At 59.3% G+C, this 113,876-nt stretch carries 106 protein-coding genes, 1 tRNA gene and 1 pseudogene (2 of these 108 running past the window's edge); 56 read left to right on the top strand and 52 right to left on the bottom strand.

Going from position 1 to position 113,876, the window contains the following annotated elements:
* The 6 genes from AB4P97_RS25665 to AB4P97_RS25640 all read left to right on the top strand — a co-directional run.
* Positions 1-46, top strand: partial view of an ABC transporter ATP-binding protein gene (locus tag AB4P97_RS25665; RefSeq protein ID WP_042557182.1) — the 3' portion only. 728 nt of this gene lie to the left of the window's left edge; 46 of the gene's 774 nt are visible here — the last part of the coding sequence; its start codon lies off the left edge, out of view; it ends in the stop codon at positions 44-46.
* A 13-nt stretch (positions 47-59) separates the two neighbouring features.
* Positions 60-809 (top strand): ABC transporter substrate-binding protein, encoded by a 750-nt coding sequence (locus AB4P97_RS25660; RefSeq protein ID WP_042557181.1) that lies wholly within the window; start codon positions 60-62, stop codon positions 807-809.
* A 78-nt stretch (positions 810-887) separates the two neighbouring features.
* Positions 888-1,583, top strand: coding sequence for an ABC transporter permease (locus tag AB4P97_RS25655; RefSeq protein WP_042557180.1), 696 nt, complete (start codon positions 888-890; stop codon positions 1,581-1,583).
* On the top strand, positions 1,580-2,269 hold the full coding sequence (locus tag AB4P97_RS25650; RefSeq protein ID WP_042557179.1) for an ABC transporter permease: 690 nt from the start codon (positions 1,580-1,582) through the stop codon (positions 2,267-2,269). Before AB4P97_RS25655 ends, AB4P97_RS25650 begins: the two co-directional genes overlap by 4 nt.
* Positions 2,250-3,485: a methyltransferase gene (locus tag AB4P97_RS25645; protein WP_042557178.1), complete on the top strand. Its 1,236-nt coding sequence runs from the start codon at positions 2,250-2,252 to the stop codon at positions 3,483-3,485. The genes AB4P97_RS25650 and AB4P97_RS25645 overlap by 20 nt, the downstream gene beginning before the upstream one ends.
* 418 nt (positions 3,486-3,903) lie before the next feature.
* A tRNA-Thr gene (locus AB4P97_RS25640) sits at positions 3,904-3,979 on the top strand.
* A 272-nt stretch (positions 3,980-4,251) separates the two neighbouring features.
* Here the strand turns inward: AB4P97_RS25640 and AB4P97_RS25635 are convergent.
* The 4 genes from AB4P97_RS25635 to AB4P97_RS25620 all read right to left on the bottom strand — a co-directional run bounded on the left by AB4P97_RS25635 (position 4,252) and on the right by AB4P97_RS25620 (position 6,052).
* On the bottom strand, positions 4,252-4,932 hold the full coding sequence (locus AB4P97_RS25635) for an RES family NAD+ phosphorylase (protein ID WP_042557177.1): 681 nt from the start codon (positions 4,930-4,932) through the stop codon (positions 4,252-4,254).
* The gene (locus tag AB4P97_RS25630) at positions 4,929-5,339 is read right to left on the bottom strand and encodes an MbcA/ParS/Xre antitoxin family protein (protein ID WP_042557176.1); all 411 of its coding nucleotides are present in this window, start codon (positions 5,337-5,339) and stop codon (positions 4,929-4,931) included. Before AB4P97_RS25630 ends, AB4P97_RS25635 begins: the two co-directional genes overlap by 4 nt.
* Positions 5,340-5,481: 142 nt before the next feature.
* A complete protein-coding gene (locus AB4P97_RS25625; protein WP_234451719.1) occupies positions 5,482-5,745 on the bottom strand; it encodes a type II toxin-antitoxin system YafQ family toxin in 264 nt (87 codons plus the stop codon).
* Between the two features lie 16 nt (positions 5,746-5,761).
* Entirely contained in the window at positions 5,762-6,052 is a 291-nt protein-coding gene (locus tag AB4P97_RS25620; RefSeq protein ID WP_042557174.1) for a type II toxin-antitoxin system RelB/DinJ family antitoxin, read from the bottom strand.
* A gap of 470 nt (positions 6,053-6,522) precedes the next feature.
* On the opposite strand from AB4P97_RS25620, the gene AB4P97_RS25615 reads away from it, so the two are divergent.
* Positions 6,523-7,449, top strand: a complete 927-nt coding sequence (locus tag AB4P97_RS25615; protein ID WP_042557173.1) for a LysR family transcriptional regulator — start codon at positions 6,523-6,525, stop codon at positions 7,447-7,449.
* Here AB4P97_RS25615 and AB4P97_RS25610 read toward each other — a convergent pair.
* The 6 genes from AB4P97_RS25610 to AB4P97_RS25585 all read right to left on the bottom strand — a co-directional run bounded on the left by AB4P97_RS25610 (position 7,366) and on the right by AB4P97_RS25585 (position 12,080).
* Positions 7,366-7,683 carry an AzlD domain-containing protein gene (locus AB4P97_RS25610; RefSeq protein ID WP_042557172.1) on the bottom strand — a complete coding sequence of 106 codons (318 nt, stop codon included), beginning with the start codon at positions 7,681-7,683 and terminating at the stop codon, positions 7,366-7,368. The two genes, AB4P97_RS25615 and AB4P97_RS25610, sit on opposite strands and share 84 nt — an antisense overlap.
* Positions 7,662-8,378, bottom strand: a complete 717-nt coding sequence (locus AB4P97_RS25605; RefSeq protein ID WP_042557171.1) for an AzlC family ABC transporter permease — start codon at positions 8,376-8,378, stop codon at positions 7,662-7,664. Before AB4P97_RS25605 ends, AB4P97_RS25610 begins: the two co-directional genes overlap by 22 nt.
* Positions 8,375-8,752 (bottom strand): GNAT family N-acetyltransferase, encoded by a 378-nt coding sequence (locus tag AB4P97_RS25600; protein ID WP_042557170.1) that lies wholly within the window; start codon positions 8,750-8,752, stop codon positions 8,375-8,377. Before AB4P97_RS25600 ends, AB4P97_RS25605 begins: the two co-directional genes overlap by 4 nt.
* Positions 8,753-8,831: 79 nt before the next feature.
* The gene (locus AB4P97_RS25595; RefSeq protein WP_042557169.1) at positions 8,832-9,578 is read right to left on the bottom strand and encodes a 2OG-Fe dioxygenase family protein; all 747 of its coding nucleotides are present in this window, start codon (positions 9,576-9,578) and stop codon (positions 8,832-8,834) included.
* Positions 9,579-9,809: 231 nt separating this feature from the next.
* Positions 9,810-11,114, bottom strand: coding sequence for an OprD family porin (locus AB4P97_RS25590; RefSeq protein WP_042557168.1), 1,305 nt, complete (start codon positions 11,112-11,114; stop codon positions 9,810-9,812).
* A 297-nt stretch (positions 11,115-11,411) separates the two neighbouring features.
* Positions 11,412-12,080, bottom strand: a complete 669-nt coding sequence (locus AB4P97_RS25585; protein ID WP_042557167.1) for a DsbA family protein — start codon at positions 12,078-12,080, stop codon at positions 11,412-11,414.
* 256 nt (positions 12,081-12,336) lie between these two features.
* On the opposite strand from AB4P97_RS25585, the gene AB4P97_RS25580 reads away from it, so the two are divergent.
* Positions 12,337-14,430, top strand: coding sequence for a TonB-dependent receptor (locus tag AB4P97_RS25580; RefSeq protein ID WP_395601775.1), 2,094 nt, complete (start codon positions 12,337-12,339; stop codon positions 14,428-14,430).
* Between the two features lie 184 nt (positions 14,431-14,614).
* Here AB4P97_RS25580 and AB4P97_RS25575 read toward each other — a convergent pair whose 3' ends face one another.
* The 4 genes from AB4P97_RS25575 to AB4P97_RS25560 all read right to left on the bottom strand — a co-directional run bounded on the left by AB4P97_RS25575 (position 14,615) and on the right by AB4P97_RS25560 (position 20,260).
* Positions 14,615-14,827, bottom strand: a complete 213-nt coding sequence (locus AB4P97_RS25575) for a hypothetical protein (protein WP_042557165.1) — start codon at positions 14,825-14,827, stop codon at positions 14,615-14,617.
* Between the two features lie 245 nt (positions 14,828-15,072).
* Positions 15,073-16,179: an agmatine deiminase gene (gene aguA, locus AB4P97_RS25570; RefSeq protein WP_042557164.1), complete on the bottom strand. Its 1,107-nt coding sequence runs from the start codon at positions 16,177-16,179 to the stop codon at positions 15,073-15,075.
* Between the two features lie 5 nt (positions 16,180-16,184).
* Complete coding sequence (aguB, locus tag AB4P97_RS25565) at positions 16,185-17,063, bottom strand: N-carbamoylputrescine amidase (RefSeq protein ID WP_042557163.1); 879 nt, start codon at positions 17,061-17,063, stop codon at positions 16,185-16,187.
* A 284-nt stretch (positions 17,064-17,347) separates the two neighbouring features.
* Positions 17,348-20,260, bottom strand: a complete 2,913-nt coding sequence (locus tag AB4P97_RS25560; RefSeq protein WP_395601774.1) for an aminotransferase — start codon at positions 20,258-20,260, stop codon at positions 17,348-17,350.
* A gap of 147 nt (positions 20,261-20,407) precedes the next feature.
* On the opposite strand from AB4P97_RS25560, the gene rfbC reads away from it, so the two are divergent.
* From rfbC to AB4P97_RS25540, 4 genes are read left to right on the top strand one after another with little or no spacing between them, the layout of a single operon-like run.
* Entirely contained in the window at positions 20,408-20,953 is a 546-nt protein-coding gene (gene rfbC, locus AB4P97_RS25555) for a dTDP-4-dehydrorhamnose 3,5-epimerase (RefSeq protein ID WP_395601773.1), read from the top strand.
* A gap of 42 nt (positions 20,954-20,995) precedes the next feature.
* Positions 20,996-22,804, top strand: coding sequence for an ATP-binding protein (locus AB4P97_RS25550; RefSeq protein ID WP_042557160.1), 1,809 nt, complete (start codon positions 20,996-20,998; stop codon positions 22,802-22,804).
* A complete protein-coding gene (locus AB4P97_RS25545; RefSeq protein WP_042557159.1) occupies positions 22,801-24,183 on the top strand; it encodes a sigma-54 dependent transcriptional regulator in 1,383 nt (460 codons plus the stop codon). The genes AB4P97_RS25550 and AB4P97_RS25545 overlap by 4 nt, the downstream gene beginning before the upstream one ends.
* The gene (locus AB4P97_RS25540) at positions 24,180-24,635 is read left to right on the top strand and encodes a YiiD C-terminal domain-containing protein (protein ID WP_042557158.1); all 456 of its coding nucleotides are present in this window, start codon (positions 24,180-24,182) and stop codon (positions 24,633-24,635) included. The genes AB4P97_RS25545 and AB4P97_RS25540 overlap by 4 nt, the downstream gene beginning before the upstream one ends.
* 85 nt (positions 24,636-24,720) lie before the next feature.
* On the opposite strand, the gene cysQ is transcribed toward AB4P97_RS25540, so the two are convergent.
* Both cysQ and nudE read right to left on the bottom strand, forming a co-directional pair.
* Positions 24,721-25,548 carry a 3'(2'),5'-bisphosphate nucleotidase CysQ gene (gene cysQ, locus AB4P97_RS25535; protein WP_042557157.1) on the bottom strand — a complete coding sequence of 276 codons (828 nt, stop codon included), beginning with the start codon at positions 25,546-25,548 and terminating at the stop codon, positions 24,721-24,723.
* 11 nt (positions 25,549-25,559) lie between these two features.
* A complete protein-coding gene (gene nudE, locus AB4P97_RS25530) occupies positions 25,560-26,126 on the bottom strand; it encodes an ADP compounds hydrolase NudE (RefSeq protein ID WP_042557156.1) in 567 nt (188 codons plus the stop codon).
* An 88-nt stretch (positions 26,127-26,214) separates the two neighbouring features.
* Here nudE and yrfG point away from each other — a divergent pair, with 88 nt between their 5' ends.
* Positions 26,215-26,877 carry a GMP/IMP nucleotidase gene (gene yrfG / locus AB4P97_RS25525; protein ID WP_042557155.1) on the top strand — a complete coding sequence of 221 codons (663 nt, stop codon included), beginning with the start codon at positions 26,215-26,217 and terminating at the stop codon, positions 26,875-26,877.
* 93 nt (positions 26,878-26,970) lie between these two features.
* Here yrfG and lysM read toward each other — a convergent pair whose 3' ends face one another.
* Entirely contained in the window at positions 26,971-27,411 is a 441-nt protein-coding gene (lysM, locus tag AB4P97_RS25520; RefSeq protein WP_042557154.1) for a peptidoglycan-binding protein LysM, read from the bottom strand.
* A 139-nt stretch (positions 27,412-27,550) separates the two neighbouring features.
* Here lysM and AB4P97_RS25515 point away from each other — a divergent pair, with 139 nt between their 5' ends.
* The 4 genes from AB4P97_RS25515 (at position 27,551) to AB4P97_RS25500 (ending at position 32,549) form a co-directional block, all read left to right on the top strand.
* On the top strand, positions 27,551-28,438 hold the full coding sequence (locus tag AB4P97_RS25515; RefSeq protein ID WP_395601772.1) for a LysR substrate-binding domain-containing protein: 888 nt from the start codon (positions 27,551-27,553) through the stop codon (positions 28,436-28,438).
* Between the two features lie 92 nt (positions 28,439-28,530).
* Entirely contained in the window at positions 28,531-29,370 is an 840-nt protein-coding gene (fdhD, locus tag AB4P97_RS25510) for a formate dehydrogenase accessory sulfurtransferase FdhD (RefSeq protein WP_042557152.1), read from the top strand.
* Positions 29,367-31,715 carry an FdhF/YdeP family oxidoreductase gene (locus tag AB4P97_RS25505; RefSeq protein WP_115146039.1) on the top strand — a complete coding sequence of 783 codons (2,349 nt, stop codon included), beginning with the start codon at positions 29,367-29,369 and terminating at the stop codon, positions 31,713-31,715. The genes fdhD and AB4P97_RS25505 overlap by 4 nt, the downstream gene beginning before the upstream one ends.
* 351 nt (positions 31,716-32,066) lie before the next feature.
* On the top strand, positions 32,067-32,549 hold the full coding sequence (locus AB4P97_RS25500) for a glycine zipper domain-containing protein (protein WP_200614135.1): 483 nt from the start codon (positions 32,067-32,069) through the stop codon (positions 32,547-32,549).
* A 53-nt stretch (positions 32,550-32,602) separates the two neighbouring features.
* Here the strand turns inward: AB4P97_RS25500 and AB4P97_RS25495 are convergent, their stop codons facing one another.
* The 4 genes from AB4P97_RS25495 to AB4P97_RS25480 form a co-directional block, all read right to left on the bottom strand.
* A complete protein-coding gene (locus tag AB4P97_RS25495; RefSeq protein ID WP_395601771.1) occupies positions 32,603-33,034 on the bottom strand; it encodes an acyl-CoA thioesterase in 432 nt (143 codons plus the stop codon).
* A gap of 152 nt (positions 33,035-33,186) precedes the next feature.
* Complete coding sequence (locus AB4P97_RS25490) at positions 33,187-34,413, bottom strand: 3-hydroxyacyl-CoA dehydrogenase (RefSeq protein ID WP_261736192.1); 1,227 nt, start codon at positions 34,411-34,413, stop codon at positions 33,187-33,189.
* Between the two features lie 228 nt (positions 34,414-34,641).
* On the bottom strand, positions 34,642-36,576 hold the full coding sequence (locus tag AB4P97_RS25485; protein ID WP_395601770.1) for an ATP-dependent DNA helicase RecQ: 1,935 nt from the start codon (positions 36,574-36,576) through the stop codon (positions 34,642-34,644).
* A gap of 182 nt (positions 36,577-36,758) precedes the next feature.
* Positions 36,759-37,262 (bottom strand): hypothetical protein, encoded by a 504-nt coding sequence (locus tag AB4P97_RS25480; protein ID WP_042557146.1) that lies wholly within the window; start codon positions 37,260-37,262, stop codon positions 36,759-36,761.
* 292 nt (positions 37,263-37,554) lie between these two features.
* On the opposite strand from AB4P97_RS25480, the gene AB4P97_RS25475 reads away from it, so the two are divergent.
* The 4 genes from AB4P97_RS25475 (at position 37,555) to AB4P97_RS25460 (ending at position 40,635) form a co-directional block, all read left to right on the top strand.
* Positions 37,555-37,878 (top strand): hypothetical protein, encoded by a 324-nt coding sequence (locus tag AB4P97_RS25475; RefSeq protein ID WP_042557145.1) that lies wholly within the window; start codon positions 37,555-37,557, stop codon positions 37,876-37,878.
* Positions 37,879-38,266: 388 nt separating this feature from the next.
* Positions 38,267-38,566, top strand: a complete 300-nt coding sequence (locus tag AB4P97_RS25470) for a hypothetical protein (RefSeq protein WP_042557144.1) — start codon at positions 38,267-38,269, stop codon at positions 38,564-38,566.
* A 312-nt stretch (positions 38,567-38,878) separates the two neighbouring features.
* Positions 38,879-39,373, top strand: a complete 495-nt coding sequence (locus AB4P97_RS25465) for a helix-turn-helix domain-containing protein (protein WP_042557143.1) — start codon at positions 38,879-38,881, stop codon at positions 39,371-39,373.
* On the top strand, positions 39,370-40,635 hold the full coding sequence (locus tag AB4P97_RS25460; RefSeq protein ID WP_042557142.1) for a type II toxin-antitoxin system HipA family toxin: 1,266 nt from the start codon (positions 39,370-39,372) through the stop codon (positions 40,633-40,635). Before AB4P97_RS25465 ends, AB4P97_RS25460 begins: the two co-directional genes overlap by 4 nt.
* Before the next feature lie 57 nt (positions 40,636-40,692).
* Here AB4P97_RS25460 and AB4P97_RS25455 read toward each other — a convergent pair whose 3' ends face one another.
* Both AB4P97_RS25455 and hslO read right to left on the bottom strand, forming a co-directional pair.
* The gene (locus tag AB4P97_RS25455; RefSeq protein ID WP_047299301.1) at positions 40,693-42,234 is read right to left on the bottom strand and encodes a phosphoenolpyruvate carboxykinase; all 1,542 of its coding nucleotides are present in this window, start codon (positions 42,232-42,234) and stop codon (positions 40,693-40,695) included.
* A 181-nt stretch (positions 42,235-42,415) separates the two neighbouring features.
* On the bottom strand, positions 42,416-43,318 hold the full coding sequence (hslO, locus tag AB4P97_RS25450) for an Hsp33 family molecular chaperone HslO (protein WP_042557140.1): 903 nt from the start codon (positions 43,316-43,318) through the stop codon (positions 42,416-42,418).
* Between the two features lie 103 nt (positions 43,319-43,421).
* On the opposite strand from hslO, the gene AB4P97_RS25445 reads away from it, so the two are divergent.
* Positions 43,422-44,222, top strand: coding sequence for a phosphatase PAP2 family protein (locus AB4P97_RS25445; protein ID WP_042557139.1), 801 nt, complete (start codon positions 43,422-43,424; stop codon positions 44,220-44,222).
* Between the two features lie 135 nt (positions 44,223-44,357).
* On the opposite strand, the gene AB4P97_RS25440 is transcribed toward AB4P97_RS25445, so the two are convergent.
* The gene (locus tag AB4P97_RS25440; RefSeq protein WP_047299299.1) at positions 44,358-44,765 is read right to left on the bottom strand and encodes an RNA-binding S4 domain-containing protein; all 408 of its coding nucleotides are present in this window, start codon (positions 44,763-44,765) and stop codon (positions 44,358-44,360) included.
* Between the two features lie 116 nt (positions 44,766-44,881).
* Between AB4P97_RS25440 and AB4P97_RS25435 the strand changes: the two genes are divergently transcribed.
* The 3 genes from AB4P97_RS25435 (at position 44,882) to rimK (ending at position 47,059) form a co-directional block, all read left to right on the top strand.
* Positions 44,882-45,661 (top strand): EAL domain-containing protein, encoded by a 780-nt coding sequence (locus AB4P97_RS25435; RefSeq protein WP_042557137.1) that lies wholly within the window; start codon positions 44,882-44,884, stop codon positions 45,659-45,661.
* 76 nt (positions 45,662-45,737) lie between these two features.
* On the top strand, positions 45,738-46,157 hold the full coding sequence (locus AB4P97_RS25430) for an ATP-dependent zinc protease (protein ID WP_234451789.1): 420 nt from the start codon (positions 45,738-45,740) through the stop codon (positions 46,155-46,157).
* Positions 46,154-47,059, top strand: coding sequence for a 30S ribosomal protein S6--L-glutamate ligase (gene rimK, locus AB4P97_RS25425; RefSeq protein WP_007952690.1), 906 nt, complete (start codon positions 46,154-46,156; stop codon positions 47,057-47,059). Before AB4P97_RS25430 ends, rimK begins: the two co-directional genes overlap by 4 nt.
* Positions 47,060-47,134: 75 nt before the next feature.
* Here rimK and AB4P97_RS25420 read toward each other — a convergent pair whose 3' ends face one another.
* On the bottom strand, positions 47,135-48,448 hold the full coding sequence (locus tag AB4P97_RS25420) for an ATP-binding protein (protein WP_042557135.1): 1,314 nt from the start codon (positions 48,446-48,448) through the stop codon (positions 47,135-47,137).
* 114 nt (positions 48,449-48,562) lie between these two features.
* Positions 48,563-49,303, bottom strand: coding sequence for a two-component system response regulator OmpR (ompR, locus tag AB4P97_RS25415; RefSeq protein WP_042557134.1), 741 nt, complete (start codon positions 49,301-49,303; stop codon positions 48,563-48,565).
* A 357-nt stretch (positions 49,304-49,660) separates the two neighbouring features.
* Between ompR and AB4P97_RS25410 the strand changes: the two genes are divergently transcribed.
* Both AB4P97_RS25410 and AB4P97_RS25405 read left to right on the top strand, forming a co-directional pair.
* A complete protein-coding gene (locus tag AB4P97_RS25410; RefSeq protein ID WP_042557133.1) occupies positions 49,661-51,985 on the top strand; it encodes a Tex family protein in 2,325 nt (774 codons plus the stop codon).
* Positions 51,985-52,368, top strand: coding sequence for a PaaI family thioesterase (locus tag AB4P97_RS25405; RefSeq protein ID WP_115146048.1), 384 nt, complete (start codon positions 51,985-51,987; stop codon positions 52,366-52,368). Before AB4P97_RS25410 ends, AB4P97_RS25405 begins: the two co-directional genes overlap by 1 nt.
* A gap of 75 nt (positions 52,369-52,443) precedes the next feature.
* Here AB4P97_RS25405 and AB4P97_RS25400 read toward each other — a convergent pair whose 3' ends face one another.
* A complete protein-coding gene (locus tag AB4P97_RS25400; protein ID WP_395601769.1) occupies positions 52,444-52,578 on the bottom strand; it encodes a hypothetical protein in 135 nt (44 codons plus the stop codon).
* 60 nt (positions 52,579-52,638) lie between these two features.
* Here AB4P97_RS25400 and gshA point away from each other — a divergent pair, with 60 nt between their 5' ends.
* The 5 genes from gshA to tauD all read left to right on the top strand — a co-directional run bounded on the left by gshA (position 52,639) and on the right by tauD (position 58,034).
* Positions 52,639-54,222: a glutamate--cysteine ligase gene (gene gshA / locus AB4P97_RS25395; protein WP_042557132.1), complete on the top strand. Its 1,584-nt coding sequence runs from the start codon at positions 52,639-52,641 to the stop codon at positions 54,220-54,222.
* A gap of 207 nt (positions 54,223-54,429) precedes the next feature.
* Entirely contained in the window at positions 54,430-55,407 is a 978-nt protein-coding gene (tauA, locus tag AB4P97_RS25390) for a taurine ABC transporter substrate-binding protein (RefSeq protein ID WP_200616317.1), read from the top strand.
* Positions 55,408-55,423: 16 nt separating this feature from the next.
* A complete protein-coding gene (tauB, locus tag AB4P97_RS25385) occupies positions 55,424-56,218 on the top strand; it encodes a taurine ABC transporter ATP-binding subunit (RefSeq protein ID WP_395601768.1) in 795 nt (264 codons plus the stop codon).
* A complete protein-coding gene (gene tauC / locus AB4P97_RS25380; RefSeq protein WP_042557129.1) occupies positions 56,215-57,048 on the top strand; it encodes a taurine ABC transporter permease TauC in 834 nt (277 codons plus the stop codon). Before tauB ends, tauC begins: the two co-directional genes overlap by 4 nt.
* A 143-nt stretch (positions 57,049-57,191) precedes the next feature.
* Complete coding sequence (tauD, locus tag AB4P97_RS25375) at positions 57,192-58,034, top strand: taurine dioxygenase (RefSeq protein WP_115146051.1); 843 nt, start codon at positions 57,192-57,194, stop codon at positions 58,032-58,034.
* A 160-nt stretch (positions 58,035-58,194) separates the two neighbouring features.
* Here tauD and mgrA read toward each other — a convergent pair whose 3' ends face one another.
* Both mgrA and AB4P97_RS25365 read right to left on the bottom strand, forming a co-directional pair.
* A complete protein-coding gene (gene mgrA, locus AB4P97_RS25370) occupies positions 58,195-59,232 on the bottom strand; it encodes an L-glyceraldehyde 3-phosphate reductase (RefSeq protein ID WP_042557127.1) in 1,038 nt (345 codons plus the stop codon).
* A 73-nt stretch (positions 59,233-59,305) separates the two neighbouring features.
* Positions 59,306-59,467 (bottom strand): annotated as a pseudogene (locus AB4P97_RS25365) (type II toxin-antitoxin system HicB family antitoxin); the annotation flags it as partial.
* 59 nt (positions 59,468-59,526) lie between these two features.
* Here AB4P97_RS25365 and AB4P97_RS25360 point away from each other — a divergent pair.
* Positions 59,527-59,787 (top strand): hypothetical protein, encoded by a 261-nt coding sequence (locus AB4P97_RS25360; protein ID WP_047299291.1) that lies wholly within the window; start codon positions 59,527-59,529, stop codon positions 59,785-59,787.
* Positions 59,788-59,811: 24 nt separating this feature from the next.
* On the opposite strand, the gene betT is transcribed toward AB4P97_RS25360, so the two are convergent.
* Together betT and epsC are read right to left on the bottom strand one after the other, a co-directional pair.
* A complete protein-coding gene (gene betT / locus AB4P97_RS25355; RefSeq protein ID WP_164488118.1) occupies positions 59,812-61,773 on the bottom strand; it encodes a choline transporter BetT in 1,962 nt (653 codons plus the stop codon).
* A 399-nt stretch (positions 61,774-62,172) separates the two neighbouring features.
* Positions 62,173-63,099, bottom strand: coding sequence for a serine O-acetyltransferase EpsC (gene epsC / locus AB4P97_RS25350; RefSeq protein WP_042557125.1), 927 nt, complete (start codon positions 63,097-63,099; stop codon positions 62,173-62,175).
* A 190-nt stretch (positions 63,100-63,289) separates the two neighbouring features.
* On the opposite strand from epsC, the gene AB4P97_RS25345 reads away from it, so the two are divergent.
* The 11 genes from AB4P97_RS25345 to AB4P97_RS25295 all read left to right on the top strand — a co-directional run bounded on the left by AB4P97_RS25345 (position 63,290) and on the right by AB4P97_RS25295 (position 74,822).
* A complete protein-coding gene (locus AB4P97_RS25345) occupies positions 63,290-64,282 on the top strand; it encodes a D-cysteine desulfhydrase (RefSeq protein WP_395601767.1) in 993 nt (330 codons plus the stop codon).
* Between the two features lie 266 nt (positions 64,283-64,548).
* A complete protein-coding gene (gene tcyJ, locus AB4P97_RS25340; RefSeq protein ID WP_047299289.1) occupies positions 64,549-65,349 on the top strand; it encodes a cystine ABC transporter substrate-binding protein in 801 nt (266 codons plus the stop codon).
* Complete coding sequence (tcyL, locus tag AB4P97_RS25335; protein ID WP_042557122.1) at positions 65,349-66,014, top strand: cystine ABC transporter permease; 666 nt, start codon at positions 65,349-65,351, stop codon at positions 66,012-66,014. The genes tcyJ and tcyL overlap by 1 nt, the downstream gene beginning before the upstream one ends.
* 4 nt (positions 66,015-66,018) lie before the next feature.
* The gene (tcyN, locus tag AB4P97_RS25330) at positions 66,019-66,768 is read left to right on the top strand and encodes an L-cystine ABC transporter ATP-binding protein TcyN (RefSeq protein ID WP_115146055.1); all 750 of its coding nucleotides are present in this window, start codon (positions 66,019-66,021) and stop codon (positions 66,766-66,768) included.
* A 473-nt stretch (positions 66,769-67,241) separates the two neighbouring features.
* Complete coding sequence (locus AB4P97_RS25325; protein ID WP_261736175.1) at positions 67,242-68,006, top strand: hypothetical protein; 765 nt, start codon at positions 67,242-67,244, stop codon at positions 68,004-68,006.
* A 300-nt stretch (positions 68,007-68,306) separates the two neighbouring features.
* Positions 68,307-69,548, top strand: coding sequence for an SfnB family sulfur acquisition oxidoreductase (locus AB4P97_RS25320; RefSeq protein WP_395601766.1), 1,242 nt, complete (start codon positions 68,307-68,309; stop codon positions 69,546-69,548).
* A gap of 35 nt (positions 69,549-69,583) precedes the next feature.
* Positions 69,584-70,777 (top strand): SfnB family sulfur acquisition oxidoreductase, encoded by a 1,194-nt coding sequence (locus tag AB4P97_RS25315; RefSeq protein WP_042557118.1) that lies wholly within the window; start codon positions 69,584-69,586, stop codon positions 70,775-70,777.
* Positions 70,777-72,129, top strand: coding sequence for an LLM class flavin-dependent oxidoreductase (locus AB4P97_RS25310; protein WP_395601765.1), 1,353 nt, complete (start codon positions 70,777-70,779; stop codon positions 72,127-72,129). The genes AB4P97_RS25315 and AB4P97_RS25310 overlap by 1 nt, the downstream gene beginning before the upstream one ends.
* 125 nt (positions 72,130-72,254) lie before the next feature.
* Complete coding sequence (locus AB4P97_RS25305) at positions 72,255-73,064, top strand: MetQ/NlpA family ABC transporter substrate-binding protein (RefSeq protein ID WP_042557116.1); 810 nt, start codon at positions 72,255-72,257, stop codon at positions 73,062-73,064.
* A 2-nt stretch (positions 73,065-73,066) separates the two neighbouring features.
* Complete coding sequence (locus tag AB4P97_RS25300; protein WP_395601764.1) at positions 73,067-74,188, top strand: methionine ABC transporter ATP-binding protein; 1,122 nt, start codon at positions 73,067-73,069, stop codon at positions 74,186-74,188.
* Positions 74,178-74,822 carry a methionine ABC transporter permease gene (locus AB4P97_RS25295; RefSeq protein ID WP_042557114.1) on the top strand — a complete coding sequence of 215 codons (645 nt, stop codon included), beginning with the start codon at positions 74,178-74,180 and terminating at the stop codon, positions 74,820-74,822. Before AB4P97_RS25300 ends, AB4P97_RS25295 begins: the two co-directional genes overlap by 11 nt.
* A gap of 88 nt (positions 74,823-74,910) precedes the next feature.
* On the opposite strand, the gene AB4P97_RS25290 is transcribed toward AB4P97_RS25295, so the two are convergent.
* Entirely contained in the window at positions 74,911-76,371 is a 1,461-nt protein-coding gene (locus tag AB4P97_RS25290; protein ID WP_395601763.1) for a hypothetical protein, read from the bottom strand.
* A gap of 152 nt (positions 76,372-76,523) precedes the next feature.
* On the opposite strand from AB4P97_RS25290, the gene AB4P97_RS25285 reads away from it, so the two are divergent.
* Entirely contained in the window at positions 76,524-77,150 is a 627-nt protein-coding gene (locus AB4P97_RS25285) for a class I SAM-dependent methyltransferase (RefSeq protein WP_395601762.1), read from the top strand.
* A 1-nt stretch (position 77,151) separates the two neighbouring features.
* Here the strand turns inward: AB4P97_RS25285 and AB4P97_RS25280 are convergent, their stop codons facing one another.
* The 4 genes from AB4P97_RS25280 to AB4P97_RS25265 form a co-directional block, all read right to left on the bottom strand.
* Positions 77,152-79,404, bottom strand: a complete 2,253-nt coding sequence (locus AB4P97_RS25280; RefSeq protein ID WP_395601761.1) for a glycoside hydrolase — start codon at positions 79,402-79,404, stop codon at positions 77,152-77,154.
* 89 nt (positions 79,405-79,493) lie between these two features.
* Complete coding sequence (locus AB4P97_RS25275) at positions 79,494-82,559, bottom strand: efflux RND transporter permease subunit (protein ID WP_042557110.1); 3,066 nt, start codon at positions 82,557-82,559, stop codon at positions 79,494-79,496.
* Complete coding sequence (locus tag AB4P97_RS25270) at positions 82,556-83,623, bottom strand: efflux RND transporter periplasmic adaptor subunit (RefSeq protein WP_395601760.1); 1,068 nt, start codon at positions 83,621-83,623, stop codon at positions 82,556-82,558. The genes AB4P97_RS25275 and AB4P97_RS25270 overlap by 4 nt, the downstream gene beginning before the upstream one ends.
* Complete coding sequence (locus AB4P97_RS25265; RefSeq protein WP_395601759.1) at positions 83,620-84,723, bottom strand: efflux RND transporter periplasmic adaptor subunit; 1,104 nt, start codon at positions 84,721-84,723, stop codon at positions 83,620-83,622. Before AB4P97_RS25265 ends, AB4P97_RS25270 begins: the two co-directional genes overlap by 4 nt.
* A 224-nt stretch (positions 84,724-84,947) precedes the next feature.
* Here AB4P97_RS25265 and AB4P97_RS25260 point away from each other — a divergent pair, with 224 nt between their 5' ends.
* Complete coding sequence (locus AB4P97_RS25260; protein ID WP_395601758.1) at positions 84,948-86,144, top strand: AAA family ATPase; 1,197 nt, start codon at positions 84,948-84,950, stop codon at positions 86,142-86,144.
* 594 nt (positions 86,145-86,738) lie between these two features.
* Here the strand turns inward: AB4P97_RS25260 and AB4P97_RS25255 are convergent.
* The 9 genes from AB4P97_RS25255 to AB4P97_RS25215 form a co-directional block, all read right to left on the bottom strand.
* Entirely contained in the window at positions 86,739-87,536 is a 798-nt protein-coding gene (locus AB4P97_RS25255; RefSeq protein WP_395601757.1) for a MetQ/NlpA family ABC transporter substrate-binding protein, read from the bottom strand.
* Positions 87,537-87,708: 172 nt separating this feature from the next.
* Entirely contained in the window at positions 87,709-88,641 is a 933-nt protein-coding gene (locus tag AB4P97_RS25250) for a sigma 54-interacting transcriptional regulator (RefSeq protein WP_395601756.1), read from the bottom strand.
* Positions 88,642-88,696: 55 nt separating this feature from the next.
* Entirely contained in the window at positions 88,697-89,278 is a 582-nt protein-coding gene (locus tag AB4P97_RS25245) for an alpha/beta hydrolase (RefSeq protein ID WP_042557103.1), read from the bottom strand.
* A gap of 379 nt (positions 89,279-89,657) precedes the next feature.
* Positions 89,658-90,059, bottom strand: coding sequence for a biopolymer transporter ExbD (locus tag AB4P97_RS25240; protein WP_003220570.1), 402 nt, complete (start codon positions 90,057-90,059; stop codon positions 89,658-89,660).
* Between the two features lies 1 nt (position 90,060).
* The gene (locus tag AB4P97_RS25235) at positions 90,061-90,786 is read right to left on the bottom strand and encodes a MotA/TolQ/ExbB proton channel family protein (protein WP_042557102.1); all 726 of its coding nucleotides are present in this window, start codon (positions 90,784-90,786) and stop codon (positions 90,061-90,063) included.
* A 45-nt stretch (positions 90,787-90,831) separates the two neighbouring features.
* Positions 90,832-91,647, bottom strand: coding sequence for an energy transducer TonB (locus AB4P97_RS25230; protein ID WP_395601755.1), 816 nt, complete (start codon positions 91,645-91,647; stop codon positions 90,832-90,834).
* A gap of 378 nt (positions 91,648-92,025) precedes the next feature.
* Entirely contained in the window at positions 92,026-92,352 is a 327-nt protein-coding gene (locus tag AB4P97_RS25225; RefSeq protein ID WP_042557100.1) for a hypothetical protein, read from the bottom strand.
* A gap of 190 nt (positions 92,353-92,542) precedes the next feature.
* Positions 92,543-93,886: an aryl-sulfate sulfotransferase gene (locus AB4P97_RS25220; protein ID WP_042557099.1), complete on the bottom strand. Its 1,344-nt coding sequence runs from the start codon at positions 93,884-93,886 to the stop codon at positions 92,543-92,545.
* Between the two features lie 23 nt (positions 93,887-93,909).
* Positions 93,910-96,264, bottom strand: coding sequence for a TonB-dependent receptor (locus tag AB4P97_RS25215; protein ID WP_042557098.1), 2,355 nt, complete (start codon positions 96,262-96,264; stop codon positions 93,910-93,912).
* 165 nt (positions 96,265-96,429) lie between these two features.
* On the opposite strand from AB4P97_RS25215, the gene AB4P97_RS25210 reads away from it, so the two are divergent.
* Together AB4P97_RS25210 and AB4P97_RS25205 are read left to right on the top strand one after the other, a co-directional pair.
* Positions 96,430-97,374 carry a LysR family transcriptional regulator gene (locus AB4P97_RS25210; protein ID WP_042557097.1) on the top strand — a complete coding sequence of 315 codons (945 nt, stop codon included), beginning with the start codon at positions 96,430-96,432 and terminating at the stop codon, positions 97,372-97,374.
* A gap of 213 nt (positions 97,375-97,587) precedes the next feature.
* Positions 97,588-99,204 carry an alkaline phosphatase family protein gene (locus AB4P97_RS25205; protein ID WP_042557096.1) on the top strand — a complete coding sequence of 539 codons (1,617 nt, stop codon included), beginning with the start codon at positions 97,588-97,590 and terminating at the stop codon, positions 99,202-99,204.
* 107 nt (positions 99,205-99,311) lie between these two features.
* Here AB4P97_RS25205 and AB4P97_RS25200 read toward each other — a convergent pair whose 3' ends face one another.
* A complete protein-coding gene (locus tag AB4P97_RS25200) occupies positions 99,312-100,232 on the bottom strand; it encodes a TauD/TfdA family dioxygenase (protein ID WP_047299276.1) in 921 nt (306 codons plus the stop codon).
* A 181-nt stretch (positions 100,233-100,413) separates the two neighbouring features.
* Here AB4P97_RS25200 and AB4P97_RS25195 point away from each other — a divergent pair, with 181 nt between their 5' ends.
* Positions 100,414-101,334 carry a LysR family transcriptional regulator gene (locus tag AB4P97_RS25195; RefSeq protein ID WP_042557094.1) on the top strand — a complete coding sequence of 307 codons (921 nt, stop codon included), beginning with the start codon at positions 100,414-100,416 and terminating at the stop codon, positions 101,332-101,334.
* Positions 101,335-101,430: 96 nt separating this feature from the next.
* Here AB4P97_RS25195 and AB4P97_RS25190 read toward each other — a convergent pair whose 3' ends face one another.
* Complete coding sequence (locus tag AB4P97_RS25190; protein WP_042557093.1) at positions 101,431-102,444, bottom strand: ABC transporter substrate-binding protein; 1,014 nt, start codon at positions 102,442-102,444, stop codon at positions 101,431-101,433.
* A 408-nt stretch (positions 102,445-102,852) separates the two neighbouring features.
* Here AB4P97_RS25190 and AB4P97_RS25185 point away from each other — a divergent pair, with 408 nt between their 5' ends.
* From AB4P97_RS25185 to AB4P97_RS25175, 3 genes are read left to right on the top strand one after another with little or no spacing between them, the layout of a single operon-like run.
* Entirely contained in the window at positions 102,853-104,451 is a 1,599-nt protein-coding gene (locus tag AB4P97_RS25185; protein ID WP_042557092.1) for an ABC transporter permease, read from the top strand.
* Positions 104,448-105,263, top strand: coding sequence for an ABC transporter ATP-binding protein (locus tag AB4P97_RS25180; protein WP_042557091.1), 816 nt, complete (start codon positions 104,448-104,450; stop codon positions 105,261-105,263). The genes AB4P97_RS25185 and AB4P97_RS25180 overlap by 4 nt, the downstream gene beginning before the upstream one ends.
* A gap of 12 nt (positions 105,264-105,275) precedes the next feature.
* Positions 105,276-106,886: an arylsulfatase gene (locus tag AB4P97_RS25175; RefSeq protein WP_042557090.1), complete on the top strand. Its 1,611-nt coding sequence runs from the start codon at positions 105,276-105,278 to the stop codon at positions 106,884-106,886.
* Between the two features lie 129 nt (positions 106,887-107,015).
* Here AB4P97_RS25175 and AB4P97_RS25170 read toward each other — a convergent pair whose 3' ends face one another.
* The gene (locus AB4P97_RS25170) at positions 107,016-108,089 is read right to left on the bottom strand and encodes a fatty acid desaturase (protein WP_042557089.1); all 1,074 of its coding nucleotides are present in this window, start codon (positions 108,087-108,089) and stop codon (positions 107,016-107,018) included.
* A gap of 100 nt (positions 108,090-108,189) precedes the next feature.
* Here AB4P97_RS25170 and AB4P97_RS25165 point away from each other — a divergent pair, with 100 nt between their 5' ends.
* Complete coding sequence (locus AB4P97_RS25165) at positions 108,190-109,194, top strand: AraC family transcriptional regulator (RefSeq protein WP_395601754.1); 1,005 nt, start codon at positions 108,190-108,192, stop codon at positions 109,192-109,194.
* A 107-nt stretch (positions 109,195-109,301) separates the two neighbouring features.
* Here the strand turns inward: AB4P97_RS25165 and AB4P97_RS25160 are convergent, their stop codons facing one another.
* Complete coding sequence (locus AB4P97_RS25160) at positions 109,302-110,687, bottom strand: heavy metal sensor histidine kinase (protein WP_047299271.1); 1,386 nt, start codon at positions 110,685-110,687, stop codon at positions 109,302-109,304.
* Complete coding sequence (locus AB4P97_RS25155; RefSeq protein WP_042557086.1) at positions 110,677-111,357, bottom strand: heavy metal response regulator transcription factor; 681 nt, start codon at positions 111,355-111,357, stop codon at positions 110,677-110,679. Before AB4P97_RS25155 ends, AB4P97_RS25160 begins: the two co-directional genes overlap by 11 nt.
* A gap of 136 nt (positions 111,358-111,493) precedes the next feature.
* Here AB4P97_RS25155 and AB4P97_RS25150 point away from each other — a divergent pair, with 136 nt between their 5' ends.
* Positions 111,494-111,976, top strand: a complete 483-nt coding sequence (locus tag AB4P97_RS25150; protein ID WP_042557085.1) for a heme-binding protein — start codon at positions 111,494-111,496, stop codon at positions 111,974-111,976.
* Positions 111,977-111,990: 14 nt separating this feature from the next.
* Complete coding sequence (gene uraH, locus AB4P97_RS25145; protein WP_042557084.1) at positions 111,991-112,401, top strand: hydroxyisourate hydrolase; 411 nt, start codon at positions 111,991-111,993, stop codon at positions 112,399-112,401.
* A gap of 127 nt (positions 112,402-112,528) precedes the next feature.
* Here the strand turns inward: uraH and AB4P97_RS25140 are convergent, their stop codons facing one another.
* Entirely contained in the window at positions 112,529-113,206 is a 678-nt protein-coding gene (locus tag AB4P97_RS25140) for a Crp/Fnr family transcriptional regulator (protein ID WP_047299268.1), read from the bottom strand.
* Positions 113,207-113,288: 82 nt separating this feature from the next.
* Here AB4P97_RS25140 and AB4P97_RS25135 point away from each other — a divergent pair, with 82 nt between their 5' ends.
* The gene (locus AB4P97_RS25135) at positions 113,289-113,813 is read left to right on the top strand and encodes a DUF962 domain-containing protein (RefSeq protein ID WP_150593799.1); all 525 of its coding nucleotides are present in this window, start codon (positions 113,289-113,291) and stop codon (positions 113,811-113,813) included.
* 45 nt (positions 113,814-113,858) lie between these two features.
* Here AB4P97_RS25135 and AB4P97_RS25130 read toward each other — a convergent pair whose 3' ends face one another.
* Positions 113,859-113,876, bottom strand: the 3' portion of a protein-coding gene (locus AB4P97_RS25130) for a GMC family oxidoreductase (protein WP_150593798.1). Its footprint extends 2,193 nt past the window's final position; only the last 18 of its 2,211 coding nucleotides appear in the window; its start codon lies off the right edge, out of view — the gene reads right to left on this strand; its stop codon occupies positions 113,859-113,861.

Below are 113,876 nucleotides of genomic sequence, written 5' to 3'. Positions count from 1 at the left end.
CCCGCTTTCGGCGCGCTGCAAACAATTCATGTCCAGCAACCGCTAACGGAGCAACATGCATGCAGAACTATAAAAAGGTCTTCCTGGCTGCGGCCGTCTCGCTGGCGTTCAGCGCCGGTGCCATGGCCGAAACCCTGAAGATGGGCATCGAAGCGGCTTACCCGCCGTTCAACAATAAAGACGCCAGTGGCAACGTGGTCGGCTTCGACAAAGACATCGGCGACGCCCTGTGCGCCAAGATGAAAGTCGAGTGCACCGTAGTCACTTCCGATTGGGACGGCATCATCCCGTCGCTGAACGCGAAGAAATTCGACTTCCTGATCTCATCTTTGTCGATCACCGAAGAGCGCAAAGGCGCGGTGGACTTCACCGACCCGTACTACTCGAACAAGCTGCAGTTCATCGCACCGAAAAACGTCGACTTCAAAACCGACAAGGACTCGCTCAAAGGCAAGACCATCGGTACGCAGCGTGCCACGCTGGCCGGCACCTGGCTGGAAGATACCTACGCTGATGACATCAAGGTCAGCCTCTATGACACCCAGGAAAACGCCTACCTCGACCTGACCTCCGGTCGCGTCGACGCCATCCTCGCCGACAAGTACGCCAACTATGACTGGCTGAAAAGCGACGCCGGCAAGAACTACGAGTTCAAAGGCGACCCGGTCGTGGAAAGCGACAAGATCGGCATTGCTGTGCGCAAGGGCGATCCACTGCGCGAGAAGCTGAACGCTGCACTGAAGGAAATCGTCGCTGACGGTACCTACAAGAAGATCAACGACAAGTACTTCCCGTTCAGCATCTACTGATCCTGACCTGCGGAACTGGCGCCGTGATTCAACGGCGCCGGCTCCCGACCTTGCCTGCCGCGATTTGAAAAGAAATCCATGATTATCGACCTTTACGGATTCGGCCCGGCGCTCGCCGCTGGCGCGCTGATGACCGTCAAACTGGCTCTCTCGGCCCTGTGCCTGGGTCTGGTGCTCGGTCTGCTCGGCGCCTTGGCCAAGACTTCCCCGTACAAGCCGCTGCAATGGCTTGGCGGCTTTTATTCAACCCTGGTGCGCGGCGTCCCGGAATTGCTCTGGGTACTGTTGATCTACTTCGGTACGGTCAACCTGATGCGCGCGCTCGGCGAGTTTTTCGGCAATCCCGATCTCGCACTCAGCGCCTTCGCCGCCGGCGTCATCGCGCTCGGTTTGTGCTTCGGCGCCTACGCCACGGAAGTGTTTCGTGGCGCAATCCTCGCCATTCCCAAAGGTCACCGAGAGGCCGGCGTGGCCCTGGGCCTGTCGAAATGGCGGATTTTCACCAAGCTGATCATGCCGCAGATGTGGCGCATCGCCCTCCCGGGCCTGGGCAACCTGTTCATGATCCTGATGAAAGACACCGCGCTGGTGTCGGTGATCGGCCTGGAAGAAATCATGCGTCATGCACAGATCGGCGTGACCATGTCTAAACAGCCGTTCACGTTCTATATGGTTGCTGCGCTGATGTATCTCGGCCTGACGGTGGTGGCGATGATCGGCATGCACTTCCTGGAAAAACGCGCCGCCCGCGGCTTTGCGAGGAGCGCTCAATGAACTGGGAAGTCATCATCAAGTGGCTGCCGAAACTGGCGCAGGGCGCGACCCTGACCCTGGAACTGGTGGCCATCGCCGTGATTGCCGGCCTGTTACTGGCGATCCCGCTGGGCATCGCCCGCTCTTCGAAGCTCTGGTGCGTGCGTGCTTTGCCCTACGCCTACATCTTCTTTTTCCGCGGCACACCGTTGCTGGTTCAGCTGTTCCTCGTCTATTACGGCCTGGCGCAGTTCGACGCTGTGCGTAACAGCCCGATGTGGCCGTACCTGCGCGATCCGTTCTGGTGCGCAACGGTAACCATGACCCTGCACACCGCGGCGTACATCGCCGAGATCCTGCGCGGCGCGATTCAGGCGATCCCTCCGGGCGAGATCGAAGCGGCGCGTGCACTGGGCATGTCTAAGCCCAAAGCGATGTTCTACATCATCCTGCCGCGTGCAGCGCGCATCGGCCTGCCGGCGTACAGCAACGAAGTGATATTGATGCTCAAGGCCAGCGCCCTGGCCAGCACCGTCACCCTGCTGGAACTGACCGGCATGGCCCGCACGATCATTGCCCGCACCTACCTGCCGGTGGAAATCTTCTTCGCCGCTGGCGTGTTCTATCTGGTAATGGCTTACGTGCTGGTGCGCGGCTTCAAGCTGCTGGAGCGCTGGCTGCGCGTCGATGCCTGCCAAGGGCGCTGAAACTTCCCACGTGCTGACGGGCGAGGATTTACTCGCCCGCTTCACGGCACTGGATACTTTTCTGACAGCGCATCAGGCGTTGTGGAAACCTCGACCGTTCACTCATCTGCAGCTTCCCTGGGAAGCGTCCTACCCGGAGCTGGCCTCATGGCTACGCGGGCGGTCGCTGCAAGATGCGGAAAATGCTCACAACAACCCTGCCAATCTTGCCGATGCGCCGGAGCCGTTCGCTTCATTGGCGGCGTTGTCGGCTGAACTGAGTGCGGTCGGAGAGTTGCCCGGGCATGCGCTGGAAGCTGCAAGCCAGCGCTTGAATGTGGATGTACCGGGGCGTAAATGGCAGCAGATCGAGGCGTTCGGCAGTCGACTATCCTTCGCATCGCAACCGACGCATTGGCTGGACTGGTGCTCCGGGAAGGGACACTTGGGGCGGCGTCTGCTGAGCACCGGGCAACAACTGACGAGCGTTGAGTACGATCCGGCGCTGGTTGCCAGTGGTCAGGCGCTGAGCCAGCGTCATCAATTAAACGCGCAGCATGTTGAACAGGATGTTCTGGCGGCAGATGCTTCAGCCGTATTGAACGCACGTCACACTCCGGTTGCCCTCCACGCCTGCGGCGATCTGCATGTGCGCCTGATGCAACTGGCCAGCGCCGCCGGTTGCCGACAAATGGCAATCGCCCCGTGCTGCTACAACCGGATCAATCGCACGGAATATCAGGCGTCATCCTTGGCCGCCTCGGGATCGCTCCTACGGCTCTCTCTAGAAGATCTGGCGCTGCCGATGAGCGAAACCGTCACCGCCGGTGCCAGAGTCCGACGCCAACGCGACACCTCCATGGCAAGACGCCTTGCATTTGACTTGCTGCAACGGCAACTGAGCGGGATCGACCAGTACCTGCCAACCCCTTCGCTACCCAGCGCCTGGCTGGAAAAAACCTTCGCCGATTACTGCCGAGATCTGGCAGCGCTCAAAGAGTTATCCACAATCGGCTCGCAGGATTGGCCAGCGGTGGAGGCGGCCGGTTGGCAGCGGTTAGCCGAAGTTCGCAACCTGGAATTACTTCGCGGATTATTCCGACGACCACTGGAGCTTTGGCTAAATCTGGATCGAGCACTTTTCCTAAGCGAACAGGGATACATCGTGCGCCTTGGCACCTTCTGCGATGCACCGCTCACACCGCGCAATCTCCTGCTGCTCGCAGAACGTGCTTAAAACACTCCAGCCTGTGGATAACTCTGTTGATGAAATTCTGATGGATCCAATATCCACGGCTGTTTCGAAGCCTTAACACTACTGGTCATTTTTTGTTCACATAAATAAAAAACCAGTAAAACAGGGATTTGCGAACAAAATGAGAACGCGTCCACAAATACTCGCACTTGAGCGCGGGCACGCCGATCAGTTGTGCATAAGCTTCCATTCAAAACGGCATAAATCACCTAATACGAGGCAGATCTGACAGAAAAAGTCCCCGCCTCAGGCGAGCAATACAGACCTTGAAAGTGCCTGTTTTCAAGGGTGAAAACCCAGAGATTTCGCCTTCGTTGAGCTTGATCCTGCACCGGCGTAAAAATAGTCTGAATTCAGGGGTTTACAGATTTAACCCAATCGCTATAATCGTCGCCCACACGCCGGTATAGCTCAGTTGGTAGAGCAACTGACTTGTAATCAGTAGGTCCCGGGTTCGACTCCTGGTGCCGGCACCATACAAAACGAAGCCCCTGCAGAAATGCAGGGGCTTTGTTGTTTCTGGCGTGTTTATATTTTTGGCGCACCGTCTTCAGTAACAATAGACCCTCACTGCGGACTCTTCAGTCTCTCGCGATCCAAACCCTCACGCTTGTGCCTCGTAATATTCGCAAGAATTGAGCAAGGCGCTAATCGATGATGTGGTGAAATTAATGGACGCGCCGCCAGGTAAACCGTTGATGTAAATCACCCGCGTGAAGCCCTTGCTGCTGCGAGGGCTTTTTGCATTTCAGACCTGACTGATCTCCAACACAAACGAAATCCTCCTCTGGCTCGCGCTCCACACATAACGCAGATGTTTGCCCTGCTTGGGAATCGAAACTGCCGGTGGCCGGAACGCAGCGACGCATTCGTGTCCGGCTAAGCGAACGCTGTTGTAAAGCAAACCCCAGGATTGGGCTTCACGTAGCTGCCGGGCAAATGCCTGAGAAGGGCCGTAGGCATCCGGATCAGGATTGTGCAGGTTCGGATAGTCGTGGCGAATGTCGTGCAGCGGTTTGACGACTCGGTTGACGTAGGTGCGCATGGTCAATTCGAGGTCTGCTTCGTTGGTGGCTGCGAGAAAGCGTTCCTGGTGATAACAGGTTTCGGCGATAGCCGCGGCCTGGCTGCTGGCGGCGTAGTAAACGCCGAAGGTGCCGTCGGTAAAGCGGCTGCTTTTGCCGATGTGCGTGAACGCAGCCATCACCGGGGTCGATCCGGGGCCTGAGAGCCGGTCTTCCGGGCGCACCCGATCAAGGACTCCCGCCTGGGCGATCAGACGATCGTTGGTCAGCGCTTCGAGGGCGTAGGCAATTTCCAGGTCTTCAGGGTCGAGCACGTCTTCGAACAGCGCAATTGGCGGGAAGCTGCTGTTAACGATCCGGTAGGCACGCGGCCAATGCGGATCAGCCAGCGCTGGCGCGCTCAACCGCGCACTCCATCGAGATAGCGTCGTACATCGGCGATATCGACCACGCGTCCGGCCAGCATGTAGTCCAGAGCGGTTTGCCCATTAAACGGCGCGGCAGTGTTCGGGCTGCTGACCCACGTATAAGCGCGTTCGCGGCTATTGCTGAAGATGATGCTCAACGCCTTGTGAATGCCCATCAGGTAGGAGATGCGCTCAAGGGTGTCGTGGGGTAGGCGAACGTTTGGCGGCAGGTGTTTGTACTTGTAGAACGTGGTGTTGCCGACACCGCCGAGCAATGTGCGTTGCTGCTCGGCGTTGCAGCCCCAGCGCTCCATGAGGTTGAAGAAAAACTTCAGCGCGACGCGGCCTGCTTCGGGGGCGTCGAGTTGTTCGCGCGGGTTGAGGGCTGGGGTTGAGGTGGGCATGACCGCCTCCTGACGTGAATTTAACTTACCTTCACTCTAGACCACATCCGAACCATTATCTGAAAATTATTCGTAAGCGAAGAAAATTACGAACAGAGCAGTGACTGTAAAAACTCGACATCAACGCGACTTTATATCTGTACTAGTTGAACAACTCCGAGTGACTCCCCAAATCAACAAACGTGATCAGGTCCGGTCGAGTGTTTTCATAGATCATCAGAAAATCGCCACCGATATGGCACTCGCGGAATCCCGACCAATCTCCGGTCAGAGCATGATCCAAATATTCAGGGGGTAGCTGATCAGCTAAAAAAAGCATCACCATCACATTCCTGACTTCGTTCATATCGCGCCTTCCAGCGCGTTTATAACGCTCCCACGACTTCTTGAACTCGGACGTTTGCATACACTGTTTCGGCCGTTCAGCGCGCTTTTGTGTTTTCTCCGGTTTCGCCATCAGCAGCCCTCAGCATGTCGTCTATCGAGTCGAAACGCTGGCGAATATCTCGGGCTTCCATCATTGCGCGGGCCGTTTTCTCTGAGGGCACACGTACCTCAAAGGGCAGTCCCTGGGTCGCAACAACCTGGCGCAGAAAAAGTCGCATGGCATCGCTAATGCTGAGCCCGCAAGCGTTCAAAACCTCGGTCGCGCGCGCCTTCAAATCCTCATCAATGCGGCAACGCACATCCGTGGTTTTCAGCAGTGCAGTCATTTTCAAATACCTCTTGTGGTTTTTTGTAGCTACATCAGCGCTACCTCTGCATTGTGGTCGGGTGGATCTTTGGCGGTCAATGCGAAGTTGATAGACGGTTTTTCATAGGTCCGCGTCGCATCCCGAACGTCTATTTCATCTGGTTTGACAGACAGACGCTATCAGCCAAATCTCCGCTTCTCCGAAGAATCGTCTGTGCCTGTTACAGGCAAAAACCACTTCCCCTGTCAGTCACTTCCCCTTTGAAAACCTCAACTTTTCCCCAAAGCCCCGAACTTTTTTTGACCCCAATCACCCCCGAGTCATCAAAAACCCCGATCCTGTGTCAGCCTCCAGCCATCGGCGGGGACATCAATTCGCTACTAAACCCGCGACAACTATGCTCAGGTGCAGGAATATAGCCGGCATATGACACCGGACCGGTCGTCTCGTAAACAACAATACCCAGCCCACTTCAGAGGGCATTACCCATGGATAGCAGAACCTTACGCAACCTCATGCGCATCGTGCAGACCGGCTCGTTGTCGGCCGCAGCCGAGCATTCGTGCCTGACCGTGCAGGCATTGGCCGCGCAGTTGAACAAGGTCGAAGAGCAGTTCGGTTTCCGCTTGTTTCGTCGCTCCAACAAAGGGCTGACGCTGACGCCGCAAGGCACCGAGCTGACGCCTTATATGGACAGAGTGCTGATTGCCACGCGACAGATGGAAGAAAAAGTCGAGGCGCTCAAAGTGCCGGGGCAACGCACGTTGAAGGTTGCGTTGAACAACACGTTGTCGCCTGACTTCAATCGGCGAATGATCGGACGCCTGATTGAGGTGTTTCCCGATTATCAGATGGAATTCAGCTACGCCGAGTCGATGGAAAACCTCAGCAAGCTGAAAAATGAAGACTTTGACCTCGGGGTGCTGATCGGCCCGCAGCGTCCGGGTTTGCCAAGCATTGTCCTGCCGGATGTACAGGTGCAGGTGGTCGGCGCGCATTGTGGGCAGGAGAATGATCCGCTGACGTTGCTGGGCAACAAGTTTCAGGTGCGTCCTGCGGAAGATTGTCCGTATTCCCACAGCTTCTTGCGCTTTCTCGACGCCGGGCTGGGCAATCACGAGAACGGTCAACGCATGGTCTATTCCTGCAGCGAGACCCTTACGCTATCGCTGATCACGCAGATGGATGCAGTTGGCATGGTCTCCCGCGAGGCCGCGCAGAAGAACGGCCTGACGATCTTCCCCGGTTTCGAGGATTTCCTTGAGGTGCGGCTGGCGATCAACAACCCGGACCTGTCGAACCAGGCGTTGAGCGACGTGGTCGATCTACCGCTACATGAGCGAGCCGAGCGCAATGTACGCAGCCGTCCCAACCGCCACACTGAGAAAGAGGTTTTTGCTGAAATACGCACATAACAACGTCGGAATCGCAGCATAGAACTCCGGGCGATCGAGCTGTATGTGCTGATCCTTGATCAACAAGGGAGTCAGGCTGATCGCAGCCACGATCGCCACTGGCAGGTATTCCAGCGCGCGCGCGATAAACGGCGGCCAGTGATCGGTGTTGATCTGCAAGGGCAATGCCCGTGGCAGGAAGGTCACGGCCATCATCAGCGCGACCACCAGAATCAGGAACGTTTGGTCAGGCATACACCCACTCCGCAGCCCACAAACGTGGCGATAAACACATTAAACGGCGAGCTGCCGACCAGGCTCAGTGCTCCCATGCAAACCACAGCAGCCGCGGCGGCGATGAGTTTGTTGCGGGTGTTGCACAGTGAAACCAGCACGTAGAGCATCATCGCCGTCAGTGCGTAGTCGAGCTGATATTTGATCAAGTGCGCCGCGTACTGGGCACAGACCGCGCCGAGCAGGCCACCGAGCACCCACGAGGTGTGGCAGAACAGGTTGAAGCCAATCAGATAACGCACGTTGACCGGCGCGCCGGTGCCGAGTTTTACGCTGTGGAAAGCAAAGGATTCGTCGGTCAGGCCACCGGCGTAGCACCATCGCTCCATGCGACTGAGCCCTAACGCACGCAGGGCTTTTGCCATGTACACCGACATCAACATGTGCCGCGCATTGATCAGGAATGTGGTCAGCACAATGGTGGTCAGCGAAGCACCGCTGGAGATCAGCGCCAAAGCAGCAAATTGCGAAGCGCCGGCATACACGAACAAGCACATCGCCACGGGCAGCCAAATTGGCAGGCCCGCATTGACGGCCATCAAGCCGAACACGAACGCCACCGTGAAATACCCGGCGACCACCGGGCTGGCTTCGGCAAATGTACGCGACGGCTGATGGTTGACCATCAGCGGCGCACTGCCGGACGTTTCATTCATAGATCCCTCTCAAATGTCCGTTCGCCGTGAGGCTCGCAAAAACCCTGGGCAGCCCAAAAACGCTTGCCCGCGAGGTTAGCATCGTCGACGAACAGAAACATCCGCAACACGCCGACACGTTTCATGTCGCACGATGCCGCTTCAACCAGACGTTGACCGACGCCCTGGCTGCGATAGAGCGGACTGACCGCCAGATGATTGATCGTACCGCGACTGCCGAGCATCCCGCCCAGCACCGCTCCTACGATCTCGCCGGCCACGTCGAAGGCCAGAAAGGCCGTGGTGGTTTTCTGGATTAATACGCCGCGCAGGCACTTGGCGTCCTGCCATTCGCAGAAGGACACTTCATCGAACTGGCGGAAGAAGCGCTCCATGCGCTGCGCATCCTTGGCCGTGGCGCGCCGCAGCAGCACCGGCGTCGAGCACTCGACGCCGTCGATTGGGGTGATCTGATTAGCGAACAATGTCGAAAGCGGTCCCGGGCCGCGAGAAGGAAATCGCCAGAATCTGCCGGTACGCCATGGCATGGGTGTGCGAGTTGCGCGCCGGGGTCACGTAGTGGCGCATGTCGCGGTCGAGGAAGTAGGTAGTATCGAGAATTTCCTGGTAAGTGGTCGACGCCAGTTGATGCTCGTGGATGTCGTACAAACGACTCTCTGCACCCTCGACATTGTTGCGGCCCCAGAAGTGCACACCGCTGAACGGATAACCGTCGCAATGAATCCCTTCGGGGGTGATTTCCAGCTGTTTGCCGGGTTTGATCTCGATGCGAATTTGATGGATCTGGCACTGCCAGATTTCATCGTGCAGCTCTTCCGGCAACACGCTTTTGTACACCTCAAAGTCGGTGTCGATCAGGCTGCGCATCACCGGCGACGAAATCACCTCATCGGAAAAGTCCTGGAAGTGCCGGACCAGACCGCCGACATAGGCGTTGTTTTCCTTGGACTGCACGTACGCGCGATGTTCGAGCTGTTTCAGTTCGCGAGTCTTGGGGTTGTACTCAAAATCGCTGTAACGACGGAAACGCATGCCGGCTTCGGCTTGGCCGTAGTAACTGTCAGGCTCCATGTTTTCCCAACTTTTGGTCAGTCTGACGAAGTCGGCGAAATGACCGTAGAGATTGAAGTCACCACCCTGGACGTTGACGTATTTGTCGCGCCGTAGCGATTCGCCCACTTCTCTGTTCAAAACGATCATTACCAAATTCTCCGCTGCATTGAGCGGCCTAATCTATTAGGTGCAGAATTTGCGTCCATGAGAAAGAATTTCAGGCATTTAAAGCGTTGTTTGAAACGGGGTTTGAAGCGACTGAAAAACAACTTTTACATGACAAAAACACGGGTTTTTTCCGGTTTTTACTAAAAAACCGTCGAAAAAAACCCCGAAACAGTCGGGGTTTTTTTCAAACTTTTTACACCTGATCGGTCATCAGAAGATGTTGATCGGGTAGTCCACGAATACACGCAGCTCGTTGCCGCTGACGTTGTACTCGCTGGATTTCTGCGAAACACGCAGGATCGAGCTGCGCAGTTTCACGCTCAGGTCTTTGGCCGGGCCACTTTGCACGACGTACTTGAACTGGTTGAAGATTTCGCGCTCGGTGCCGCCTTCGCTGGTGGACGTGGTGATGTTGTCGCCACGCACGTAAGCGAAGTTGTAGCTCAGACCCGGTACGCCGAATGCGCCGAAGTCCAGACCGTAACCCAGCTGCCAGCTGCGCTCGTCTTCAGCGTTGAAGTCGGACCAGTAGGAGTTGGCCAGGTAGATGGTGTTGCCACCGTCGCCTACGCGTTGTTGATCCTTCTGATAGCCGCCGTAGGCGTAGCCCAGGTTGCTGTCGCCGGTGGAGCGCTGGTGCGCCACGGTGAACGAGTGCGGGCCAGTGGCGAAAGTCGCAGCCAGGCTCCAGATCTTGTTGTCCTGACCAGTAACGATGCTTTTGCCCGGAACGGTGTTTTCGCGAACGTAGGAGCTATCCAGTTTGGTGCGATAACCGTTGAAGTCCAGGGTCAGCGACTGATCCTTGTTGAACGGCAACACGTAGTTGGCGTTCACGTATTGTTTCTTCAATACGTCTTCAACGTCGGAAGCGTACAGCGCACCTTTGAAGTGCTCTGTGAACTGGTAGCTGCCGCCTAAAACGTTGATCGACTTCAGACCACCGCTGTCACGGCCTTCATCGCTCTTGCGCGATTCGGCGGTGAAACGACCGGCGTTCAGTTCCAGGCCTTTGATCTCTCTGGAAGTGATCAAGGTACCGGTGTAGCTTTCCGGCAGCAGGCGGGAGTTGTCGTAGTTCAGCACCGGCAGGGCCGGCATCTGGTCGCCGTAGGTCAGCACGGTGTTGGAGAAGCGGAATTTCACCGCCGCGCCGGCCTTCGCTATGTCATGGTTCGCGCGACCGTCATTTTCTTGCTTGAAGAAATCGATACCACCGGCGCCGCTACGGCCCTTGCCGCCATCCAGACGCAGTGCGTACAGACCGAAAGCGTCCACGCCGACACCAATGGTGCCTTGGGTGAAACCGGACGAGAACGTACCGATGGCCGCTTGGCCCCACTCGGCTTTATCGTCGTTACCGTCTTTGTAATCACGATTGATGTAGGCATTACGCAGCAGTACTTTGAGGCTGCTGTCTTCTTGAAAACCCTTGGACTCGGCCTGGTCGTTAGCCATGGCCTGTGTAGCGCTCAACATCCCCAGAGCGATCAGGCTGATTCGCTTGTTCAACATTTTATTTTCCTTATTTCGGGTTGAAACGCGCTGTGTCGAACGGCTGAAACGGCGCTATTGCGCTCTTTTTTCACCCCGAAACAAAAAGGCCCGCCCACGACAAAGTCGTGGCGGGCCTTCTTATTATTTTTGAGTCATGGCGGTTGGCCACAGGCGTTGGGCCGAATCGTAGCCGCGCCCTTAACATTGTGTCAATTTCAAGAATCGTCTTTAAATAGGCGAAAATCGTCTAAGAAACGTAAATTTCCCGCTCACTCCTTGCACGGAAATGCGTTAAGCCAGTGAATCCCGCGCGTATCAAGCACACCCGTCAAGACCACAAAACGCAGAAGACTCTCCAGTACCATCGCTGCGAATCGCCTGACCTAACCAATCGGCAAAGGCCTGCGGCTTGCCCAGCCAAGGGCTGATATCAATAAGCGTGTAGTGGCCGTCATGTTCCAACGCGAGCGTCGGGAATCCCTGCCCGCCCAACTGAGCCAGCAGTGCGCGACTGGCTTTTATATGTTGCTCGGTATCCACGGATTTAAACGCGGGCTGAAAGATTTCCTCGGCGTAGCCCAAGTCGCTTGCGAGCTCCAGAAGGACAGATTCATCGGCAATCCGCCGCCCTTCCAGGTAATGCGCAGCCTGCAAACGCCCGAGCACTTCCAGACCACGGCCGTCGATTGCCTCTGCCGCCAAAACGGCAGCGATCGGTGGTGTCGAGTCAAAGACGGCCGTGTGATCGCGCAGCAAGCCGTCGAAATACGCTTCGCCAAAAGGCTGCCCGGTGTATTCGGCAATGCGCCGATCGTGGGGCATGACGTAATTGCGCAACTGCGGTGAAACGCTTTGGCGGTTGGCGCCGCTCATCATCCCGCCCGCATGAGCACTCACCGGCAGCACGAGTTGCGCCGCTTCCACCAGCGGCTTGGCGCCATAACACCAACCGCACAATGGGTCGTAAATGTAGTGAAGGATCATCAGAAAACTCCGGCATAAACGTGGGAAAAGTTCATGCCGGCAGACTAGTACTCAAGCCAATGCGGAAAAACGCCGGAATGGCTTTCAGACTGTTTCGTGAATCGGGCGAATTGTCCGAACGGTCAGGTTGTATCGAGACCGACACAAATTGAAACAATCACGCAAGGGAACTTTTCAGGAATAATTAACGGAAGCAAATGCAAAGCATTACCATTCACGCGTTTGATTCTTCCCAACCTTCCGGATGCGCTTTTCAATGCCTGCCCCGTTCCGTCTTACGCCCGTCACCCTTGGGCTTTCTGCTTTTCTGTCCAGCGGTTTTGCCTACTCCGCGACCGAATTACCCGCCACCGCGATCAGCGCTGAAACGCAAGCCGATGATCCGCGGGTAAAGATCAGCAACACCGCGACCCGTACTTCGACCCCGGTGCGTTATGTGCCCCAGGCCATTGATTCGATCAAAACGTCGAACGTCGCCAATTACGGTACCAACAACATCGGCGATGCCCTGAGTGGCATGCCCAACGTCAGCAGCAGCGCCGACACCCGCTTCGACAGTTTGCGTATCCGCGGCTTCGACGCCAGCAACGACTTCTATCTGGACGGCATTCGCGACGACAGCCAATACAAGCGCGACTTGCACAATATCGAACGCGTCGAAGTGCTCAAAGGCCCAGCGGCCGTGTTGTACGGCCGCGGCAGTCAGGGCGGGATCGTCAACCGCGTGAGCAAAGCGCCTGAGGCCGGCCGCCGCTCGACCATCGAAGCCCAGGGCGGCAGCGAAGATCTGCGCAGCCTGTACGCCGACCTCAGCACCGACCCGAGTGAGAACATCAGCCTGCGCCTGAACATGGGCAACATGGATGAGAACAGCTTTCGCGATGGCGTCAGCGGTAACCGCCAACTGTTCGCACCGTCGATGAGCTGGCAACTGACGCCCGACCTGAACTGGCTGGTGCAGTACGAATACAGCCGCTACAACCGCACCCCCGATCGCGGTATTCCGGGCGCGAATGGCCGGCCGGCCGATGTCGGTCGCGACACGACCTACGGCAACGATCACGACTTCATCGACGACAAGTCGCAATCGTTGCGCTCCAGACTCACTTACGAAATCAACGACAACTGGCAACTGCGCCAGACCCTCGGCGTATTCAAGCTCGACAGCGATTTCGACAACACCTACCTCACCGGTTACACGCCCGCGACCAACAAGGTCACGCGCCAGCACTGGCAGCAGGATCTGACCACCCGCAACGTCTACAACACCGTCGAACTGGAAGGTGGTTTCGATACGTTTGGCCTTGAGCATCGTTTGCTGACCGGTATCGAAATCGGCAGCCAGCGCCGCGATCCGACGTTGTACAACGCCGCCATCGGCAGAACGCCAGGCGCGCAGCCGGTGCCATCGCTCGACCTGTTCAACCCGAACCGCGATCTGCGTCACACCGGCGCCATGCAGGTCTCCAGCAGCAGCCACACCGAAGTCGAAAGCCGTGCGCTCTTCGTGCAGGATCAACTGCGTCTGAACGATCAATGGCAATTGCTCGGCGGATTGCGCTACGACACGTTTGATATCGAGTCGACCAACAAGCTGCGCAACATGACCGAAGATCGCGACAGCCACAGCACCAGCCCGCGCGTGGGCCTGGTCTGGACGCCACTGCAGAATCATTCCTTCTACGCGTCGTGGTCGAAGACCTTCTCGCCAGTGGGCGGTGGCCTGATCGGCATCACGCCGGGGGCGGCCGGCAATACCAACGACCTGAGCCCCGAGCTGACCAAGCAGAAAGAAATCGGCGTGAAGAGCGACTGGCTCGATGATCGCCTCAGCACAACGCTGGCGATCTATGACCTGGAGCTCTACAACCGTCGCACCACCGATCCCAATGATCCGACCCTGACGGTGATGTCCGGTCTGCAACGCTCGCGCGGGATCGAACTGACCGCTACCGGCAACATCGTCGGCAACTGGTACGTGCGCGGTGGCGTCGGTATGCAGGATGCGAAGATCGAGAAGGACAACAACGGTCTGGAAGGCAAACGCATCAACAACGTCGCCAAGCACAACGGCAGTCTGTTCCTGACCTGGAAACCGGAGATGGGCTGGTACGGCGAAACCGGCCTGACCCTGGTCGGCCAGCGTTATGCCGATAACGCCAATACCACCGTGCTGCCAGGCTATGGCCGTTGGGATGCGCTGGTCGGTTATCGCTTCAAGGACTGGGATTTGCGTACGGCGTTGAACAACATCACCGATCGCGAGTATTACGCTTCGGCGACCAGCGCCGCGCAGATCATGCCGGGGGCGCCGCGTAGCGTGGTGATGACGGGGACCTATTCCTTCTAATCACCTTGAACCCTGTAGGAACGAGCCTGCTCGCGAAAGCGGTGGATCAGCCAGCGAGATACTGGCTGGTCTGACGCCTTCGCGAGCAGGCTCGCCTCCACATTGAATGGGTGTGTACAAAATAACCGTGCAAAAAAAAGCGCCGCCATCCCGGCAGCGCTTTCACCAATCCCTGTTGTTTTTCTTATCCTTCCATCACAGCCCACAACGCTTCCAGTTCGTCCTCGCTGAAAAGGTCAGCGGGATAGCGCTCGATCATCATCCGGCGCGGATCAGGTACCCTGATCTGACGCGTTCCATTGGACCTCAAAAAGTGCGCGACCATCTGGAGCGATTCGCCGTTTACGGCCATGGGATGCAACGTCCGCTCGCTGACTACGTTCACTTCGGCGTTCATTTCAGCGCTCTCTCCCCGTTCGTGAGCGGCTACGTTATCCAAGGTTTATGACAGAACTGTTGAAGTTCCCCTCCCTCCCTAGTGCACCGGTACAAATACAAGAGCTGTGCCAAGGTTTGCGATTTGTCGACAAGCGGATACAAAGAGGCCCGCAGTCCTGTCGGGCTGCGGGCCTCTTTGCGCACATAGCGAACTAATCATTGCTCGGCTGATTTGCTAATCAGCTCAAGCTGTTACGACTCAACTCACTCTTTGTGCGGCGCTGGCTGCTGTTGGGTAAGGCAGTGAATATTGCCGCCACCCAGTAACAGTTCGCGGCCCGGCACCATCACCACTTCGTGCTGCGGAAACAGGTTCTGCAGAATTTCACGGGCCGGGGCATCCATTGGATCGTCGAAGCTCGGGGCGATGATGCCGCCGTTGACGATCAGGAAGTTCACGTAGGAACCGGCCAGGCGCACGCTCGGATTACGCTCCTGCGAGCCATCCACAGGATCGACGCCAGCGCACTCTTCTTCGGTCGCATACAGCGGCCCCGGAATCGGCATCTTGTGCACCGTGAACGGGCGACCCTTGGCATCAGTGCTGTTTTGCAGCACGTTCATTGCCGCCTGGCAGCGCGGGTAGTTCGGGTCTTGTGGATCATCGGTCCACGCCAGCAACACTTCACCCGGACGCACGTAGCAGCAGAAGTTATCCACATGGCCGTCGGTTTCGTCGTTGAACAAACCGTCCGGCAGCCAGATGATTTTATCCACAGCCAGATTGTCGCTCAGCACCGCTTCGATCTCTTCGCGTCCCAGATGCGGGTTGCGATTGCGGTTGAGCAGGCATTCTTCGGTGGTGATCAACGTGCCTTCGCCATCGACGTGAATCGAGCCGCCTTCAAGCACAAAACCTTCAGTGCGATAGCGCGGGCTGCGCTCGATCTCGAGGATCTTGCCGCCAACCTGCGAATCGCGATTCCACGGCGCGTACAGACCACCGTCGAAGCCGCCCCAGGCGTTGAAGTCCCAGTTCACACCGCGCACTTCGCCGTTGTTATTGATGACGAATGTCGGGCCGCTGTCGCGTACCCAGGCGTCATCGCTGGACATCTCGACCACGCGGATATTCGGCACGTCGAGGCGCGCGCGAGCGTTTTCGTACTGGCCGGCGGACACGGCAACGGTCACCGGCTCGAAACGGGCGATGGCTTTGGCCACCGCCGCGTGTGCGGCCTGCGCCGGTTTGCCGCCCAGACGCCAGTTGTCCGGGCGCTCGGGCCAGATCATCCAGGTCTGGGTTTGTGGCGCCCACTCGGCCGGCATATGGAAGCCGTCGGCGCGTGGGGTACTTTTCAATGTGGTCATCGGGATCAGGACTCCAGGGAACCGTCGAGGGTTTTCAACGCGCCGTACAGATTCGGCCGGCGGTCGCGGAATGAACCCCACGCGCTGCGAATATGTTCCAGCTCGTCGAGGTTGAAAGTGTGCACAAGAATACCTTCTTCGGTTTTATTCAGCTCCTGCACTTTTTCGCCGAACTGGTCGGCGATGAACGATGAGCCGTAAAAGGTGATGTCGTAGCCGTCCTGTTCTTCGTTGCCGATACGGTTGCTGGCGATCAAGGGCATCAAGTTTGCGCCGGCATGCCCCTGCTGCACGCGCTGCCAGTGATCGCGCGACGAAATGCTGTTGTCGTGCGGCTCGCTGCCGATCGCGGTTGGATAGAACAGGATTTCCGCGCCTTGCAGGGCCATGCTGCGTGCAGCTTCCGGGAACCACTGATCCCAGCAGATGCCCACGCCGATTTTCGCGTAACGGGTGTTCCACACCTTGAAACCGGTATCGCCCGGGTTGAAGTAGTACTTCTCGTGGTAACCCGGGCCGTCCGGAATGTGGCTTTTACGATAAATCCCGAGATTGCTGCCATCGGCATCGATGATCGCGATGCTGTTAAACCGCGCACGCCCGGCGAGCTCGTAGAAGCTGATGGGCAACACCACTTGCAGTTCTTTGGCGATTTTCTGGAAATGCTTGATTGCGACGTTTTCTTCAACCGTCGTGGCCAGTTGCAGATAGTCCGGGTTGGGCTTCTGGCAGAAGTACGGCGCTTCGAACAATTCCTGGATCAGGATGATCTGCGCACCTTTGGCTGCGGCTTCACGCACCAGTCTTTCGGCAGTTTCGAGGTTGGCTTCCAGATCCCAGGAACAGGCCATCTGAGTGGCGGCGACGGTAACGGTACGGCTCATGAATCATCTCCGGGCAATTGCTTTGAAGGTCGAGGATTCGACCGAAGAGAAAAAACGCACGCACCGGACAGCCATCGCCATGCCGGAGCAATGGCGACTTTATAGCCGATAAATATCGGCTTTAAAAGCATTTAACTATCAGCTCATCCAAAAATAACTACAAATTACCGATATAAATCCGCTTTATGTAGGAGCTGCCGGAGGCTGCGATCTTTTGCTTTTGCCTTTGAAAAGCAAGATCAAAAGATCGCAGCCTTCGGCAGCTCCTACAGGGGATCGGTGGGTTACAGGCCTTCTTCAAGCACCTGATCGAGCATGTCGACGAAGAAATCCACACTCTGACGCGAGGTCACCATCGGCGGTTTGATCTTGAGAATGTTCAGGTCATCGCCGGTCGGCTGCATGAAAATCCCCAGCTCGCGCAGGCGATCACACAGCAACGTCGTCTCTTCAGTCGCCGGCTCCAGCGTCTCGCGATGACGGATCAGTTCCACGCCCAGATAGAAACCGGACCCATGCACCGCACCGACCAGCGGATGTTTATCGATCAACGCTTCGAGCCGCGCCTTGAAATGGCCACCGACTACCTGAGCGTTCTCCCAGAGCTTTTCTTCCTCCATCACATCCAGCACGGCCATGCCGATCTGGCAGCTCACCGGACTGCCGCCGGCCGACGAGAAGAAGTAACCCTCGGCTTCCAGGGCCTCGGCGATTTCCCGGCGCGTGATTACCGCACCCAGTGGCTGACCGTTGCCCATGCCTTTGGCCATGGTGATGATGTCCGGCACCACGCCCTGCTCCTCGACCCCCCAGAAGAAATGGCCCATGCGCCCGTATCCAACCTGCACTTCGTCGGCAATACACACACCGCCCTGCGCGCGGACCAGCGCATACACCTGCTTCAAGTAACCCGGCGGCAGCGATATACCCCCGGCATTGCCGTACACCGGCTCGCAGATGAACCCGGCCAATTGGCGTTTCTGCTCGGCGATTTTTTCCAGATGATGTTCGACGCTGCGCACGTAGTCCGGCGCCGAATCGAGGCCGCGGAATTCGCCACGATACGTGTTCGGTGCCGGCACCGGATGCACCCACTCCGGACGGCTTTCGAGGGCTTTCGGGTTGTCGGCGATCGAGGTCGACACCGCATCGGCGCCGATCGTCCAGCCGTGATAAGCCTCAAGCACGCTGATCATGTCGCGACCGCCGCTGTAGGCCCACGCCAGACGAATCGCCAGGTCATTGGCTTCGCTGCCGCTGTTGACCAGAAACACCCGATCCATTCCTTCCGGCGCCAGTTTCAGCAAGCGTTCGGAAAACTCGGCCACCGCTGCATAGTTGAACCGCGAGTTGGTATTGAGCAGCGACCACTGACGGGCCGCGACCGCCGCCATGCGCGGATGGCCGTGACCGAGCACAGCCACGTTGTTGAGCATGTCGAGGTACGAACGGCCCTGCATGTCGATCAGGTGATTGCGCCAGCCGCGTTCGATGCGTGGCGGATCGACGTAATAATGTTTTTGCGTGCGGGCGAAACTGGCATCGCGGCGTTCGAGCAACGTTTGCCAATCCAGCTCCGGTTCGGCATCGCAGGCAAGTCCCAGCAAAGCAGCCGGTGACGGGCACAACGACTGCCACGCGGGTGCATGGGACGGCTTACAGAACAGCGGCGCATCCAGATCCGCGCCGCGAATCAGTTGCACGCTCAACGGTCCGCTGACCGATCCCAGCACCTGACCTTTGACCAGCGCCGCGCCACTGTGCAGCGTTGGCGCCACCCCCCACAGCCGAACGCTGAGCTGCGGGCCGTCCAGTTGCAATGCCCCGTCTGCCTTTTGATGCAACACGCCGGCAAACGGCGCTTCCACCGCAGTGCCATTCGGCACGCGCAACTCGACGTGCAGTGGGAAGGTATCCGGCTCATCAGCACTGTCCGGACGGGTGCGTGACAAACGGTACTGACCATAACGGCTCGCCGCCAGACCATGAGCGGCGGCGGCTTCGTTCAGCAGGCGTTGGTCAATGCCCTCCTGCTCCCAGTTGCCGGCCTCGAAATGCGGGCTGAGTACACCGAGATCGATCAGCGCAAATTCGCGCCCGACCAGCTCTGGCAACAACGGCGCGAAACCTGCGCTGTTGATTGCCGGCAATGTCTGACCCACCGCACTGAGAATCGCCGCCTCCATCAACGCCAACGGCACTGATGTGGCGACGCGGAAAATCTCCCACTCGTGACTGAGGTTGTCGCGGCTGTAGGTGTTATCCGGATCGATACTGACTTGTTGTTCGCCGCTGAGCACCAGCACCGCTGCACGGGCGACGATCAGCGGCCATAACGCTTGCAGCTCTTCATGTTGCAGCGGATTGACCGCGTGATAGGCCTGAACCGCCGGCAGAATCACAAACGGATCGCCACCGGCATGGTGCAGCAAAGCCGCGCAGGTCACTGACAGATCGGTGATACGCCAGGTGCGCACCAGATCGCCGAAGTCGATGACACCCTGCAATTGCCAGTGGCGCTGCGCGTCACGCTGCCAGACCACGTTGTCATCGGTGATGTCCATGTGGATCGCCTGCACCGGCAGTTTTTCCAGCAACGGCTGCAAACGGCGCTCGGCCTGCCTGGCGACGTCGGCGATCAACGTGCGTTGCTGCTCGTCCTTGATCACCGGTAGCAAGTGGGCGATCAATGCGCTGGCGTGGCGTGCATCCCACTGCAACGTACGCTCCAGACCCGCATGGTCGAACCCGGCCAAGGCCAGGTCCATCTCGCCGCAAAGCCGACCAAATCCGGCGACCACTGCGTGGCCCAGGTGATCGAGGTGCGTCAGCGGCTGGCCTTCGATGTAATCCAGCAGCCGCACATGGACGGCCTCACCGTCGACCTCAAGCGACAGCAAATCCTCACCGCTATTGGCCGCAATCACGCGCGGCACATGCACATCAGAATGCTCGGCCAGATACTTGAGGCCGGCGTGTTGGGCCTGCAACTCTACAAGGGCGTAGTCGCCCCGACAGATTTTCAGCACAAACCGCCCGCGCGCACTGTCAACGCGGTAGTTGAGATCCTGCTGGCTGCCAAGGGCCTGCAACGTGCCGCTGAGCCCGTAATGCTCGGCCAGCCATTGCAGGGCCTGCGCCTCGCTGACTTGCGGGCTGGGCAGACTGGCGCGATGAATCAACGTGTCGAGCGACATGAAACGACCCCTGAAATTTTATTAGGCGCTTATATCGCCATTGCTTCTGGCAAGACGCAACCCCTGATTTTGGTTATTCGAGCACTCGCATCCGGCGGCACCTTGCGCAAGAATGTCGCCCGTCCACACTTATCTATGGAAACCCCCATGAATGTAATCACCACCGATTTGCCAGGTGTTCTGATCATCGAACCGAAGGTGTTTGGTGACGAGCGCGGTTTCTTTTACGAGAGCTTCAACGCCAAGGCGTTCCAGGACGCGACAGGTCTGGATACCCAATTCGTGCAAGACAACCATTCGCGCTCACAGAAGGGCGTGCTGCGTGGCCTGCATTACCAACTGGAAAACACCCAAGGCAAACTGGTGCGCGTCACTGTCGGTGAAGTACTTGATGTGGCCGTGGACATTCGCCGCAGCTCGCCACACTTCGGCAAGTCGGTAGCGGTGCGCCTGTCGGCTGAGAATCATCGTCAGCTGTGGGTGCCGGAAGGTTTCGCCCATGGTTTCGTGGTATTGAGCGAGTTCGCCGAGTTCCTCTACAAGACCACTAACTACTACGACCCCTCGTCCGAGCGCAGCATTCGCTGGGATGACCCTGATCTTGGCATCGACTGGCAACTGGACGAAGCACCAAAGTTGTCAGCGAAAGATCAGGCGGCAGTGTTGTTCAAGGACGCTGACGTCTTTTCCTGAGGCCGGGCATAATGCGCCTGTCACTACAGGCGCATCCGGCATATGAAACCACCTCTCCCCCGCAGCCCCCGCTGGCGCAGCCTCGCCCTGCTGGCATTGTGTCTGGCGCCACTGCTGTGGCCGCTGGAACATCTGGCCGAGCGCTATTACCGCAGCGAACTGGCCGGACAGAACCGCCAGACCCTCGACCTGTACGTCGCCAACCTGCTGGGCACCCTGCACCGCTATGAAGTATTGCCGCAGATCCTCGGCGACCTGCCAGCCCTGCGCGCCGTGCTCGGAGCGCCGGACGATGGCGTCACCCAAGGCAATGCCAATCGTCTGTTGAAAAACATCTCGGCCCAAACCGGTGCCGAAGTGATGTACCTGATGGACACCTCCGGGCAAACACTGGCGGCGTCGAATTGGGACAAACACGACAGCTTCGTCGGCCGTAATTTCTCCTTCCGCCCGTATTTCAGCGAAGCCATGGCCGGGCGTCTTGGACGGTTCTTCGGTCTCGGCACCACGTCGGCCAAACGCGGTTACTTCTTCGCCGCTGCCGTGCGCAACGGTGAAAAAATCATCGGCGTCCTGGTGATCAAGGTCGATCTCGATCACACCGAAAGCCTGTGGGGCAAAACGCCGGAACAACTGCTGGTGACCGACAACAACGGCGTGGTCATCCTCACGTCACGCCCGGAATGGCGCTTTCGCTCGACCCGCGTCTTGAGCGATGCCGAGCGCTTGGCGATTACGGCGATCCAGCCCTACCCGACCCGCGAACCCCGGCCGCTGAATCTCAACACCGACGCCTGGCTGACACAAACCCACGACATCGCCGAAACCGGCTGGAGCGTCAGCATCCTCGCGCCGCGCACGCTGATCGACCGGCCGGTGCGCACGGTGGTCGCCATCGGCGGCGCCACGCTGTTGGTGGTGATGTTGCTGGTGGGTCTGATGATGCAGCGCAGCCGCCACTATCTGGAACGCATCGCCTTCGAAGCCAAGGCGCGGCGGGAACTGGAAGGCCGGGTCGCCGAACGCACCAGCGACCTCGAAGGCCTCAACCGTCGTCTGAAGCAGGAAGTGCTGGAGCGTGAACAGGCGCAGCAGGAATTGGTGCGCGCTCAGGACGATCTGGTACAAGCCGGCAAATTGTCGGCGCTGGGCACGATGTCGGCGAGCATCAGCCATGAACTCAATCAGCCTCTCGCGGCGATCCGCAGCTACGCGGAAAACGCCGAAGTGTTGCTCGATCATCAACGCACCGAAGAGGCGCGCGGCAACCTCAAGCTGATCAGCGAGTTGACCGGGCGCATGGCTTCGATCATCGCCCATCTGCGCGCCTTCGCCCGCCGCGATCGGCACGCCCCGGAAAGCGTTGCCCTGCAACCGGCGCTGGATGATGCGCTGGCCTTGCTGGCCAAACGTCGACGGAGCATGGAAGTCGAGTTGATCCGCGACCTGCCCGCCGCCACCTTGTGGGTCGAGGCCGGGGAAACCCGCCTGCGCCAAGTGCTCGGCAATCTGCTGGCCAACGCCCTCGACGCCCTCACCGAAAAAGGTCCGCCGCGAAAACTGTGGCTGAGTGCCGAATCCACGGCCGATGGCGTCAACCTGTACATTCGCGACAACGGTCCGGGTTTCTGCATGGAAGCCCTCGGCCGCGCCAGCGAGCCTTTCTACACGACCAAGACGCGCACCCAGGGTCTGGGTCTGGGCCTGGCGATTTGTGAAACCCTGATGCGCGCCTTCGGTGGTGAACTGTCGTTCGCCAACCACAAGCAAGGTGGCGCCTTGATAACCCTGCGGCTGCGTGCCGGTGCGCCCGGGGTCAGCCTGCAACCGTCCGAGGATCGAAGTGCATGACCATCGACAATCGCATTCAGGTGGTGTTGATCGACGACGATCCGCACCTGCGTCAGGCCTTGGGCCAGACACTGGATCTGGCCGGGCTGAAAATCCTGCCGCTGTCCGAAGCCAAGGGCCTGGCCGGACAACTGGAACGCGACTGGCCGGGTGTGGTTGTCAGTGACATCCGCATGCCGGGCATGGACGGTCTGGAATTATTGAGCGAACTGCACGCTCAGGACCCAGAGCTGCCGGTGCTGCTGATCACCGGCCACGGCGATGTGCCGCTCGCCGTGCAGGCGATGCGCGCCGGAGCATACGACTTCCTTGAGAAACCCTTCGCCAGCGACGCCCTGCTCGACAGCGTGCGCCGTGCGCTGGCCCTGCGCCGCCTGGTGCTGGACAACCGCAGCCTGCGTCTGGCCCTCAGCGATCGCAACGAATTGAGCACGCGACTGGTCGGCCATTCGCAGCCGATGCTGCGCCTGCGCGAGCAGATCGGCGCGCTGGCGGCGACCCGGGCTGACGTGCTGATCCTCGGCGAAACCGGCGCTGGCAAAGAGGTTGTGGCCCGTGCGCTGCATGACCTGTCGAGCCGTCGCAACGGGCCGTTTGTGGCGATCAATGCCGGCGCGCTGGCCGAATCGGTGGTGGAAAGCGAGCTGTTCGGCCATGAGCCGGGCGCGTTCACCGGCGCGCAAAAACGCCGTATCGGCAAGTTCGAATTCGCCAACGGCGGCACCTTGTTCCTCGATGAAATCGAAAGCATGAGCCTGGATGTGCAAGTGAAACTGCTGCGCATGCTGCAGGAACGAGTCGTCGAACGCCTGGGCGGCAATCAACTGATCCCGCTGGATATCCGCGTCATCGCCGCCACCAAGGAAGACCTGCGCCAGGCTGCCGATCAGGGCCGTTTCCGTGCAGATTTGTATTACCGCCTCAATGTCGCGCCGCTGCGCATACCGCCGCTACGCGAGCGTGGCGAAGATGCGTTGATGCTGTTCCAGTATTACGCCGATGAAGCCAGCGCCCGCCACGGCTTGCCCCCCCACGAACTGCAACCGGCGCAGCGCGCCCTGCTCCTGCGCCATACCTGGCCGGGTAACGTGCGAGAGTTGCAAAACGCGGCCGAACGCTTTGCGCTGGGCCTTGAACTGGCGCTGGATAACAGCGGCGTCGAGGGCGGCGGCGCCACAGTCCAAATCACTGGCGGCGGGCTCAGCGAGCAAGTGGAAAACTTCGAGAAATCGTTGATCGCCGCCGAACTGGCGCGCACCCACGGCTCGGTACGCAGTCTTGCCGAAGCACTGGGCATACCGCGCAAGACCCTGCACGACAAACTGCGCAAACACGGCCTCAACTTCGGCGACAACAGCCATGGGGAGGAGAACGAATGAACCCGGACACTCACTATCTGGAGTCGGTGCTGCATCGCGATATTCCCCTGACCCGGGACATGGGCATCAAGGTACTCGACTGGCAGGCTCAGCAATTGAGTCTGCATTTGCCTTTGGAGCCCAACGTCAATCACAAAAGCACCATGTTCGGCGGCAGCCTCTATTGCGGCGCGGTGCTGGCGGGTTGGGGCTGGTTGCATTTGCGCTTGAAGGAAGAAGGGATCATCGACGGCCACATCGTGATTCAGGAAGGGCAAATCAGTTATCCGCTGCCAGTGACGGGGGATGCAACAGCGATTTGCCCGGCGCCGGATGCGACGGTGTGGAAGAAATTTCTGGCGATGTATCAGCGTTACGGCCGGGCGCGGTTGACGCTGAATACGCGGATCGTCAATGCCGGGAGTGACGAGGATGCGGTGACGTTTAGCGGGCAGTACGTGTTGCACCGCTAAAGCAAAAGATCGCAGCCTCCGGCAGCTCCTACAGGGAAATGCGAAATCCTGTGTAGGAGCTGCCGCAGGCTGCGATCTTTTGCTATTAACCTCGGGCCAACTCCAACAACCTCGTCCGCCACGCCGCCTTCGCTGGCAGCGCCAGAAAGAACTCATTCAGCAACGATTCCCGCGCCGGATAACAGAACGCTTCGCCCTGCAAATCCAGCACCTCACCGCCCGCCCCTTCCAGCACGCCTTGGGCCGCCGCCGTGTCCCACTGCGAAGTCGGCGCCAGTCGCGGATAGCAATCCGCCGCCCCTTCGGCCAACAGGCAAAACTTCAACGAACTGCCAATATTGGCCAATTGCAGCTCACCCAGGCTCGCGCTCAACCCGGCCAGCAGGCGCTCCTGCTCGGGACTGGAATGCCGACGACTGGCTACTACGGTGAACGCTTCGCCCGGCCCCGGCACGTCACGCACCTGAATCGCAACCGGAGTACCGCCCTCGTCACAGCGCCAGGCACCGAGCCCGGCACCCCCAACGTAGTAACGACCGTTGGTCGGCATCGACACCACACCGAATACCACGCGACCGTTTTCGATCAACGCAATATTGACGGTGAATTCCTCACTGCCGCTGATGAACTCCTTGGTGCCATCCAGCGGATCTACCAGCCACCAACGCTGCCAGCCGGCGCGTATGCTTTGCGCGATACTTGCGTCCTCTTCGGACAGCACCGGAATACTCGGATCCAGCGCGATCAATCCATCCACGATCACATGGTGCGCGGCCAGATCTGCAGCGGTCACAGGTGATTCATCTGACTTGGCGGTGACTTCAACGCCTGACCGCCAGAACGGCAAAATTGCCTCGCCAGCCTTCAACGCCAGCGCAATTACTGGCGCCATCAACGGATGGGGAAAGTTCATCAATTGCTCACTCATAGTTGAAAGGCACCGCGCTGGCTCAGCAAATCACGCGCCAGGTACAACGCCGCCAAGGCACGCCCTTCGGTGAATTGCGGATTCAATGCCAGCGCCGACAGTTCACGCAGGTTGACCTTGTCGACCCGCATTGGCTCAGGCTCGTCGCCCTCCAGACGTTCTTCGTACAGCTCGGTGGCCAGCACCACCTGAATCTTCTGGCTCATGTAACCGGGTGACAGCGACAGTTCAGTCAGATGCTCCAGTTGCCGCGCGCCAAAACCGGCCTCTTCCTTAAGCTCACGCTCGGCCGCTGCCAGCACGTCTTCACCGGGTTCGATAAGGCCTTTGGGCAGGGACAATTCGTACTCGTCAGTACCGCCGCAATATTCCTCGACCAACACAGCGTGCTCGGCATCGAGCATTGCCACGATCATCACAGCGCCATATCCGGCACCCTTGCCCACCAGACGCTCATAGGTGCGTTCCACACCGTTGGAAAAACGCAGCTTGAGCTCTTCGACGCAAAACAGGCGACTGGTGGCGACGATCTCGCGGGCAAGTACGGTGGGTTTCTGGCGCATGCAAAGCTCCTTGGCGTGAACGCGCTACTATAACGCGGCTTTCCCGATTGTTTACGTCGGATATCTTTCTACCGCTCGAGACGTTGCCATGCCTTCACTACCCTGGTCCGACATCGATACCGTTCTTCTGGACATGGACGGCACGCTGCTGGATTTGCACTTCGACAACCATTTCTGGCTGGAACACCTGCCCCAGCGCTACGCCGAACTGCACGGGGTCAGCCGCGCCATGGCCGAGATGGAGTTGCAGCCGTTGTTCGAGCGCCATGCCGGTCAGTTGCAGTGGTACTGCCTGGATTTCTGGAGCAGCGAACTGAAATTGTCAGTGCGTGAGTTGAAGCAAGAGACCGCGCACCTGATCGCCTTGCGCACCGACGCCGACACCTTTCTTGAAGCGATAAAACGCGCCGGCAAACGGGTGATCATGATCACCAATGCGCACCGTGATTCGCTGTCGTTGAAGCTGGAGCGGATTGAACTGGCGCCCTATTTCGAGCGATTGATCAGCTCGCATGACTACGGTTTTCCGAAGGAAAATCCGCAATTCTGGGATGCGTTGCAGGCCGATATAGATTTTGATCCGGCGCGCAGTCTGTTCATTGACGACACCCTGCCCATTCTGCGCAGTGCGCGGGATTTTGGCGTGGCGCACCTGTTGGCCATCAAGGAACCGGACAGCCGCAAAGGCCCGAGGGACACCGCCGAGTTTGCGGCGGTCGATGATTACCGGGATTTGATCACCGGCCTCTGATACCGAGTTGCCCTATTCGAGAGCAGGCTCGCTCCCACATTGAAACGCAATCCAATGTGGGAGCGAGCCTGCTCGCGAAAGCGTTATCCGCAATTACTCAGGAATACGCAGTGTCTGCCCTGGGTAGATCTTGTTCACATCTTTGAGCATCGGTTTGTTGGCTTCGAAGATTTTTTGATACTTGTTGGCATCGCCGTAAACACGCAGGGAAATTGCACTCAGCGTGTCACCCGACTTGACCACCACAAACTGCGCAGCAGTCACTACCGGGCCGGTCACAGTGATCTGGTCATCAACGCTGCCCACGCCTTCGATATTGCCTACGGCCAGCAGAATTTTCTCTTTCTCTTCCTGACTCGCCACCTCACCGGTAACCGTGACCTTGTCGCCGTCCACAGTCGCCTGAACGTTCGGATTGCCCAAGCCAACCTTGCTGATGTGTTCCTTCAATTGCTCACCGGCATTGGCATTGCCCGGGGTCAGCAGATCGATCAGTTTCTCACCGGCTTCTTTCACAAAGCTAAAAAGACTCATAGCGCACACTCCTTGATTTGGGTTCCAGACGTCAAAGCCTAGACCACCAATGACAACCCCGGTTCCAAGCCGACCAATGACCCTGTCACCCCACAAGCGTTAGAATCGCCCACCCCCGCCAACACCCTTCGGAGCGAAGATGGACATCAAGCAGCTGAAATTCCTCATCGCCCTCGACGAAACCCGTCACTTCGGCCAGGCCGCTGCGCGTTGTCACATTACGCAACCGACGCTGTCGATGCGCCTGCGTAGCCTCGAAGAAGAACTCGACCTGCCGCTGGTCAACCGCGGTCAGCGGTTCGAAGGGTTCACCGCCCCGGGCGAACGGGTGCTGGCGTGGGCACGCACAGTGTTGGCGGCGTATGACGGCTTGCAGGCAGAAGCAGCAGCGTGCCGCGGCAATCTGGTCGGTACGTTGCGCCTGGGCGTGGTGCCGCTGTCGAGTTTCGATGCGTTGCCGCTGATGCAGCGTCTGCACGGGCAGCACCCGAACCTGCGCTTTGAATTGTCGGCGCTGAGTTCCGAACAGATTCTCGAACAACTGGCGAACAACCGCATCGATATCGGCGTGTCCTATCTTGATCGGCTGGACAGTGAGCGCTTCGAATCCCTGGCCTTCAGCGAAACCCGCATGGGATTGCTGTATGACCAGCGTTTCTTCTCCTTCGGCGAAGCACCGTTGACCTGGGAATCGCTGATCGAACTGCCACTGGGCATGCTCACCAGCGGCATGCACTTTCGTCAGTCGATCGACCACAATTTCCACAGCCGTGGCCTGACGCCCCAAACACTGCTGCAAACCGATGCCGTGCATCAATTATTACAAGCTGTGCATGGCGGGTTCTGCTGCGCGGTGATGCCGTTGGACGGCGGACTGGAAAACCTCACCGATGATCTGCGTCTGCAGCCGATTAAAAGCGCCCAGACCCTCGCCCGATTGGGGTTCATCATGCGCCGGGGCGCCCCGCGTTCAGCGCTGGCCGAGGCCTGTTTTGCGCTGTATCAAAAATCGCCAGGAGAGTCTTGATCGACGGCATCTATCGGTAGATCAACATTAGCGATTAGACGCGACATCTTGCCGCGCCTAGTCTTAACGTTGATCAAACCGTTGGTGATGCCATGAACGCCAAGCGCCCAGCCTGCGCGGCGCCTGCACGCGAAACGCCCGCGCCTGCTGCCAGTCAGACATACAGTTACAGCGATCTGCCTCTCGAAGAGTCGGCCAGCACCGCGCTGGCCGAGGAAGTTGCGTTGGCGATCGCCTACAACGGCATCAGCCAGGCCGTCATGCTGGTGACCCCGACCGACCTCGAAGACTTCATCGTCGGTTTCAGCCTCGGCAGCGGCATCATCGAAGACGCCAATGAGATCTATGACCTGCAACTGACTGGCGCAGGTTCGGCGCAATACGCGCAAGTGACCATCGCCAATCGTGCGTTCTGGAATCTCAAGACCCAGCGTCGGCAACTGGCCGGCACTAGCGGGTGCGGACTGTGCGGCGTTGAAGCGGTGGAACAGGCGCTACCCGATCTCAAGGTGTTGCCCGGTGCGCCGTTGCCACCCAGTGTATGGCTCGACGGTCTGCGCCAACGCATCGGTGCCTTCCAGCCACTGGGCCAGCATTGCGGTGCGGTACACGCGGCGGTTTTCATGAATGCCAGCGGCGAATTGCTGCTCGGGCGCGAAGACATAGGCCGCCACAACGCTCTCGACAAACTGATCGGCGGGCTGATCCGCCAGAAAATATCCACGGATGGCGGCCTGGCGATTGTCACCAGCCGTTGCAGTCTCGAATTGATCCAGAAAGTTTTGCGCGCCGGCATCCAGACCCTGGTCAGCCTGTCCGCACCTACGGGCCTTGCCGTGCAATGGGCCCGTCGGCACAACCTCAATCTCATCCACCTGCCGCAGAAAAATGCGCCGCGGGTGTATAGCCCCGCGATGGAGAATCAAGCGTGAGCCAACATCATCAAGCCGACCAGAAACCTGTCCCGCGCTACAAGCCCTACAAAGGCGCAGCCGGCGGTTGGGGTGCCCTGATCAGCGTGGCCCAGGCCTGGTTGACCAGCGACAACGCGCTGAAAAACCTGCGCATGATGCTCAAGACCAACCAGAACGGCGGCTTCGACTGCCCGGGTTGCGCGTGGGGCGATTCCCCGGAAAGCGGCATGGTCAAGTTCTGCGAGAACGGCGCCAAAGCGGTGAATTGGGAAGCGACCAAGCGTCGGGTGGATGCAAAATTCTTCGCCAAACACAGCGTTACCGCGTTGCTGGAGCAGAGCGATTACTGGCTTGAATATCAGGGTCGTCTGACCGAGCCAATGGCCTACGACGCCGAGACCGACCGCTACAAACCGATTGCCTGGGACGATGCCTACGCGCTGATCGCCAAACACCTGCAAGGCTTGTCGAGCCCGGATCAAGCCGAGTTCTACACCTCGGGTCGCGCCAGCAACGAAGCGGCGTATCTGTATCAGCTGTTCGTGCGCGCCTTCGGTACCAACAACTTTCCCGATTGCTCGAACATGTGCCACGAGGCCAGCGGCGTGGCGTTGGCGCAGAGTGTCGGTGTCGGCAAAGGCACCGTGACGTTCGATGACTTCGAACACGCCGACGCGATTTTCGTCTGGGGCCAGAACCCCGGCACCAACCATCCGCGGATGCTCGAACCCCTGCGTGAAGCCGTCAAGCGTGGCGCTCAGGTGGTGTGCGTCAACCCGCTCAAAGAGCGTGGTCTGGAACGTTTCCAGCACCCGCAGCACCCGATCGAAATGCTCACCAACGGCGACAAACCGACCAATACCGCGTACTTCCGCCCGGCATTGGGCGGCGATATGGCGCTGCTGCGCGGCATGGCCAAGTTCCTTCTGCAATGGGAACGCGACGCGCAGAAGGCTGGTGAGCCAGCGGTGTTCGATCACGACTTCCTCAATGCACACAGTGCCAATGTTCTGGAGTATCTCGGTGTCGTCGACGACACGCCGTGGGAGCAGATCGTCGAGCAATCCGGCCTGACCCTGGTCGAGATCGAACAAGCGGCGCGCATGTACGCCAAAGGCAAAAACGTGATCATGTGCTGGGCGATGGGCATCACCCAGCATCGCCATTCGGTGCCGACCATCCAGGAAATCGCCAACCTGATGCTGCTGCGCGGCAACATCGGCAAACCCGGCGCCGGTCTGTGCCCGGTGCGCGGTCACAGTAACGTGCAGGGCGACCGCACGATGGGTATCAACGAGCGTCCACCCGTGGCGTTCCTTGATTCGCTGGAGCGTCGCTTCCAGTTCAAGGTGCCACGTCACAACGGGCACAACGTGGTCGAGGCGATCCACGCCATGGCCGAGGGCCGCGCCAAGGTGTTTATCGGTCTGGGCGGCAACTTTGCCCAAGCCACACCGGACAGCCCGCGCACGTTCGAGGCTCTGAGCAATTGTGACCTGACCGTGCAGATCAGCACCAAACTCAACCGTAGCCACCTGGCTCACGGTAAAGACGCCTTGATCCTGCCGTGCTTCGGTCGCACCGACATCGACATCCAGACTGAAGGCCCGCAAGCGGTCACCGTGGAAGACTCGTTCAGCATGGTTCACGCCTCCAACGGTCAGTTGCAGCCGCTTTCGAACCAGATGCGTTCAGAGCCGTCGATCATCGCTGGCATCGCTGCCGCGACCCTTGGCAGCAAACCGGTGGACTGGAACTGGCTGGTGGCCGATTACGGGCGTATCCGCGAGCTGATCGCCGACACCATCCCGGGTTTCAAGGAATTCAACGAAAAGATCAAGAATCCGGGTGGTTTCTACCTCGGCAACAGCGCCGGTGCACGCAAGTGGAACACGCCGTCGGGCCGCGCCAATTTCCGCGCGAATCTGCTGCCCAAAGACCTGGTCCACGAACGTACCCGCGCCACCGGTCAGTTGCCGGATCTGATCCTGCAATCGATGCGTTCGCACGATCAGTACAACACCACGATTTATGGCCTCGACGACCGTTATCGCGGGGTGAAGGGCCAGCGCGATGTGCTGTTCGCCAACGAGGCCGACATTATTCGCCTGGGCTTCCGTCCGGGGCAGAAGGCTGACATCGTTTCGATCTGGGACGATGGGCGCGAGCGTCGGGTGAAGGGCTTCACACTGCTGGCGTTTGATATCCCTGCCGGCCAGGCCGCTGCGTATTACCCGGAAGTGAATCCACTGGTGCCGCTGGAAAGCACTGGCGACGGCAGCCATACGCCGACCTCGAAGTTCATCGCGATTCGGCTGGAAGCGGCGAGTGAGACCGGGTTGATCATGGCCAAGTCTGCTTAAACTTAAAGAGTGACTGGACTGGCCCCTTCGCGAGCAGGCTCGCTCCAACAGTTGAGCGCATTCCGGCATAAGAAACGCGGTCCAATGTGGGAGCGAGCCTGCTCGCGAAAGCGGTCGAACATTTAACGCACTTCTACGCCGCTACACATTTCCATCGCCCACAAAAAAGGCCGCTTTTTCACAAAAGCGGCCTGTCCGAAGTAGTTAAAGACCGGCGAAAATCGCTTAAGTTCCGTAGTTAAAACAGTAACTTGCGTAATTGTATACAAGTCGTGTTATTCGTCGGATTTCGATTGTCACGCGTGTTGCACAGCCTCAGGATCGGCGCCGTCATCCCTTTGAGGCTCCTCTATGAAGTTCTCCTCGATTCTCTTGTTGTCCCTTGGCCTGGTCAGTGGTTTTGCGTCCGCAGGCGGCACCACCGAAGCAGGTGTGGGCGGCGCATTGGGCGGGGTTCTTGGCTCGGTCGTCGGTCAGTCTTTAGGCGGCAATACAGGTTCCACCATCGGCGCAGCCTTGGGCGGCGCGGGTGGTAGCGCGGTCGGCGCAGACAAACGCAGCCGTGGCGAAGCCGCTATCGGCGGTGCGTTGGGCGCAGCCGGCGGTAACGTGGTTGGCCGCAGCATGGGCGGCACTACCGGCAGCCTGATCGGTTCCGCAGCAGGTGGCGGCGCCGGCGGCGCGCTGGGTAACTACATGGGCAACAAGAGCGATGACGATGATCGTCGCTATGATCGCCGTCACGACGACCGTCGCTACTATCGCGACGACCACCGTGGTCGCGGCCATGCCTATGGCCATCGCAAGCACCACAAGTACTCTCGCCATCGTTAAGGCGAATGCTTGAAAAAAAATCGCAGCCCGAGGGCTGCGATTTTTTTTGCCTGTTATACCACTAAGTATTCCAGTGCATGCCGCAGTCCGGCAGGAATCGGCGTGGGCTGATTGGTCGTACGATCCACGAACACATGAACAAAGCGCCCCGCCGCACACGCTTCGCTCTCGCCGACCTTGAACACCGCCAATTCGTACTGCACCGAACTGTTGCCCAACTTGCCGACCCGCAAGCCGATCTCGATCAAGTCCGGGAAAGCAATCGAGGCGAAGTAATCGCACGCCGAACTGACCACGAACCCCACCACCTCACCGTCATGGATATCCAGACCACCGACCTGGATCAGATAGGTGTTCACCGCGGTGTCGAAGAAGCTGTAGTAGGTGACGTTATTGACGTGGCCGTAGGCATCGTTGTCATGCCAGCGCGTGGTAATGGGCTGGAAATGCGGGTAGTCGGTGCGTTGAGGGGTCGGGTTGGACATCAATTTTCGATTCCTGAAGGTAAGTGGCCAGTCTGATTTAAAAGCGTCTCGCTCCCACAAGGTTCTTCAGTGAGGTCGGGATCTGCGAACCAAACAAACCCACTGTGGGAGCGAGCCTGCTCGCGAAGGCGCCAGCACAGGCGCCACGTCATTCAACGGTCAGCAAACCCCTTCCCTTGCGCCGCCAACTCACCAATCAGCCTTGCCGGTTTCCACTGATCACCCTGCCGCGTCTCCAGCGCCAGCAGCCGCTGATGAATATCTGCAAGCCCCTGCTGATCCGCCCAGGCCATCGGCCCGCCCTTGTCCGCCGCAAAGCCATAACCGTTCAGGTACACCAGATCGATGTCATGCGCCGACTCGGCAATGCCTTCCTGCAGAATCTTCGCGCCTTCGTTGACCAGTGCCAGCAAGCAGCGCTCCAGAATCTCCTCCGGGCCGATTTCACGGCGCTGGAAACCCAAACCCTCACTGACACGCAACACCAGCGCATCGACCTCCGGGTCATGCTCTGCCTGACGACTGCCCGGCTCGTAGTGGTAATAACCATTACCAGACTTCTGACCGAACCGGCCCATTTCGCACAGGCGGTTATCAACCTGAATCTCCGGGGCATCCTGGCCCTTGCCGGCCAGCTCACGAGCGCGCCATTCCAGATCGATGCCGACCACGTCGTACATGCGGAACGGCCCCATGGCAAAACCGAATCCCTGTAGCGCCGCATCGACCTGCTGTGGATAAGCGCCTTCAAGCAGCATCTTGCGTGCCTCCAGGACATACGGATGCAGCATGCGGTTACCGATGAAACCGTGGCAGTTGCCCGATACCACACTGACCTTGCCCATGCGCTTGCCCAGTATCAGCGCAGCGTCCAGTGCTGCCTGCGAGGTCTGTGCACCGCGAACGATTTCCAGCAGTTTCATGATGTGCGCGGGGCTGAAGAAATGCAGACCCAACACTTGCTCAGGCCGCTTGGTCGCCGCAGCTATTGCATCGATATCCAGTGCCGAAGTGTTACTCGCCAACAGCGCTTGCGGCTTGAGCAAGCCATCCAGTTCACGAAAGATCTTCTGCTTGAGTTCGAGGTTTTCGTACACCGCCTCGATCACCAGATCGGCATTGCGGATCTCTGCGTAATCCGCCGCAGCGCTGACCCGGGCCAAACGCGCATCAGCCTCGGCCTGATCAATCCGGCCCTGACGCACGTTATGTGCATAAGTCTCGGCCACGGTTGCGAGCGCCTGTTCGAGCATCTGTGGATTGGTGTCCACCCATTGCACCGACACACCGGCATTGGCCAGACACATGACAATGCCACGCCCCATCGTGCCCGCACCAATCACCGCTGCCTGCTGAATATCGAAAGATGTCTGGCTCATGTTGTTCTCTTGTTGGCGATCCAAAGACTGGTCTCACCATAGTCAGCCAACGACGCTTTTTGAAGTTTATTACCGTGATGATCGACATTCAGCGGATGGATGCAGCTCTCATAGATCACCGCAATCCCTGTGGGAGCGAGCCCGCTCGCGAAAGCGGTGTGCCATGCAACGCAATACCGAATGACCTGACGCCTTCGCGAGCAGGTTCGCTCCCACAGGATTCCCGGTTCAGTCGAGCAAATGGTTGTCAGCCCAATGGCGCACCTCGGCGTAGGGATAGTCTTCCAACGCCGCATACCCGGAAATCGTCCGCGCCTTGAGCTTGGTAAACAGCGGCACGCTGATCCCGCACAGAAACCGCGTCAGCCGTTCCGCCGTGGGTACGTTGCCGGTGTGCTGCTCGTGCTTGTGGATAAAGTCGCCGCACAGCGCTGCAAAGTTTTTATCCACAAGCGGCGGCAATTGCGGGGGTTCCGGCAACCGCGCGACATGCCCATGACACACCGAACAATGCCCACAGCGCTCTGGCGCATTGCGGTCGCCGAAATACTCGGCCAGGCGATAACCCAGGCAGCGCTCAGTGGCGAACACCTCAAGCATGGCGTGAATCCGCGCGACTTCAGCCTGCTCGTGGCGGGTGAAGTATTCATGCAGTTCAGCGCTCAACACGCCGCTGTCAAAGTCGCTCTGCAGCACGCTGTAGACCTCGGTCATCTGCTTGCTCTCAAGCTCGACCCAGCCCTTCTCCTGGAAATAATCCAGCGCCTTCACCACCCGATTTCGCTCTGCCGAATATTGCGTGTACATCGCCTCGAAATTCACGGTTGCCCAGGTTCGCGCACGGTTCGACGTCTGGATGATTGCCGCGACGAACTCCCTGCGTTCGCCCTCGAAACGTTCGAGCAGCGCGTCCGGCTCCAGCAAGTATTTGAAACGGTATTCGGCGTAGTACGCGTAGCGCGGCGCGATAAGGCCGCGCAACTCCAATTGCACCAGCAATGTCTTGAGCGGCAACGCGCGGATATTGCTTTGATCCGCGAGCGGACCGAGCAGAAACTCCCACTGACCTTCCGGCACCGAGGCTTTCAACTCGTCGAGCACATAGCGAATGCCATCGCGCTCCGGTGTGTCGCCGTAAACGAAGTTTTCCAGCACGTTGAGGCTGTCGCGATTGGCCAGCACCAGACAATCCGACGGCTGCCCGTCACGCCCCGCGCGGCCTATTTCCTGGCTGTAGTTTTCGATGGATTTGGGCAGGTCGAAGTGCACCACATTGCGGATGTCGCTCTTGTCGATGCCCATGCCGAAAGCGATGGTCGCGACGATGCAATTGGACTGCCCGGCCATGAAGCGTTTCTGGATCGCCTCGCGCTTATCATGCGGTAAACCGGCGTGGTAAGCCTCGGCCTGAATGCCGTTACGCTCCAGGTGCTCGGCAATGTGTTCGGCGGTTTTCTGCAAGGTGACGTAGACAATGCTCGGCTGACCCGGACGCTCAGCCATCCACTCCACCAGGCGCCGACGCTTGTCCTGGCCGCGCACCGGTTCCACCAGCAGATTGAGGTTGGGCCGATAGAAACCGGTGGTCACCACGTCTGCGGCGGCGATGGCAAATTTAGCCTGCATGTCGGTGATGACTTTCGGCGTTGCCGTGGCAGTCAGCAGCAAGGTTTGCGGGATGTTGAGCTGCCGTTGGTAGTCCGGCAGCTTGAGGTAGTCCGGGCGGAAATTGTGTCCCCACTCGGAGATGCAATGCGCCTCATCCACGACCAGCAGCGAGATCGGCACCTGCTGCAAGAAGTTGCGGAAGCGTTCGTTTTTCAGCCGCTCCACGGAGATCATCAGGATCTTCAATTCACCTGATCGGGCGCGGGCCATCACGTCATTGGCATCATCGCGGCTTTGCGCCGAATCAATACTGCCCGCCGCAATGCCATGGCGTTGCAGGAACGCCAATTGATCCTGCATCAACGCCAGCAGCGGCGAGACCACCAGCGTCAGATTCGGCAGCATCAGTGCCGACAATTGATAGCAAAGGGACTTGCCGGAACCTGTGGGAAAAATCGCCGCTGCCGAGCGTCCGGCCAACACCGCGCTGATCGCGGCCTCTTGTCCGGGTCGGAACTGTGGATAACCAAAAACCTGTTCCAGGGTGTTGTGCATTCGCTGTCACTCCTTTGACTGCTGCCATGCCAACAGCCTAGCGGGCGATCGCAGCGAGTCGAGAAAAGGTCGGGGGCCAAATCGATACGGAATGATACAGCGATTCACCTGAACGCCACGGTCCCTGTGGGAGCGGGCTTGCCCGCGAAGAGGCCGGCACTGACTACACAAAATCTAAACGTTCATGGCCGCAACACTGCCACCCGCAGTTGCTCATTCAACATCTGCTCGTGCACACCCAGGCTCTTGCTCGCCCACAACGCATGGGCCGGGCTGATGTCGCCGGTGAACGCTGCCGCCAATTGACGCAGATCGGCAACACTGCGTACCTGTGGACAAAACGGTTGTTCAGCACAGTCCTGACTGGCGTTGCGATAAGTGCTCAGCAAGTGATCCCACAAACCATCACGCAGTTGTCTGATCGACTTCAACTGCACTTTCGGCACACCCAGCTTCTGCTTCAAACCCGACTCGTCCAACGCTTCGCTGGCGAGCAAGGCTTTGCCGAACATCAACACCTCGGCGCGCGACGCCGTGTCGACATTCGCTTGGCTGGTGAGCGCGTCCGGCCATCCGGTGCGATTCAAATGATCGAGTACCAGCGGATTGCCAACGTCGGCGGACATTGCCAAACGACAACCACTGGTCCACAGCAATACGATCGAGGCCATTCGTAGCCACTGCATACCTAATTCCCTTTAAGCGCGTATCGGACGTTTGGAAACGTCCCACAGATTCTGGCGCGCACGATACAGCGGTTTACCGCGAAACGCCTGACAAACCTGTAGGAAAAATCCTATCTAAGGGTTTTGCCCTGAAAAGCCCTGGAAAACATGTAGGGCAAATACCCGAACCCCGGTAAACCCCCTACAAACGCTGTCCATCCTGGCTGTCTTGTCCCACGGAGCAGCGCCCTCTTATAGTGGCCGACGCGACTGAATCCCGCCGTAGCGATCTCTCAAAGGACAGGCTTGATCCATGAACCCACCTCAATCCCCCCTCAACCGCTACCGCCGTTTGAAAACCTGCTACAGCGACAAGCCGGTGCTGGTCATCGATACAGAAGCCTGTCATCAAGATTTGCTGAATGCCGCTCAACAAAGATTGGGCGCCGCCAACAATCTTTTGGAAACTCTGTACTGTCTGTGTTTCAAACAAGCAGACGTCAAAGACATCCCGAACATCATCAATGCGCTGTACTTATTGACTCAGGATGGCTGCGAACTGCTGGAAGTTGCCAAGTTTAAAATCGAACACCCACAAGCAACCAACAACCCTCTTGAAAACAACCCGGCACTCTGAATCCCGCTGTTCACATCCGCCGACAGATAAGCGCGCCCGTTTAAAACTGTTGATGGAACAGCAGCAATGACCTATCAAATCTCCGTCCCGTTCCTACAAGGGCAGACTCCTTGTCTTCTATCGCCGCCCTGTAGCTCGTCTCTATAGTCGTGACTGTCGCTGCCAAATCAGCGGCTCGGGTTTGGTCACCCGATTGGATCGTGTATACGCACGCGCTGTATGCTGCCGGCACTCACTTGCCTGCAGTTTATGGTGACTGTGTTTGGGACACCCTCGGGTGTGCCGGGTATGTGCACGATCCTCACCGGTTGACCAACCCGAACACAGTCGCCTCCTGTCGCTTGGTCACGATGCGGTGGCTTCTTTCGAAGCAATTGAGGATTAAAAAATGACAACTTGGAATCAATTCACTACCGATCGCTACCGCCCACTCGAATCCAACCTCACCGACACCAAGCCCCTGATCATCGATACAGAGGCCAACCCGCAAGACACTCTCGAATGCGCCGTCCAGCGCCTGCGCGCCTCCGCCGACCTGCTAAAAACCCTCTACTGCCTCAGCTTCAAACAAGCCGACGTCGAAGACATCCCCCACATCACCCACGCCCTCTATCTGCTGACGCAGGATGGTTGTGACCTGCTGCAAGTCGCGCAGCAGCAGATGCTCAATTGGAAGGCTCCAGCCTGAAATTGAGTGATCGTATCGCTCTTATGCACTCTGTGAGAGCGATCAAAAAAACGGTAATCAACCATGGGAGCAACCATGAGCAAATTCTTTGATGAGCTGATGGAAAGCATTATCGAAAAGTACCGGCAAAAGCCGGACTGACTCGAGTAAGCGCTAACATTTAAGTGGCAGTATTCTAGCTATATAAACCGAAAACAGATGGAATAATGCCACCTAATTTCGTTTTTCACGGATCTGGCGGTAAACAGCGTCCTTCAGCTTAAGTGCTATTATTCTGGCAGTTAAGGTTTAAAAATGAAGGAATACTGCCACATGGCCAAGAAAACAGCGCCGCTTTTGCCCTCTACTGCTCGGCTTTTAGTCGACCTTGGTGAACGACTGAAGCTGGCTCGCCTACGCCGCAAATTGACGGCCAAGCAAGTCGCCGAAAGATCAGGCATGTCGCTGACAACCTTGCGCCATCTGGAGTCCGGCGGTTCAGGGGTAACCATCGGAGCCTACCTGTCGGTCATGCAGGTGCTGGGGCTGGAAAAGGACCTGAACAAACTGGCTGCAGCCGATGAAATGGGTCGCCAATTGCAGGATGCGCAGTTAATGCCTGCAACACGATCCGCAGCCAAAAAGCCCCAGCGAGTGCGAGCAGCCAGCGCGGTAAAAAAAGGCTCACCCGAACACGTCGGAACTTCAAACGTTATCGATGCCGCAACTACCATGAAAATTCCGGCCGACTTCCCATTCAACACACACTCACTCTCCAGCCTTTTGAACAAGAAGAAAAAGGCCGGCCCACCAACAGGTGAAGAATGACGCTGATTGCTGTTTATGCAGACTGGGAATCCTTGAAAGGCGCCAGACGCCTCGGATTTCTGCATGCGAGGAAAACACGCAACACCAACGTGTTCGAATTTGAGTACGACCCGAAAGCGTTGGCCGATCCCGAGTTGAGTTCCATAACTCTAGACCCGCGCATCGGCCCCTTCGAAGGCCGCCAATTCCCCGGCGACCATCAGAGCCACTTTGGCGTCTTTGCAGACTCGAGCCCCGATCGTTGGGGCCAACTGCTGATGAAACGCCGCTTGGAAAGGGACATTCGTGACGGCTTGATTCCCAAGGACAGCAAGCTGTTCGAATCCGATTACCTGCTTGGCGTACACGACCTTTTCCGTGTCGGCGCCCTTCGCTACAAACTCAATGACGAAGGCAACTTCCTCGACGACCGCGACGGGATTGCCGCTCCACCCTTTGTCGAGCTGCGCGCGTTAGAGCAGGCAAGTCTCGCCCTGGAAAACGACAGGGACAACACAGCCATCGATGGCCGCGAATGGCTAAGAATGCTCATCGCACCGGGCGGCTCACTGGGCGGCGCCAGACCGAAAGCCAGCGTAGTCGACGAGTTCGGCCAACTGTGGATCGCCAAATTCCCAAGTACGAGAGATGACTACGATGTTGGTGGTTGGGAATTTGTAGTAAACGCTTTGGCGGTCAACTGTGGTCTACGTGTTGCCACCGGCATGGCCCGACGCTACGCAAGCGATCACCACTGCTTCCTGGTGAAGCGTTTCGACCGAACCGAACGCGGCGGCCGACATCACTTCGCATCAGCCATGACCATGACCAACCGCGTCGACGGCGACGACGCCTCAACCGGCGCCAGCTATCTTGAGTTGGCGGAAGTAATCATGGAACACGGCTCGGAACCCAACGCAGACCTTCGTGAGCTGTGGTCGCGAATTGTCTTCAACATCCTCGTATCCAACACCGACGACCACCTCCGCAACCATGGTTTTGTTCTGGATCCTGGTCGGGGGTGGCGGTTGTCGGCAGCGTATGACATGAATCCGGTGGCGCATGCGGATGGGTTGAAGCTGAACATCACGGACTCCGACAACGCCTTGGATTTGGAGCTGGCGAGGGAAATCGCAGGGTATTTTCGGGTTAGCCGTGAGGACTCAACAGACATCATTGAGCGCATTCAAGACGTTGTCAGTCTTTGGCCAGAGATCGCTAGTGCGCTTGGGATGTCTAGACGTGAGCAGGAAAGGATGGCACCTGCTTTTCGTACCTTTTGATCGCCCACAAAAAAGCCGCCCCAAAGGGCGGCTTTTTCATTCACTACAAACCAACGCTTACAACTTCGGTCCAGCAGCCTTGATCGCGTCGCTCACTTCGAACTTCTTGAAGTTCTCGATGAACAGACCGGCCAGTGCTTTTGCGGCTTCGTCGTATGCAGCCTTGTCAGCCCAGGTGTTGCGTGGGTTCAACAGGCCGGTTTCAACGCCCGGTACGGCCAGTGGCACGTCGAGGTTGATGGTGTCCAGGTGTTCGGTTTCGGTGCCGATCAGGGCGCCGCTCTGGATCGCTGCGATCACCGCGCGGGTGGTCGGGATGTTGAAGCGTTTGCCGACGCCGTAGCCACCGCCGGTCCAGCCGGTGTTGACCAGGTAAACCTTGGAGCCGAAGCCGCGGATGCGCTTGATCAGCAGCTCTGCGTATTCGCCGGCCGGGCGCGGGAAGAACGGTGCGCCGAAGCAGGTGGAGAAGGTCGACTTGATGCCGCTGCCCGAACCCATTTCAGTCGAGCCCACCAGTGCGGTGTAACCAGACAGGAAGTGGTAGGCCGCTTGTTCTTCGTTGAGGATCGACACTGGCGGCAAGACACCGGTCAGGTCGCAGGTCAGGAAGATCACAGCGTTCGGCTCGCCACCGAGGTTGTGCTCGGAACGCTTGGCAACGTGTTCCAGCGGGTACGCAGCGCGGCTGTTCTGGGTCAGGCTGACATCGGCATAGTCAGCGTGCTTGGCATCGTCGATGACGACGTTTTCCAGCACAGCGCCGTGCTTGATGGCTTTCCAGATGACCGGCTCGTTCTTCTCGGACAAGTCGATGCACTTGGCGTAGCAGCCGCCTTCGATGTTGAAGACAACGCCTTCGCCCCAGCCGTGTTCGTCGTCACCGATCAGGTAACGGCTTTCGTCAGCCGACAGGGTGGTCTTGCCGGTGCCGGACAGACCGAAGAACAGGGTCACGTCGCCTTCTTCGCCGATGTTGGCAGCGCAGTGCATTGGCAGCACGTCAGCGGCCGGCAGCAGGAAGTTCTGCACGGAGAACATGGCTTTCTTCATCTCGCCGGCGTAACGCATGCCAGCGATCAGCACTTTTTTCTGTGCGAAGTTGATGATCACGCAACCGTCGGAGTTGGTGCCGTCACGCTCAGGCACGCACTCGAAATTGGCGACGTTGAGCACTTGCCACTCATCACGGCCAGCCGGATTGTACTGGGCCGGGTTGATGAACAGGCAACGACCGAACAGATTCTGCCAGGCAGTCTGGGTAGTCATTTTCACGGCCAGGTAGTGATCTTCAGCCGCGCCTACATGCACGTGGGAAACGAAGTGCTCTTGCGCGTTGTTGAAGGCTTCTACGCGAGCCCACAAGGCATCGAACTTGTCGGCCGGGAACTTGCGGTTGATCGGGCCCCAGGCGATAGCGGCCTGAGTGGAAGGCTCTTCAACGATGAAACGGTCGACTGGCGAACGGCCGGTGCGATGACCGGTGCGAACAACCAGAGCGCCGGTATCGGCAAGCTCGCCTTCACCGCGGTTCAGGGCTTCTTTTACCAGATCATCAACACTCAGATCGGTGTACACGGCGTTATTGGCTTGCGTCATGAGGTTCCCCGTCGGCCAGTGGCCGAGTGTGCTCCAAACGTTTTGTAGTAGAAAGTCGTGCACTACTACCGCGAAAAAAGTGGGCCGGATTATGCCAGAAAAGCCCAAAAATAGTAGGGCCCTCCCGTCGTAACGGCGTAATTCCGTCGTTGAGCAGTGAATTTACCTGCGCTGAACCGTTTTAGTGCCGGGTATCTGACGGCGTGTCGACGCCCGCACCTGCGAACAATTGAGCGATATCGGCCGCATCAAACAGGTAGCGCTCGTTGCAGAACTGGCAATCGATCTCGACTGTACCGCCCTGCTCGGCCACCAGTGCCTGCGCATCTTCCAGACCCAGACTGACCAGCGCATTGCCCGAGCGTTCACGCGAGCAGCTGCAGTGGAACCGCAGATGTTGCACATCGAACAGGCGAACTTGCTCTTCATGATAAAGGCGATGCAGCACGGTTTCGTTGTCCAGGCTCAACAGTTCATCGGCGCTCAGGGTGCTGGCCAACGCGGTGATGTGCTGCCAGCTGGCGGCGCGATCTTCTTCGTCTTTCAGGCGATCGGCCGGCAGTTGTTGCAACAACATGCCACGGGCACGACGACCGTCGGCGAACAGCTTGAAGCGGGTGCCCACCTGCTGCGACATGACGAAATAATTGGTGAAGCAATCGGACAGGGTTTCGCCATCGAGGTCGACGATGCCCTGATAGCGCTGGCCAACGGTCGGGTCGACGGTCAGGGCCAGGACGCCGTTGGGCATCAAGTCGCTGAGGGTCGCATCCGCCGAGACCTGATCGGCGTGATAACGCGCCAGACCACGAATCTCACGGTCGCTGGAGCACTCGATCATCAACATCGGGATCGGGCCTTCGGAACGCGCCTGCAGAATCAGCAAACCGTCGAACTTCAGGGTGCCCACCAGCAACGAGGCCGCCGCCATCAATTCGCCCAGCAGTTGCGCAACCGGCTCCGGGTACGGGTGCTTGGCGAGGACTTCGGCGTAGCTGCGCTCAAGCGCTACCAGCTCGCCGCGAGTATCGCTGTCATCGAAGATGAAGCGTTGGGTGTAATCGGTATCCGGGAGATCGGTCATAGGTTTGGGTATCTGAATTGATGACAAATTGGTTACAAAATATGAAAATGCCGCGCTTCTTTGCACCTGTTTGGTGCGATCGTTCAGCCACGGGAGGCATTTTATGAACAATCCGGGTTTGTTCCAATCAAGGTGGAACCTCGGCCGGCTGGTTCTGTGCAACGTCGTGCCATTGGCGTTGCTGGCTTTCTGGTTATGGCCTACGGGCAACATGCTGTGTGTGATTTTCGACGAGTGGCTGTTTCGCTCGCTCAATGCACCGCTGGCCAGCAACCCGATATGGCTCCACATTTGGGCAATTGCAAGTCTGCGCCCGTTCGACATCGTCGTCGGACTGATTCTGCTGATGCTGTTGATCAAGGGCGACTGGGTGTTCAAGGCGATTGACGTGCGTCGCGCGTTTTTCGGTTTTTTCTCGATCCTGCTGTTGATGGTGGTGATTCGCGCACTGTTTTCCAAGTTCGCCGACCACATGGGCTGGCAGCACAGCAGTCCGTCGATGGTGCTGGAAGGCGCGGTGCACCTCAGCGACTACTTCCCGCATCTGGAAAAGGCCTGGGAGCTGAAGGATCGCTCGGGCCAGAGCTTCCCCGGTGACCATGCGTCGGTGCTGCTGATCTGGGCCCTGTTCATGGGTGTGTTCAGCCGTACGGTCGGGCAGTTCGTGACGATCTGGAGCCTGACGCTGCTGTTCATGCTGCCGCGACTGGTGGCTGGCGCGCATTGGGGTCAGGACGATTACATCGGCGGGATGTTGCTGGCGGTGTGGGCATTGGGCTGGGGTTACTACACGCCGTTTGCCTATCACGCGGCGAATTTCTGGCTGAAGGTGACGGCGCCGATTTTCAATCTGCTGGGCAAGCTGCCGCTGGTTTCGCGGATGAGCGTTGTGCGTAGCGCCTGATACCGCGTCACCCCCGGCGAGTGCTGCGCACTCGAATCGCCAGTAGCCTGGCTCTCACAGTCGGATTGCATTTCAAACTGTGGGAGCCAGCCTGCGGGCGATGAGGTCGGCACAGACAACACTGAAACATCAGCCTTAGTCGTCGTTGCTGTTCCCACGAAATTTAAACAGATCCCGCCGCTGCTTCTTGCTCGGTTTGCCGTCGGTGCTCATGCCCAACGCGCCAGCCTTGCGCATTGCTGCGGCCGCTTCGCGCTTGGCAATACTCGCGTCGGTTTCCGCGTACAAAGCCTGCGCCTCGGGGGCCCCACGACGCACGATCGACAAGGCTTCGACCCTCACGATGCGCACCTCGAAGCCGGTACGTATCTCAAACTCGTCGCCGACGCGTGGCTCTTTGCCGGGCTTGCAGCGCTCACCTCGACAATGCACCTTGCCACTCTCGATGGCGGCTTTGGCCAAGGCACGGGTTTTATAAAAGCGCGCCGCCCACAACCATTTATCGAGACGGACCTTGTCGTCCTCTTCCTGTTTTTGTGCCATATGAATTCCTCGCTCAGCCAGTAGTCGGAACTGTACTACCGTTTCTGTCGGGCGCAAGAACTCGGCCCTCCAGATAGACTGTGATCTTGACCGTTTCAGCGGCAAGGAGTGATCGAGTGTCTAAATTTCCGTCTTCATTGACTTCGCCCAAGGCGGGTTGCCAGGGATGCCAGCAAAGCGAGCCGCTGGACTTCGATTTTGCCTTCGCCTACCAACCTATCGTCGATCTGCGCGACCAGTCGGTTTTCGCTCATGAAGCGCTGGTCCGCGGTGTCGCTGGCGAAGGGGCATTGACGGTGTTAGATCAGGTTACAGAAGAAAACCGCTACCGTTTCGACCAGCTCTGCCGGATGCGCGCCATCGAAGGCGCGGCCAATCTTAATATGCAGACACACTTGTCGATCAACTTCATGCCCAACGCTGTCTATCGTCCAGAGTTATGTATTCGCAGCACCCTGGAGGCGGCAAAAAAACACAATTTCCCGGTCGACCGGCTGATTTTTGAAACACTGGAAAGCCAGCACGTAGATAACTATCGCCATTTGACCAATATTCTGCGTGAATACCGCGAATTCGGCTTCAAGACCGCCATCGACGATTTCGGTGCCGGTTATTCGGGGCTCAATCTGCTGGCTGATTTCCAACCGGACCTGATCAAACTCGACATGGCGTTGATCCGCGATGTCGATCAAGACCGTGTCCGTCAGGCAATCGTGCGGGGGATTGTCACAATCTGTGCGGAGTTGGACGTTACAGTCATTGCCGAAGGCATCGAGAGCGCCGGAGAACGGGATTTCCTGGCGGACTGTGGAATATTTCTGATGCAGGGATACTGGTTCGCCAAACCTGCGTTCAAAGCCTTGGCTCAGATATCACCTGACGCCTGGGCGCGTTAATCGTTGGTTTTTTATATTGAAGACATTTGACCATTTGACCGTTGTCGGTCTGCGCGAGTGGGTGGCGCTCCCGGATTTGGGAGTTGCGGGCCTGCGCGCAAAAATCGACACCGGTGCCAGTACCTCCAGCCTGCATGCCACCGACATCGAACCGTTCGAACGTGACGGCGAGAAATGGGTGCGTTTTACCGCGCACCTGGGCACGGTGGTGCAGTTGCGTCACCGGCGTTGCGAAGCACCACTGGTGACACGCAAAACCATCAAGAGCTCCAACGGCCATGCCCAGGAGCGCTACGTGATCAGCACCACCCTCGCTCTGGGTGATCGGGTCTGGCCAATCGAGTTCACCCTGGCCTGCCGCAAGTCCATGCGCTATCGCCTGTTACTTGGCTCCAAAGCCCTGATTGATGGCCAGCTGGTGGTCAATCCGGGCATCAAATATGTACAAGACAAGCCGGTGTTCCCGGTATCTACCTCCTCCACAGGTGTTGCATGAAGATCGCTGTGCTGTCGCGGAACCCGCGTCTGTATTCCACCCGTCGTCTGGTTGAGGCCGGCACTGAACGCGGGCATGAAATGGTAGTGATCGACACCTTGCGCGCCTACATGAACATCGCCAGCCACAAGCCGCAGATCCACTATCGCGGCAAACCGCTGGAAGGCTTCGACGCGGTGATCCCGCGGATCGGCGCGTCGGTGACGTTCTATGGCTGCGCGGTGTTGCGCCAGTTCGAAATGATGGGCGTGTTCCCTCTCAATGAGTCGGTGGCCATTGCCCGTTCGCGGGACAAATTGCGCTCGCTGCAACTGCTGTCGCGCCGTGGCATTGGTTTGCCGGTGACCGGGTTTGCTCACTCGCCGGACGATATTCCCGACCTGATCGACATGGTCAACGGTGCGCCACTGGTGATCAAAGTGCTGGAAGGCACCCAGGGCATCGGCGTGGTGTTGTGCGAAACCGCGACCGCCGCCGAGTCGGTGATCGAGGCGTTCATGGGCCTGAAGCAGAACATCATGGTTCAGGAATACATCAAGGAGGCTGGCGGTGCAGACATCCGCTGCTTCGTGGTCGGCGACAAGGTAATCGCGGCAATGAAGCGTCAGGCCAAACCGGGTGAATTCCGCTCAAACCTGCATCGCGGCGGCAGCGCCAGCCTGATCAAGATCACCCCGGAAGAACGCATGACGGCGCTGCGTGCAGCCAAGGTCATGGGCCTGTCGGTGGCGGGCGTGGATATTCTGCGCTCCAATCACGGGCCACTGGTGATGGAAGTGAATTCGTCGCCGGGGCTGGAGGGGATCGAGACCACCACCGGGAAGAACGTGGCGGGAATCATCATTGAGCATCTTGAGAAGAATGGCGGGCCGAATATGACCCGCACCAAAGGCAAAGGCTAAAGCCAGCTTCAAGCGGCAAGCCCCAAGCGACAAGTAAAGTCGCTCTTGCTTGCCGCTTGAAACTTGCAGCTGCTTCTATACCGCATCCCGCGGCAGCATCAACCCCAACGGCAACCTTACTCGCGCCTCCAGCCCACCCCCGGACCGGTTACGCAGTTCAACATTGCCGCCATGCATCGAAGCAATCCGCTTCACGATCGCCAAGCCCAACCCCGTACCCTTGCCGCCGCGCGCACGGTCGCCACGGGTGAACGGGTTGAAAATCGCCTCAAGCTCCGACGGGTCAATCCCCGCACCACGGTCCATCACACTCAGCACCACATACGGCGCACTGGTGTCGCCGGACACATAAGCCGCCACTTCAACGCCGCTGCCGGCATGGTTCAAAGCGTTGCCGATCAGGTTGTTGAGCAGACGTTTCATCGATACCCGACGCAACGGGAACGGCTGGATCGGCTCTAGGCGCAGACGAACTTTCTCTTCAGTCTGGTTGTACGGCGCCGCCACTTCACGCACCAGATCGCTGAGGTCGACCTCCTCCACCGACTCGTCACGACCATCGCGAATGAACGCGAGGAACTGGTCGAGAATCGCGTCCATGTCTTCGATGTCGCGCACCATGTCGTCGGTCAGGTCGTTGTGGTCGCCCATCAACTCCAGCGACAGACGCAAGCGCGTCAACGGCGTACGCAAGTCATGGGAGACGCCGGCCAGCATCAGCTCACGCTCACGTCCGGCCTGTTCGACGTCTTCGGCCATCTGATTGAAGGCGCGATAGACCTCGGTCATCTCGCTCGGCGTGTCGCTGATCGGCAGACGTACGCTTCGACCCTGGCCGAGTTGCCGGGCGGCGTATACCAAACGCTTCAAGGGTTGGTTGAGCTGGCTGACAAAAATCCACGCCGAGGCCGTCGACAGCAAACCGATCGCGAGGAACCAGCCCAGCACGTTCCAGATTTTCTGGCCACGCAACGGATGTGGATACAACGGCACTTTCAGCCAGCCATCGCCCAGGCTCGGGGCGCGAACCCACAGGGCCGGCGGCGAATGCATGCGTAATCGCACTTCGGTGTCGGCGCCGAGTTCCGCCTGCATCTGTCGTTGATAGATCTCGCTGTACGGCCAGTGCTGTTCGCCTTCCGGCACACCGGCACCCACCACCCGGATCAGGGTCGCGGCATCGGCGATCTTCGCGCGGTTTTCTTCGTCGGCGGCCCAATAGGCGCGCAGCGTCAGGGCGACGCCGTGGCTGTATTGACGATCCACCAGCACGTCCTCGTTCATCAACAGATAAACCAGGGTCAGCGCCTTGGAAAACAGCACGACGATGAGCACCAGCCAGAGGGTGCGGGAGAAAAAACTTTGGGGGAACCAGACGGGCGTCTTCATCAATAACCGCTACACACTTGCAGGAGCGAGCAATGCTCGCATATTGCGGATTGCGAGTCTGTGGGAATGGTCGTTTGACCAACCCCCAGCAGACCCGCTCCTACAAATCGCCGATCACTTGGTGGCGGCGCCATCCGGTACGAACACGTAGCCAACGCCCCAGACAGTCTGGATGTAGCGCGGTTTCGACGGATCAGGCTCGATCATCCGGCGCAGACGGGAGATCTGCACGTCGATGGAACGCTCCAGGGCATCCCACTCGCGGCCACGGGCCAGGTTCATGAGCTTGTCGCGGGTCAGCGGCTGACGCGCGTTCATCACCAAGGCCTTGAGTACCGCAAACTCACCGGTAGTGAGCATGTGCACTTCGTCGCCACGTTTCAGTTCGCGAGTGGCCAGCGACAACACGTAATCACCGAAGGTGACATTTTCGTCTTCGCTGCCCGGCGCGCCCGGCACTGGTGCGGCCTGGCGACGCAACACCGCTTTGACCCGGGCCATCAGCTCGTCCGGGTTGAACGGCTTGGCCAGGTAATCGTCAGCGCCCAGTTCCAGGCCCTTGATGCGGCTCATCTCATCGCCCTTGGCGGTGAGCATGATGATCGGAATCTGGTTGTTCGCGGCCCGCAGGCGGCGGCAAGCGGTCAGACCGTCTTCGCCGGGCAGCATCAAGTCGAGGACGACCAGATTGAATACTTCACGCGCCAGCAGACGGTCCATCTGCTCGGTATTCGGTACGGTACGGGCACGGTAGCCCTTGCTGACGAAGAAACGTTCCAGCAGGCTGCTCAGCCCCGGATCGTCATCAACGATAAGAATTTTTTCGCCTTCAGCAGTTTGTGCAGTGCTGCTCATTGGATGCTCCTTTTAGCTCGGCGCGCATTATGGCGTAGCTGCCGTTATACGCACCGTGTGCATTGTTAGCAGATTTTTCCTTCACTGCCAGAAAACCGGGGTTTAAGCCTACAGACTGTGACGCCCCCGAATGACAGAACGCTGGTTATAATGCGCGGCGTTTTGTGCCAGGCAACGTCTGAATCGTTACCGCAAGTGGCCGTCTTTTTTCCCGGCCAGCGCAGTAATAGTTCGATTTCACGGGTCAATGGGCTGCCTTTTGACCCAGGCAGCGGCAATCTTCAAGCCGCTCAACCAGACTCCGGGCCTTTATTTCCGTGCCTGCGAGCCTGCTTTCACAATATGTCAGGTGGTTTTATGGACAGCATCAACAGCCGCATCGCCGAGGAACTCGGCGTACGCCCACAACAGGTCGAAGCGGCCGTCGCGCTACTCGATGAAGGCTCTACCGTACCCTTCATTGCCCGCTACCGGAAAGAAGTCACCGGCAGCCTCGATGACACCCAGTTGCGTCATCTGGAAGAGCGTCTGCGCTACCTGCGAGAACTCGACGAACGGCGCATCAGCATCCTGGCCAGTATCGAGGAGCAAGGCAAACTCACTCCTGCTCTTGAGCGCGATATCAAACTCGCCGACACCAAGACCCGCCTCGAAGACTTGTACCTGCCGTACAAGCAAAAGCGCCGCACCAAGGGCCAGATTGCCCTGGAAGCCGGCCTCGGCGACCTGGCCGACGGCCTGTTCAACGACCCGAACCTTACACCGGAAACCGAAGCCGCACGCTTCGTCGATGCCGAAAAAGGCGTGGCCGACGTGAAGGCTGCGCTGGAAGGCGCCAAGTACATCCTGATGGAGCGTTTCGCCGAAGACGCCAGCCTGCTGGAAAAACTGCGTACCTATCTCAAGCAGGAAGCCATCCTCAGTGCCCGCGTCATCGCCGGCAAAGAAGAGGAAGGCGCCAAGTTCCGCGACTACTTCGAACACGACGAACCGCTGAAAAGCATGCCGTCGCACCGCGCATTGGCGATTTTCCGTGGCCGCAACGAAGGCATTCTCAGCTCTGCGCTGAAAGTCGGCGACGAACTGCCGGGCACCATGCATCCGTGCGAAGGCATGATCGGCCAGCAATTCAATATCCAGAACCAGAACCGTCCGGCCGACAAATGGCTCGGTGAAGTGGTGCGCTGGACCTGGAAGGTCAAGCTCTACACCCACCTCGAAACCGACCTGCTGGGCGAGCTGCGCGACGGCGCCGAAACCGAGGCGATCAATGTTTTCGCCCACAACCTGCATGACCTGTTGCTGGCCGCACCGGCCGGCCCACGCGCAACCCTGGGCCTCGACCCGGGCCTGCGTACCGGTTGCAAGGTCGCCGTGGTCGATTCGACCGGCAAGATGCTCGATCACGCCACGGTTTACCCGCACGTGCCGCACAACAAGTGGGATCAGACCATCGCCATTCTGGCCGCCCTGTGCGCCAAGCACTCGGTTGACCTGATCGCCATCGGCAACGGCACCGCCAGCCGCGAAACCGACAAACTGGCCATCGAACTGATCAAAAAATATCCGGCGATGAAGATGACCAAGGTCATGGTTTCGGAGGCCGGTGCATCGGTGTACTCGGCGTCGGAACTGGCAGCCAAGGAATTCCCCGATCTGGACGTGTCGATCCGTGGCGCGGTGTCCATCGCTCGCCGTCTGCAGGATCCGCTGGCAGAGCTGGTGAAGATCGATCCGAAATCCATCGGCGTTGGCCAGTACCAGCACGACGTCTCGCAGCTGAAACTGGCGCGCGGTCTGGATGCCGTGGTCGAAGACTGCGTGAACGCCGTCGGTGTCGACGTCAACACCGCCTCGGTGGCGCTGCTGGCGCGGATCTCCGGCCTCAACGCCACGCTGGCGCAGAATATCGTTGCTCACCGCGACGAACACGGCGCGTTCAAGACCCGTGCGGCGCTGAAGAAAGTCGCACGTCTGGGCGAAAAAACCTTCGAACAGGCTGCCGGTTTCTTGCGTGTGATGAACGGCGACAACCCGCTGGATTCCTCGGCCGTTCACCCGGAAGCCTATCCGCTGGTGCAACGCATTGCGGCTGAAACCGACCGCGACATCCGCTCGCTGATCGGCGACGCCAGTTTCCTCAAGCGTCTGGATCCGAAGAAATTCACCGACGAGACCTTCGGTCTGCCGACGGTGACCGACATCCTCCAGGAACTGGAAAAACCCGGCCGCGACCCGCGTCCGGAGTTCAAGACTGCCGAGTTCCAGGAAGGCGTAGAAGACCTCAAGGACCTGCAACTGGGGATGATCCTTGAAGGTGTCGTCACCAACGTGACCGCGTTCGGCGCATTCGTCGACATCGGCGTGCATCAGGATGGTCTCGTGCACATCTCGGCGCTGTCGGAGAAGTTCATCAAGGACCCACGCGAAGCGGTGAAGGCCGGTGATGTGGTGAAAGTGAAGGTCATGGAAGTCGACATCCCGCGCAAACGCGTCGGCCTGTCGATGCGCATGGGCGACACCCCGGGCGAGAAAATCGACGGTGCCCGCGGCTCGCGTCCGGGCTCGGCGCAGCGTCAGCCGTCGAACAACGCGCCGCGCAAGGAAACCGCGACCGCAGCGCCAGTAAACAATGCAATGGCCTCGCTGTTCGCCAACGCCAAACAGCTGAAGAAACGCTGATGGAAATTCCGGCCGGGCTCGTCGAGAGCGCGTTTTTCAAGCTGTTGGGCTGCCGCCTGCACAGCCTGGAAACCGGGGTGGCGCAAGTCGCCCTGGGGCTGGAACCGGAACTGCGCAATCGCGGCGGAAAATTGCACGGCGGCGCGCTGTTCAGTCTGGTCGATATCGCCATGGGGCTGGCCTGTTCCAGCACCCACGGCTTCGATCAGCAGAGCGCGACCATCGAGTGCAAGATCAACTATATCCGCGCCGTCTCGGACGGCGAGGTGCTGTGCACGGCCCGGGTGATTCACCCGGGCCGGCGCACGCTGGTGGTCGAGGCCGAGGTGATGCAGGGCGACAAACTGGTCGCAAAAGCGCAAGGCACGTTCGCTGTCCTGTAGATGTTGATCATCATTTTGAGTTAATTTCGGCGCAATGAATCCTGTGGGAGCGAGCCTGCTCGCGAAGCCGGTGTGTCAGTCGGCGATGATGTCGGCTGGAAAACCCTCTTCGCGAGCAGGCTCGCTCCCACAGGGATTGTGCAGTTCTTGACCGACCGGCAAATGGCCTGCCGCAAAAAAACCAGGCGAAAACGCCAGTTTCAACTTCACCCTTGTAGACCGTCCTGCCCACCCCCATATTGGGGCGACTGACGCGTGAAGGAATCCAAATTGAGCGAACTTCTCAACCGCCGCCTGGCTCTGCTCGGCGAGCGCGCCAACCTCTCTCTGCTCGAACAGTGCCTCCACGGTATCGAACGTGAATGCCTGCGCGTGACCAGCGAAGGTCGACTGGCGCAAACGCCGCACCCGGAAGCCTTGGGTTCCGCGCTGACCAATGAAAAAATCACCACCGACTATTCCGAGTCGTTGCTGGAATTCATCACGCCCGCCCTGCCCGACCCGGCAGACACCCTGGCGAGCCTGGACAAGATTCATCGCTTTGCCTACAGCAAACTCGGCAACGAGTACCTGTGGAGTCCATCGATGCCGTGCCCGTTGCCGGCCGAGGAAGACATCCCGATCGCCTATTACGGCACCTCCAACATCGGTCAGCTCAAGTACGTCTATCGCAAAGGCCTGGCCCTGCGTTACGGCAAGACCATGCAGTGCATCGCCGGGATTCACTACAACTTCTCCCTGCCGGAAAAACTCTGGCCGCTGCTCAAGGAAGCGGAAGGTTTTGTCGGTACCGACCGGGATTTCCAGTCAGTCTCCTACATTGCGCTGATCCGCAATTTCCGTCGCTACAGCTGGCTGCTGATGTACCTTTTCGGTGCGTCGCCGGCGCTGGATGCCGGTTTCCTGCGCGGTCGTTCGCATCAGCTGGAACAACTGGACCCGGACACGCTGTACCTGCCGTACGCGACCAGCCTGCGCATGAGCGACCTTGGTTATCAGAGCAACGCCCAGGCCGGCCTGACGCCTTGCTACAACGATCTGGCGAGCTACACCGACAGCCTGCGCAAAGCCGTTGCTACGCCTTACGCGCCGTACGTTGAGGTCGGCACGCACCAGGATGGCGAATGGGTACAACTGAACACCAACATCCTGCAAATCGAAAACGAGTACTACTCCAACATCCGCCCGAAACGCGTGACCTACACCGGCGAGCGGCCGATCCAGGCGCTGGTCGCCCGTGGCATTCAGTATGTCGAAGTGCGCTGCCTGGACATCAACCCGTTTCTGCCGATGGGCATCGACCTTACCGAGTCGCGCTTCCTTGACGCCTTCCTGCTGTATTGCGCGCTGAACGACAGCCCACTGCTGACCAACACCTCGTGCAGCAATGCCACCTCGAACTTCCTCAGCGTGGTCAAGGAAGGTCGCCGTCCGGGCCTGCAATTGCAGCGTGACGGCCAGCCGGTCGACATGAAGTCCTGGGCAGCCGAATTGCTGGAACAGATTGCTCCGCTGGCGGCGCTGTTGGATCAGAGCCATGGCTTTGATGCGCACAGCACCGCGCTGGATGCGCAACTGGCAAAGGTCAAGGATTCGTCCCTGACGCCGTCGGCACAGGTGCTGGCCGCGATGGCCGAGCACAAGGAAAGCTTCGCGCAGTTCTCTCTGCGCCAGAGTCAGGCACATGCCGAGTTCTTCCGCAGCGAGCCTTTGGCGGCTGATGAGCAAGCGAAGTTTGAGGAACTGGCGCGAACTTCGCTGGCGGCGCAGGCTGAGCTGGAGCAGAACGAAGTGGGCGATTTCGACGTGTTTGTCGGGTCGTACCAGGCGAGTATTCTGGCGATCAGTAACTAAGCGTTGTCGATAAAAAAGATCGCAGCCTTCGGCAGCTCCAACAGGGTGTACGCCTGTCCCATGTAGGAGCTGCCGGAGGCTGCGATCTTTTGATCCTTAGATTTTTCCGCTCATAAGCTCATTCGAAAAAGTTATTTATTTCTCGATTCTTAGATCATTTAGTCTCCTTTCACGCCGACACTCGGTCGCCTGATATGGAGCTTTTCAATGAAACTGAATTTCCCGCTTCGCCTGCTGGCCGTGGCCTCTTTGGCTGCCGCGAGTTTTCTGGCTCAGGCCACCGACCTCACCGTCGCCTACCAAACCACCGTTGATCCGGCGAAAGTCGCTCAGGCCGACGGCGCCTACGAGAAAGCCACCAAAGCCGATATCAGCTGGCGCAAGTTCGACAATGGCGCCGACATCATCGCCGCCATCGCTTCCGGCGACGTGCAGATTGGCTACCTCGGTTCGAGCCCGCTGACCGCAGCGATCACCCGCAAAGTCCCGGTAGAAACTTTCCTCATCGCCACCCAGATCGGCGCTGCCGAAGCACTGGTCGCCCGCGACGGTTCCGGGATCAAGACGCCACAGGATCTGATCGGCAAGAAAATCGCCGTGCCGTTCGTGTCCACCGGTCACTACAGCCTGCTCGCCGCGCTGAAGCACTGGAACATCGATCCTTCCAAAGTCACCGTCCTCAACCTCGCCCCACCAGCGATTATCGCGGCGTGGAAACGTGGTGATATCGACGCCACCTACGTGTGGGACCCAGCCCTCGGAGTAGCCAAGGAAAACGGCAAAGTGCTGATCACTTCCGGCGAACTGGCCAAATTCGGAGCGCCGACGTTCGATGCGTGGATCGTGCGCAAGGACTTCGCCGAGAAACACCCGGAAATCGTCACCGCGTTCGCCAAGGTCACCCTCGACTCCTATGCCGATTACCGCAAGGACCCGAAAGCCTGGCTCGCCGATCAATCCAACGTCGACAAACTGGTGAAGCTCTCCGGCGCCAAGGCCAGCGACATTCCATTGCTGCTGCAAGGCAACGTCTATCCGCTGGCGGCGGACCAGGTCAGCGACCTCGGGGCGCCGACCACCAAAGCCATTACCGACACCGCCGCGTTCCTCAAGGAACAAGGCAAGGTCGAAGCCGTTCTGCCGGACTACGCACCGTACGTCAGCGCCAAATACATCACCAACTGATCGGGAGTTAACCGCGATGGCCTTGCTACAGCTGGAGCGCATCAGCGCACAGTACCCGGGCAGCCCGGAACCGGTGCTGGCGGATATTTCTCTGACCCTGGGGCCGCAGCAATTGCTGGTCGCCCTCGGCCCGTCCGGCAGTGGCAAGACTTCGCTGTTGAACCTGATTGCCGGTTTCGTTGAACCGAGCGCCGGGCGCATCACCCTCGACGGCGTGCCCGTCAAAGGCCCGAGCGCTGAACGCGGCGTGGTGTTCCAGGACGACGCATTGCTGCCTTGGCAGGACGTGTTGGCCAACGTCGCATTCGGTCTTGAACTGGCCGGCCTCGCCAAAGACAAACGCGAAAAAATCGCCCGCGAAATGCTCGCGCTGGTCGATCTATCCGGTTTTGAAAACCGCCGTATCTGGCAACTTTCCGGTGGGCAAAAGCAACGCGTCGGCCTCGCCCGTGCCCTCGCTGCCGACCCGCGCGTTCTGCTGATGGACGAACCCTTCGGCGCCCTCGACGCCTTTACTCGCGAACAGATGCAGGAACTGTTACTGCAAGTCTGGCAGCGCACGGCCAAGCCGGTTTTTCTGATTACCCACGACATTGAAGAAGCGGTGTTCCTCGCCACTGACCTGATTTTGCTCGCGCCGAATCCGGGGCAGATCGTTGAGCGTTTGCACCTGGATTTCGGTCAGCGCTACGCCGCGGGTGAATCGGCACGGGCGATCAAATCCGACCCGCGTTTTATCGAAACCCGCGAGCACGTGCTGAGCAAAGTGTTCTCGCAACGCAGCGCCGTTCAACGGCAGGAGCGCGCATGAGCAGTTACGACGTTTCCGCTGCGGCAGTAAAAACCCCTTCGGTCGTAATTCCAGTGCGCCGCAGCCTCAGCACTCGCTGGATCAGCCTCCTGACGTTGTTCGCTTTGTTGGCAGTCTGGTGGGCAGTAACCGCCACTGGCTTGATCGAACCACTGTTTCTGCCGCCACCGTCTGCCGTTCTGCAAAAAGGCTGGTTGCTGGCGACCAGCGGCTACATGGATTCGACGCTGTGGCAGCACCTCGGCGCGAGCCTGAGCCGCATAGGCCTGGGCCTCGGTTTCGCGATTCTGACCGCCGTGCCAGTGGGTATCGCCATCGGTGCCAACCGCATCGCCCGTGGCGTGCTTGATCCGCTGATCGAGTTCTACCGGCCGATTCCGCCACTGGCTTATCTGCCGCTGATCGTGATCTGGTGCGGCATCGGCGAGTTGTCGAAAGTGCTACTGATCTACCTGGCGATTTTCGCGCCGATCGCTATCGCCACAGCTACCGGCGTGCGCACCGTAGACCCGGCAAAATTGCGTGCCGCGCAATCGCTCGGCGCCACTCGCGCGCAATTGATTCGCCACGTGATTCTGCCCAGCGCCCTGCCGGACATTCTTACCGGTGTGCGCATTGGTCTGGGGGTCGGTTGGTCGACGCTGGTCGCCGCCGAACTGATCGCCGCCACCAGCGGTTTGGGCTTCATGGTGCAATCGGCCGCGCAGTTTCTGGTGACTGATGTGGTGGTGCTGGGGATTTTGGTCATCGCCCTAATCGCCTTCGCCATGGAGATGGGCCTGCGCGCCCTGCAACGCAAACTGGTGCCGTGGCACGGCCAGGCCCACTGAATAATTGCTATGTAAAGAACCCTGTGGGAGCGAGCCTGCTCGCGAATGCTGACTTTCTGTCGACATTTTTGCTGCCTGACACTCCGCTTTCGCGAGCAGGCTCGCTCCCACAAAAGCTAAATCCCGAATTCTAGAGAACCACCATGAGCAGCCTGCACATCACCCCGTTAAGCTCGGCCCTCGGCGCACAGATCAGCGGCGTCGATATCAGCCAGCCGTTGAGCCTGGAACACCGCGACGACATCGAGCAGGCGCTGCTCAAGTTTCAAGTGCTGTTCTTCCGCAACCAGCCGATCGAGCCGCCGCAACAGGCGCGTTTCGCCGCGTATTTTGGCGACCTGCACATTCACCCGATCTACCCGAACGTGCCGGAACAACCGGAAGTGCTGATCCTCGACACCGCCGTTACCGACGTGCGCGACAACGCGATCTGGCACACCGACGTGACCTTCCTGCCGACGCCGGCGATGGGCGCGGTACTCAGCGCCAAGCTGCTGCCGGAGTTTGGTGGCGACACGTTATGGGCCAGCGGGATTGCGGCGTATGAGGCGCTGTCGGCGCCCATGAAAACCCTGCTCGAAGGGCTGACTGCGACTCACGATTTCACCCGTTCGTTTCCGCTGGAGCGCTATGGCAACACGCCCGAAGCGCTGGCGCAGTGGGAAGAGGCGCGGCGCAAGAATCCACCTCTGTCGCATCCGGTGATTCGCACGCATCCGGTCAGCGGGCGGCGCTCGCTGTTCGTCAACGAAGGCTTTACGTCGAAGATCAATGAGCTGTCGGAAACCGAGAGCGAGGCGATTCTGAAGTTTCTGTTTGCCCATGCAACGCGACCGGAATTCACCATTCGCTGGCGTTGGCAGCAGGACGATATTGCGTTCTGGGATAACCGCGTGACGCAGCATTACGCGGTGGATGATTACCGCCCGGCGCGGCGGGTGATGCAGCGGGCGACGGTGTTGGGGGATGTGCCGTTCTTCAGATAAGACTCGATTTCCTCGTTGTCTGAACTGGCCCCTTCGCGGGCAAGCCCGCTCCCACAGGTACAGCGCCATTCACAGATTTTGTGTACGACTGGAACCCTGTGGGAGCGGGCTTGCCCGCGAAAGCGTCAGAGCAGGCGCCGAATAATTCGGCGCCAGTCACTTATTCCGCCGTCGACGGCTTCTCCCAAAGATTGATCCCGCCCTCCTGGGCAAACCGGTCAATCTCCGCCAACTCTTCAGCACTGAAACTCAAATTCTTCAACGCCCCGACGTTCTCGATAATCTGCTCCGGCCGGCTCGCGCCGATCAGTGCCGAGGTCACTCGCGGATCACGCAGGGTCCACGCCAGCGCCAGTTGCGCCAGGCTCTGGCCGCGACGCTTGGCGATCTCATTCAACGCACGCACATGCGCGATGTTCGCCTCGGACAAGTGCGAAGCCTGCAACGAACCACCGCCCGGACGATTGACCCGCGCATCTTCCGGCACGCCGTTAAGGTATTTGTCGGTCAGCAGACCTTGCGCCAATGGCGTGAAAGCGATGACGCCCGTGCCGAGTTCTTCGGTGGTGTCGAGCAGGTCTTTTTCCACCCAGCGATTGAGCAGGTTGTAGGCCGGTTGATGAATCAGCAGCGGCACTTTCCATTCCTTGAGCAGCGCTGCCATCTCACGGGTCTTCACGCCCGAATACGACGAGATGCCGATGTACAACGCTTTGCCCTGTTGCACGGCAGTGGCGAGGGCGCTGGCGGTTTCTTCCAGCGGGGTGTCCGGGTCGAAGCGGTGCGAGTAGAAGATATCCACATAGTCCAGACCGAGGCGTTGCAGGCTCTGATCGAGGCTCGCCAGCACGTATTTGCGCGAACCGCCGCCCTGGCCGTAAGGGCCGGGCCACATGTCCCAACCGGCCTTGCTGGAGATGATCAGTTCATCGCGGTACTGCTTGAAGTCTTCGCGCAGCAGGCGACCGAAGTTGATCTCGGCACTGCCGTACGGCGGGCCGTAGTTGTTGGCCAGGTCGAAGTGGTTGATCCCCAGGTCGAATGCAGTACGCAGCAGGGCGCGCTGGGTGTCGATCGGCGTGCTGTCGCCAAAGTTGTGCCACAGGCCCAGTGACAGCGCCGGCAGCACCAGACCGCTGCGACCGACGCGGCGGTAAGGGATGGAGTCGTAGCGATTTTCGGCAGCGGTGTAAGTCATCGAATCCTCTCTTGTTTGTCTTGAAACAGGTGTCGACTGCTTGGCGAGCAAGCTCGCTCCCACAGGATCTCAGTCAGGCCGATAGTTCGCGCAAAGCTGCGGCGGCCAGAAACTCCGGGTGGGAACTGTAGCGCTGATCAACCCGGACCGTCTGGTCAATACGCTCCAGCGCAGTGGTCGTCAGACGAGTCAACGGACGGATGCAGAATAGTGGGTCTGGTTTGACTATGCTCCAACAAGTAGTACCGAGGAGGCGATCCTTCAGGCAATGCACATCCACAGGCAGGCACACCCATGCACACCGCCATCATCATCTTCTTCGGCCTGGTCCTGCTGGCCCTGATGCTCTACATCGGCGAGCGTATCGGCTTCAGCCGGCAGACATTGGCCTACGGCTTCGCCGCGCTGTGGCTGGCGTTGACGGTGATCAATGGCGCGGTGGGGGTGGTGCATGCCGGCCAGTCCGTGGGGTCGGAGCTGGGGATCGGCAGTGTGGTGTTCGGCGTGCCGGTGGCGGCGATGGTGTTGTTCATGGTGCTGAGCGCCGAGTCCTGAACAGACCCGGCGCCCAGCTCATGATCAACGCACCAGGTGCAGGAACTGCATGTGGCGTTCGTACTGGTCGAGGATGTCGTTGATGATCTGTTCCTTGGTGTAACCCACCAGATCGTAATCCTGACTGCCCTCGCTCAGGTGCACTTCAGCGCGGTAGTAACGGCGATTGTTGAGCTGTTTGGAGCCCATGCCGCCACGTGCGAACGACGGCGTGAAGTAGCCGCGCATCTGCACCTGATAGATGAACGGATGCTGCTCGCCATGGCCGATCTCCAGGCTGACGTTGTCGTGCGCAGGATCGGGCTGAGTGACCACATTCAAGCCTTTCTCGACGAACACCGCCGTCACTTCTTCGATCGCCGGGCGCACCGTGCTGTCCATGAAACGGTACACCTCATCACGCGACGGGAAGTGCACAGCCTGGCTCAGGCGTTGTCGCCAGCCACCCGTGCCACGCCGCGAACCGGACACCGGCGCCAGCGAATGCAGTTGCGCGATCTGCTTCTGCGATTCGAGATAGAACGCCTTGTGCAGGCCCCACATCATCAGCAACAGAATCAACGAGAACGGCAACGAGGTCAGCACCACGGCCGACTTCAAGGCATCAATGCTGCCGGAGAACAGCAGCGCACTGGTGATCAACGCTGTCATCGCGCCCCAGAACACCCGCAGCCATTTAGGCCCGTCTTCGTCAGGGTTGCCGCCCTTGGCGGACAGGGTCGAGAGCACCACCGTGCCTGAGTCAGCAGAGGTGACGAAGAATACGAAGCTGATAAACACCGTCACGGCGATGACAGTTTTGCTCCACGGGTAGGTTTCCAGCAGCAGGTAGAGGGTCATCGACGGATTCTCGATCGCCGACATGCCCATCGCCGACATTCCGTGATTGAGCACCTGATCGATGGCGCTGTTGCCGAAGATCGACATCCACGCCAAGGTGAAACCGAGCGGAATCAACAGCACGCCGAAAACGAATTCACGGATGGTGCGACCACGGGAAATCCGCGCAATGAACAGGCCCACGAACGGCGACCATGCAATCCACCAGGCCCAGTAGAACACCGTCCAGCCGCCGAGCCAGTCGCTCGGTTTGTCATAGGCGTAGAGGTCGAAACTCTTCATCGGCAAAGCGCCGAGGTAGTCACCGATGTTCTGGATCAAGGTGTTGAGCAGGTGCTGAGTCGGGCCGGCGAACAGCACGAACAGCAGCAGCGCACAGGCCAGCAGCATGTTGATGTCGGACATCACCCGCACGCCTTTATCGACCCCGGCCACGGCGACGAGGATCGCCGCGCCCATCATCAGCGTGATCAGGCCGACCTGAATCCACTGGGTGTGGGCAATGCCGAACAGGTAGTCGAGACCCGAGTTGAGGTGCAGCACACCGAAGCCCATGTCGGCGCCGAGACCGAACACCGTGGCGATGATGCCGAAACCATCCACCGCGTAACCAATCGGGCCGTTGATGCGTTTGCCGATCAGCGGATACAGCGCCGAGCGCAGGGCCAGCGGCAGGTTATGCCGATAGGCGAAGTACGCCAGGGCCATGCCGACGAAGGCGAAAACGCCCCAGCCATGCAGGCCCCAGTGCAGAAACAGCACCTGCATGGCCTGACGCGCCGCATCCGCGGTGCCGGCCTCGCCTTGCGGCGGCTGCAGCATGTGAGTCAGCGGCTCTGAAACGCAGAAAAAGAACAGCGTAATGCTGATCCCGGCGGCGAACAGCATGCCGGCCCAGGACAGATAACTGAACTCGGGTTCGTCGTGGTCGGCACCGAGTTTTATCTTGCCGTAGCCGGATAACGCGGTGACCACCACGAAGACCAGATACAGCGTCATCGCGAGCATGTAATACCAGCCGACCGTGTTGGCCGCCCAGTTTTGTGCTTCAAGCAGCCAGGCACCGGCCTGTTGCGGCATGGCGATGACAACGAGACCAAACAGCAGAATAAACGTCGCGGCGAAATAGAACACCGGCGGATTCATCCGCACCAGACCGCTGGCGGGGGTAGACGATGCACTCATGAAACGTGCACCTCTAGGGGTTGAAACGTGGCTGAAATGATCGGACTCAGCAAAGGCAAGCCTCCTGTTGTGAGCGGGCAGCGAACCACCGGTTTAACTTGAATGAACGTTCAAGTTAAACATGGATAGGGCGCTAAGGACTAATCGCACGGCTAAGCGGTAGCTTTCCTACGCTAGCTCAAGGAGGGGTATGACGTTGGTTTTGGGCGAATCGTTCACTGAAGAATTGGCGGAAGGCCATTATCTCGATACAACCTTAAAACATTCTCGAGCAGGCTCGCTCCCACTTTGGAGTGCGTTCCACTGTGGCAGCGAGCCTGCTCGCGATGAGGCCCGAAGCAGCAACGCAGATTCAGAAACCTACTTCTGCGTCCCGTCATCATGCTGCAAATTGGCCTGAGTCAAATTGCACCCGGCCGGCACACTGCGGGTCAGCCACACATTGCCGCCAATGGTCGAGCCCTTGCCAATGGTGATCCGTCCAAGAATCGTCGCCCCGGCATAAATCACCACGTCATCTTCAACAATCGGATGCCGTGGATGGCCCTTCTGCAACTGCCCGTCTTCATCTGCCGGGAAGCGTTTGGCGCCCAAAGTCACTGCCTGATAAATCCGCACCCGCTCACCAATAATCGCGGTCTCGCCGATCACCACACCCGTGCCGTGGTCGATGAAAAAACTGCGGCCGATCTGCGCGCCCGGGTGGATATCGATGCCCGTCGCCGAGTGAGCGATTTCCGCGCTGATCCGCGCCAGCAACGGCAACCCTGCGCGATACAAATGGTGCGCCAGACGATGGTGAATTACCGCCAGAATCCCCGGGTAGCACAGCAGCACTTCATCAACGCTGCGCGCTGCCGGATCGCCGTGATAGGCCGCCAGCACGTCGGTGTCGAGCAGCGTGCGCAACCCCGGCAAGGCAAGGGCGAAATCCTGGACGATCTGGATCGCCCGGGCATCAACTTCGGTGTCGACCTGCGCGCTGTGCCGGGCAACATAACGCAGCTCAAGTCGCGTCTGCGCCAGCAAGGCATTCAACGCGACGTCGAGGGTGTGCCCCACATAAAAATCTTCACTTTCTTCGCGCAGATCGACCGGCCCCAGGCGCATCGGGAACAACGCACCACATAAAGCCTCGAGAATCTCCGCCATCGCCGCCCGCGACGGCAACTCGCGGCCACCCTGCTCGCCGGTGGCCCGGCCATTCTGTGCGCGCCACTGATCCCGCGCGGTGCGCAGTTGGCTGACGATGGTCTGCAATTGCCAATGGCTGGAACGCTCGCTCACGATAAAGACTCCTCACGGGCGGCCGGACTGTCTGGCCGCGTCAACGGCGACCACTTTACGGCATGCTTGCGAGGGCGAATTAAGAACCGATAGTGCTGGCCTCAGTCCATTTGGCTATAAGCGATTCGCGGTTGCCCCTGCAAAATCGACTGCCTATAGTCCTTTCATCTTTCTCCGCCAGTACGGACTCATGATTAAACAACAGCTGGACCGTTTTAACCGTCTCGACCTGCTCGGCCAACCAACCCCACTGGAAAAACTTGAGCGCCTCTCTGCCTGGCTCGGTCGCGACGTTTACATCAAACGCGATGATCTGACGCCGCTGGCCATGGGTGGCAACAAATTACGCAAACTCGAATACCTCGCCGCCGATGCGCTCGCGCAGGGCGCCGACACGCTGATCACCGCCGGCGCACTGCAATCGAACCATGTTCGCCAGACCGCAGCACTGGCCGCCAAACTGGGCCTGAGTTGTGTCGCGCTGCTGGAAAATCCGTTGGGCACTGACGACAGCAATTACACCGGCAACGGCAATCGACTGCTGCTGGATCTGTTCGACACCAAGGTCGAGCTGGTCGAAAACCTCGACAACGCCGACGAACAACTGGCCGCCCTCGCCGCGCGCCTGCGCAGCAACGGCAAGAAGCCGTATCTGGTGCCGATCGGTGGCTCGAATGCGCTCGGCGCGCTGGGTTATGTGCGTGCAGGCCTGGAACTGGCCGAGCAGATCAAAGACACCGGCCTCGACTTTGCTGCCGTGGTGTTGGCTTCGGGCAGCGCCGGCACGCACAGCGGTCTGGCGCTGGCCTTGAGCGAAGCGTTGCCCGAATTGCCGGTGATCGGCGTGACCGTTTCGCGTAGCGAAGAAGACCAGCGCCCGAAGGTGCAGAGTCTGGCCGAACGCACGGCGGAGCTGCTCGGTGTAGCGCTGCCGGCAAGCTTCAAAGTCGAATTGTGGGACGAATACTTCGGCCCGCGCTACGGCGAACCGAATGCCGGGACACTGGCGGCGGTAAAGTTGTTAGCCAGTCAGGAAGGCCTGTTACTCGACCCGGTGTATACCGGCAAGGCCATGGCGGGTTTGCTCGATGGCATTGGCCGTTCGCGCTTCGATCAAGGTCCGATTATTTTCCTGCACACCGGTGGGGCCCCGGCTTTGTTTGCCTATAAGGATTTTCTGTAGCCGAAAGATCAAAAGATCGCAGCCTTCGGCAGCTCCTGCGAGGAGAAAGGCTGCGGTTTTTTCGAATTCGCCATATATTCTAAAAATGAATATCAAATTAAATAATTAGTATTTTCAAGTCTAAGACAGAAGCCATATAGTCTCGCCGCAGGCGAATTTCGCGAGAGACGCATAAGCTGCTTTAAGGCAGGATAGCGCTGTCGTTCAAATCACCCATTTGCCTATATTCCTTAAGCGTCTTCCATAAGAAAACACAGGGGCTTGTCATGAATTTTTCCGCACTACGTCGCAATCTGCTGGTTGGTTCGCTGGGCCTGGCGCTGAGCGCCGGTCTGATCGGCCAGGCAGTGGCCGGTGAGCAGCTGCAACAGATCAAGGACAAAGGCGTTATCAACGTCGGCCTGGAAGGCACTTACCCACCGTTCAGCTTCGTCGATGCCGACGGCAAATTGTCCGGTTTCGAAGTCGAGCTCTCCGAAGCCCTGGCGCAAAAACTCGGTGTCAAAGCCAAGATCCAGCCAACCAAATGGGATGGCATCCTCGCTGCGCTGGAATCCAAGCGCCTGGACGTCGTGGTCAATCAGGTGACCATCTCCGAGGAGCGCAAGAAGAAGTACGACTTCTCCGAACCGTACACCGTCTCCGGTATCCAGGCGTTGGTGCTGAAGAGCAAGGAATCCGCGCTGAACATCAAGACCGCCGCTGACCTGGCCGGCAAGAAAGTCGGTGTAGGTCTGGGCACCAACTACGAGCAGTGGGTCCGCGCCAACGTGCCGGGTGCAGACGTGCGTACCTACGATGATGATCCGACCAAGTTCGCCGACCTGAACAATGGCCGCACCGACGCTATCCTGATCGACCGTCTGGCCGCCCTCGAGTACGCCAAAAAAGCTCCGAAAACTGTCGCTGCCGGTGAAGCCTTTTCCCGTCAGGAGTCCGGCATTGCCTTGCGCAAAAACGAGCCGGAACTGCTGGCCGCCCTGAACAAGGCCCTCGACGAACTGCGTGCAGACGGCACCCTGAAGAAGCTGTCGGAAAAATACTTCAACGCAGACGTCACTAAATAATGGAAGAAGCTTTCCAACTCGCACTTGATTCCGCGCCCTTCCTGCTCAAGGGCGCGTATTACACGGTTGTCCTCAGCCTCGGCGGGATGTTCTTCGGCCTGCTGCTGGGCTTTGGCCTGGCGTTGATGCGCCTGTCGCGCTTCAAGTCGGTCAGCTGGCTGGCCCGCATCTACGTGTCGTTCTTTCGCGGCACGCCGTTGCTGGTGCAGCTGTTCGTGATCTATTACGGCTTGCCGCAAATGGGCCTGGAGCTTGATCCGCTGCCAGCGGCGCTGATCGGCTTCTCGCTGAACATGGCCGCCTACGCCTGTGAAATCCTGCGCTCCGCGATCGGCTCGATCGAACGCGGCCAGTGGGAGGCCGCTGCGAGCATCGGCATGACCCGCGCGCAAACCTTGCGTCGGGCCATTCTGCCGCAAGCGATGCGCACGGCATTGCCGCCGCTGGGTAACAGCTTCATTTCACTGGTCAAGGACACGGCACTGGCCGCAACCATTCAGGTGCCGGAACTATTCCGTCAGGCGCAGCTGATTACCGCCCGGACTTTCGAAGTCTTCACCATGTATCTTGCCGCCGCGCTGATCTACTGGATTCTGGCCACGGTGCTGTCGCACTTGCAGAACAAGTTGGAAGAGCGGGTCAATCGGCACGACCAGGAGTCCTGACCCCATGATTGTCGTGGAAAAACTGACAAAGCAGTTCAAGGGTCAAGTGGTGCTCAACGGCATTGACCTTGAGGTAAAGGAAGGCGAGGTCGTCGCGATCATCGGCCCTAGCGGCTCGGGCAAGACGACGTTCCTGCGCTGCCTGAATTTCCTTGAAGAACCCACCAGCGGCCGGATCAAGGTCGGCGATATCGAAATCGATACCCGCCGCCCGCTGAACCAGCAGCAAGGTCTGGTGCGCAATCTGCGCCAGCACGTGGGCTTCGTGTTCCAGAACTTCAACCTGTTCCCCCATCGCACCGCTCTGGAAAACGTCATCGAAGGGCCGATCGTGGTCAAGAAGATGCCGCGCGAACAAGCGGTTGCCCTGGGCAAGAAGCTACTGACCAAGGTCGGTCTCGCCGGCAAGGAAGACGCTTATCCGCGTCGACTTTCCGGGGGTCAGCAACAGCGCGTCGCGATTGCCCGCGCGTTGGCGATGGAACCGGAAGTGATCCTGTTCGACGAGCCGACTTCGGCCCTCGACCCGGAACTGGTCGGCGAAGTGCTGGCGACCATCCGCGGTCTCGCTGAAGAAAAACGCACCATGGTGATCGTCACCCACGAAATGGGCTTCGCCCGTGACGTGGCCAACCGTGTGGTGTTTTTCGACAAGGGCGTGATCGTTGAACAAGGTGAAGCCAAAGCGTTGTTTGCCAACCCGAAAGAAGAACGCACTCAACAGTTTCTCAGCAAGTTCCTGAATCACGCCTGAGAATGTTTAACGCACCCTCTCAAACTTCCATGGATGGAAGTTATCTTCACCCCGCTCAATCCCCTCCCGACTATATACACAGCAGACACACTCAATGCACTACATGTATATATGTTCTGCAACAGATAAAACTCGTCTGAAACTTATCGAATGTCACTGGCGTGAGTATGAATAACTCTGCGTCAAAACGGCTAAAAAAGCCTGTGAAAGGTAGTCAGATTCGCCTTTACGCCTAGGAGTTCGACTTCAGAAGCGTAGGAAACTTCTGATAGAACCTCGATTCCCAGATTAACTACCGCCGACTATTGACACCCCTCCCCGCACCCTCTTATCTAGTCGCCAACCGGCACTACTTAGTTTAATCAACTCGCTCTCAAGTTGAACAAAATGTTCATTGCTTTATTGCCAGTTGATTCATGCCATTTGTTCTTCCAGAAACGGACTTCGCTGCAAGGCTTCAAGGAGAGAAATCGATGACTCGCACTTCGCATACCCCCGAACTGGCAGCACCGACACTGTCGCCAGCGCAAAAAACCGGCATCAACCTGACCGCCGCCGCACATCTGCTGGTCGCCGTTTCGCCCTATCCCGACATGGACTGCGGCGACCTGATCGAACTGTTCTGGAACAAGTGCTACGTCGCATCAAAGGTGCTGACCGCCGAGGACGTTGGCGAGTCGATCAGCATGCGTGTGCCGGAGAGTTTCATTGCCAACGGCACCGCGCGTATCCACTACCGGGTGATGCAAGTCGGTCACGGCGCGGCACTGTCGGCGGCAACGCGCGTGCAGGTCAAACTCGATTGTCCTGGCGGCCAGCCAGCCGCCGTGTGCGGTGACGAAAACCAGCAACTGGCGCCGGTGATAATTCCCGATGCCATTCGCCGTCAGGGGGTGAATCCGAATCAGATCAAACGCGGCGTGCCACTGACCATAGAGCCCTACCTGAACATGGCGGAAGACGACGCCATCACTTTGCGCTGGGGAGATGTCCGTATGGATCTCGCGCCGATCACGGCTGCCGATATCGGGCTGCCGATTCAGGTCTGGGTGCCGCCGGCGGTCATCGTCGAAGCCGGCGAGGATATGCGCCTGGACGTGACCTACTGCATCCTCGACCGGGTCGGCAACAACTCGCGCTGGGCACCGCCACGGACATTGAAGATCGGTTGTGTGAATCCTTATCTGAAGGTGCCATTGAGGCAAGCACTCAAGGCGGCCGAAACGCGCAAGCCTTAGCAGTGAATCCAACGGGTGAGGGAACGTTCGCCTCACCATCGTTCACGTTCACCGCAAGTGTTTTACCAACCTTGGAAATCTTGACCAACTCGACCATCAACCCTTCTATGCATATTCCTAAAAGTTAGTTTATTTAATTTTTATACACGTTTAGGGTATATGAACCGGACCACCGGACATTCTTTCTTTCGCTGCACTGTGCGGCGTTTTCATGAGATGTGAGGTAGGTAGTATGGTCCGGAACACAATCACCCCAGTGCAGATCGCCAGGGCATTGCGTGCAGCCAAGGAGCGGCACTGATGTCCAGTCTGGCAGATGCAATCGTCCAGTCTGATCTGGACATCGCCCCGCTGTTGTTGCCCGCGCAAGTCTTGCGCAACGACGCCCAAGCCCTCGAGGCCGCCCTTGAGCTGGCGCAAGTCGCCCGCGTGCAGGCCGCCAAGCGCGACCGCCAACGTAAATTGCCGTGGTCGGAAATCGAACAGTTCACCCGCAGTGGTCTGGGCAGCATTGCCATCCCGCGCGAATACGGTGGTCCGCAGGTTTCGTTCGTCACGCTGGCCGAGGTGTTCGCGATCATTTCCGCCGCCGATCCGGCGCTGGGACAGATCCCGCAGAACCAGTTCGGCATCATCAACCTGGTGCTTGGCTGCGCCACCGAAGCGCAGAAAAGGCAGCTGTTCCAAAGTGTTCTGGAAGGCTGGCGCATCGGTAATGCCGGCCCTGAACGCGGCACCAAAAACACCCTGGAGCTGAAAGCGCGCATCACCGCTGACGGCGATGAGTACGTGATCAACGGCCAGAAGTTTTATTCCACCGGCGCGCTGTTTGCGCACTGGGTCGCGGTCAAAGCGCTCAACGATGACGGCAAGCAAGTGCTGGCCTTCGTCCGCCGCGGCACACCGGGTTTGCACATTGTTGATGATTGGTCGGGCTTCGGTCAGCGCACCACCGCCAGCGGCACGATCCTGCTGAACAACGTGCGCGTCGAAGCGAGCCTTGTCGTCGACAACTGGAAGATCAACGAAACCCCGAACGTTCAAGGCGCGGTGTCACAACTGATTCAAGCAGCGATCGACGCCGGCATCGCCCGTGGCGCCATCGAAGACGCCATCGAGTTTGTCAAAACCCGCGCGCGGCCATGGATTGACGCCAAGGTCGAGCGCGCCAGCGATGACCTCTATGTCATAGCTGACATCGGCAAGCTGAAAATCGAACTGCACGCCGCCGAAGCGCTACTGCGCAAGGCCGGGCAAGTGCTCGATCAGGTACATGCCGCGCCAGTCACCGTCGAGTCCGCCGCCCGCGCCTCGATTGCCGTGGCTGAAGCCAAAGTGCTGACCACCGAGATCTCGCTGCTGGCCAGCGAAAAGCTTTTCGAACTGGCCGGCAGCCGCGCCACCCTCGCCGAATTCAACCTCGACCGTCACTGGCGCAACGCCCGCGTGCACACGCTGCACGACCCGGTGCGCTGGAAATATCACGCGGTCGGCGCCTATCGCCTGAACGGCACGTTGCCGGCTCGCCATTCCTGGATTTGACCAGAACACTTTTGACCAGATCTCTGGAGAAGCACATGACTTTTTCCCATCCCGTCGCGGTCATTACCAGCGATGAGCAAGCCCTGATCGTCGCCAGCGACCTGGCCGAAGATTTCAAACGCGACAGCGCCCTGCGCGACCGTGAACGACGCCTGCCGCTGCCCGAACTCGACGTGTTTTCCCGCTCCGGCCTGTGGGGCATCACTGTCCCCAAGGAATACGGCGGCGCCGCTGTGTCCAACGTCACGCTGGCCAAAGTCATCGCCCTGATCGCTCAGGCTGACGGCTCTCTTGGGCAGATTCCGCAGAACCATTTCTATGCCCTCGAAGTCCTCAGGGTAAACGGCAGCCACGCGCAGAAACAACGGTTGTACGCCGAGGTGCTGGCCGGTCAGCGCTTTGGCAATGCACTGGCGGAACTGGGCACCAGAACCGCCCACGACCGCGTTACCAGCCTCAAACGTGATGGCGACGGCTATCGCATCAACGGCCGCAAGTTCTACGCAACCGGGGCGATTTACGCGCAGCGCATTCCTACCTCCGTGGTCGATGAAAACGGCGTGCAGCAACTGGCCTTCGTCCCGCGTGACAGCAAAGGCCTGAGCGTGATCGACGACTGGAGCGGCTTCGGCCAGCGCACCACTGGCAGCGGTTCGGTGGTGTTCGAAGACGTGTATGTCGCAGCGCAAGACGTGCTGCCGTTTCAAAGCGCCTTCGAACGCCCGACCACCGTCGGCCCGCTTGCGCAGATCCTTCACGCCGCCATCGACACCGGTATCGCCCGCGCCGCTTATGAAGATGCGCTGCACTTTGTGCGCAGCAAAACCCGGCCATGGATCGACTCGGGTAATGACAATGCCACTGAAGATCCGCTGACACTGAAAAGCTTCGGCCACTTGAGTATTCGCCTGCACGCGACCGAGGCTTTGCTTGAACGCGCAGGCGAATTCCTAGATGTCGCGCAAGCCGAAACCAACGCGGACACCGTCGCCGCGGCATCGATTGCCGTCGCCGAAGCACGCGCCATCAGTACTGAAATTTCGCTGGCCGCCGGCAGCACGCTGTTCGAACTGGCCGGCAGCCAGGCCACGCTGATCGAACACGGCCTCGACCGCCACTGGCGCAACGCCCGGGTGCACACCCTGCACGACCCGGTGCGCTGGAAGTATCACGCGGTTGGCAATTACTACCTCAACGATGAAAACCCGCCACTGCGGGGCACCATCTGATGAGCAAGAAAAAAATCCTGCTCAACGCGTTCAACATGAACTGCATCGGCCATATCAACCATGGCTTGTGGACGCACCCGCGCGACACGTCGACCCAATTCAATAGAATCGAATACTGGACCGAATTGGCGCAGTTGCTGGAGCGAGGGCTGTTCGACGGGCTGTTCATCGCCGACATTGTCGGCGTGTACGACGTCTATCAGAACTCGGTAGATGTCACGCTGAAGGAGTCGATCCAGTTGCCGGTCAACGATCCGTTGTTGCTGGTTTCGGCGATGGCTGCCGTGACCCAAAATCTTGGTTTCGGCCTGACTGCCAACCTCACCTACGAGCCGCCGTACCTGTTCGCCCGGCGCATGTCGACACTCGATCATCTGAGCCGTGGTCGCGTGGGCTGGAACATCGTCACCGGCTACCTCGACAGCGCCGCCAAAGCCATGGGCCTGAGCGAGCAAGTCGAGCATGACCGGCGCTACGACCAGGCCGACGAATACCTTGAAGTGCTCTACAAACTCTGGGAAGGCAGCTGGGAAAACGGTGCGGTCCTCAACGATCGCGAACAGCGCATCTACGCCCAACCGGAAAAAGTGCACAAGGTCGAGCACAAGGGCGAGTTCTATCAGGTCGAGGGTTATCACCTCTGCGAGCCGTCGCCACAGCGCACGCCGGTGCTGTTTCAGGCCGGCAGTTCCGATCGCGGTCTGCTGTTTGCCGGGTGTCACGCCGAGTGCGTGTTCATCAGCGGCCAGAACAAATCGTCGACCAAGGTTCAGGTCGACAAGGTCCGCGCCAGCGCTATAGAGGCCGGGCGCAATCCCGAGGACATCAAGGTGTTCATGGGCCTCAACGTGATCGTCGGCGTGACCGAGCAAGCCGCGTGGGCCAAGCATGCCGAGTACCTGAGCTACGCCAGCGCCGAGGCGGGTGTTGCGCATTTCTCGGCGTCCACTGGCATCGACTTTTCGCAGTATGAAATCGACGAACCGATCCAGTACGTGAAGAGCAACGCCATTCAGTCCGCCACCAAAAACCTGCAAAACAACGACTGGACCCGACGCAAGTTGCTAGACCAGCACGCCCTCGGTGGCCGCTACATCACCGTGGTCGGTTCGCCTGAGCAAGTGGCGGATGAACTGGAATCGTGGATCGCCGAAACCGGCCTGGACGGTTTTAACCTGACCCGCATCGTCACGCCTGAAAGCTACGTGGATTTCATTGATTTGGTGATTCCGGAGTTGCAGCGGCGTGGGTCGTACAAGACCGCTTATGACACAGGCAGCCTGCGGGAAAAACTGTTTCACCGGGAGGCGCACTTGCCCGAGCAACACACGGGTTCCGCGTTTCGCCGCTAAAAGCATCGCTGGCAAGCCAGCTCCCACAAGGGTCTGTGGCGTTCACAAAACCTGTGGGAGCTGGCTTGCCAGCGATGAGGCCCGAACAGACACCACAAATTTATGCACTGACTGGAAAACTCATCATGACCAAGAAAATCCTGTCCCACCCAGTCAAAGCACTGGCCCTGGCCCTCGGCCTGTTCAGCTCGGCGGTTTTCGCCGCCGACGCCCCGCTGAAAATCGGCACCACCGCAGCCTTCGCCATCCCGCTGGAAGCCGCCGTCGAAGAGGCCAGCAAACAAGGCCTTAACGTCGAGCTGGTGGAGTTCACCGACTGGATCGCACCGAACGTCAGCCTTGCCGCCGGCGACATCGACGTGAACTACTTTCAGCACATCCCGTTCCTCGAAAATGCCAAAGCCGCGGCGGGTTTTGACCTGGTGCCGTTCGCCCCGGGGATCATCAACAACGTCGGCCTCTACTCAAAGAAATACACAAGCTTCGACGAGTTACCGGAAGGCGCCAGCGTTGCCATCGCCAACGACCCGATCAACAGCGGTCGCGGTCTGCAACTGCTGGCCAAGGCCGGTCTGATCAAACTCAAACCGGGCGTCGGCTACAAAGCCACCGAAGACGACATCGTCGCCAACCCGAAGAAAATCAAAATCCTCCAGGTTGAAGCCGTGCAACTGGTGCGCGCTTACGACGACGCTGATCTGGTCCAGGGCTACCCGGCCTATATTCGCCTGGCGAAGACCTTCGATGCCGGCTCGGCGCTGCTGTTCGATGGCCTCGATCACAAGGAGTACGTGATCCAGTTCGTGATTCAGCCAAAGAGCAAAACCGACCCGCGCCTGATCAAATTCGTCGATATCTACCAGCATTCCCCAGCCGTTCGCGCGGCACTGGATAAGGCCCACGGCAAGCTGTACCAGGCCGGTTGGGAAAGCTGAGCATGACGGCCGCGACCCAACGGCGACTGGAGATTCCAGAGCCAAAGAATGCTGAACGCACAGAACTGCACCCGGAACTGAACCGCGCCCACGTGCGCTTCATCAACCTCGGCAAAACCTACAACGGCCGGCAAGGCCCGGTCGCTGCGCTGCAAGGCATCGACCTGGCGATCCAGCGCGGCGAAGTGTTCGGGATTATCGGCCGCAGCGGCGCCGGCAAGTCGTCGCTGATTCGTACGATCAATCGACTGGAACAACCGACTTCAGGGCGGGTGCTGATCGATCAAGTGGACATTGGCGAGTTCGATGAAAACCGTTTGGTCGCTCTGCGTCGGCGAATCGGCATGATTTTCCAGCACTTCAATCTGATGTCGGCCAAGACCGTTTGGCAGAACGCCGAGTTGCCGCTGAAAGTCGCCGGTGTGCCCAAAGAGCAACGCGAGAACAAGGTCCGCGAACTGCTGGAACTGGTGGGCCTGCAAGGCAAGCACAAGGCTTATCCGGCGCAGCTCTCCGGCGGGCAGAAACAGCGTGTCGGCATCGCCCGCGCACTGGTCCATGACCCGGATATTCTGCTGTGTGACGAAGCGACTTCGGCGCTCGATCCGGAGACCACGCAATCGATCCTCGGTTTGCTGCGCGAGATCAACCAGCGTTTGGGCCTGACCATCGTATTGATCACCCACGAAATGGCAGTGATTCGCGAAATCTGCGACCGCGTGGTGGTGCTGGAACACGGACAAATCGTCGAGCAAGGTCCGGTCTGGGAAGTGTTCGGCAACCCGCAACACGAGGTCAGCCAAACACTGCTTGCGCCGCTGCAACATGCGTTGCCGCAAGAGTTGCAAAGCCGTCTGCACGCGCATTCGCCCTCCAGCGAAGCGGCTGTGGTTCTGCGTTTGCAGTTCACTGGCAGCGCCAGCGACGAGCCCGATCTGGCCGCGTTATTCGCGGCCCTCGGTGGGCGGGTGAAGTTGTTGCAGGGCGGCGTCGAACGGATTCAGGGCCACGCGCTGGGGCAGTTGCTGTTGGCGGTCAGTGGTGCTTCGCTGGACGCCGAAACATTGCGCCAACGCGCCGGGCAATGGGCGCAACGGGTGGAGGTGCTGGGTTATGTGGTTTGATCGCTTGCTGCAGGGTTTCATCGACACGTTTTTGATGGTCGGCGTGTCGTCGTTGATCGCGCTGCTGGTGGGCATTCCCATGGCGGTGATTCTGGTCACCAGCGACAAGGGCGGGATCTACGCAGCACCGGTGCTGAACCGCGCCCTGGGCGCATTCGTGAACCTGTTCCGTTCGATCCCGTTTCTGATTCTGATGGTCGCGCTGATCCCGTTTACGCGGCTGATCGTCGGCACCACCTACGGCGTGTGGGCGGCGGTGGTGCCGCTGACCATTGCTGCCACGCCGTTCTTTGCACGGATCGCCGAGGTGAGCTTGCGTGAAGTTGACCACGGCTTGATCGAAGCCGCGCAGGCGATGGGTTGCCGGCGCTGGCACATCGTCTGGCATGTGCTGCTGCCCGAGGCGCTGCCGGGGATCGTCGGCGGGTTCACCATCACCCTGGTGACGATGATCAACTCCTCGGCCATGGCCGGCGCGATTGGCGCTGGCGGCCTGGGGGATATCGCTTACCGCTACGGCTATCAGCGTTTCGACAGCCAGATCATGCTGACGGTGATTGTGTTGCTGGTGGCGCTGGTGGCGGTGATTCAGTTGGGCGGTGATCGCTTGGCGCGGGGCTTGAACAAGCGCTGAAGCATGATGAAAAGATCGCAGCCTGCGGCTACTCAAGGGGATTGGTGAATACCGCCGGCTGCGAACTACTTATTTGCGTTCGTCCGAATCAATCGTGGATCAGGCTGTCGAGCCATGCATATTCGGTCTTGGCGCGGTGCAGCACCTGCATGCTTTTTGCTGCGTAAATAATGCTGTCGGCATTGTTCGACGCCATGTGCGCACGCATCAGCGGATTGGCATTGAACAGTTTTACCGCCGTCTTCAGGTCCAGATCGTCGCCAATGCCCAAGTAATCGCTGATACCGAACAGGAAGCTGTCGTGGTAATCCGAAAAGGCGTTCAGATAATCGACGGTCAAACCACCGCGCATGATCAACTCGGAAACGCCGCGCTCGGCAACGTCGTAAAGGGTTGGCGGGTCCCCACCCAGCAGGCTGCGCATATCGCCGTCCAGATAGAAAAAATCTGCCGCGTTTGGGCCAATCGCATGGAAACGGTCGATTCTGTTGGTGTGCAACATTTCGTGACCCAAAGACATGCTCAACTCCCCCTGCCGCATGTACTTGCGATTGAGGAAGAACCGGCCATGAAAATCGCCCTTGTACATCCAGGCTTCGCTGTTGGTATCGGTATCAACCCCGAGGAATTTTTCCTCCCCCCAACGCCCTTGATACTCCCTGGAAAGCGCCAGACCTCGCGCGACTGATTCAGCGACCTGCGAGGCAACGGCGCGATGCTCGCTGCCAAAGAAACTTTCATGAACGGCCGCGGTTTCTGTGTCATTCAGACCTGCGACGTGAGCGGCATCCGCGAAAATGCCCTCAACCACGCGCAGTTCCGAACGAATCAAGGCTGCCTCCTCCGGCGCAAACTGCTTCAACCCGCGCGCAACCAGTTGGGCGTCGCTTGCGGTCTTGCGTTCAAACGCATCATTGAGTCCGGTGTGAACCCGCTGCTTTTTTGCCGAATGATTTCTTACTTGGTGAATGAGCGCATCAATATCGATATCAATGACAGTGCCACGGTTACCGAGGCGCTGAGCAAGCCCAGGCTTCCACGTTGCGCTTTGCGGATCGAAGAACAGTTCCGGCCCCGACGCCTTCAGTTCAGAGACCAGTGTCGCGCGATACTCACCAGTGGGTGCGCTCTGCCGAACCTGGACAATCTCGCCGGCACCGATATCGGCGTAAGTGCGCCCCTTGATGATCCTGAGACCCGAGTCGTTGGCCGCAGGCAGGGTCGCCGGCGCTCTCAAACGATAGCGCTCAAGTGTGGTGACCGCCGGGTGGATAGGCACCACCTCGGTAGGCGGCAACGATTCAACGGTGACGGCGGCGAATGGCGTGTCACTTGGCCGAACCACTTCTACGCCCGCATGCTCGACGTCTGGACGAAAGTTCTTCACCGCAGGTGGGTGGTCGGGCAGTCCACTGCCTGACGTTTTACGTGATGGCCGCGCATCCGCCGGGCTACGGCTGTATGGCGAGGTGGCGGATTGACGAACAATGCCCATGAAAAAAAATCCTTTTTTTAAGTGAATCCTCCCGAATATAAACAGGACAGACATCGCGACAGTGGTCTATCGCGTGGGCGTCAGTACATCCGATGGCAGCACTTGGAGTGCGGTACATATGTATTGCACATGAGTGGCGGTTTTGTGCTTGGTTCGCAACCTTTCACGCTATAGTCGGCCTCTATCCGTCCAGTCACGAAACAATCATGAAGCAGACCCCTACCGACCTCGAACAGATCACTGCCACCACCCTCGGCCACTACAATTCGGTGGCCGAGGACTTTCGCGAGGGCACCCGCGATCACGATGTCAGCCAGAACATCGACGCGCTGTTGCGGCACATTCAGGGCACGGCACCGTTCACGATTCTTGATTTCGGCTGTGGGCCGGGGCGGGATCTGCAGACGTTCACGCGCATGGGCCATGTTGCTGTCGGCCTCGACGGCTCGGAAAAATTTGCGCAGATGGCGCGTGAGGACAGTGGTTGCGAAGTGCTGCAGCAAGATTTCCTGAAGCTGGATTTGCCCGCAGCGCGCTTCGACGGCGTTTTCGCCAACGCGGTGCTGTTCCATGTGCCGTTGCAGGAACTGCCGCGGGTTTTGCAGCAACTGCACGGCAGCCTGAAAACGGATGGCGTGCTGTTCAGTTCCAATCCACGCGGCGATAACAGCGAGGGCTGGAACGGCCCGCGTTATGGCTCTTATCACGATCTGGAGGCGTGGCGCGGGTTGCTCACGGCGGCCGGTTTCGTCGAGCTGGAACACTACTTCCGGCCAGCGGGGCTGCCGCGAGAGCAACAGCCGTGGCTGGCGAGTGTTTGGCGCAAGGTCTGACTCAGGGAGCGTTCTGCACCCGGTAGTGGCTCACCGCACCGTCGGGCAGCAACACCGTGAGGCTCTCGCCCGGCAGGGTCTTGCCGCGCACTTCACGCGCGGCTTGATCGAAGTTGGCCAGCAATCGAGTACCGTCCGCAAAGGTTGTCTGCTGCACGCGCCGATCATCGCTGAGCCATTCGAATCCGGTCAGCGCCTGCTTCGCCAGACGTTCATGCAGCGGGCGGAAAAAAACGTCCTGCCGCGCCATGAGCGGCAGCCGCTGCGCAAGCGTCGCCGCGCTCAGGTGATACAGCGGCGGCACGTTGTAGAGCAACTGCGTGAGCTCATTCGCCGCCCGCACGTTGCTCAGCTTCAGGCTGTCGTACAACCAGTGATGAGTGGTGATGACCGAACCGTGGAACACTGCCTGATACAGCGGCAAACGGCTGGCCGGATCAAAGTGGATGCGGCGGTACGGTTCTTTGATCGGCACAGGCTTGAAGAACACCGCCGGTTGCTCCGGCGGATACCATTTGCCGACGAAGTATGCAGAGGCAGGATTTTTGCTCATGTCGACATCGCCCCAGCCGATCACGGGCGTCTGCATGCCATGGGCAAACAGCACGCCTTGCGCTGTGGTCGCGTTGCCATCTTCGGAGCCGGTGGGCAGTTGCAAGACCTGATTGATCCAGCGTGACGCCTCGACGTTGCTTTCGGCATTTTGCGCTTGCGTCATCGTGGCGCCGGGACGGTAACTGTCGAGCACCATGCCCGTGGCGTAGGCGTCGAGAAACCAACTGTTGAAACCGGCAGCGGCGCTGATGGCGGTGACGCGTCTCTCCAGCAACGGCCGTACGCAACGTGGATCGGTGTAGTGTCCTGACTGCTGGAATCCGGTTTTCAGCGTGCGGTTTTCCAACACGATGGCGCATTCGGTGTTCGCCATGTCGCCCAGGTGCGCGGTGATCCAGTCCGGGTTTTCGTCCCGGCTCAGGGCGGTCTGGTAGGAGTCATATGGCGCGATCAGATAACCCGCCTTCACCGCTGCGCGAACCACCTCCGGATGCCAGAGTCCGCCCTCCCAACCCTCGCCAAGCCCCAGCCACAAACGCGTCAGCCCTGCACTGTGCAAGCGTTCAAGGGTATCGAGCGACAAGGTGCTGCCCCAGCGCTTGGGATCGGCGGTCAAGGCGCCCGCGAATTCCCCGGCCAGTTGCCCGCGAAGGGCGCCGTAACCACTGACCAGTGCCTGCATGTCCGGCACCGCGCGCGCTTGCCAGGTTTTGCGCGCCAGGGTGTTGAGCGCACGATTGAGACTGCGCAGCAGCACCGTTTTCTGGTAGCGATTGAGCACGGTTTCGCCGGCGAGCATCTGCAAGGCTTCGTGATCCATAGCGCCGCGCAGCGCACTGGCCAGCGGCGTCTGACTGCGCAGTTCGCCGAGCAGCGCCGGCCAGTTGCGCACATCTTTCGCTCCCAACAGATCGTTGCCCCACAGGTAGACATGGCTGGCCCCCAGCAGCTTGCTGGCCTGCGGGTTTTTCTCAAGCTTGCTGCTCAGCGTTTCATATTGGCCGTTATCGATCAGCCATTGCCGGTAGCGTTTGGCCCCCGCCAACGGTTCGGCGTCGCCCAGAAACAGGCTGAACGTCAGCGGCGTCGACGGTTGCAATGAGGTGAATTGATGCCGCGCTGACAACGCCAGGGTCTGACCATCAGCGCTGAACAGCAGATGATTGTTGTACGGATTGCTCAGCAGCCAATTGAGGCTGAACCCCTCGTGCACAACGCCCCACAGCGGCAAGCCGAGATCCTGGGTGGTATTGAATGCGCCCTCACCGAGCAGAAATTTCTGCCAGACCTGATCCCCACGCGGCACGTAGTGCCCTTCGGCCAGCGGCCAGATCAAGCCTTTGCCCATGGCGCTGCCGGGTTGGCGCAGGAACTCGAAGTCACCTGGCTTGCGCGCGGTAATCGAGAACGAAAGGTCGCGCTGATCGAGTTCAGCACTGAGGGTCCAGGCGCCATCATCCCATTGCCAGTCGAGGCGATTGCCGCTTCTGACCAATTGACTGACCTTGTGCGCTTCAACCCCCGTCGATGCCTGCACGCTGGCGCGGTCGGCCGGGGTGACCTGCACGGCGAGGGTCGCGGGGTCGATCTGCACCTGCCACAGCGCGTTGGCCAACAGCGTTGCGGCCAGCGTCGAGGGCGACAGGCACAGCCCGAGCATCAGCAGCAGTTGACGCGACCAGCAAGCAATCGTAGACATCAGGCGCCCCCCTCCAAATGGAGGAGGGACGGTAACGCAATGAACGACGCTTGTAAGTCAGACCGTTCCCAAAGGTGTAACAAGACCGATCAATGTGCCGACGGCGATGAGTCTTTCTTCGGCTCGCGAATCTTGTACCAGGCCACGTACAGCGCTGGCAGAAACAGCAGCGTCAGCAAGGTGGCGATGATAATCCCGCCGATCATCGCGTAAGCCATCGGCCCCCAGAACACTTCGCGGGCAATCGGGATCATGCCCAGGCTCGCCGCCGCAGCGGTCAGCAGGATCGGACGGCGTCGGTGCTCGGTCGCTTTCGCCACCGCATCCCAGGGTTCCAGACCTTCTTTCTCCAGTTCGTCGATCTGCGTGACCAGAATTACCGAGTTGCGGATGATGATGCCGATCAGCGCAAGGATCCCCAGGATCGCCACGAAGCCCATCGGCGTGCCCGTCGGGATCAGCGCCAGCACCACGCCAATCAAGCCGAGCGGCGCGACACTCGCGACCAGGAACAGCTTCTGCACACTGTGCAACTGGATCATCAGGAACGTCGCCATCAAAAACAGCATCAGCGGCACGACCTTGGCAATCGGCCCTTGAGCCTTGCCGCTTTCCTCGACCGTACCGCCAGTGGCGACCTCGTAGCCCACCGGCAACCCGGCGGCGAATTTGTCGATGTCGGGCTTGAGCTGCTTGACCAGATCGGTCGGCTGAATCTCATCGCGCACCGCCGCTTTGATGGTGATTGTCGGCTTGCGGTCGCGACGCCACACCAGCGGCTGCTCCAGCTCATAGCGCACGGTGGCGAATGCCAGCAGTGGAATCGATGTGCCGCTCGGCGTGACGATCTGCAGGTTTTGCAGGGTCTCCGGCGTACCGCGTTCGGCATCTTCGGCACGACCGATAACGTTGATCAGGTAGATGTCGTCATCGACCTGGGTCACCGGCGAACCGACGACGATGCTGTTCATCAGGTTGGCGACGTCTTCCGAGGACAAGCCGAGTTGCCGCGCCTTGTCCTGGGCGATGTCGATGCGCAGGACTTTGCCCGGTTCGTTCCAGTCGTAAATGATTTCGCCGATGTGCGAGTTCTTGTCGAGTTCGGTGGCCAGTTCGATCGCGTGTTTGCGCACCTGATCGATGTCCTTGCCGCTGACCCGGTACTGGATCGGCCGCCCTACCGGCGGGCCCATCTCCAGTGCCTGCACGTAACTGCCAATGCCGACGAAGTCTTTGCGCAGACGTTCGCGCAGGCGCTGGCTCAAGGCCTCACGCGACTCCAGCCCCTTACTCACGATGACCAGTTGCGCGTAGTACGGGTTCTGCAATTGCTGGTCGAGGGGCAGGTAGAAACGGATCGCGCCTTCGCCGATGTAGGTACTCCAGCGCGCGATGTCCGGGTCGTCCTTGAACGTCGCTTCGAGCCTGTCCACAGCCTTGCGGGTTTCGGCCATCGAGGCGTTCTGCGGCAGGTTGAGGTCGACGAGGATTTCCGGGCGGTCCGAAGACGGGAAGAACTGGTTCTGTACAAACTGCATGGAGAATACCGACGCCACGAACAACGCGATGGTGATGCCGATCGCCCACCAGCGGTTGCGCATGGCCCAGAACATGCCGTAGTTGAACGCGCGGCCGATGCGACCCGGTTCAGCGCTGTGCGGTTTGACGTTGGCGCTGAGAATGTGCACGCCGATTACGGGTGCAAACAGCACCGCGACAATCCACGACACCAGCATCGCCACGGCGATCACCGCAAACAGGGTGAAGGTGTACTCACCCGCCGAACTGGCGTTGAGGCCGATCGGAACGAACCCGGCGACAGTCACCAGCGTACCGGTGAGCATCGGGAACGCGGTCGAGGTGTAGGCGTAGGTCGCCGCCTGCTCCTTGGTCTCGCCCATTTCCAGGCGCGTGACCATCATCTCCACCGTGATCATCGCGTCGTCCACCAGCAGGCCGAGGGCGATGATCAATGCGCCAAGGGAGATCCGCTGCATGGTGATGCCGCTGTATTCCATGAACACGAAGACCATCGCCAGCACCAGCGGAATCGAGCACGCCACCACCAGACCGGCGCGCACGCCGAGGCTGATGAAGCTCACCACCAGCACGATAATTACCGCTTCGAACAGCGCACTGGTGAAACCGCCGACGGCTTTTTCCACCACGTCCGCCTGGTCGGAAACCGTGTGCACGCCGACGCCCACCGGCAAGTCGGCGGTCAGCGCCTCCATGCGTTGGTGCAGCGCCTTGCCGAATTCCTGAATGTTGCCGCCCTTCTTCATCGCAATCGCGAGGCCGATGGCTTTTTTACCGTCAAAACGAAACTCCGGTGTCGCCGGGTCGACGTAGCCGCGAGTGATGTTGGCGATATCGGCGAGGCGATAGAAGCGGTCATTAAGGCGCAGGTTGACGTCAGCCAGGTCTTTCTCCGAGGCAAATTGCCCGGAGGTGCGCACGGAAATCCGCTCCGGCCCGGCTTCGATAACGCCCGCAGGGGTCACCGCGTTTTGCGATTGCAGGCTCTGCACCACCTGACGCTGATCGATGCCCAGCGCCGCCAGTTTGCGCGTGGAGAAATTCAGGTAGAGCACTTCATCCTGCTCGCCAACCATCTCGACCTTGCCCAGCCCCGGCACTTCACGGATCTCGGCACGCACCTGTTCGACGTAATCGCGCAACTGGCGCATCGACAAGCCGTCGGCGGTAAACGCATACACCGAGCCGAACACATCACCGAACTCATCGTTGAACCCCGGCCCTTGCAGGCCTTGGGGGAAGTCGCCACGAATGTCGTTGATCTTCTTGCGCACCTGATACCAGATGTCCGGGATGTCCTTGGCGCTAGTGGTATCGCGCAAGTACACAAACACCGTGGATTCGCCGGGTCGCGTGTAACTTTTCACGTAGTCGAGGGAGTCGAGTTCTTCGAGTTTTTTCTCGATGCGGTCGGTGACCTGTTTGAGGGTTTCCTCTTGCGTCGCACCCGGCCAGCGGGTCTGGATGACCATGGTCTTGATGGTGAACGACGGATCTTCCTCGCGACCCAGGTTCATGTACGAGAACACGCCCATCAGCAGCGCGACGAACATCAGGTACCAGACGAACGACTGATGTTTCAGAGCCCATTCGGATAGGTTGAAAGGCCCTTTCATCGTGGACTGTCCTCGTCGATTTTGACTTTCTGCCCCGGTTTGAGGCTGTTCACACCGGCCGTTACCACCCGCTCGCCAGCCTTGACGCCGCCGGACAGCACCACGGTGCTGTCATTGCGACTGATCAGGGTGACGTCACGTGGCGAGACGGTTTGCGCTTGCGGGTCGATGACCCAGATCCGTGTTTTGCCGTCGACTTCCTGCAACACGCTGACCGGCAATTCGAGACGCGGCTTGATTGCCGAACTGAGGGTGACGCTGATCGCTGTGCCGAGACGAAAACCGGGGGGCGTGTCGGTGAGCGTCAGGCGTGCACGCCGGGTGCGGGTAGCGCTCTGGGCCTGGGGTTCGATCTCGCGAATGGTCGCGGTGGTGTTGATACTCGGGTCGAGTTGCGCGGCGACCAGAAACACCACATCCGGTGGCAGTTGATCGACCAGGGTATCGGGCAGGTCGATCACCGCTTCCTTGATGTCCGGTTGCGCCAGCGTCACCACTTGCTGGCCGGCGGTAACTACTTGGCCGGCCTCGGCATTCCACGCGGTGACCACGGCTTTGTGATCGGTGCGCAGTTGCACGTAGTCGAGCTGATCCTTGGCCTGGCTCAGCGACGCCTTGGCTTGATCCAGCGAAGCCTTGGTGGTTTTCAGGTCGGTTTGGGCGATGTCCAGTTGCGCCTGTGCACCCACGCCACGGTCGAACAATTGCTGCTGGCGACGGGCGTTGGCCTGGGCATTGATGTACTGCGCTTCAATGCGCGCCAGATCCCCTTGGGCGGCACGCAACCGGTTCTGCTGATCGGTTGGGTCAAGTGTGGCGAGCAAGGCGCCCTTCTCGACTTCGGCGCCGACATCGACGTTACGGCTGGCGATACGCCCCGGAATACGGAAACCAATGTTGCTTTCGTAGCGTGCCTGAATGCTCCCGGCAAAACGGCCGAGGTCTTCCTGATTGAGGGTTTTCACTTCCACCGACAACACCGGACGCACCGGCTCCGGCGGCGCTTCTTTTTCCGAGCATGCGGTCAGCGCCAGCAGCGCCGTGAGCAACAACAGGCGCGTCATGGCTGGGCTCCCACTTGCAGATCCTTGTAGGTGTTTTCGGCAATCTCGACTTTCATGCCCGGATGCAGCAACTGGCCGCCGGCGATGATGACTTTGTCGCCTGCCTTCAAGCCGTCGCTGACGATGACTTTGCCCGTCAGGTAACGCCCGACCGTCACCGTGTGCAGCTGCGCGCGGCCCTCGCCGTCGATGATCCACACCGCCGGCTCGCTGAGGTTTTTGGTCAGCGCCGACCACGGCAGTTCCACGGCGGATTGGCCGGGCGTCTTGGCCGTGGCGCTGACCACCGAGCCGAGCTGCATGCCTTCCGGCAGGCTATCGAGGGTGACTTTGACTTGCACGGTGCCGGTCTGCGCGGATACCGCCGGAGTGATTTCACGCACCGTGCCGGTGGTTTTGATTTTCGGATTATCGAGCAGGCTGACTTCAATCGAGCGATCCGTCGGCGGTCCGGCCAACAGCGACTCGTAGACGTTGAACACCGCGTCGCGCTCACCGTCACGGGCCAGGCTGTAGATCGGCACGGTGGCTTGCACGACCTGGCCAACTTCGGCCTGGCGCGCGGTGATGATCCCCGGCGCTTCGGCGATCAGCGAGGTGTAGCTCAGTTGCTCGCGGGCATTGGCCAGTTGTGCCTGAGCGGCCGTCAGCGCGCTCTGGCTGCTGCGCAATTGTGCTTGCGCGGCGTCATATTCGGATTGGCTGGTGTAGCCCTTGGGCAAGAGTTTCTGCTGGCGGACGAAAGCCGCTGCGCTCTGTTTGACCCGCGCCTGCTCGGCCACCACTTGTGCTTGTGCGGAGTCGACGTTGGTCTGCAAATCTTTCGGATCGAGTTTGGCCAGCACCTGTTTGGCGGTGACGCGGTCGCCGACGTCAACCGAACGCTGGATGATCTTGCCGCCGACACGGAACGACAGATCGGTCTGCACCCGCGCCTGAACGTCGCCGGTCAGCGTCACCGAAGCCGCGTAATCGGCCGGTTTGACCTCTTGCACGAAGACCCGGGGCAGTTCTTTTTCGACCTGTTTGTTGTCGCCACAGGCGGCCAGCAATGTGAGCAGGCCGAGCACGACCACTGTTTTCAATCCGGGACTCGCCATGCAGACTCCTTCCTGTGTACGAACGTGCAAGTGACGATACGACTGTGAGCTTAGAACAGGGTTCCGCCATTGCTCGCATGATGCTGCATTTACCCCTGCAGGCGCTGCAGCCGGCGGCGATCTTTTGCTTTTTAGATCAAGATCAAAAGCTCGCCGCCGGCGGCAACGCCTACAATGCGATCGTTTCTCTGCCCCGCGCAGGAACGATCAAGAGAAGGATTTCCATGCTCAAGACCCTCGCGGTGGCCAATTACCGCTCGATCAATAAATTGGTGATCCCGCTGGGTCGGCTGAACCTGATCACCGGCCCCAACGGCAGCGGCAAGTCCAACCTGTACCGGGCGCTGCGCCTGTTGGCGGAAACTGCGCAGGGCGGCGTGGTCAATGCGCTGGCCCGTGAAGGCGGGCTGGATTCGACGTTCTGGGCCGGGCCGGAAACCATCAGTCGCCGGATGCGCAACGGTGAGGTGGCGATCGAGCCGACGGTGCGCCAAGGCGTCAAACGCCTGCGCCTGGGGTTTGCCGGGGAGGATTTCAGTTATTCGATCAGCCTCGGGCTGCCCGATTCCAACGGCCACTTCATGTTGCCGGAGAATCCGCGGCCGATTCCCTCGCGGTTCAGCCTTGATCCGCAAATCAAGCGCGAATGCATCTGGGCTGGCCCTCATTACCGGCCCGCCAGCCTGCTGGTGGACCGAGACGGGCCAATGATCCGTGCCCGCTCAGAGAGAAAATGGGACGTTCTGGCACAACACACACCGAACTTCGACAGCCTGTTCGATCAGGTCGGCAGCCTGCGCAGCTCGCCGGAAGTGTTCCATATGCGCGAGTTCATCCGCCGCTGGCGCTTCTACGATCACTTTCGCAGCGATGCCGACGCCGCAGTGCGCCAGCCGCAACTGGGTACGCGCACGCCGGTATTGCATCACGATGGTCGCGATCTGGCAGCGGCGTTGCAGACGATCATCGAAATAGGCGATGCCGACGCGATGCGGGCCGCCATCACCGATGCATTTCCCGGCGCGCGGTTGCACATCGAATCCCAGGCCGGCGGACGCTTTGCCATCGAGTTTTTTCAGGAAGGGTTATTGCGACCATTGTCGGCGGCGGAGCTGTCGGACGGGACGTTGCGTTATCTGCTGCTGGTCGCGGCATTGCTCACGCCACGACCACCGTCGTTGATGGTGCTCAACGAACCAGAAACCAGTCTGCACCCGGACCTGCTGCCGGCGTTGGCGCGGTTGATTATCAAGGCGTCGCAAGAGTGTCAGGTGTGGGTGGTATCCCATGCGCGGCGATTGATTTCGGCGTTGCAGGAAGACCCGGAGTGCAATTGCATTGTGCTGGAGAAGACGCTGGGGCAGACCGGGATTGTCGGGCAGCGCGTGCTGGATGAGCCGGCGTGGCATTGGCCTGACTGATCCCGAAACCAAAAAGATCGTGGCCTGCGGCAGTTTCTGGACTGCCACGAAAACGGTTAAAGCCTATTGGTATCAAGCAAAAACCTGTCCTTGAATTTGCCGGGAAGGAATAAGAAAGCTATTTTCCTTTTCGCTGTAGGAAGGATCTTTTTTTCACGAAAGCCCTCCAAGGACGAACAGCTTTTGGCCAGACTCCCCCGGCCAACCCCCATAACAAGGAAGAAAACATGGACGTAAAAGTGCCGCAGCGACTGGATCCGCAGGAGATCGTGAAATTGTTGATGGCGTTGAGGCGGGCTTTGAAGGCCCGGGTGGCCTGAGAATCAAAAGCCCCTCACCCCAGCCCTCTCCCGGAGGGAGAGGGGGCCGACCGAGGTGTCTGGCGTTTTACATCGACCTGAAAAATCGAGTCGATTATGGATTCAGCAGAGCTCTTTCACGTCGGCGTACTTCTAAAGCATCCCCCGATCAGTCCCCTCTCCCTCCGGGAGAGGGTTAGGGTTAGGGGCTTTTAAAGGCACACACAAAAACGCCGATGCCCATCACTGGCCATCGGCGTTTTTACACCTGAAGGGGGTGTTTTAAAACGTCAGATCAGAACGCCGGCAGTACCGCGCCTTTGTACTTCTTCTCGATGAACGCTTTGACTTCCGGGCTGGTCAGGGCAGCGGCCAGTTTCTTGATGGCGTCGCTGTTCTTGTTGTCCTCACGGGCAACGAGGAAGTTCACGTAAGGCGAGTCAGCACCTTCGATCACCAACGCATCTTTATTCGGATTCAAACCTGCTTCCAGCGCGTAGTTGGTGTTGATCATGTCCAGATCAACTTCCTTCAGAACGCGTGGCAGCAGCGCCGATTCCAGTTCCTTGAACTTGAAGTTGTGCGGGTTCTTGGCGATGTCTTTCGGCGTTGCCAGGGCGTTCTTCGGGTCTTTCAGTTCGATCAGGCCAGCCTTCTGCAGCAGGATCAGGGCGCGGCCGCTGTTGCTGCCTTCGTTCGGGATGGCGATGGTTGCGCCGTCCGGCAGTTCAGCCAAAGTCTTGTACTTGCTCGAGTAGCCACCGAACGGTTCAACGTGCACGCCTTGCACAGTCACCAGGTACTTGGACTTGTCGTCCTTGTATTTGCCGGCGTTGAAGCTGTCCAGGTAAGGCTTGGTCTGGAAGTAGTTGGCGTCCAGACGCTTCTCGCCAACCTGTACGTTCGGCTGAACGTAGTCGGTGAAAACTTTGACTTCCAGATCCACGCCTTCTTTGGCGAGGGTCGGTTTGATCAGCTCAAGAATTTCAGCGTGCGGCACCGGGGTCGCAGCGACTACCAGTTTCTCGCCGGCCTGGGCCAGGGAAGCAGTCAGAGCAGCCGCCAATGCGGTAAACAACAGAACCTTTTTCATGCAGTGTCCTTATCGAAAATCACGATCGCCGATGGCGACGGCTATTAATTAAATACGAGTGCCAGTGAAGTGCTATCTCTGGCGTGAAGCGGACAATACCGGGATTTTTTATTCCCGGACAATAACGTTTATTCAGCTTCATATTCCATTTTGTTCATGTTGGACGAAACGGTTACAACCGGTCGCTCAAACTAATCAGCAATTCTTTCAACGCCTTACGCTCATCGACACTGCCACCGATTTTGATTTGCGTCACCAGCCGCTCGATCTGAACTTGCGGGCCAGACGCGTCGGGCAGGTTCAGGTGCTCCGGCAGAATCTCGTCGCCGGTGCTCACCAACAAGGCAAAGTGAATGACGTTTTCCAGCTCACGGGTGTTGCCTGGCCAACTGTGTTGTTCAAGCACGTGTTGAGCCGCTTCGCTGATCAACGGCACGGGCAGACCCAGACGCTGGCTGTAGATGCCGAGGAAATATTCGGACAACGACAGAATGTCGCCGATCCGCGCGCGCAGCGCCGGCAACTCCAGTTGCCCTTCGCTGAGGTAATGGTAGAGCCGCTCGTGGAATTTCCCGGCGTCCACCGCTTGCGCCAGATCGATACTGGTCGCCGCCACCAGCCGCACATCCACTGGGCTCGGCTGATGCGCGCCAACGCGGGTGACTTCGTGGTTTTCCAGCGCGGCAAGCAACTTGATCTGGATCGGCAACGGCAAGTCGCCAATTTCATCGAGGTACAAAGTGCCGCCGTTGGCTGAGCCGAACCAGCCAGCGCGACTGCTGGCCGAACCTGTGTAACTGCCAGCGGCGTAGCCAAACAGTTCGGCATCGGCATAAGTAGGGCTGATCGCGCCGCAATTGACCGAAACGAACAGGCCACTGCGATCACTGGCACGGTGGATGTGCCGGGCGAGCAGTTCTTTACCGGTGCCGGTCTCGCCACGGATCAGTACCGAGACCGAGCGCGGCGCCAATTGCTCAAGTTCTTCACGCAACTGACGCGAGCGCGGGTCAACGAACACCAGCGCTTTGGCGCGAATGCTCAGGGGGCTTTTTTCCGCATCGGGAAAGGTCAGCAACGGCTGACCGAAAGTATCGAAACTCATGGCAGACTCCCGCCCAGAACCGCCGGCAGACGGGGGCGTTTAAAGAAATAAAAAATCAGGCGCGACGGCGTGCGTGGTCTTCCATACGGTTTTGCAGGCGATAGAGATAAGCAAAACCCTGCTCCCAGCGCTGATGCCCGGACTTCACATTGATGTGTCCGGCGCCGGCCAGAATTCCGGCCTCGGCACCCCAGTTGCGCGCCAGTTCCAAAGCACGCGGCGCACTGACGGCGGCGTCGTTGTCGGAGCTGACCACCTGGCTCGGGAATGGCAGCAGATCGGTCGGAATCGGTGCGAAATTGCGCAGTGCCGGCGCGCACGTCGGGCGCTCGACATCTGCCGGCGCGACCAGCAAGGCACCACGTACCTGACGCAGGTATTGCAGCGGTGCGGTGGCTGCCCAATGGGCAACGGTGACGCAGCCAAGGCTGTGTGCGATGAGGATGACCGGCGTGCTGTCGGCGGCAATCGCCTCGGCCAACGCGGCGACCCAGTCTTCACGGCGAGGTGTCAGCCAGTCGGCCTGTTCCACCCGCGCGCTGTTCGGCAGGCTGTTCTGCCAGTGGCTTTGCCAATGATCTTCTGGCGATCCTTGCCAGCCCGGCACAATCAGGTAGCGAATTGATTCGTTGCGCATGGGGGAGCTCTCCTGCGTGTCTGTTCCTGAGCGAGTATAGGGACGGGATTTATATTCGTTAAGGAATAAGAAGCTATTTATTAAGACCTGAAATGAATATGAGATTTGTGCATGGCTTGAAATCTTTTCCCCCTCACCCCAGCCCTCTCCCCCATGGGGGCGAGGGGAAATGGAGCCGATCTCCTGGCCTTTCAAATCCTGAGTTCGACTGGATTTGTCATGTCGATGTATAGCGGCCAAACAACGCGGTCAGTTCCCTCTCCCTCTGGGCGGTCCGACGTTTTGGGAGCGCTAGGGTGAGGGGCTTTTCTCCCCCGCGAGAAATAAAAAAAGGGCCGCACCCTGCCAAGGAGACGGCCCCGGAAAAACGTAAATTCTGTTAACGCGCAGTGATCACCGACAACTTGGTAATCCCCGCCCGCTCGATCGAGGCCATGGCCCGCGCCACTTCCCCGTAGTTCACCCCGTCATCCGCCTGCAATTGCACGCGCACTTCCGGGTCCTTGGCCTTGGCCGACTTGAGGTTGAATTCGAGCAAGTCCGGCTGAATCTCATCCTTGTTGATAAACAGCTTGCCGGCGCCATCGATACTCACCACCAGCGGGTCTTTCTGCTCGACCGGCGCTACCGCTTCGGTCTTCGGCAGGTTGATCGGTATCGCGTTGGTCAGCAGCGGCGCGGTGACGATAAACACCACCAGCAGCACCAGCATCACGTCCACCAGCGGCGTCACGTTGATCTCGCTGAGCACCTCATCACTGTCTTGCGTGGAGAAGGCCATATCAGGACGCCTCCTTCACTTTTGCCGCGTTGCCTTGCGCTGCAACCTTGTGCGCCGTCGGATGAATCAGCACGCGGAACGCACTCTTCTGCGCCAGGCTGTAGAAGTCGTGGGCGAAGTCATCCAGATCGGCGGCGGTCAGTTTCAAACGCCGCAGAAAGTAGTTGTAAACCAGCACTGCCGGTACCGCGACGGCGATACCCACGCCGGTCGCAACCAGTGCCGCACCGATCGGACCCGCCACCGTTTCCAGGCTCGCCGAGCCTGCCGCGCTGATGCCTTTCAACGCTTCCATGATTCCCCACACCGTGCCGAACAGACCAATGAACGGCGACGTACTACCGATACTCGCAACCACCGCCAGACCGGTCTCCAGCGAACGCCGTTCGCGGACAATCTGCTGACGCAAGGCACGTTCCAGTCGATCCTGATGGTTGATCGCCTGGCTCAAATCATTCGTCTGCGGCGCCTCACCAACCTGAATCGCCGCGTAACCGGCCTGTGCCACCCGCGCTGCTGCGCCGGGTTGGGTTTCGCTCAACTCGGCGGCGGAATCCAGACTCGACGCCGCCCAGAAGCGTTTATGAAAGCGCCGATCCTGTGCTTTCAGACGGCCGAACTGCACAGCCTTGAGCAGTGCCAGACCCCAGGTGGCGACGGAAAAAACCACCAGCAGCCAGATCACCGCGCTTTCGATGGATTCCAGTGGAGATGCCAGTAACGTCATGATGTGTTCCCTCGTGTAAACGTTTAGCGCGAATTTGGTTTCGGTTTAATGAATCTTGAAATCGATGGGCACGCTGACCCAGCCGTCCTGGGCGACATCACCCTGCTTGGCCGGGACAAAACTCCAACGTTTCACGGCGTTCAGCGCTGCGTCGTCGAGTTGTTGCCGGCCACTGCTTTTCTGAATCTGAATCTCGCCCGGTTTGCCGCTGGCCAGCACATGCACGCGCAACAACACCGTGCCTTCCCAGCCGCGACGCTGAGCCAGCGACGGATATTCCGGCGCGGGGTTTTTCAGGTAGGCGGCGTTGGCTGACGCCGGTGTCACCGGTGCCGGCGCGGGTGGTGCAGGTGGAGCTGGGGCGACGGCCGGTGCTGCCGGTTGGGGCGGTGCCGGTGGTTGTTCAACAGCTTTTGGCGCCGGTTTCGGAACCGGTTTAGCCACAGGTTTCGGCTTGGGTTTCGGAATAGGTTTGGGCGGTGGTGGCTTTACCGCCAGTTCGTCTTCTACCGGCGGCGGTGGCTCGACCACAGGCGCAGGCGGTGGTGGCTCGACAACCGGTGGCGCGGGTGGTGCCGGGCGCGAAAACTCGATGGTCATCGGTGGAATTTCCGGCGGCACAATCGGCAACACCGGCGTCGGCTTCTGGCTGACCCAGTAGATCACCACGCCATGCACCACCAACGCCAGCACACCGAGCAGAATCGTCTCGCGGCGACTCAGAATGCCTTTGGGCGCGCGCTGCAAACGCAACTGCCCCAACGGCACGCGATGCGGTCGGCCGAGATCGACCAATTCGCCACTCGGCGTCTGACGCCACAGCAATTCCTGTGCGCTGGCGGCGGTCTGGACATTGCCCATTGATTCACTCCCTGCGGTCTTTTTTGCGTTCTCTACAAAAAGGCTGAGCTGCCGTTTGTTGAATCCCCCACGGCAGATCACTGGGTGAATCATTGGGCTTGACGCTTATCTCCGAAAGTAATCTTTAACGTTATGCATAGGCTTTTATGGAATATGTGAATTGATCATTTCCAGCAAAGCCACGCGCCACAAGGGCTGCAGCGATGTGTGAAAAAATGCATGCTTTTCAGGCATTGAAAGTATTCACGCAACGCATCGATTTCGCCTGACCGGGTTTGGCAGGACAATTAATACACATTCGATAGTTGACGAATTTATCGTCAGCAATAAAAAAGCCGATGCACTTTCGTACACCGGCCTTTATATATTTCAACTGAGTTACTGCTTGACAAACTCCCCTGCCAGCGTCACGACTTCACCGTCAAAGTTAGTACGGGAACCGGCTGCGCGAACTCTCGCGTAATTATGATCGGGAGAAAACAATGACCACGCCTGAAACCCGCTATTACCATTCAGACCGACAAACGTAATGGTGGTGGGTTGTCCGGTGCTGTTCTGGAAATGGTAATGCCCGTAGCTGACGTCATAGTTGACGCCGCCCTGGCTGAAGGTACCGCTGAAGGTGCCGTTGGAATCGTTGCCATCGGTAATCGTCAGTTTGGCGCCAGCGTTCGCGTTTACATAAGTGCCATTAATGCTCGACATAATTCGACTTCCTTTATCGTTGGGATAAGTGTCTTCCGATGAGAGCAAGTTTCCTCCTGGAAACTCACGACAGTCAGAATGGTTGGACATTCAAATATTGTCCACGCCACTTACAAACGAAATTGCAATAAGCACTGTTCAAGTTACTCATAACTTATCGCCAATCGGTCGAGCATTAATTCCATTTCAACTAACGACTGGCATTGGTCTGCTGCACGCCAACGGCCGGCGCAATGACGGCCGTCTCGGAGCGCGGCGTTCCGGCAGGCACCCAGTCATAACTCACAGGCAGCGCTCGATAGACCCAGTTGCTGCTTGCGTCACTACCCGGGGCTTTGCCGAGGTAGGGACTGACGTATTCCCAGACGTTCTCACCCTTGGCTGTAACCTGGAAAAACCGCCCGTTCATACCTTCGTCGATCAGCGTATTGCCGTTGGGCAAGCGCCGTGCGCTGCTGATAAATGAGCTGTAAAACGCCCAGCCCGGCTGCTTCGAATTGGCCGCGCTGTACTGCCAGACAATCTCATTTTTCAGCGGGTCGATTTCCAGCACCCGCGAGCCGGAGATCAGCCCGAGCGTCACGTTCGGATAACCCGCCGAGCCCTGGTTGTCGAACACCAGCAGATTGCCGGCGCCGGGCAATCCGGCCGGGATGATGTGGGCGTCATGCTGACCGACAAACTGATCCACCGGGCGCGGCAGAGTCTGCGCGGTTTTCGGGTTGATCAGCGGCAGGTTCGGCCCCAGACGCCAGACCACTTTGCCGCTGTTCTTGTCGATGATCGCGATGAAATTGGCGTTGCGTGAATCGATCAGCAGGTTGTCCGGATTGAAGCGTTTGTCACCGGCATCGAACCACTTGTTCGGCCCGACCAGACTGAGGTTGTTGATGTGCAGGTAATCGGGATTGTCACTGGCGCGCACCAGTTTCAATTGCTCGGCCGTGAAGCCAAACTCGTTGAGGTGCTCGGAGGCCAGCCATTGCCATTTAACCGCGCCATCGGCACCGACTTCGTAGATTGCATCGTCAATCACCTCGGGCACTTTGAAACCTTTGACCTTGTGTACCTTGTTGGCCAGCACCACGGTGTTGCCGTTGCTCAAGCGGCGCTGGTCATGATGCTGCTGCGCCGCACCACCGGGTGCGTTGTCGCCCCACTGCCAGACGACTTTGCCATTCCAGTCCAGTTCGCCGACGCTCTGGTTGCCCAGGCCGTTGCCGGCCGAACCGAGCTTGCCCGGATCCTTGTCGCTCAGTTGCAGCAACACGTGTCCACGCTCACCGCCGACCAATTGCGGGTCGATGATCGCCGAGGGGAAACCCGCCTGTGGCCAGGTTTTCACCTCGTTGCCGTTCATGTCGATCAGGTGCGTCTGCTTGTCGGCGCCGCTGAAGATCACGTACTGATTGAACGCCTTGTCCGGGTCATAACGGGTAACGCCCGTGGGGTAGACGCTGGGTGCGGCGAAGGCGCCGCTACTCAACACCGCGCCGGACAACAACAGCGGTAAAGCGCTTTTGATGGGCAACATGATGCAGCTCCTTGAAGGGTCAATCAGAAGTCATAGCGGCCAGTGACGCCGAGGGTTCGCGGTGTGCCGAGCAGGCCTTCATAGCCGCCGTTGCCGCCGGTCCACAGGGTCGTGTAGTAGGTTTTGTCGAAGGCGTTTTTCAGCCACAGCGAGATGTCCCACTGGCCTTGGTTGAAGTCACCGCGCAGGCCGGTGGAAAAGTTGACCACCGCATAGCTCGGGATCTGGCCGTAGTCGGAATCCTCGACCGTGCCGACGGCTTTCGAGCGGAACGCATAACTGGCGGTGACGTAGGGTTCGAAGCCGTTATCCAGATTCCATTTGTATTCGCCGTTGGCGTTGCCGATCCATTTCGAGGCACCGACCACTTGATGGCCGCTGAGATCGCAAGAGGCCGGAGCGCCTGGCGCTTGGCTGACTTCCGGCGGGCATGGCGCATCTTTATAGGAGAGGTAGCTGACGTCGTTGTAGGAGCCGTTGATGTTCAGGGTCAGGCCGCGCAGCGGGATCACCGTGCTCTCGAATTCGACCCCGCGCGAGCGCACGGAACCGGCGTTGGTCAGGTATTGCACGCGGTTTTCGGCGTCGTAGGCGTTGGTCTGGTAGGCGTTGACCTGAGTCCAGAACACGTTGGCATTGAGTTGCAGACGGTGGTCCCACAGCGTGCTTTTGAAACCGAGTTCGGCGTTGTTGGCGCGCTCGGTGCCGATCAACAAAGAGTCGGCGCCGGCCACCGGAGCCGAGCCGACCGCAAGGTTGACCCCGCCGGATTTCTCGCCGTGGGACAGCGTTGCGTAGCCGAGCACATCATCGGTGATCCGGTAGCTGAGGTTGAGCAACCCGGACGGACTGGAGCTGTACTGATTCAAGTCGCCGGAATCGTAAGCGCCGGCACGACCACGCCGCGCCGTTGCGGCAGCACCGGCGACAGTCGCACCGCCGACCGGAGCATTGCGCGTAACCCAAGCACTTTTTTCTTCATAAGTGCCGCGCACCCCGGCGGTGAAGTCCAGGCGCTCGGTGAGGTGCCAGGTGCCTTGGGCGAACAGTGCAAAGCTGTCGGTCTTGATGTGGCCGTTGCCGACGCTGGTCACGTTGGCCAGCGCACCGGCCGGCGTGCCGTTCCAGATATCAGCCTGCGGGCCGTAATAGGCGAAGGATTTGTTGTCCAGGTTGTTGCCGAAGTAGTACGCACCTACGACGTAATCGAAGAACTCGCCCTTCGGTGAGGCCAGGCGAAATTCCTGCGAATACTGTTTGTCTTCCACCGAAACCCCGGCGTTATAGCTCGCCGGCACGTTGAGGCCGTCGTCGTTGCGCGGGGTGAAATTCCAGAAGCGGTAGGAGCTGATCGAGGTCAGGGTGAAGTCACTTGGCAGCGTCCAGTTCGCTTCGACCGAGGTGCCGCCCTGATGCACGGTGACGTGCTGATCGTTGTCCAGATTGACCTTGCGGTGCGAGCCGTTGACCAGCGTCGCACCAGCGGCATTGGCTCGCGACTGGTAAAGATTGACGCCATTGATGGTCGGCCCGGTGCTGTACAGCACGCGGGTGCCGGCGCTGGAATCCTCTTCGTTGTAATCGCCGATCCAGCGCAGGTTGAAATCTTCGTTGGGCTTGAACAGCAACTGTGCACGGAAGCCGTCGCGCGAGCCGCCGTTCAGATCATGGCCGTCGTATTCATTCTTGATGTCGCCATCGCTGCGGGTGCGATAGGCGGAAAAACGCCCAGCGAGTTGATCGTTGAGCGGCCCGGAAATAGTGCCCTTGGTCTGGAAGTAACCGTCCTCGCCGACCGAGGTTTCAATGCTGCGTTCAGGTGTAAACGTCGGCGCACGGGTACTGATGTTGATCACCCCGGCGGTGGTGTTTTTGCCGAACAACGTGCCTTGCGGGCCACGCAAAACTTCGAGCTGCTCGATGTCCATCAGATCGAACACCGCCATCCCCGGGCGGCCCAGGTAAACGTTGTCGATGTACAGGCCGACGCTGCCTTCCAGACCATCACTGGCCGGGTTGTTGCCCAGGCCGCGAATCGACACGCTGGACTGGCGGGCGTGCATGTAGGCGACGTTGACGCTCGGCACCAGCTGCTGCAAATCCTGGATGCGGTAGACGCGTTGAGTTTCCAGATTCTGGCCGCTGACCACGCTCATCGGCGTCGGCACATCTTGCGAACTTTCTTCACGGCGGCGGGTGGTGACCGTCACGGTTTCCAGTTGTGAACTGTTGGCCGCCGGCTTGCCGGCCGGCACCGGGGTTTCCGAATCGGCGGCGTAGCTGTGAGTCCAGCTGGCGCTCCCTGCCAGTAACAGGGCCAGAGGCAGGCGTTTGAGCCGTTGTGGTGTTAGGGGTGACGCAAGGTTCAACGGACTCATGGCGCGGCTCCTGGTCAAAAAACACACAGACATCGTCAGCGCTGCATATTCTTTTAAGTTATTTATTTATGGATTTACAAATATTTACTGCATAAGAGATTGCCTTTATAAGGAGTCGACGTAATGCATATCCAATGCATTTCCCGGATATTTTTTATGTGAAAAATGCATATCGACTTGCGCCAACTTCGTCACTTCATCGCCTTGGCTGACCAACGCAGCTTCGTCGCCGGCGCGCAGGCGGTGAACCTGTCGCAGTCGGCGTTCAGTCGCAGTATTCAGGCACTGGAACACAGCGTTGGCTGCCAGCTGGTTGATCGCGGGCGCAAGGAATTGCCGCCGACCAAGCAAGGCCAGGTGCTGCTCGAACATGCGCGGCGGCTGGTCAGCGGTGCGCAGCAAATGGCCAACGAGATCAGCCAGTTCAATGGCCTGGAGGCGGGAGAATTGCGCTTCGGTTGCGGCCCCGCGCCGGCAGCGGGATTGATTCCGCGTGCCATCGGCAGCTTCATTGGCCGATATCCAAAAGCGCGGGTGCAGTTCCAGGTCGATGACTGGCAGAGTCTGAGCAAGCGCCTGCTCAGCGAAGAGTTCGAATTTTTTGTCGCCGACACCCGACACTTTGAAGCCGATCCGGATTACCTGACGTACCGGTTACGCCCGCGCAAATGGCATTTCTGCTGCCGTGCGGGGCATCCACTGGCAGGTTTTGAGCGGGTTACCGCCGAACAACTGATGAGCTATCCGCTGGCGGTGAGCATTCGTCCGCCGAACCTGCGCAAAGTCATCGTCGACCTCAGTGGTCGCCCGGATTTCACACCGAATGTGGAGTGTGAAAACAGCTCCAGCCTGTTGAGTGTGGTGCTGCGTTCGGATGCGATCGGGATTGTTGGCGCGTACTCCGATGCGTTGCATCAGGCCAAGGGTGATCTGCTGTGTTTGAAGATCGAAGGGTTGGCGGACGATCTGGAGGAGTTGTACACCCGCTACGGGATTGTCAGTCGGGCGGGGTATCGGTTGTCGCCGTTGGCTGAGGCGATGATTGTGCAGATCAAAGAGATTGATGCGGTGGATGAGGAGGTGTGTTCACTTGAGAACCTGGCTGTCTGAGCTACCGCTATCGCTGGCAAGCCAGCTCCCACAGGATGTGCGTCTGGCAGAAATAATGTGTTCAACCGGGACTTGTGGGAGCTGGCTTGCCAGCGATGGCGTCGCCACTCACACCGATGCATCCACTGCATAAAACCCATTCCCCAAATGCACTTGCCGAACACCCCCACCGAAAGCGAAAACCCTCGCCTGTCTCTCTGACCGGTGAACCCCATGTCCCATCCTGAACAACCCGTGCGCAACGTGCTGTACATCATGTGCGATCAACTGCGCCGCGATTACCTGTCCTGCTACGGCCACCCCCATTTGCACACGCCGAACATCGATCGCCTGGCCGCAGCCGGTGTGCGTTTCAGCCGCGCTTACACCCAAGGCACGATCTGCGGACCGTCACGGATGTCGGCCTACACTGGACGCTACGTCAGCAGCCATCAAGTGGCATGGAACGCGGTGCCGTTGCCGCTGGAAGAACTGACCATCGGTGATTACCTGCGCCCTCACGGCATTCGTACCGCGCTGGTCGGCAAGACCCACGCCACGGCGAATGTCGATGCCTTGCAGCGTCTGGCCATCAACCCGGACAGCGAGCAGGCCGAAGTGCTCAACGAGGTCGGCTTCGAACCCTACTTCCGTCACGACGGCATCTTCCCCGACGACCCGCTGTTCGACGACAAACGCGAATTAGCGCCTTACACCCATTACCTGCGCGAACACGGTTTCGACGGCCGCAACCCCTGGCACGACTGGGCCAACGCTGCCGAAGGCGAGCACGGTGAAATCCTCAGTGGCTGGCAAATGCGTCATGCGCATTTGCCAGCACGAATTCCCGAGCAACACTCAGAGACTGTCTACACTACAAATCGAGCCATCGACTTCATCACCGAGCAAGGTGAGAAATCCTGGTGTTTACACCTTTCGTATATCAAACCGCACTGGCCCTACATCGTACCGGCGCCATACCACGCCTTGTACAGTACGAAATCGATTCTCGAACCGGTCCGCGCGACGCCCTCCGAAGCCAGCAAACACCCCGTATACACTGCCTTTCGCCAGCATGAGGAAAGCCTCAACTTCTCCCGCGATTCAGTACGATTGAATGTAATACCGACCTACATGGGCCTGATCAAGCAAGTGGATGATCAGTTGGGGCGACTTTTCGATTTTCTGCAGAGCAATGGCCGCTGGGATGACACGTTGATCGTGTTCACCAGCGATCACGGCGACTTCCTCGGCGATCACTGGCTGGGCGAGAAGGAGTTCTTGCTGGAGCAGGCGGTGGGCGTGCCACTGATCGTGCGCGACCCGCGGGCGGCGGCGGATGTCACTCGGGGAACGGTGGATGATCGGCTAGCGGAAACCATCGATGCGCTGCCGACGTTTCTTCAGGCGCTGGGATTGCCGGGGGCAGAACATCGGCTTGAAGGGCGTTCGTTGATCCCGCTTCTGCACGGTAAAAATCCAGACTGGCGCCGCTATGCAATCAGCGAATACGACTACGCCTTCCAGGCTCCGGCACGGGAGCGACTCGGACAACCGATCGACCGTTGCCGCATGACCATGGTGCGCAGCGAACGCTGGAAATACCTGGCGTATGACGGCTTCCGGCCGCAGCTGTTTGATCTGTTGAATGATCCGCAGGAGTTGCGTGATCTGGGTGATGACCCGGCGTATGCGGCGGTGCGCGAGGAGCATGCGGGGCATTTGTTCGAGTGGGTGCGCGGGTTGAAACGGCGGACCACGATCAGTCATCAGGAGATTGATTTAAGGGGGCAGCGCTTTCGTTATGGAGAGCCGGAAGCCGAGAAGGTTGTTCAGATTGGTGTGTGGTAGTTAAAAGCATCGCTGGCAAGCCAGCTCCCACAGGATTTGTGTTTTACACATCCATTGTGTTCAACACTTTCCACTGTGGGAGCTGGCTTGCCAGCGATGGGGCCAGATCAGACGCCGCCGATATCAGGGCCTTTGATGATCTGGCTGCGCTGCCCTGACGCCCCCACCGGCACCTCACCTTTAAGCGTCACCCGGCGCACGATCCGATCCTGCGTGCCGTAGTCATCAATCGCGTAATGCTGCGTCGAACGGTTATCCCAGATCGCCACATCACCGGCCTTCCACCGCCAGCGCACGGTGTTTTCCTGACGAATCACATGGCTCTGCAGCAACCCGAACAGGTGCGCCGAATCCGCTTGCGAGTAACCCTTGATGCGCTTGACGAAGTGCCCCAGCAACAAGCTCTTCTCACCGCTGATCGGGTGTACGCGCACCACCGGGTGCTCGGTCTCGTAAACGGTCGAGGTGAAGATCTTGCGGTAGCGCTCAAGCTTCTCGGCCGAGACGTCAGGCTTGGCGCCGGCGTAGTCGTATTCGTTGCTGTGCACGGCGACCAGTTTGTCTGCCAGTTCACGCAGCTCGGTCGGCAGTTCGTTGTAGGCGGTCGCGGTGTTGGCCCACAGGGTGTCGCCACCGAAGGCCGGAGCCACCACCGAGCGCAGGATCGAGGCTTTCGGGTAAGCGTCGACGAAGGTCACGTCGGTGTGCCAGGAGTTGGCGCGCTGGCCTTCGGCACCGTCCAGTTCCAGCAGATAACGGGTGCCGTCACGCACCGGTACGGTCGGGTGCGCAACTGGCTCGCCAAGCAGATGGGCGAAGGCTTCCTGACGCTGATCGTCGAGCTGGGTTTGCTCACGGAAGAACACGACTTTGTACTGAATCAGTGCCTGTTGAATGGCTTCGACCGTGGTGGCGTCCAGCTCACCGGACAGGTGCACGCCACGGATCTCGGCGCCGATTCGGCCGGCCACCGGATGAATTTCCAGCGCGTGGACAGCGGGTTTTACAGCGAGTGCGGCATTGCTCATGGGTAGACCCTCATCGACTGCTTACGGTTGGACGGCAGCGAAACAACGCTCTATCTATATTCCATTTACATCTAATAGATATTCACATGCTTCGTTGACGGAATAAGAGCTTGCATTTAAAACCTCTGGCAACCCTCCTCGCAAATGCCTTCGAGCTATTTTTAGGATGCCGGAAAAGCATATGGATCTTCGCCAGTTGCGCTATTTCATCGCCCTCAACGAACACCGCAGTTTTGTCCGTGCGGCGGACGCGATGGGCATCACCCAACCGGCGTTCAGCCGCAGCATTCAAGGGCTGGAGCAAGAGTTCGGTTGCGTGCTGGTGGATCGCGGCAACAAGGATCTGCGCCCCACGCCCGAAGGCCAGGTGGTGCTGCAACACGCGCTCAGCCTGGTGCAGGGCGCGGCGCTGCTCAGCGCGGAAGTGACACAGATGACCAAGCTCGATGCCGGCGAGGTGCACTTCGGTTGTGGTCCGGCGCCAGCGGTGAAACTGGTGCCTGACGCGGTGGCGCAATTCATCAATGCGCACCCGAAAGTGCGCACCTGCTTTCAGGTGGATAACTGGGAAAAACTCAGCCGTGCGCTGAGTCGCGAAGAGATCGAATTTTTCATTGCCGACATCCGTCATTTCGAATCGGACCCGAACTTCCAGACCCAACCGCTGACGCCCAAGCGCGGGGTGTTTTTCTGCCGGCCGGGGCATCCGTTGCTGGCCAAGGAAAGCCTGTCGACCAACGACATGTTCGATTACCCGCTGGCGACCACATTGATCCCGCCGGGCATTCGCAAACTGCTGGCGAACCTCAGTGGCCGGATCGATTTCTCACCGACTATCGAGACCGAGCATTTTCCGGCACTGGTGAAGGTAGTGCTGCAATCGAATGCCATTGGCATCGGCACGGAAGAGGCGTTTTACGAGGACATTGCCCAGGGTTCGCTGGCGTTGTTGCACTGGCGCAATCTGCCGCAGAACCTCGAGAGCATGAATGCACGCTGCGGGATTGTCAGTCGCACCGGGTTTCGCTTGTCGCCGGCAGCTAGAGCGATGATCGAGACGCTGGTGGCGGTGGATAAGCAGGAAATCAGCGTCGCCGTTTGAAGACGCCTTCGCGAGCAGGCTCACTCCCACAGTTGGAATGCATTTCCATGTGGGAGCGAGCCTGCTCGCGAAAGCGCCAGATCAGCCGCTAAAGATTCAGAGCTTGGCAGCCGCCAATTCAGGCGCCACCCAATCGTTCACCTTGAACGGTTTGCGAATCAGCTTCTGCTGCGCTGCCAGATCAACTTTGTCCTGCAAACTGCCAAGGAACACCGGGTCCAGCGTCGACGGGAATATCTCGCTCAACTTCTGATCTTTCAGATCCTCGGTGAGGATCACCGGTGGATAACTCGCCAGTCCCGAGACCAACTGCACGTACGCAGCCTTGTTGCTGTCCTGGGTCAGCCATTCCACGGCCTGCTCTTGCGCCTTGAGCAGTTTGCTCACGGCCTCCGGATGCGCATCGACAAACTTGCCGCTGCCCACCAGAACCGACTGCACGCTGCCAGCACCGCCCAGATCCTTGGTGTTCAGCGGCAATTCGGCCAAGCCCTTGGTCTGCAACGCGGCCAGGCCGGAGCTACCCCACGACGCATCGATCTGCCTGGCCGCCAGTGCGGCAGTCGCGCCGGTGAAGTCGAGGTTGATCACCTTCAGATCCTTCTCGCTCAAGCCCTGACTGGCCAACGCCGCATCGAACGACAGCTGCGTTGCGGTGCCGCGAAAGATCGCCACGCGCTTGCCTTTGAGGTCCTGCAAAGTCTTGATCCCCGAGCCCGGCACGACGCCCAGGTACTGCTTCACCCCGCGGGCACTGGCGCTGAGCAGCCGCGTATCGAGGCCGTTGGACTTGCCGATGATCGCCGCCAGATCACCCAGATACGCCAGATCGACCTGACCATTGGCGAACGCCTCGTTGATCACCGGCCCGGCCCCTTTGAAGAAACTCCACTGAACCTTGATGTCCTGTTCGGCGAAGGCCTTTTCGAAGATCTGCTGATCGCGCAATACGTCGACCACGCCCCCGCCGCTGTGCTGGGTGCCGGCGCTCAGGTCGGGCACGGCGATGCGGATTTCCTTGAGTTCGTCGGCATGGACGGTGAAGGCCAACAAGCCCGCCAGAGCCGGGGCGGCGAACAAACTGAAAACGCGTTTGAAGGGAAGGTTCATGGGTGCAGCTCCTGATCACGACGGGCGTTGAGGAGCCGAAAGTAGGCCGAAGGAGCACCTGCGCTTAAATACTATAAATTCACATTTTTATAGCTTTTGGAGCTAAGCAAGAAACCATGGGGCTTACAGCGGCGTATGCATTAACAGCATCGAAAATATTCTTCGAATGCATTGGATGCGCGTCGCGCTGGAGGCCTTAAATGGTCTTGCTTATCTCCCAATAGAATTAATTTGAATTTTATTAGATCAATTTTGCATACACCGCTAACCCTAATGTGGGAGCGGGCTTGCTCGCGAAGGCGTCCTGTCAGCCAACACATTCGGCGACTGATACCACGCCTTCGTGAGCAAGCCCACTCCCACAAAAGCAAAGCGGTCAGCCATGCAACCCGACAACGGAGGTCACCCATGGCCCGTCAATCCCTGCTGAGCTTGCCGCTGCCCGCACCGCCGCTAAAAAGTCGGCGCCCTTGGCCAAGCCTGCAGCAACGCCTGTTGCCGTGGTTACTGCCACTTAGCCTCTTCACCCTGTGGTGGCTGGCCGCGCGCAATCACTGGATGAGCGAACAGATCCTGCCGGCGCCGTCACTGGTGTGGAACAGCGCAGTCGAACTGTCTCATGGCGAGTTGTGGAGCCACTTGTGGATCAGCCTGCAACGGTTGTTCTGGGGATTACTGGCAGGGATCAGCGCCGGGGCGATTCTGGGGGCGGCACTGGGTTTCAGTCGCCGCCTCGAACGCTTGATCTTCCCGACCTTCGCCGGCCTCGCGCAAGTACCGACGCTGGCGTGGATTCCGCTGTTCATGGTGTTTTTCGGTATCGGCGAAGTGTTGAAACTGGTGGTGCTGATCAAAGCCATTGTGGTTCCGGTGACCTTGCACACACTGGTTGGCGTACGCGATGCGCAACCGAAACTGCGTGAAGCAGCGGCCGTACTGCGCCTGCCGTCGCATTTGCTGATTCGTCGTCTGGTGTTGCCTGCCACCCTCCCCGCATTCATGGCCGGTGTACGTCTGGCGCTGGCCGCCGGCTGGACGTCGCTGCTGGCCGTCGAACTGCTCGCCTCCAGCGAAGGCATCGGTTACCTGATGGTCTGGGCACGGCAGCTGTTCATGCTCGACATCGTTTTCGTCTGCATCGTGGTCATCGGTCTGATCGGCGTCACGATGGATCGCGGCATCGGGCTGCTGGATAAAAAACTGGTGCACTGGCCGCACCCGGCCACCGCTGAAATTCGTCGCGGCCCGCGCTATGACGGCTGGCAGCGCCTGCAACCGTGGTTGCTGCCGCTGGGCTTGTTCGTGCTGTGGCAATTGGCGAGCGATCAGCAGTGGGTCGACGCCAATATTCTGGTGAGCCCGCTGGCCGTGCTCAACACCACGTGGGACGGCTTGCTCGACGGAACGCTGATCACCGGCATGGCCCTGAGCCTTGGGCGCACCCTTGGTGGTTTGCTGCTGGGCGGCGGAATTGGCTTCGCCCTCGGCCTGCTGTTGGGGCTGTCGCACCTCAGCGAACGCCTGCTCGGCCCGACGCTTGCGGCGCTCCGCCAGATCGCGATTTTCGCCTGGGTGCCGCTGCTCACCGCGTGGTTCGGTCTGGGCGAATTGGCCAAGTGGGTATTCGTCGCCCTCGCCGCGTTCTTTCCACTGTTTATCGCCACGCAGCGCAGCGTCGCCAACCTCTCGCCGCAACTCAACGAAGCCGCGCAAGTGCTGCGCCTGAGCCTCGGCCAGCGCTTGCGCCGACTGGTGCTGCCGGGTGCCGCACCGGGGATCTTCGCCGGGCTTCGCCTGAGCCTGATCTACGCCTGGCTCGGCACCATCGGCGCCGAATATTTCATGCCGTCCAACGGCGGCATCGGCAGCCAGATGATCGGCGCGCAACAACTGCTGCGCATGGACCTGATCATGGCCGGCATGCTCCTCGTCGGTTTGACCGGCGCCCTGCTCAACCTTATTGGCCAACGCCTGGAAATCCGCGCTACCCGCTGGAGACACGCATGAACGCACCGATTGTCAGCTTCAACCACGTAGGCAAATCCTTCGACGTCGACGGTTTCGAACTGGAGGCGATTCGCGAATTCAACCTGGACATCGCCGAGGGTGAATTCGTCGCCATCGTCGGCTCCAGCGGCTGTGGCAAATCCACGCTGTTGCGCTTGCTGGTAGGCCTCGATACGCAGTTTCGCGGGCAGATCCGCGTGGATGGCAAGGCCGTCAGCGGCATCGGTGGCGAGCGCGGCATCGTCTTTCAGGAGCACCGCTTGTTTCCATGGCTGACCGTGGCCGACAACATCGGCCTCGGCCTGGTCAATGAGCCGCTGAGCGCCGCAGACAAGCAACAACGCATCAACGACTTCATTGATCTGGTCGGCCTGCGCGATTTCACCCGCGCCTATCCTCACCAGCTCTCCGGCGGCATGGCGCAACGGGTGGCAATCGCTCGCGGCCTGGTCGCCAGCCCGCGGATTCTGCTGCTCGACGAGCCTTTCGGTGCGCTCGATGCGCTGACCCGTCAGCAGATGCAGGACGAGCTGTTGGCGATCCGTGCCCGCGCGAAAATCACCACGATCCTTGTCACCCACGATGTCGAAGAAGCGATTTTTCTGGCCGACCGCGTGGTGGTGATGGAGCCGCGTCCGGGGCGCATCAAGCAAGTGGTCGACATTGCCCTGGCGCATCCGCGTCAGCGCAGCAGTTTCGACTTCCATCAGTTGCGTGAAGAACTGCTGCACGAACTGACCAGTGACGACCATTACCAACCGAGCGTACCGGTGCAGATCCGCGATCTGCCGCTGTCGTTCATTGCCTGCTGAGAGGAGCTTTCGATGCCGCAACGCCCCAATTTTCTGGTGATCCTGGCCGACGATCTCGGCTTCTCCGACATCGGTGCCTTCGGCGGCGAAATCGCCACGCCGCACCTCGATGCACTGGCCAGCAACGGCCTGCGCCTGACCGATTTTCACACCGCACCGACGTGCTCGCCGACCCGCTCGATGCTGCTGACCGGCACCGATCATCACATTGCCGGCATCGGCACCATGGCCGAAACGCTGACGCCGGAGCTGATCGGCAAGCCGGGTTACGAGGGTTATCTGAATGACCGCGTCGTGGCCCTCCCCGAGCTGCTGCGCGAGGCCGGATATCAGACGTTGATGAGCGGCAAATGGCACCTCGGCCTGACCGCCGAACTGGCGCCTCATGCACGGGGTTTCGAGCGCTCGTTCTCGCTGCTGCCAGGCGCGGCCAACCATTACGGTTTCGAGCCGACTTACGATGAGCAAACCCCCGGCCTGCTGAAATCCACGCCGGCGCTGTACATCGAGGACGACACGTTCATCGACGAATTGCCAAAGGATTTCTACTCGTCCGACGCCTTCGGCGACAAGCTGCTGCAGTACCTGAAGGAGCGCGACCAGACCCGGCCGTTCTTCGCTTATCTGCCGTTTTCCGCACCGCACTGGCCGTTGCAGGCACCGGCCGACATCGTTGAAAAATACCGTGGCCGCTACGATGCAGGCCCGGAAGTCTTGCGACTCGAACGACTGGAAAAACTCAAGGCACTGGGGCTGATCGAAGCGGACGTCGAACCCCACCCGCTGGTCCAGCTGACCGCGCAATGGGATGCACTGAGCCCTGAGCAAAAGCAGATTTCCGCGCGGGCGATGGAAGTCTACGCAGCGATGGTCGAGCGCATGGACTGGAACATCGGTCGGGTCGTCGATTACTTGCGCCAGCAAGGCCAACTGGATAACACCTTCATCCTGTTCATGTCCGACAACGGAGCCGAGGGCGCGCTGCTTGAAGCGTTCCCGAAATTTGGTCCGGAGCTGGTGACGTATTTGAGCCAGCACTACGACAACAGCCTCGACAACATCGGCCGGGCCAACTCCTACGTCTGGTACGGGCCGAACTGGGCGCAGGTGGCGACAGCGCCATCGCGGTTGTTCAAGGCGTTCACCACCGAAGGCGGGATTCGCGTGCCGGCGCTGCTGCACTATCCGCAACTCTCGCTCAAAGGGCAGATCAGTCACGGTTTCGGCACGGTGATGGACATCACCCCGACAATTCTTGATCTGGCCGGCGTGCGTCATCCGGGCAAGCAGTGGCACGGCAAACCGGTGGCGCCGTTGCGCGGTAAATCATGGCTGGGCTTTTTGTCTGGCGAGACGGCGCAGGTGCATGACGAGCACACGGTAACGGGTTGGGAGTTGTTCGGGCGCCGGGCGATTCGCCAGGGTTCGTGGAAAGCGGTGTGGATCCCCGGGCCGGTGGGGCCGGCGACGTGGCAGCTTTATGATCTGGCCAATGATCCGGGAGAAATTCATGATCTGGCGTTGAGTCAGCCTGACAAGCTCAGCACCTTGATCGGGCATTGGCAGCAGTATGTCGAGGAGACCGGGGTGATTTTGAGTGCTTCGCCGTTTCAGCCGGATTGAGGTTGCCTGAGATATCGCTATCGCTGGCAAGCCAGCTCCCACAAGGAGCGATGTCGTTCATAAATATTATGGACGACACAAAAACCTGTGGGAGCTGGCTTGCCAGCGATGAGGACCTGAACTCACCTATCAAGCCCGGGCAGTACGCACCTCTTCCTGCACCAGTTCATTCTTGCGAACAAACCGGTTCGCCCGCCCAAACGTGCCGAAATCATTGAACCGCACGCCCATCTCACGCATCACCTTATGCGCCACTGGCACGGTCAGCTGACGAATATAAAACGGCTCCTTGACCACAAAATGATGAATCCCGTGACTGCTGCCAAAGTTGAAGCAGAACGCCTGCAACGGCCACAACCACCACGGATTCAGCACCTGACACTGTTGCAGCACATTGCCCAACTCGACATCACCGTAGTAATGCATGTTCGAACTGATGAAATGCAGGCAAAAAGTGCGCAACACGTTCGGGCCGATGATCACCACGGCGGCGATATCGATTACCTGCATCACCGACAACGTGGTCGCCGACCATTCAATCGGCGAGCCCATCAGGTAGGCGATGCCATTGGCTGCGTGGAAGCCTAAAAACACATACCACGCGCCCCAATGCACCAGCGCCAGCGGCGCGTAAACCTTGAACACCCTCTTGAGAATGCTCCACTTGTGCGCCCAGGTGGGCGCCCGAAGCAAACGGATGAAAGCCGACATCATGTTGTCGCCGACCATCAGCAGACGCGCAAAACCCCACGGTTCGCCGTTAGTGATTGCGCGCTCTTCCATGTCGGTTTCAGTGCCGGACACCTTGTGGTGATTGAGATGCAGATGCCGGCGAATCCACGGATTGATCGTGCTCGGCCGCGCCAGCCACACCAGGCCCATCATCAGGTTATGCGGCACGCGTTGCTTGCGGAAATACATGCTGTGGATCAGGTCGTGCTCAAGCTCATGGGTGAGCGAGGCAAAAAATGCATTGAGCAGCAGGCACACCCACCAGGCCATGTGGCCAGTGATGTACAGCGCCGCCGAGCCGATCATCCCGGCCAGGGCAAATGCCAAAATCCCCGCGCCAAGCGCATCCTGATGCTTGAGAATCGGGTAGCGCTCGCGCAATTCCATGCCTTTGGCCAGCACCACTTCGCGAATATGCGCTGATCGCTGCGCCGCATTGTGTCGCTGGGGGCTTGCAGAAGTACCGTCCATGCTTCCATCCTCGGGTTTAAGATGTTCGTATCTTGCGTCGTGATGTTTGCAATGACGGTAGCCGAGAACGCCAACCTGTTGACCGGAAGCGCCAATCAGCATGAAGGAACCGACCTCCCTCGCCAGTTGGACCCGTGCCCTGCGCAAGCAACTCGACGCGCTGGGGCTGGACAGTACTGACCTGTGCCAACAGGCCGGGCTCGATCCGCAACTGATGGACGACCCCAACGCGCGCTATCCCCTGTCCGCCACCACGCGCCTGTGGCAGTTAGCTGTGCAGGTCAGCGGCGACCCGGCAATCGGTCTGCGGGTGTCGCGTTTTGTCAGCCCGACCACGTTCCACGCGCTCGGATACGCGCTGGTGGCCAGTGGCAGTTTGCGCGAAGTGTTCGAGCGTATCGCGCGCTATCACCCGGTGGTCAGCGATGCGCTGGAACTGGATCTGAGCCGCACCAACGATCGCTATCTGTTCCGTCTGAAAATTCCCGCAGGCAATCCCGCGCCAGCCTTCGAAGCCATTGATGCCTTCGCCGCGATCTACGTGCGCACCTGCCGCAATCGCCTTGGCCGCAACTACGCGCCGCTGGCCGTTTACCTGCGTCGCCCGGAACCGCTCGATGTCCATCAATGGCACAAAGTCTTCCGTGCCCCGGTGCATTTCGCCTCGGCCGAAGATCGCCTGGAGTTCGCCCTCAACGACTTCGACAGCCACCTCGACGACGCCAACCCCGAACTGGCGGAACACAACGAAGCTGTACTCAAGCGCACCATGGCCCAGCTCAAACCACTGACCTGGGAGCGCAAGGTGCGCGACGCCATCGAAGAACAACTGCCCGAAGGGGAGCCCAGCGCCGAACGCATCGCCCAGGCTCTGCACTTGAGCTTGCGCAGCCTGCAACGGCATCTGGCGGATGAGGGTTGTCGCTTCGACACGCTGCTCAACGAAAGCCGCGAAAACCTCGCGCTGCTGCACCTGCGCGATCCGCAGTGTTCGTTGAGTGAGGTCAGTTATTTGCTGGGGTTTGCCGACACCAGCAGCTTCAGCCGCGCGTTCAAGCGCTGGACGGGGATGACGCCGGGGCAGTTTCGCGATCAGTTGCGCTGAGCGACCCGAGCGTTGAATCGTCGGTTCCGGCCCCTTCGCGAGCAGGCTCGCTCCCACAGAGAACCGCATTCCAAATGTGGGAGCGAGCCTGCTCGCGAAGAGGCCGTCTAATTCACCACAAACCCAAGCTCAAACACAGTCCCCGTCGCATCACTGCTCACCCGCACCTGCCCACCATGCAGTTGCATGATCGACTGCACGATCGCCAGACCTAACCCGCCGGAATCACCCGGTTCAGCGCGGGCGGGGTCGACGCGGTAGAAGCGATCGAACAGTTTGCCCAGATGTTCAGGCGCGATGGCCGGGCCATAGTTGTTCACCTGCAACCAGCACATGCCCGGCTCATCGCGCTGGCGCAAGCTGATGACCGAGCCGACGTCAGCGTGGCGCACCGCGTTGGCCAGCAGGTTGCCGAGGGCGCGCTGCAGCAGTTGCTGGTCGGCAAACAATTGCCCACTGAACGTGTTTCTCAAGTGAATCCCACGATCGTCGGCCAGGGCTTCGAAGTAGTCACACAGCTCATTGCCGATGTCAGCCAGATCCAGCGTGCGCAAGTCGAGCGCACGCTCCGCCTGTTCGGCCCGGGCAAGAAACATCAGGTTTTCCGCCATACGTTTGAGCCGTTCGAACTCTTCCATGTTCGAGGCCAGCAATTCCTGATACTCCGCCGTGCTGCGCGAGTGATTCAGCGCCTGGCCATTACTGGCGAGCAAGGTATGCAGCGGGGTGCGAATTTCGTGAGCGAGGTCGGCGGAGAACTGCGACAGGCGCTGGAAGCTGTCCTCCAGCCGCACAAGCATGGCGTTCAGCGCGTTTACCGGCTCAAGCAGTTCCGCCGGCGTGCCAACGGCAGGCAGACGCTGATCAAGGCTGCGCAGGTCAATACCGCGCACCGCTTCGCTCAATTGCCGTAAAGGTTGCAGGCCACGGCGCAGCAGCACCAGCCCCAACGCAAACGCCAGTAACGCACCCAGCCCGATCGCGACGTACAGCCGCATCCGGTAGCTGGCGAGCATCTGCTCGCGTTCGCTTAGTACTTTCCCGGCAATCACGGTTAGCGATTCGCCGTTCGGCCCCTGAGCTTCGCCGGACAGCAGCGCCACTTCGGCGCCGTCGGGCGCCTGCCAGGTCATCACGTCGCGACGTTGCGGCGGCTGATCGCGCGCGATTGAGTTCAGCGCTGGAAGCGTTCGCTGGCGCGGGTTGATCGCGATCACATTTGATCCATCCGCGCGGCGCACCAGCAGCAAACTGTCGAGATTACCGAGCATGTTCTGATACAGCCGCGGCCGAGCCTGCAACGCATCGAGGCTGTCGCTGTCGGCGAGCAGAGCACGCACCTGTTCCAGTCGCCCAAGCAACGCCAGGTCATCACGGTAGGCGATTTCAGCGGCGAGGGAGCGGTAGAGAAACACGCCAATCGCGCTCAATACCAAAGCGCAGACCATCGCGAACGCCAGCGCCAGGCGCCAGGCAATCGACCTAGAGCGCATCGTCGGGCGCTTCCAGTTGATACCCGACGCCGCGCACGGTGTGGATCAGTTTCGGCATAAACGGATCATCGACTTTCGAGCGCAAACGCCTTACCGCGACTTCGACCATATTGGTGTCGCTGTCGAAATTCAGGTTCCACACCTGTGAGGCAATCAGTGTGCGCGACAGCACTTCGCCCTGGCGGCTGGCGAGCAATTGCAACAACGCGAATTCCTTGTTGGTCAGGGCAATGCGCTGACCGCCGCGACTGACGCGACGGCGCAAAACGTCAATCTCCAGATCGGCAATGCTGTACGACTCGGCTTCGCGCATTGGTCCGCGACGTAGCAGGGTGCGTACGCGCGCGAGCAGTTCGGCGAAGGCGAAGGGCTTGAGCAAGTAGTCGTCGGCGCCGAGTTCGAGACCGCGCACGCGATCTTCAATGGCGTCCTTGGCGGTGAGGAACAGCACCGGCGTGGCGCCGCGCTGGCGGATCAGTTGCAGCAATTGCCAGCCGTTGAGGCCCGGCAGCATCACGTCGAGGATGATCAGGTCGTATTCCTGCTGCTCGATGAAATAGCGCCCGTCGAGGCCATTGAGCGCCACATCCACGGCAAATCCCGACTCGCCCAGCCCCTTGGCGAGGAAATTGGCGGTTTTTGCTTCATCTTCTACGACCAGCAAACGCATGGCACACCTCGATTATTCAGACGCACAGGCTAGGCGCCTTCGGCCTCGTTGCCCATTACAAACTTGTAATCCGACTGACGGCGTTCTGACGAAGTCCGGCGACTAAGGTGGTGGCCTTCGCTTCCGGAGCCTGTTTATGAACGTCAAATACCTCGTTGCGAGCCTGGCCATCGGCCTCAGCGCCAGCGTTTTCGCCAGCCCTGAACTGCCACGCCACGCCGACCTCGACCTGAAAACTGCGCGCCTGCTGGCCGACACGGCAATGAGCAGCTGCACCGGCACGGTGTCGGTACTCGATCGGGGCGGTAACTTGCTGGTGACCCTGCGCGGCGACGGTGTAGGCCCGCACAACACCGCTGCCAGCCAGCGCAAGGCCTACACCGCGTTGTCGACAAAAACCCCAACGCGCCTGTTCGCCGAGCGCGCCCGCAGCAACCCGGAAACCGCCAACCTCAACACCCTCGACGAATTGCTGTTGCTTGGCGGCGGCATTCCATTGTTCGCAGGCGATGAGCTGGTTGGCGCCATGGGCGTGGCTGGATCCGGCGGCGGTGAGCAAGACGAAAACTGTGCAACCCGGGCCGCTGACAAAGCTGGCCTGTCCATCACCCGTTCCTGATAAGGAGATTCACCATGACGACTTTGCGCATGACCTTCGCTGCGCTGGGCCTCAGCGCGTTTTCCAGCCTGGCACTCGCCGCTGGCAATCCGCTCAGCGTGCACGTACTCAACCTGGAAAACGGCCTGCCCTCGCCGGGCGTCAACGTGACCCTGGAAAAACACGTTGGCCAGAACTGGCAGCCATTGGCCGAAGGCACCACCAATGAGCAGGGGCGCATTGCCGAACTGTTCCCGGCCAAACAGCCATTTGAAGCGGGCGAATACCGGGTGGTGTTCAAGACTGGCGAGTACTTCAAGAAGACCAAACACGACACGTTCTTTCCGGAAATTCCGGTGATTTTCGAAGTGAAGCAGACCGATCAGCATTACCACATCCCGCTCCTGCTGAGCCCGTACGGCTTCTCGACCTATCGCGGTTCCTGAAATCAACACGGATCAAAAATGTGGGAGCGAGCCTGCTCGCGAAGGCGTCGGGTCAGTCAAAACGACTGGTGAATGACCCACCGCTTTCGCGAGCAGGCTCGCTCCCACGCAGGATTTCAGGTGTTCGCTAAATCGTGGCCAGCGCTCGCAACCGCACCGCATCAAGGATCTCGATCTCGCCATACCCCAAGCCAATAATCCCCTGCCCCTGCAAGTCCTTGAGGATCTGATTGGTGGTCTGTCGGGATAACGAAAGCATCGATGCCAACTGCTCCTGCGGCAGTTGCAGCAACCGGCGGGGCGCGTCGATTTCGCCGTAGCCCTCGGCAATCATCAGCAAGCGATGAGCCAGTCGCGCCGGGGCTGGCAGCAGGCTGAGCTGTTCGAGATTAATGAAAGTCAGGCGCAGCTTGTGGCTCATCAACAGCGCCAGATGCCGCCAGTACACCGGGTGCTCATCAAGCAGTTTCAGCAACGTGGCCTGCGGGATATTCAGCAGCGTACACGGCCCCACGGCATAGGCGTCATGGGTACGCGGCTGACCGTCGAACAGGCTGATTTCACCAAACCAGTGCGGCGCCTCGACCAGACTCAGTAACGCCTCCTTGCCTTGCTCGCTCACCGCGCCGATGCGCACGGCGCCATCGAGCACCGCGTACAGACCACACGGCGGATCGCCACGCTGAAACAGCCGCTGCCCCGCCGTCAGCCGCCGCTCCCGCGCAGCCGCCAGCAGACTATCCTGAAAGGACGCAGGCAAATGACTGAACCACTGCCCGGTCAGCAGCCGTGAACGCTTATCCATGATCACTCCTAATTGTCGCCTGCCTGACAGAACGAACCCTGAACCCCGGGCATGCTGCGATCACCCTACAGGAGGAACAACAATGAAAAGCCTCGTCGATCATCTGAGTCAATACGCCGCCTACCACCGCGACCCGCGCAACATCGCCAGCCACTTTATCGGCATTCCGCTGATCGTGGTGGCAGTGGCGGTTTTGTTGTCGCGTCCGGAATGGTCGCTGGGCGGCTTGTGGATATCTCCAGCCGTGGTGGTAGCGCTGGCCTCGGCGTGGTTTTACCTGCGCCTGGAGGTGAAACTCGGCGTACTGATGACGGTGCTGATGGGGTTATCAGTCTGGGCCGGGCATGTCCTGGCGCAGCAGAGCACCATGGTCTGGCTGAGCAGCGGTCTGGCGATGTTTGTGATCGGCTGGGTGATCCAGTTTGTCGGGCATCACTACGAGGGACGCAAACCGGCGTTTGTCGATGATGTCAGCGGTTTGATCGTCGGGCCGCTGTTTGTCGTGGTGGAGCTGGCGTTCATGCTCGGGATGCGGCAGGAATTGAAGCACTCGATTGAACAGCGCTGCGGTCCGGTGACCCTGCGCACACACAAAACCGCCCATTAAAAAAACCAAGCGAGGTGCGCGACTGCGCTCCTCGCTTGGCCTGTTTCACAATGTGCCGAACGT

The organism is Pseudomonas sp. A1230 (assembly GCF_044218825.1).
GTDB lineage: Bacteria > Pseudomonadota > Gammaproteobacteria > Pseudomonadales > Pseudomonadaceae > Aquipseudomonas > Aquipseudomonas iridis.
The sequence above is the reverse complement of the archived record's forward strand: the minus strand, read 5'-3'. Positions and strand labels throughout refer to the sequence as shown.

Excerpts from the sequence above, each read along its gene's own strand:
- AB4P97_RS25575 (WP_042557165.1), bottom strand. The coding sequence starts at position 14,827 with ATGAACGCCGAAGTGAACGTAGTCAGCGAGCGGACGTTGCATCCCATG.
- AB4P97_RS25360 (WP_047299291.1), top strand. The coding sequence starts at position 59,527 with ATGCACACCGCCATCATCATCTTCTTCGGCCTGGTCCTGCTGGCCCTG.
- tauD (WP_115146051.1), top strand. The coding sequence starts at position 57,192 with ATGAGCAGCCTGCACATCACCCCGTTAAGCTCGGCCCTCGGCGCACAG.
- AB4P97_RS25185 (WP_042557092.1), top strand. The coding sequence starts at position 102,853 with ATGGCCCGTCAATCCCTGCTGAGCTTGCCGCTGCCCGCACCGCCGCTA.
- AB4P97_RS25625 (WP_234451719.1), bottom strand. The coding sequence starts at position 5,745 with ATGCAAACGTCCGAGTTCAAGAAGTCGTGGGAGCGTTATAAACGCGCT.
- AB4P97_RS25315 (WP_042557118.1), top strand. The coding sequence starts at position 69,584 with ATGACTTTTTCCCATCCCGTCGCGGTCATTACCAGCGATGAGCAAGCC.
- AB4P97_RS25605 (WP_042557171.1), bottom strand. The coding sequence starts at position 8,378 with ATGAATGAAACGTCCGGCAGTGCGCCGCTGATGGTCAACCATCAGCCG.
- AB4P97_RS25310 (WP_395601765.1), top strand. The coding sequence starts at position 70,777 with ATGAGCAAGAAAAAAATCCTGCTCAACGCGTTCAACATGAACTGCATC.
- AB4P97_RS25325 (WP_261736175.1), top strand. The coding sequence starts at position 67,242 with ATGACTCGCACTTCGCATACCCCCGAACTGGCAGCACCGACACTGTCG.
- AB4P97_RS25290 (WP_395601763.1), bottom strand. The coding sequence starts at position 76,371 with ATGTCTGTCCTGTTTATATTCGGGAGGATTCACTTAAAAAAAGGATTT.
- tcyN (WP_115146055.1), top strand. The coding sequence starts at position 66,019 with ATGATTGTCGTGGAAAAACTGACAAAGCAGTTCAAGGGTCAAGTGGTG.
- AB4P97_RS25300 (WP_395601764.1), top strand. The coding sequence starts at position 73,067 with ATGACGGCCGCGACCCAACGGCGACTGGAGATTCCAGAGCCAAAGAAT.
- mgrA (WP_042557127.1), bottom strand. The coding sequence starts at position 59,232 with ATGACTTACACCGCTGCCGAAAATCGCTACGACTCCATCCCTTACCGC.
- AB4P97_RS25660 (WP_042557181.1), top strand. The coding sequence starts at position 60 with ATGCAGAACTATAAAAAGGTCTTCCTGGCTGCGGCCGTCTCGCTGGCG.
- AB4P97_RS25455 (WP_047299301.1), bottom strand. The coding sequence starts at position 42,234 with ATGACGCAAGCCAATAACGCCGTGTACACCGATCTGAGTGTTGATGAT.
- hslO (WP_042557140.1), bottom strand. The coding sequence starts at position 43,318 with ATGACCGATCTCCCGGATACCGATTACACCCAACGCTTCATCTTCGAT.
- nudE (WP_042557156.1), bottom strand. The coding sequence starts at position 26,126 with ATGCGCCAGAAACCCACCGTACTTGCCCGCGAGATCGTCGCCACCAGT.
- ompR (WP_042557134.1), bottom strand. The coding sequence starts at position 49,303 with ATGAGCAGCACTGCACAAACTGCTGAAGGCGAAAAAATTCTTATCGTT.
- AB4P97_RS25460 (WP_042557142.1), top strand. The coding sequence starts at position 39,370 with ATGACGCTGATTGCTGTTTATGCAGACTGGGAATCCTTGAAAGGCGCC.
- AB4P97_RS25150 (WP_042557085.1), top strand. The coding sequence starts at position 111,494 with ATGAACGTCAAATACCTCGTTGCGAGCCTGGCCATCGGCCTCAGCGCC.
- AB4P97_RS25515 (WP_395601772.1), top strand. The coding sequence starts at position 27,551 with ATGGACATCAAGCAGCTGAAATTCCTCATCGCCCTCGACGAAACCCGT.
- AB4P97_RS25615 (WP_042557173.1), top strand. The coding sequence starts at position 6,523 with ATGGATAGCAGAACCTTACGCAACCTCATGCGCATCGTGCAGACCGGC.
- AB4P97_RS25235 (WP_042557102.1), bottom strand. The coding sequence starts at position 90,786 with ATGACGTTACTGGCATCTCCACTGGAATCCATCGAAAGCGCGGTGATC.
- AB4P97_RS25590 (WP_042557168.1), bottom strand. The coding sequence starts at position 11,114 with ATGTTGAACAAGCGAATCAGCCTGATCGCTCTGGGGATGTTGAGCGCT.
- AB4P97_RS25155 (WP_042557086.1), bottom strand. The coding sequence starts at position 111,357 with ATGCGTTTGCTGGTCGTAGAAGATGAAGCAAAAACCGCCAATTTCCTC.
- AB4P97_RS25540 (WP_042557158.1), top strand. The coding sequence starts at position 24,180 with ATGAACCCGGACACTCACTATCTGGAGTCGGTGCTGCATCGCGATATT.
- AB4P97_RS25440 (WP_047299299.1), bottom strand. The coding sequence starts at position 44,765 with ATGGCACAAAAACAGGAAGAGGACGACAAGGTCCGTCTCGATAAATGG.
- tauA (WP_200616317.1), top strand. The coding sequence starts at position 54,430 with ATGAAACTGAATTTCCCGCTTCGCCTGCTGGCCGTGGCCTCTTTGGCT.
- AB4P97_RS25550 (WP_042557160.1), top strand. The coding sequence starts at position 20,996 with ATGAAACCACCTCTCCCCCGCAGCCCCCGCTGGCGCAGCCTCGCCCTG.
- AB4P97_RS25260 (WP_395601758.1), top strand. The coding sequence starts at position 84,948 with ATGCTCAAGACCCTCGCGGTGGCCAATTACCGCTCGATCAATAAATTG.
- tauB (WP_395601768.1), top strand. The coding sequence starts at position 55,424 with ATGGCCTTGCTACAGCTGGAGCGCATCAGCGCACAGTACCCGGGCAGC.
- AB4P97_RS25560 (WP_395601774.1), bottom strand. The coding sequence starts at position 20,260 with ATGTCGCTCGACACGTTGATTCATCGCGCCAGTCTGCCCAGCCCGCAA.
- AB4P97_RS25190 (WP_042557093.1), bottom strand. The coding sequence starts at position 102,444 with ATGAACCTTCCCTTCAAACGCGTTTTCAGTTTGTTCGCCGCCCCGGCT.
- AB4P97_RS25495 (WP_395601771.1), bottom strand. The coding sequence starts at position 33,034 with ATGTCCAACCCGACCCCTCAACGCACCGACTACCCGCATTTCCAGCCC.
- AB4P97_RS25650 (WP_042557179.1), top strand. The coding sequence starts at position 1,580 with ATGAACTGGGAAGTCATCATCAAGTGGCTGCCGAAACTGGCGCAGGGC.
- AB4P97_RS25205 (WP_042557096.1), top strand. The coding sequence starts at position 97,588 with ATGTCCCATCCTGAACAACCCGTGCGCAACGTGCTGTACATCATGTGC.
- AB4P97_RS25295 (WP_042557114.1), top strand. The coding sequence starts at position 74,178 with ATGTGGTTTGATCGCTTGCTGCAGGGTTTCATCGACACGTTTTTGATG.
- AB4P97_RS25595 (WP_042557169.1), bottom strand. The coding sequence starts at position 9,578 with ATGATCGTTTTGAACAGAGAAGTGGGCGAATCGCTACGGCGCGACAAA.
- yrfG (WP_042557155.1), top strand. The coding sequence starts at position 26,215 with ATGCCTTCACTACCCTGGTCCGACATCGATACCGTTCTTCTGGACATG.
- AB4P97_RS25445 (WP_042557139.1), top strand. The coding sequence starts at position 43,422 with ATGAACAATCCGGGTTTGTTCCAATCAAGGTGGAACCTCGGCCGGCTG.
- AB4P97_RS25580 (WP_395601775.1), top strand. The coding sequence starts at position 12,337 with ATGCCTGCCCCGTTCCGTCTTACGCCCGTCACCCTTGGGCTTTCTGCT.
- tauC (WP_042557129.1), top strand. The coding sequence starts at position 56,215 with ATGAGCAGTTACGACGTTTCCGCTGCGGCAGTAAAAACCCCTTCGGTC.
- AB4P97_RS25645 (WP_042557178.1), top strand. The coding sequence starts at position 2,250 with ATGCCTGCCAAGGGCGCTGAAACTTCCCACGTGCTGACGGGCGAGGAT.
- AB4P97_RS25405 (WP_115146048.1), top strand. The coding sequence starts at position 51,985 with ATGGAAATTCCGGCCGGGCTCGTCGAGAGCGCGTTTTTCAAGCTGTTG.
- AB4P97_RS25655 (WP_042557180.1), top strand. The coding sequence starts at position 888 with ATGATTATCGACCTTTACGGATTCGGCCCGGCGCTCGCCGCTGGCGCG.
- AB4P97_RS25630 (WP_042557176.1), bottom strand. The coding sequence starts at position 5,339 with ATGCCCACCTCAACCCCAGCCCTCAACCCGCGCGAACAACTCGACGCC.
- AB4P97_RS25280 (WP_395601761.1), bottom strand. The coding sequence starts at position 79,404 with ATGTCTACGATTGCTTGCTGGTCGCGTCAACTGCTGCTGATGCTCGGG.
- AB4P97_RS25320 (WP_395601766.1), top strand. The coding sequence starts at position 68,307 with ATGTCCAGTCTGGCAGATGCAATCGTCCAGTCTGATCTGGACATCGCC.
- betT (WP_164488118.1), bottom strand. The coding sequence starts at position 61,773 with ATGAATCCGCCGGTGTTCTATTTCGCCGCGACGTTTATTCTGCTGTTT.
- fdhD (WP_042557152.1), top strand. The coding sequence starts at position 28,531 with ATGAACGCCAAGCGCCCAGCCTGCGCGGCGCCTGCACGCGAAACGCCC.
- AB4P97_RS25170 (WP_042557089.1), bottom strand. The coding sequence starts at position 108,089 with ATGGACGGTACTTCTGCAAGCCCCCAGCGACACAATGCGGCGCAGCGA.
- AB4P97_RS25245 (WP_042557103.1), bottom strand. The coding sequence starts at position 89,278 with ATGCGCAACGAATCAATTCGCTACCTGATTGTGCCGGGCTGGCAAGGA.
- AB4P97_RS25230 (WP_395601755.1), bottom strand. The coding sequence starts at position 91,647 with ATGGGCAATGTCCAGACCGCCGCCAGCGCACAGGAATTGCTGTGGCGT.
- AB4P97_RS25585 (WP_042557167.1), bottom strand. The coding sequence starts at position 12,080 with ATGATCCTTCACTACATTTACGACCCATTGTGCGGTTGGTGTTATGGC.
- tcyL (WP_042557122.1), top strand. The coding sequence starts at position 65,349 with ATGGAAGAAGCTTTCCAACTCGCACTTGATTCCGCGCCCTTCCTGCTC.
- AB4P97_RS25175 (WP_042557090.1), top strand. The coding sequence starts at position 105,276 with ATGCCGCAACGCCCCAATTTTCTGGTGATCCTGGCCGACGATCTCGGC.
- rimK (WP_007952690.1), top strand. The coding sequence starts at position 46,154 with ATGAAGATCGCTGTGCTGTCGCGGAACCCGCGTCTGTATTCCACCCGT.
- AB4P97_RS25240 (WP_003220570.1), bottom strand. The coding sequence starts at position 90,059 with ATGGCCTTCTCCACGCAAGACAGTGATGAGGTGCTCAGCGAGATCAAC.
- AB4P97_RS25500 (WP_200614135.1), top strand. The coding sequence starts at position 32,067 with ATGAAGTTCTCCTCGATTCTCTTGTTGTCCCTTGGCCTGGTCAGTGGT.
- uraH (WP_042557084.1), top strand. The coding sequence starts at position 111,991 with ATGACGACTTTGCGCATGACCTTCGCTGCGCTGGGCCTCAGCGCGTTT.
- AB4P97_RS25160 (WP_047299271.1), bottom strand. The coding sequence starts at position 110,687 with ATGCGCTCTAGGTCGATTGCCTGGCGCCTGGCGCTGGCGTTCGCGATG.
- AB4P97_RS25165 (WP_395601754.1), top strand. The coding sequence starts at position 108,190 with ATGAAGGAACCGACCTCCCTCGCCAGTTGGACCCGTGCCCTGCGCAAG.
- AB4P97_RS25470 (WP_042557144.1), top strand. The coding sequence starts at position 38,267 with ATGACAACTTGGAATCAATTCACTACCGATCGCTACCGCCCACTCGAA.
- AB4P97_RS25255 (WP_395601757.1), bottom strand. The coding sequence starts at position 87,536 with ATGAAAAAGGTTCTGTTGTTTACCGCATTGGCGGCTGCTCTGACTGCT.
- rfbC (WP_395601773.1), top strand. The coding sequence starts at position 20,408 with ATGAATGTAATCACCACCGATTTGCCAGGTGTTCTGATCATCGAACCG.
- AB4P97_RS25490 (WP_261736192.1), bottom strand. The coding sequence starts at position 34,413 with ATGAGCCAGACATCTTTCGATATTCAGCAGGCAGCGGTGATTGGTGCG.
- AB4P97_RS25465 (WP_042557143.1), top strand. The coding sequence starts at position 38,879 with ATGGCCAAGAAAACAGCGCCGCTTTTGCCCTCTACTGCTCGGCTTTTA.
- aguB (WP_042557163.1), bottom strand. The coding sequence starts at position 17,063 with ATGAGCCGTACCGTTACCGTCGCCGCCACTCAGATGGCCTGTTCCTGG.
- AB4P97_RS25210 (WP_042557097.1), top strand. The coding sequence starts at position 96,430 with ATGCATATCGACTTGCGCCAACTTCGTCACTTCATCGCCTTGGCTGAC.
- AB4P97_RS25275 (WP_042557110.1), bottom strand. The coding sequence starts at position 82,559 with ATGAAAGGGCCTTTCAACCTATCCGAATGGGCTCTGAAACATCAGTCG.
- AB4P97_RS25480 (WP_042557146.1), bottom strand. The coding sequence starts at position 37,262 with ATGCAGTGGCTACGAATGGCCTCGATCGTATTGCTGTGGACCAGTGGT.
- cysQ (WP_042557157.1), bottom strand. The coding sequence starts at position 25,548 with ATGAACTTTCCCCATCCGTTGATGGCGCCAGTAATTGCGCTGGCGTTG.
- AB4P97_RS25610 (WP_042557172.1), bottom strand. The coding sequence starts at position 7,683 with ATGCCTGACCAAACGTTCCTGATTCTGGTGGTCGCGCTGATGATGGCC.
- AB4P97_RS25220 (WP_042557099.1), bottom strand. The coding sequence starts at position 93,886 with ATGTTGCCCATCAAAAGCGCTTTACCGCTGTTGTTGTCCGGCGCGGTG.
- AB4P97_RS25600 (WP_042557170.1), bottom strand. The coding sequence starts at position 8,752 with ATGGAGCGCTTCTTCCGCCAGTTCGATGAAGTGTCCTTCTGCGAATGG.
- AB4P97_RS25195 (WP_042557094.1), top strand. The coding sequence starts at position 100,414 with ATGGATCTTCGCCAGTTGCGCTATTTCATCGCCCTCAACGAACACCGC.
- AB4P97_RS25285 (WP_395601762.1), top strand. The coding sequence starts at position 76,524 with ATGAAGCAGACCCCTACCGACCTCGAACAGATCACTGCCACCACCCTC.
- AB4P97_RS25420 (WP_042557135.1), bottom strand. The coding sequence starts at position 48,448 with ATGAAGACGCCCGTCTGGTTCCCCCAAAGTTTTTTCTCCCGCACCCTC.
- lysM (WP_042557154.1), bottom strand. The coding sequence starts at position 27,411 with ATGAGTCTTTTTAGCTTTGTGAAAGAAGCCGGTGAGAAACTGATCGAT.
- tcyJ (WP_047299289.1), top strand. The coding sequence starts at position 64,549 with ATGAATTTTTCCGCACTACGTCGCAATCTGCTGGTTGGTTCGCTGGGC.
- AB4P97_RS25135 (WP_150593799.1), top strand. The coding sequence starts at position 113,289 with ATGAAAAGCCTCGTCGATCATCTGAGTCAATACGCCGCCTACCACCGC.
- AB4P97_RS25410 (WP_042557133.1), top strand. The coding sequence starts at position 49,661 with ATGGACAGCATCAACAGCCGCATCGCCGAGGAACTCGGCGTACGCCCA.
- AB4P97_RS25620 (WP_042557174.1), bottom strand. The coding sequence starts at position 6,052 with ATGACTGCACTGCTGAAAACCACGGATGTGCGTTGCCGCATTGATGAG.
- AB4P97_RS25140 (WP_047299268.1), bottom strand. The coding sequence starts at position 113,206 with ATGGATAAGCGTTCACGGCTGCTGACCGGGCAGTGGTTCAGTCATTTG.
- AB4P97_RS25265 (WP_395601759.1), bottom strand. The coding sequence starts at position 84,723 with ATGGCGAGTCCCGGATTGAAAACAGTGGTCGTGCTCGGCCTGCTCACA.
- AB4P97_RS25345 (WP_395601767.1), top strand. The coding sequence starts at position 63,290 with ATGATTAAACAACAGCTGGACCGTTTTAACCGTCTCGACCTGCTCGGC.
- AB4P97_RS25305 (WP_042557116.1), top strand. The coding sequence starts at position 72,255 with ATGACCAAGAAAATCCTGTCCCACCCAGTCAAAGCACTGGCCCTGGCC.
- AB4P97_RS25270 (WP_395601760.1), bottom strand. The coding sequence starts at position 83,623 with ATGACGCGCCTGTTGTTGCTCACGGCGCTGCTGGCGCTGACCGCATGC.
- AB4P97_RS25180 (WP_042557091.1), top strand. The coding sequence starts at position 104,448 with ATGAACGCACCGATTGTCAGCTTCAACCACGTAGGCAAATCCTTCGAC.
- AB4P97_RS25545 (WP_042557159.1), top strand. The coding sequence starts at position 22,801 with ATGACCATCGACAATCGCATTCAGGTGGTGTTGATCGACGACGATCCG.
- AB4P97_RS25215 (WP_042557098.1), bottom strand. The coding sequence starts at position 96,264 with ATGAGTCCGTTGAACCTTGCGTCACCCCTAACACCACAACGGCTCAAA.
- AB4P97_RS25225 (WP_042557100.1), bottom strand. The coding sequence starts at position 92,352 with ATGTCGAGCATTAATGGCACTTATGTAAACGCGAACGCTGGCGCCAAA.
- AB4P97_RS25200 (WP_047299276.1), bottom strand. The coding sequence starts at position 100,232 with ATGAGCAATGCCGCACTCGCTGTAAAACCCGCTGTCCACGCGCTGGAA.
- aguA (WP_042557164.1), bottom strand. The coding sequence starts at position 16,179 with ATGACCACATTGAAAAGTACCCCACGCGCCGACGGCTTCCATATGCCG.
- AB4P97_RS25485 (WP_395601770.1), bottom strand. The coding sequence starts at position 36,576 with ATGCACAACACCCTGGAACAGGTTTTTGGTTATCCACAGTTCCGACCC.
- AB4P97_RS25250 (WP_395601756.1), bottom strand. The coding sequence starts at position 88,641 with ATGAGTTTCGATACTTTCGGTCAGCCGTTGCTGACCTTTCCCGATGCG.
- AB4P97_RS25475 (WP_042557145.1), top strand. The coding sequence starts at position 37,555 with ATGAACCCACCTCAATCCCCCCTCAACCGCTACCGCCGTTTGAAAACC.